We start from the raw sequence: 110172 nt of genomic DNA on the forward strand, positions 1-110172 counted from the left end.
TGATAGTTAATATTTGCATTTAACTGCGGCAAACCTGTTGCAATGGTTTCCCACTTCTGCTTTTCGGCTACCTCAATATCTCGAGAAGCATTTTTAGCTTGTCTGTTATTTTCTAGTGCATAGTCAATAGCCTCTTGCAAGCTGAGACTTGTAGGTGTCTCTTGTGCGAGGCAATAATTGAAAAATAAAAGCACAAAGAATTTTAAATAGTGTTTCATTTCTTGGTTTTAAGATTGATTTTGTTTTATGAATTGATTTAAAATTTTGAATCCTTTTTCAGTTACTATAGCTCTTAAATGGTATTCTAGATAGCTCTCCATCAGATATTCCATTTGGTAACTTTCTGGAGGAAAGAACATGTTGTCTTTAATTCCTGTCATACCTGTGAAGTACATACGTGAAATAAAATCCACATCAATTGTATCTCTAAAGACTCCTGTTTCAACACCGTGTTCAAGACTTTTCTCAACAGATTCATGCATTTTTTCGAATTGTTTCATTTTTAATTCGGCATGGATCAGCGGATAATATTTCTTAAGTTGATACTGAGGAGATGTCTTCTCATTTTTTAGATGTTTCATCACGAACATCTTTATAGAATACAATTCTTCTATCGGGTTTGGTGCATTCTCACAAATAGAATCGATACCAGTACAAATGGTATCAAAAAGATGGAATGTAACCGCTTCAACAAGCTTTGTCTTGTTTGGGAAGTGGACGTAAATGGTCTTTTTTGATATACCTAGTTCATTTGCTATATCGTCCATTGTTACACTTTTAAACCCAAGGTTTAAGAACAACTCTGTTGATTTATATATAATTTTTTCTCTCATAATAAGGGGCAAAGATAGGCGAGGAAACTTTTAATACCACAAAAGTTTCCGAAGTTTTAATAATAATTTAACATGAAGGACATTGGTCTTTAACTTGCTGAATACTTTATTTTTGTTGTATGCAAAACATTGAAGCTTATCAGAACTTATTTACAGATTATTTAAAGAATACGATTGTAAACAAAGAGCCAAATAATCTGTATGAACCTGTTGATTACATCTTAAATCTTGGTGGTAAACGCTTAAGGCCAGTATTAACTCTTATGGCTACAGAAGTTTTTGGAGCTGAGGCGAAAACTGCACTAGACGCTGCTTTATCTATTGAAGTATTTCATAATTTCACTCTTGTTCATGATGATATTATGGATGATGCTCCTATTCGACGTGGTAAAGAAACAGTTCATGAAAAATGGGATCTTAATACTGGAATACTATCAGGTGATGCCATGTTAATTATGGCCTATCAGTTTTTTGAGAGTTATGAGCCTAAAGTGTTCAAAGCTTTAATTGCTTTATTTAGTAAGACTGCATTGGAAGTATGTGAAGGACAGCAATATGATATAGACTTTGAGACGAGGAATGATGTTACAATCCCTGAGTATCTCAAAATGATTGAATATAAAACAGCTGTTTTAGTTGGTGCAGCAATGCAGATGGGTGCAATAATAGCCGATACAGATCATAAAAATCAGCAGGCTATTTATGACTTTGGGCGTTATTTAGGTATTGCTTTTCAGCTTCAAGATGATTATTTAGATGCATTTGGTAATCCAGAGACATTTGGCAAGCAGGTTGGAGGTGATATCATTGAGAATAAAAAGACCTATTTATATCTAAAGACTTTAGAACTGGGAGACCAAAACCAGCAAAGTGCCTTGGTTAATGCCATGAATAGTAATGATATTAGTGATAATGAAAAGGTAACTAAAGTAAAATCGTTATTTGTTGATTCTGGCGCGTCTGATGCAACACAACAAGCGGTTAAAAACTATACGGATAAAGCCTTTGAAGTTTTAGATTCGCTCAGTATTACAGATGATAAAAAACAAGTCTTAAGACTATTTGGAGAACAATTAATGAATAGGCGTGTGTAATGACTTTGCCCTCAAATTTTAATGAACTTGTTATTGCATCTGAAGCACCTAATTTCTTCAAGAAATTAATAAAACAGCTTAACAAAGACCTGCTTTACGCCAATATAGACTTAGAATTTGATGAAGACACATTGCCAACAAGTCTCAAGCTGGTATTGCAAGAAACAGTTTTTCATCTTATAGAAAGCAAGTTTCCGGATTATCTTAATTTACTCTATCAAGTGGATGTTTCAGAAGTAAAAATAAAACAGATTGAAGATGACGACACTACCATTATTGCCGAAAAAGTAACCTTTTTAATTCTGCAACGTGAATGGCAAAAAGTGTGGTATAAAAATAACTTCTAAAGTGTTCTAAAATACTCTAAAATTGCTCGTGCTTCGTCTTTAGTTACATTCTGTCCGACCATTGGCGAACCATTATACTCTTCTAATAAGTCCTTGGCTAATGGATCTTCTTTCACCATTTTTTCAGGATTTAGAATCATATTCATAACCCACTCCGGAGAACGACGCTGTAAGATTCCTTTTGGAGAAGGACCAATAAATTTTTTATCAACCATATGACAAGCTAAACACAGTTTATTATAAACTTCTTCACCTTGTTTTGCCAGTTCTTCATCTACCACAAGTGGTAAATCAACAGATGTGATACTACCAACTCCTTTATTCGATAAATCAATACGTTCAGAAGCAGGTACTTTGGCAGTTTCAGATTTACCATATCCAGCCTCCTCTTTTTTGTTGTCATTACCACAGCTAAAACTTAAAAATAGAACTGATAAAAAGAATAATTTAATAGATGATTTCATGGTTAATTTATTAGGTCTTTATTAAGTGTCTAAATATAATATATTAAAACCAAAATCTAACAAAAGGCATCCAAGCTTCTGGTTGTATGCTTTTTTCATCATCGTATAAAACATCATATCTTATACCAAAGGTCATACTGCCACTGGTATAGCCCACGCCAATAAAAAGTGCAGGATACCAATAACTATCATCTACATTAGTTACAAATTGTTCATCAAAATCACGATTAACATAAAGTTGTTCAAACTCCGTTGAGAGCTGAATTTCCCTAGCAGGATTAAATAAGCCTAAAACACTACCACCTACAACGGTTGATTTAAATAGATCACGTTGTAAGCTGTACTGAAAGTTTAATCCTACACCTGTTGCCACGTATGGGCTAATTCTATAAATTGCATTAGGTGCAAGTGCTCCAGAAAAAAAGCCATTGCCAAAATTGAGTCCTACACCACCTCCAAATTGAACATTTTGCCAAAAATTCGATGGAGAATCAATACTACTTTGAGAAGAAATACTGTAGGTAAAACAAAGCATTGCCACTAAGGTTAAGTATCTTTTTAATCTAAGGGTATTTCTAAATTTTGTCATAACACTAAAACCACTTTTGTATTTGTTATAAATATAATAAAACCACTACTATATTTGGCAAAAGTTGTATTTTTGAAGAAATTTTATTGAAACGTCAACGGCTCAAAAAAAGTAATGGATAAATATTCCTTTCTCAACGCAGCGCACACCGCTTACTTTGCGGATTTATATGACCAATATCTCAAAAATCCTGATTCGGTAGAACCAAGTTGGCGAGCCTTTTTTCAAGGCTACGATTTTGGCTCCGAAAACTATGGTTTAGAAGGAGAAATAGTAGAAGGAGTTTCAACTCAAATCCCAGAACAACTTCAAAAAGAATTTCAGGTTGTGAAATTAATTGACGGCTACCGCAGTAGAGGTCATTTATTCACTAAAACCAATCCAGTACGTGCAAGACGAAAATATGCACCTACTCTAGAGATTGAAAATTTTGGATTGACTAAGAGTGATCTTCAAACTGTTTTTTCAGCTGGAGAAGTCATTGGGATTGGGCAAAGCACCCTACAAGTGATTATTGATCATTTAGAGCGCATATATTGTGACTCTATTGGTGTTGAGTATATGTACATAAGAAAGCCTGAAGAAATTCAGTGGATTCAGGACAAGCTCAATATTAACGATAATCACCCTCAGTTTTCTGGAGACGAGAAAAAGAATATTCTGAGAAAGCTCAATGAGGCAGTGTCCTTTGAATCTTTTCTTCATACTAAATATGTAGGTCAGAAGCGTTTTTCACTCGAAGGAAATGAATCTTTAATTCCTGCACTTGATGCCATGATTGAAAAGGCAGCAGATTATGGTGTTAAAGAATTTGTCATGGGTATGGCACACCGAGGCCGATTAAATACTTTAACCAATATTTTTGGAAAGTCTGCCAAGGATATTTTTAGTGAGTTTGACGGTAAAGATTACGAAGAGAAAGTTTTCGATGGTGATGTAAAGTACCATTTAGGATGGACAAGTGATAGAGAGACCGATACAGGCAAGCGAATTAATTTGAGTATTGCACCAAATCCTTCACATCTTGAAACAGTTGGAGCTGTGGTTGAAGGAATTGCAAGAGCAAAACAGGATCGCGACGAGATAAAAGATAGTTCAGAAGTACTACCAATAGTAGTCCATGGTGATGCTGCCATCGCAGGTCAAGGGCTGATTTATGAGGTTGTACAGATGGCAAAATTAGATGGTTATAAAACCAATGGTACCGTACACATTGTTGTTAATAATCAAATAGGATTTACAACAAATTATCTAGATGGTAGATCGAGCACCTATTGTACAGATGTAGGTAAGGTGACGCTTTCACCTGTATTGCATGTTAACGCAGATGATGCAGAATCGGTTGTACATGCTACACTATTTGCATTAGATTTTAGAATGCAATTTAAGCGTGATGTTTTTATTGATTTATTAGGTTACCGCAAATATGGTCATAACGAAGGTGATGAACCAAAGTTTACTCAACCACTTTTATATAAGGCCATTTCAAAACATAAAAATCCTCGTGATATATATGCAGCACGTTTGCTTGAAGAAGGAATAATTGATGAAGGCTATGTTTCCAAAATAGAGAAAGAATACAAGAATAAATTAGAAGAGAAGCTAGAGGACTCTAGAAAGATCGAAAAAACAATCATTTCTCCTTTTATGCAAGAGCAATGGAAGGACTTTGTACGTGTTACTGAGGTAGAAATGATGAAACCTGTAGACACAGGTGTTTCTAAATCAGATCTTAAAGAGGTGACCCAAGTTATAGCTACACTCCCTTCAGATAAAAAGTTCATAAGAAAAATTCAGCGTTTGGTAGAGTCAAGACAGACTATGTTCGATGAAGATAGATTGGATTGGTCTATGGCAGAACATTTGGCTTATGGTACCCTTTTAAAAGAAGGTTATAATGTTAGGATTTCTGGACAGGATGTTGAGCGTGGCACGTTTTCGCACAGACACGCTGTTGTTAAGGTTGAAGATAGTGAAGAGGAAATTATTTTATTAAAAGAAATTTCAGAAAACCAAGGTCAATTTAACATATTCAATTCGTTGCTTTCTGAGTATGGTGTGGTAGGGTTTGATTATGGATATGCGATGGCAAGTCCTAAAACTCTCACCATTTGGGAGGCACAGTTTGGGGATTTTAGTAATGGTGCCCAAATTATGATAGATCAATATATCTCTTCTGGTGAAGACAAGTGGAAAACTCAAAATGGTTTAGTAATGCTTTTACCACACGGTTATGAAGGACAAGGTGCCGAGCACTCTTCTGGTCGCATGGAACGCTACTTACAATTATGTGCTAAAGACAATATGTTTGTTACAGATTGTACAACGCCTGCAAATATGTTTCACCTATTAAGAAGACAAATGAAGGCCAATTACAGAAAGCCACTAATTGTCTTTACACCAAAGAGTTTGCTAAGACACCCAAAAGTTGTTTCTGCAGTTGATGAATTTGCTAATGGAAGTTTCCAAACTTTAATTAGTGATACTGAAGTTGAGCCAAAAGACGTGAAAACACTTGTTTTTGTAACAGGTAAGTTTTATTACGATTTATTGGACGAAAGAGAGAAGTTAGAACGCAATGATATTGCTTTGGTAAGAATAGAGCAATTATTCCCATTACCAGCTGAAGCTATGCGAGAGGAATTGAAAAAATATAAAAATGCTAATGATGTTGTGTGGGCGCAAGAGGAGCCAAGAAATATGGGAGCTTATGCACATATTTTAATGCATTTTGATGAAGCCAAACATTTCAGAGCGGCTAGTAGAAGGCCATATGGTACTCCTGCTGCAGGAAGTTCAGTAAGATCAAAAATTAGACATCAAGAGGTTATTGATTACGTTTTTGATAAGACTAAAAACAATCAGAGATAAAATATAAATACAAAAGAGCTTAAATAAATAAGTCCATGATTTTAGAAATGAAAGTGCCTTCTCCAGGCGAATCTATTACGGAAGTTGAGATTGCAGAGTGGTTAGTTGAAGACGGTGATTACGTTGAGAAAGACCAAGCTATCGCTGAGGTAGATAGCGATAAAGCAACTTTAGAGTTACCTGCAGAAGCGAGTGGAACAATAACACTTAAGGCTGAAGAAGGAGATGCTGTGGAGGTTGGTGAGGTTGTTTGTTTAATTGATACAAGCGCTGAAAAGCCAGAAGGTTCAATTGAAACAAAGGCAGAAGAGGCTTCAAAAAAAGAAGAAACATCGAAAAAAGAGGAAAGTACACCAGCACCTGAAACGGCAAAAACCTATGCAACGGGTACGGCAAGTCCTGCGGCTAAGAAGATTTTAGCAGAGAAAGGTATTCAAGCTTCTGCGGTACAAGGTACAGGTAAGGATGGACGCATAACTAAAGATGATGCCGTAAATGCTGCACCTTCAATGGGAACACCAACTGGTGGTAACCGTGGAAGTTCGCGTAGCAAGATGTCAATGCTAAGAAGAAAGGTCGCAGAACGTTTAGTAGAAGCTAAGAATACAACAGCTATGCTAACAACTTTTAATGAAGTTGACATGTCACCAATTTTTGACTTAAGAAAACAATATAAAGAAGATTTTAAGGCGAAGCATGGCGTAAGTCTAGGATTCATGAGCTTTTTCACTTTGGCTGTAGTGAGAGCTTTAAAATTGTATTCAGCAGTTAATTCTATGATAGATGGAAAAGAAATGATTTCTTTTGATTTCTGTGACATTAGTATTGCAGTATCAGGGCCGAAAGGTCTTATGGTCCCTGTTATTAGAAATGCTGAAAATTTATCATTTAGAGGTGTTGAGTCAGAAGTAAAAAGACTTGCAATACGTGCTCGTGATGGTCAAATTACTGTGGATGAAATGACTGGTGGAACCTTCACAATATCTAATGGTGGAGTCTTTGGCAGTATGTTGTCTACGCCAATAATTAACCCTCCGCAAAGTGGTATTTTGGGGATGCACAATATAGTAGAGCGACCAGTCGCTGTGGATGGTAAGGTAGAAATTAGACCAATTATGTATGTGGCCTTATCTTATGATCATCGTATTATCGATGGGAAAGAGTCTGTAGGATTCTTAGTTGCTGTTAAAGAAGCACTTGAAAATCCGGTAGAGCTTTTAATGGATGGAAATCCAAATAAGGCACTAGAAATGTAGTCAAAGAAGTTTTTTAAAATAGAAAAGCGCAGTTGAAAAACTGCGCTTTTATCGTTCTCTTAATTACTAACTTAGAAGAACAACTAACTAAAAATTAACTTAAAAAAGTTACTACTAAATTCGCTGTAACAACGAAAACAGTGGCAATAATTATTAAAGCAATAATTATTTTGTCAGTTTTGGTAGCGTTTTGCTTTGCAGAGTCCATAATTGATTTTATTTATTAATATTTTTGAAAGCTCCGGAGATTCAATAATTCCAGAGCTTTTCAGATTCTAATCTGAGGCATACGATTAATAGCTCTGTAAATGTCTTTATTTATTAAATATGGGACTATACGTAACGTTACGTATATTTTAAAAAATTCTCATTTTGAGGCACTTAAAATTCAGAAATTAAGGTTTAAGGGAAATAGGAAGTATAGTTTACTAATTGGTTAAAATAGTAAAGCCTCGGAACGAGTCCGAGGCTTAATAATCCCCTAAGAACTAATTAATAGCTCGTTATTAACCCTTAATTAATAACAATGTAAAGATGCTAATTAAAAAAATGAAAATCTATACGTAACCTTACGTATTTTTCAAGAAAGGTACTTTTGATTGTCTTTCGCCCAAATTAAAATACTATTTGGTGCCTTGTCTAAATCGAGCTTGCGTCGAATATTACTTTTATGTTTTTCAACTGTTCTAGGAGAAACATATAATTCTTCAGCAATTTCTTTGGCTGTTTTATTTTTAGAAATGAGCCTTAAAATTCTTAATTCAGAGGTGGTTAATTCCTGGAGAAGATCGAGTGCTTCGTTTATTTCGATATAAGAAATCAATTCTGGACTAAAATAGGTCTTACCGTCTCGAACCGATCTAATACAAGTTTCTATCTCGTCGAGAGCAAATTCCTTAAGGACATAAGCATAAACCCCTGCCTCTTTTGCAGCGTTATATGTTTTTTCGTCCTTTTCAAAAGTCAAAAGAATAATCTTAGTCTCAAGTTGAGCTTCCTTGCATTTTTGGGCTATTTCTAAACCAGTAAAAAATGGCATTCTTACATCTAAAACAGCAATATCTGGCTCATGTGCTTTAATTAAAGCAAGTGCGTTCTTACCGTTAGTAGCTGAAGCTATTACGTTGTGGTTATTTTCATTCAAAAATTCCAATAAACCTTTGAGCACCAGAGGATGATCATCGGCAACTATGAGGGATGGATTCATGCTCTTTACCTTTTAACCTGATTTGTGAAGATACTAAGAAATTTTATTTTTTGAAATTTCCTTCAATTTCAAATAGAGGATTTTTTTTTGATAATCAATTATAGCTTTTCCCTTTTTTAAGATATCTGCACCTATAATGCCATCTACTGGATCTGCATCATGATTTACTAAACCATTATTAACATGAGATAAATTGAATAGGATAAGTGAAACTCTACCTTTTTTCCATTTGCCTATTTTGAGATTGTTTGAAGAAGAGATTTTTGTAAGCATGTCAGAAGCACCTGCTCCAACAGCTTTAATCTCAGAATCTTTGACTTTTAAGTTAAAGCGTTCTATAGCTTCAAAACCAACACAGCTACTCGAAGCGCCAGTATCTAGAATAAAACGTCCTTTTATGCCATTAATAGAGGCCTTAATTTCGAAATGATTGGTCTTAGTGAGTTTTAATTTAATCTTAGAATAGCCTTTGTCTAAAAGAAAATCTTGTAGGGTTTCCATTTATTCCATTTGTGTAAATATAGGCTAATGCATTACTTTTGCAAAATGATAATTACCGATACGCATACACACCTCTACAGTGAGGATTTTGATACCGATAGAGATGAAATGATTAAGCGTGCTTTAGATGCCAATATTGAGCGGTTTTTCATTCCAGCAATTGATTCTACCTATACAGAATCAATGCTTAATCTTGAGCAATCATTTCCTGAAAATATATTCCTAATGATGGGCCTTCATCCAACACATGTTAAAGAAAACTATTTGTCAGAATTAATGCATGTAGAACAGATGTTGGCGAAAAGAAAATTCTATGCTGTTGGTGAAATAGGAATAGATTTATATTGGGATACATCTACTCTAGACATTCAAATAAAAGCCTTTAAGCATCAAATAAAATTGGCAAAGCAATATAAACTACCGATTGTGATACATTGTAGAGAAGCATTTGATGAAATCTTTGAAGTTTTAGAACAAGAAAAGTCAGATGATTTTTACGGTATTTTTCATTGTTTTACCGGAACAAAAGAGCAAGCTGAAAGAGCCATATCCTTCAATATGAAATTAGGTATTGGCGGTGTTGTAACATTTAAAAATGGAAAGATAGACCAATTTATTAATGAGATTGGTTTAGAACATATTGTTCTCGAAACCGATTCTCCATATTTGGCACCCAAACCTTATCGTGGTAAACGAAATGAAAGTATGTATATATTAAAGGTATTAGAAAAATTATCTCATCTTTATGATAGGAGTACGAATGAGATTGCCGAAATTACAACTAGAAATTCAAAAGAGGTATTCGGAGTTTAAGTTATGGATAAGCAAAACATACTTTTAATATATACAGGTGGTACCATTGGTATGATTAAAGATGCGCATACAGGTACCTTAAAGGCCTTTGATTTTGACAGTCTCCTAATTAAAATTCCTGAGATTAGATTGTTAGACTGTTCTATAGAGACTGTTTCTTTTGAGGAACCTATAGATTCATCGAACATGAATCCTAATTATTGGCAGGCTATTGCCAAAATCATTGAATCTAATTATAATGACTTTAATGGTTTTGTTGTTCTGCATGGTAGTGATACGATGAGTTACTCTGCCTCTGTTTTAAGTTTTATGCTCGAGAATTTAGAAAAGCCAGTAATTTTTACAGGTTCTCAACTACCTATTGGAGATTTACGCACAGATGCCAAAGAAAACTTAATTACCTCTATACAATTGGCATCACTTCATAATAATGGTATACCTATTATTAGAGAAGTGTGTCTTTATTTTGAATATAAACTTTATCGAGGGAATCGCACCACTAAAATTAATGCGGAACATTTTGAGGCATTCGATTCACCTAATTATCCCACTTTAGCCGAATCTGGAGTTCATCTTAAGATTAACCATGAGTTTTTAAGAAAGGAAAAATTTGAAGAGGCTTTAATAGTAAGGACTAAACTCGACACCAATATTGGTGTATTAAAGTTGTTTCCGGGTATTTCTGAACCTATAGTAAAAGCAGTCTTAGAAACAGAAAATCTAAAAGGGCTTATACTAGAATCCTACGGTTCTGGAAATGCCACTACCGACGCATGGTTTATTAATCAACTCGGCAAAGCCATATCAAAAGGTCTACATATTATTAATGTAACACAATGTTCAGGAGGAAGTGTTATTATGGGACAGTATGAGACCAGTTCACAATTAAAAGAGATCGGTGTTATTTCTGGAAAAGATATAACAACAGAAGCTGCCGTTTCAAAATTAATGTATCTCATAGGGTACAATATTAAACCAGAGGAATTTCAATTTTATTTTGAAAAACCCCTACGCGGTGAAATGACCTAAAATTAACGTGGCAAATTTTAGTGTTTAAAGTTTTTTTCGTTATTTGCCAGTCTGTAATTTTATGTCAAAAATTTACAGAGAGGTGGCCGAGTGGTCGAAGGCGCACGCCTGGAAAGTGTGTATACCTCAAAAGGGTATCGAGGGTTCGAATCCCTTCCTCTCTGCTTATATTTTGCGACTTTATATTATATTATTTTTTTATCTTTAACACTTTAACTAATTAAATTAAGATTAAGAACAATGAAAAGATTATTTTCTATCCTTGCCATAACATGTTTAATGGCTATCGGAACTGTTAATGCTAATGCTTTAACGAATGCATCAGCAACAACAACTGTAACAATGACTCAAGATGATGCAGATGCCACTGGTGAAGATTTAGGTTTCCACCAAGAATTAAAAAAGCGTTTTATTGAAGGTGGACCTGGATTTATGGGGATCGTATTATTATGTTTAATTCTTGGATTAGCAATTGCTATTGAGAGAATTATCTTTTTAAATCTTTCCACAACTAACACAAAGAAATTAACGCAAAATGTAGAGGATGCTCTAGCGTCTGGTGGAATTGAAGCAGCTAAAGAGGTTTGTAGAAATACTAAAGGACCTGTTGCATCAATTTTTTACCAAGGTTTAGATAGAGCTGATGAAGACATTGATGCTGCTGAAAAAGCTGTTGTAGCTTATGGTGGTGTACAAATGGGTCAGTTAGAAAAGAATGTATCTTGGATTTCATTATTTATAGCACTAGCACCAATGCTTGGTTTCATGGGTACAGTAATCGGTATGATTAAAGCCTTTGATAAAATTGAAGCTGCTGGTGACATGCAGCCTTCCCTTGTAGCAGGTGGTATTAAGGTAGCACTTTTAACAACAGTATTTGGTCTTATTGTGGCGATTATACTTCAAATCTTCTACAATTACATCATCGCTAAGATTGATAGTATCGTAAACGATATGGAAGATGCATCTATCACTTTGATGGATTTATTAGTAAGACACAAAAAATAATTAAGACCAAACTAAATTATGTTACATAAAGTATTAAAAATAGTTGCTATTGTTTTAAGCTTGTTAGGCGTTATTTTTCTTGTAAGAATAATTGCTGCAGGTGATGAGGCAATAGAAACAGGCGAAAAGGCCGGCTTAGTAGATCCAATAGCTTTTGTGGCTTATATCATATTAGGTCTTGTCCTTGCCTTCGTAGTAGCTTTTGTCATTAAAAACCTCTTTACGAATACTGCAGGTTTAAAGAATACATTGATTGGCGTTGGAGCATTTGCTACCGTATTAATTATTTCTTACGTAATGGCAGGAGGAGATGAAATGAAATATAGATTAGAAGACGGATTTGCTACAGATTCTCAGTCGCAAATGGTTGGGGCAGGTCTAACAGCTTTCTACATTCTAATTGTCGTTGCAGCTTTAGCAATGATATTTTCAGGGGTTAAAAAAGTAATAAGTAAATAACTAGATATGGCAAAAAGAGCAGCACCCGAAGTAAATGCAGGATCAATGGCTGACATTGCCTTTCTACTGCTTATCTTTTTCTTGGTAACAACAACCATTGAAAAGGATAAAGGACTTTTAAGAAGTTTACCGCCTATTGATGATTCTGAAGTAGAACCACCAATTATCAAGCAGAAGAATTTATTTACGGTTTTGATTAACCGTAGAAATCAGCTTCTGGTTGAAGACGAGCAGATGGAGTTAAAAGACTTAAGACAGGCAGCCATAGAATTCTTAGATAATGGTGGTGGTCAAAATGCAGAAGGACAATCTTGTGATTATTGCCAAGGTAAGAGATCACCAAGTTCTTCAGATCATCCAGATAAGGCCATCATATCTATGAAACACGATAGGGAGACTTCATATGAAAAGTACATTGAAGTTCAGAACGAACTTGTAGCCGCTTACAATCATTTAAGAGAAAGAGAAGCCGCAAGGTTGTACAAGCAGTTTTATCCTAACGAAGACAAAGTATATGCCGCAATGTTAGCGGAAAAGGAAAAGAATCAATTTAAGAAAGATGAAGAACTTAATGCTCGTATTGAGACCATTAAGAAACTTTATCCACTTAAATTATCCGAAGCTGAACCAGATAATAATTAAAAGTAACAGATATGTCAAAATTTAAAAAAGGAGGTAAAGGAGAATTGCCGGCAATTTCTACGGCGTCCCTACCTGATATTGTTTTCATGTTGCTTTTCTTTTTCATGGTAGCAACGGTAATGAGAGATAGTTCTCTTATGATAGAAAATAGGTTGCCTAGTGCAGATCAAGTAGAGAAACTTAAGAAAGATAGAACTACTTTTATTTACGCAGGTAAACCAAGTAGCCAGTACAAACAATTTGGTGAAGAGCCTAGAATTCAATTCAATGATGCTTTTATTAGTGTAGAAGATGTACAAGCTTCTGTATTACAAGCACAGGCAGATATGAATGAAGAGCTTAAAAGTAAAATTGTTGTTGGCTTAAAAGTAGACAAAGACACTCATGCAGGTTTAGTTTCTGATGTAAAGCAAGAGCTTCGTAAAGCAAACACTTTAAAGGTAATGTATATTACCAATACTAGAGCAGAACAGTAGAGTATTAAAAATCTTAATTTAGAGAACGCCTTGATGACTTATCAAGGCGTTTTTTGTTAATAGCAAACAAAGATTTTGTAGATTTAACCAAAATGAAATACTTCATACTTTCATACCTACTATTAATATCCTTCTTAGGCATATCCCAGTCTAATGATAAGACGGAATTATACAAGAATTATAGAGAAGATCAGTTCTATGCTTCTTTAACCTATAACATATTAAATTTAAAACCAAATGGTTTATCTCAGAGTGGTTTTTCAACCGGATTTCATTTTGGTTTTATAAGAGATATGCCAATTAATGCCAACAGGGATTTTGCGTTGGGTTTAGGACTTGGGTTATCTTCTAATTCATACAATCAAAATTTATTAATTACAGAAGACAACAAGGAGTATTTATTTGAAATCATAAATGAAGATGAGATTAATGTGTCTCAGAATAAGTTTACTACGTATTTGGTAGAATTACCGTTCGAAATTAGATGGAGAACTTCTACAGCAACGGACTATAATTTCTGGAGAATTTACGCAGGTTTTAAGGTAGGATATGTCTTTTATAACTCAACAAAATTTAGGAGTAATGCAGGTGATGTTAAACTATTTAATATTGATGCGTTTAATCAACTCCAGTATGGACTTACCTTAAGTGTTGGATATGGCACTTGGAATTTTCATGCTTATTATGGCTTAAATCCTATTTTTAATGAAGAGTCTATTTTAAATGGAGAACAATTAGATATTGCTTCCTTTAAGGTTGGCCTTATGTTCTATATTTTATAGCCAGAAATTCATTAAGAACAATTGAGGCACCAAACCTGTAAATAAACCTATTATAAGCTCTTGGTTTGTATGAGCTTTAAGATGAAGCCTCGAAGTAGCTATTGCACCTAAAATTATCATCATTAAGGCAATGGTGCCATTAATATTTATTTTGAAATGGATACCAATAGTAGTAGCAAACATAAAAAAGCCTGAAGCCGCAATCATATGAATACTTGCTTTAATCTTAGATAGGGCAAGAATAAGGCAAATTAAATTTGAAAGTAAAATTCCAACAAAGAAGTAAAACAGTTCCTCAATCTCATTAAAAGTCATGACACGGTAAAGAATCAATGCCACAATAATTGAATTGATAAGTAATGGAAGTACTCTTTCTTTTGTTGTTTTTAAATAAATAGTGTCAACCTTATTTACCGTTTTGAGCAAGAAAAAAAGTAATATTGGTAGTATAATTGTAAGTATAACTATCGAAAAAATCTTGGCTTTCATTACAGGTTCTGGGATAAACCTTGGCGTTTTGGAGAAATAAAAAAGGACACCCAATAATGGCATAATCAAAGGGTGAAAAATAAACGAAACACTTTTTAATATAAAATCCCTCATCTTAGATTTAAATCTTTTTTCTGAGTCTCGCTACAGGAATGTCTAGCTGTTCTCTGTATTTAGCAACGGTGCGTCGGGCAATAGGGTATCCTTTTTCTTTTAGAATCTTGGACAGTGCTTCGTCCGTTAGTGGTTTTTTCTTATTTTCTTCTTCAATTACAGTTTCAAGAATCTTCTTAATTTCTCTAGTAGAGACTTCTTCTCCTTGGTCATTGGTCATTGACTCAGAAAAGAATTCCTTAATGAGCTTGGTACCATAGGGTGTATCCACGTACTTACTATTGGCAACACGAGATATTGTAGAGACATCCATATCAATTTCGTCCGCAATATCCTTAAGAATCATAGGCCTTAATTTACGTTCGTCACCAGATAAAAAATACTCTTGTTGATAATTCATTATGGCACTCATGGTAACATATAATGTCTGTTGTCTCTGTCTTACGGCTTCTATAAACCACTTTGCAGCGTCTAGCTTTTGTTTTATAAAGAGTACCGCATCTTTTTGTGCTTTAGATTTTTCTTTGGATTCTTTATAACCCTTAAGCATATTGTTATACTCTCTAGAGACATGTAGTTCTGGAGCATTCCTACCATTAAGTGTTAATTCTAATTCGCTATCTACAATTTTAATGGCAAAATCGGGAACAATATGTTCTATGATTTTATTATTACCTGCATAAGATCCACCAGGTTTAGGATTGAGGCGTTCGATTTCTTCGATAGCATCTTTTAGCTGTTCTTCGTCAATACTGAATTTCTGCATTAATTTTTTATAATGCTTCTTTGTGAACTGCTCAAATGCTTTTTCAATGATTTTTAGTGCTAATTCTACATCAGGGTTTTGTTCTTTTCTTTGTAGTTGAATGCTTAAGCACTCTTGAAGATTTCTTGCGGCAACACCCGCTGGATCTAGTTGTTGAACAATTTTTAGAACCTCTTCGACCTCTTCTTCACTGGTATAGACATTTTGTGTAAATGCTAAATCATCTGTAATGTCAGACAATGTACGTCTTATATAGCCACTCTCATCTACACTACCAACAAGAAATTGTGCAATTTCTTCCTGATGTTCCGATAGTCTAAATGTATTTAGTTGATTAATGAGATGCTGGGTAAAAGATGTCCCAGAAGCATAAGGAATACTTTTCTCATCATCATCCGAGCTATAGTTATTGGCTTGTGTTCTATAATCAGGGATTTCATCGTCACTTAAATATTCATCTACATTTATATCCTCTGCATCTATGGTGTCATTATCGTTATAATCATCTGTGCTATTATCAAACTCATCAATGGCATCGGCACTATCATTCTCTTTACCAGTATCTAATGCAGGGTTTTCCTCTAGCTCTTGTTTTAGTCGTTGTTCAAACGCTTGTGTAGGTAACTGAATAAGTTTCATCAGCTGAATTTGCTGAGGAGAAAGCTTTTGTGAGAGTTTAAATTGTAAGTACTGTTTTAGGGCCATTTAATATTTATGCTTATGACTTTAAAAATAATAAAAAAACCTGTCAGGCTTTTAATACTTAACAGGTTTATCTTGTTTTTAGAATTCGGCGTTTTGAGGTGTTCGTGGATAGGGAATAACATCTCTAATATTGCTCATTCCTGTAGCAAACATCACCAAACGTTCAAAGCCAAGTCCAAATCCAGAATGAACAGCTGTACCATACTTACGAAGATCTAAGTACCACCATAGTTCCTCTTCCGGAATATCTAAGGCTTTCATTTTTTCAACTAAGACGTCCAAGCGTTCCTCACGTTGTGATCCACCAACCATTTCGCCAATGCCTGGGAACAATATATCCATGGCTCTTACCGTTTTCCCATCCTCATTTAATCGCATATAGAACGCTTTAATATTGGCTGGGTAATCAAATAAAATAACTGGGCATTTAAAGTGCTTTTCTACCAGATAACGTTCATGTTCAGACTGTAGATCTGCGCCCCATTCGTTGATTAAATACTTGAATTTCTTCTTTTTATTAGGTTTAGAATTCCTAAGAATATCTATTGCTTCAGTATAGCTAACACGCTTAAAGTTATTATCTACTACAAACCTTAATTTTTCAATTAGGCTCATATCACTACGCTCAGCCTGAGGTTTTGTTTTCTCCTCATCTAATAAACGTTTTTCGAGAAATTCTAAATCCTCTTTATTATGCTCAAGAACATAATTTAAAACAGATTTCAAGAAATCTTCTGCTAAATCCATATTGCCATCTAAATCCATGAATGCAACTTCTGGCTCGATCATCCAAAATTCTGCTAAATGCCTTGAAGTATTAGAATTCTCTGCTCTAAACGTTGGGCCAAAGGTATAAACCTTGCCCAAAGACATAGCATAGGTTTCTGCTTCGAGTTGCCCAGAAACGGTAAGATTTGTTTCCTTACCAAAAAAGTCTTTAGTGTAATCCACATCTCCATTTTCATTTAATGGAGGATTTTTAGCATCTAATGTGCTTACTCTAAACATTTCACCTGCACCTTCAGCATCACTTCCAGTTACAATTGGCGTATGCATATTGTAAAAACCGTTTTCTGTAAAGTATTTATGGATAGCAAATGATAAGGCTGAGCGAAGACGCATTACTGCACTAAAGGTATTTGTGCGTGTGCGCAGATGTGCATTTTCTCTTAAAAATTCGAATGAGTGTTTTTTGGGTTGTATTGGATAGGTCTCAGGATCTGAATCTCCTAAAACCTCAAGTTCTTTAACTTGAATTTCAAGACGCTGTCCTTTTCCCTGGCTTTCAACTAATTCTCCGATAACGTGAATTGCTGCGCCTGTAGATATGCGTTTTAAAAGTGACTCTTCAAAACTTTCAAAATCAACTACACATTGAATATTATTTATTGTAGAACCATCATTTAAGGCAATAAAACGATTTGCCCTAAATGTTTTTACCCATCCTTTTACTGAGACATCTTGCAATGTCGTGTCATGTTTAAGTAATTCTTCTACAGTTTTGGTGTTCATTTCTTAAAATTTTTTGCTAAGATAATTTTTCTTCTTGGGATTCATTATCCTCTACGTCTTCATCTTCAGCAGGTATTATATTTATTGCAGGTTCTTTTAGAACTTCTTTGTTTGCTATGCTTCTTTCTAACGAAAGTAATAGTGATGGTAAAAGCAGTAAGTTAGATAACATTGCAAATAGTAATGTTGCAGAAACCAATGCACCAAGGGCTACAGTTCCACCAAAACTAGATATCGTAAATACTGAGAATCCAAAGAATAAAACGATAGAGGTATAGAACATGCTCACACCTGTTTCGCGTAAAGCGGCATAGACAGATTTTCTAATTTTCCAATGGTTGGCTTGTAATTCTTGTCGGTATTTTGCCAAAAAGTGAATGGTATCATCAACAGAAATACCAAATGCAATACTAAAAACAAGTATGGTAGAAGGTTTTATAGGCACTCCAATATAACCCATTAGCCCAGCAGTAACCAGTAATGGCAATAAATTCGGCACTAGAGATACAATGATCATCCTAAACGAACGGAACATGTAGGCCATAAACAATGAAATCAGTAATATGGCAAGACTTAAGGAGATGACTAGATTTCTAACTAAGAACTTTGTTCCTTTCTGAAATACTAGTGCTTTACCTGTAAGCGTAACATCATAACGTTTTTTTGGAAATACCTTATCTATTTTATTCTGTAAATTCTCCTGGATACGCTCCATTTTATCAGTGCCAATATCTTTCATGAAGGTGGTAATCCTTGCATATTGACCTGTGCTATCAACAAAGTTTTTTAACAGGTCTACATCGGAATTGGAGTTCTTAGCATATGAAAGTATAAAGCTGTTTTCTTGGCTTGTTGGTAGCTGATAATATTTTGGATTCCCATTATAGTATGCCTGTTTACTGTATTTAACCAAACTAGCTACAGAAATTGGTTTGGAAAGCTCTGGCGTTTCAATTATTAATTCTTCGAGTTCATTGATACGTTTAAGTGTACCCAATTTCATTACACCTTTTTTACGCTTTGTATCAACCATTATTTCTAATGGCATAATACCGTTAAACTCATCTTCAAAGAATCTTATATCTTTAAAAAATTGTTTATTCTTAGGCATATCTTCAATGAGACTTCCAGAGATCGTGATCTTATTTATTCCAATCATACTGGCAATTATCAAAACAAGACCTGTAACATAAATGGTAATTTTTTTATGCTTTACCATGCGTTCCATCCAATCCACAAATCCACCAATCCAACGCTTATTTAAATGCTCTAAATGCCTTTCTTTAGGATAAGGTAAAAACGTATATATAATAGGAATAATAAGTAGACATAAAATAAAAATAGCTAGGATACTAAGAGATGCTACAATACCAAATTCTTTAAGTAGCTTACTCTGGGTTAGAATAAAGGTGGCAAAACCAGAAGCAGTTGTGACATTTGTCATCAACGTCGCATTTCCAATTTTTGTAATAACGCGTTGTAATGATTTTACCTTATTGCCATGAGATTTAACCTCATGCTGGTATTTGTTAATTAAGAAAATACAATTAGGTATTCCAATCACAATTATTAGTGGCGGAATCAATGCTGTAAGTACTGTGATTTCATACTTTAAAAGACCTAAAATGCCGAAGGTCCACATCACACCGATACAAACAACGATGAGTGATATAAAGGTTGCTCTAAAAGACCTGAAGAACAAAAAGAAAATCAGTGATGTTACTAATAGTGCAGCACTAATAAACAGGCCAATTTCATCAACAATATTTTGCGAATTGAGCGTTCTAATGTATGGCATACCAGAGACTCTTACATCTAGACCAGTTTCTACTTCAAAATTTTGAACCATAGACTCTAGATCATTAATAATGAAGTCTTTTCGCGCTGCCGTATTTACAATATCCTTTTTTAGATAAATCGCAGTTCTTAACGTCTTCGTTTCGGCATTAAACAGAAAATTATCGTAGAATGGATACTGTTTAAATAACTCTGCTTGTAGTGTATTAAGTTCATCAAGACTTGAGATCGAATCCTTTATAAAAGGCTCTAGTTCAAACTTTTCTTTTTTGTTGTTCTTTATGAGTTTTTGAAGATCCTTAATTGAAAGTACCGTTTCTACTTCATCAAAGGACTTAAAGCTATCTGCAAATTTATTCCAAGCATTAAACTTTTTGACAGAAAATAAAGTAGTATCCTTAACACCTAAAACAATGAGATTGCCTTCTTCACCGAAGAGTTCTAAAAAATTATTATAGACCAAATTAACTTCATGGTCGTCAGGAAGAAGATTTGCTTCTGTATATGTAAAACGCATGTGTGTCCACTGCAAACTCAACAGTACCGTACTGATAATAATTATCAGAAGAATGAAAATTTTGTTACGAAGAATTAACCGCGCAACAGCTTCCCAAAATCCGGTTGTTAAAAGTTTAAACATGCATTTAATGTAACGGACAAATCAAAACTAGAATTAAAGTCTTAAAAATTAAGATCTGTCCTATTCAAAATGAGCCGCAAAGGTAGAAAAAACCTAAAGATTACCCACTGAATTAACAGTAATATAATATTGATTACAATGTTAAATTAAAGGTGAATTTAAAGGCGAGATTATCCTCAAAATTTGGTAAATGATAACCACCATAGCGATAAGCAAAACTCAATCCGAAACCAAAAAGTAATTTGTTGATTTCAAAGCCAGATTCAGAATACAATTTATCAAGTGTATTAAAAGATACACCTTGGTGTCTGTCTATACTATTCATAGTTCCCACAGCATATCGAGAGATTAAAACAAGCTGTGGTTTAAACCATTCGGTAATCTTAAAGGGTCTAAAATAATGTTTAACCTGAAGCGTACTGAATCGATCACTGAAAAACTCATTAAAGTACATGGTCTCAAAACTATTAAGGCCTGCCACTGAGAAACGTTGTAAGATGGTTTCCTTTCTTATGTTGTTAGGATAAGCGTGATATAAATGGGTTAATGGCACTTCTCCATTGGCTAAACCACCCACTAAGGTGAATGTAGATAGTGCATCGTTTTTATGTGCAATTTGGTATTTGGTGCGAAAATCTAATTTTGAAAAATTGAAATTACTGCCGAGCACATCATTAAACCCTTGTGTATACTGCAATGTGAATTTTGGATAACCATCTTTAGTTTCTACGATATAGTCTTTTTCGTATTTGTAAACACTAAATGGACTCCATTGTAAGCTTATTCTTGCTGTACTTAAGTCAAAAGTATTGTAGCTCACATTATCTAGTACAAAATTGTAATTGTATGTGGGATTAATTTTACTGGTGGCTAATTGTGTTTCGGAGAGGAGGTGATTTGATATTTTATGTTCAATCGATATGGATTTGGTAATATGCCTATGAAACAGGTCGATATTAAGTAATCGTGGTTCAAAAAAGGTAAAGAATCGTTTGTCTGTTAGAAAATTGGAACTTCCGGTTTCCTGTAAATCATCTGTATAGGTCAGGTTTATCCAGGTGTTTGAATTTTCGTTGACTCTAAAGCCACCACCAATACTAAATTTATAGCGTTCGTCGCGAAAACCATAAACTAAATATCCATTAAGGCGATAACGACTTGAGAATTTTTCATTAGTAATGCCACCAAGTCCAGTCCTAAATCCTTCAAATTGATTGTATTTAATAAGATACCTTAAGTCTAAATTGAAATAATTAAAAGGTAGGTAGCCATTGCCCAGTTTGCGGATAAATTCAATTTTTTTAATTGAATCTTGCTTAATCTTAGATGAATCTTTTTCTTTTTCAATCGGATTTTGAGCAAAGCAATTTGTTGCTAAAAGAAAGGCACAAACAACAAATAGATGCTTCTTCATATGGGAAATAGTCCTTAAAAAAAACATCCCTTTTTTTGGGATGCTTTTTAATTTTTTCTGAAAATCTAGACGGTCATTATTTCGTTTTCTTTGACATCTAGAATACTGTCTATCTTCTTAACGTATTTATCTGTTAATTCTTGTATATCAATCTCAGCATTTCCTTGAACGTCTTCTGAAGCATCAGTTTTCTTAATCTCGTGCATGGCGTCTTTTCGCGCATTTCTAACACCAATTTTAGCATCTTCTGCTTCCGATTTGGCTTGTTTTGCTAGGTCTTTTCTTCGCTCCTCTGTTAATGGTGGCACATTAATAATAATAGTTTCACCATTATTCATTGGATTAAAACCAAGATTTGCAATCATAATACCTCGTTCTATTTCTTGAAGCATACTTTTCTCCCAAGGCTGTACAGAAATAGTTCTTCCGTCTGGAGTATTTACGTTTGCTACTTGATTAAGAGGAGTTTGGGCACCATAGTAATCTACCATTACACTCCCTAACATTGATGGGCTGGCTTTCCCAGCTCTAATATTAACCAATTGCTTTTCTAGATGCTTTATAGCAGCATCCATTGCTTCTTTTGCGGTGTCTATAATAAACTCTATCTCTTCGTTCATTGTAATTTGTTTTTATTCAGAATTATCAAAATTTAAGCCAAATTTAAATATTGACTACAGTTCCAATATTTTCTCCTGAAACTACTTTATATAGATTGCCTTTTTTGTTCATATCAAATACAATTATTGGCAATTCGTTTTCCTGACTTAGTGTAAAAGCTGTTGTGTCCATGACCTTCAGACCTTTACTCAATACATCATCAAACGAAATTTGATCAAACTTAATGGCAGTATTGTCTTTTTCTGGATCGGCATTATAGATACCGTCCACACGAGTTCCTTTTAAAATAACATCAGCTTCCATTTCAATCGCTCTTAGTACTGCAGCAGAATCTGTTGTGAAATATGGGTTACCCGTACCACCTCCAAAAATCACTACACGCCCTTTTTCTAGATGTCTTAAGGCTTTACGTCTAATAAAAGGTTCGGCAACTTCATTAATTTTTATTGCTGTTTGCAGTCTGGTAGGAATGTCAGCGTCTTCTAAAGCACTCTGTAATGCAAGTCCATTTATAACTGTAGCGAGCATTCCCATATGATCGCCTTGAACACGGTCCATACCATTACTTGCTCCAGCGACACCTCTAAATATGTTACCACCACCTATAACAATAGCAACTTGTACGCCTTTATCTGTAATGGTTTTAATATCCTGGGCATATTCAGCCAAGCGCTCTGGATCGATACCATATTGCCTGGTACCCATAAGGGCTTCACCAGATAATTTTAATAGAATTCTTTTGTATTTCATTCTGATTTTTGAAAGTTGAACAAAGCTACATAATTATTAGCGACTTAAAAAGTGAAAAAAGTGTCAAAAAAAAGCCTTCAAACATTGTCTGAAGGCTTTTTATATGTGTTATGTTTTGGTTTATCCTAAAGCAACACGCTTAAACGTAGTTACTTCAACATCACCAATTGACTTTACGTAATCAGCAACACTTACTTTGCTATCTTTAATAAAGGCTTGGTTAACTAAAGTGTTGTCTTTAAAGAAACGCTTTAATTTTCCTTTTGCGATATTATCTAACATTGCTTCAGGCTTACCTTCTTGACGTAATTGGTCTTTAGCAATTTCAATTTCCTTTTCAATTACAGAAGCGTCAACACCTTCTTCATTTAAGGCAATTGGATTCATTGCTGCTGCTTGCATTGCAACATCTTTAGCTACAACATCAGCACCATCAACACTAGCAGATAATCCTACTAACGTAGCGATTTTATTTCCTGCGTGAATGTATGAACCAACAAACGGCGCTTCAACTTTTTCAAAAGCATTGATGTCTAATTTTTCACCAATAACACCAGTTTGCTCAATTAATTTATCAGCAACTGTCATACCATCAATACTTGCCGCTAACAACTCCTCTTTAGAATTAACAGTTAATGCTAATTCAGCCATTTGGTGTGCTAATGCTACAAAGTTTTCATTCTTACCAACAAAGTCGGTTTCACAACCTAAAACTATAGATACACCTACTGTTTTATTATTGTTAACTTTAGCAATCGCTGCACCTTCAGTAGATTCTCTGTCAGCACGCTTTGCTGCAACTTTTTGTCCTTTTTTACGCAATATTTCGATAGCCTTGTCAAAATCACCATTAGCCTCAACTAATGCTTTTTTACAATCCATCATACCAGCACCCGTAGCTTTTCTTAATTTGTTTACTTCTGCTGCTGTAATTTTTACAGTATTTTCCATGTTTCTATTTTTAAAACATTAAGTTATTAGTTCCCTGTTCTAGCAGGTAATTTTTATTCTTCCTCTTGAGCTGTAACAGGAGCTACTTCAGCTTTTTTAGCCTCTGCTTTTGCTTCTGTTTTTTGAGCTTTACCTTCTTTATCAGTACGTTCTGCTTTTCTTTCATCTAAACCATCTTGGATAGCAGAAGAAACAATTGAAAGTACTTTATTGATAGATTTTGATGCATCATCATTAGAAGGAATAACATAATCAACCTGACGAGGATCAGAGTTGGTATCTACCATTGCAAAAATTGGAATATTCAATTTTTGTGCTTCTTTAATTGCGATGTGCTCACGCTTAATATCTACAACAAATAAAGCGCCTGGTAAACGTGTCATATCAGAAATTGAACCTAAGTTCTTTTCTAATTTAGCACGTTGACGATCTACTTGTAAACGTTCTTTCTTGGATAAAGAGTTGAATGTACCATCCTTTTTCATTCTGTCGATAGAAGCCATTTTCTTAACAGCTTTTCTAATCGTTACAAAGTTTGTTAACATTCCACCTGGCCAACGCTCAGTAATATAAGGTTGGTTTACATCACCAGCTTTTTCAGCTACGATGTCTTTTGCTTGTTTCTTAGTAGCAACAAATAAGATTTTCTTACCTGAAGAAGCAATTTTACTTAATGCTGTACAAGTCTCTTCAATCTTAGCTGCTGTTTTGTAAAGGTTTATAATATGGATACCGTTACGTTCCATATAAATGTAAGGAGCCATGTTTGGGTCCCACTTACGTGTTAGGTGTCCGAAGTGTACACCTGCTTCCAGTAGTTCTTTTACTTCTACTTTTTCCATTTTTTGTAATAGTTTACGTTCTGTTGAATTAGCAATGAACAAGTGGTTGCTTTTGGCTTGCCTTGATCATTTAGATGCTAAACTAAATCCCAATGTCTCCATTGTGGACAACAATAACTGGTTTAAATAATGCTACACGATGTAGCGGTTTCAATAAAATAAAATAATTCAGAATCTGAATTTTCAGATTCTGAATTAAGTGTTGTTGGATATTAACGTTTAGAGAACTGGAATTTCTTACGCGCTTTCTTCTGACCGAATTTCTTACGCTCTACCATTCTTGGATCTCTAGTTAATAGACCTTCTGGCTTTAATATTGCTCTGTTTTCATCATCTACTTCGCACATTGCGCGAGATAATGCTAAACGTATAGCTTCCGCCTGGCCGGTGATACCACCTCCATATACGTTAACAGTAATATCAAAGTTGCCATCATTGTTAGTCATGACCAAAGGTTGATTTACTTTGTACTGCAAAGTCGCAGTAGAAAAGTAATCTGCCATGTCTTTTTTGTTCACCGTAATGTTACCTTTTCCTTTGGCAACGTATACACGGGCAACAGCCGTCTTTCTACGGCCAATTTTGTGAATTACTTCCATTAGTTAAATTCTTTTAAATTAATTGTCTTTGGTTTTTGAGCTTCATGAGCGTGCTCAGCACCAGTAACAACTGTTAGGTTACGGAAAAGTTGTGCTCCTAATTTGTTTTTAGGAAGCATACCTTTTACTGACTTTTCTACGATTCTTGTTGGATCTTTCTCAAACAATTCAGTAGCAGTCAGACTTCTTTGTCCACCTGGATAACCTGTATGACGGATATAACTTTTATCTGTCCACTTGTTTCCAGTTAAGTTGATTTTCTCTGCGTTGATAACAATTACGTTATCACCACAATCAACGTGTGGCGTAAAGTTAGGCTTGTGCTTTCCTCTCAACAGTATTGCTACCTTAGAAGCCAAACGACCTAAAGTTTCTCCATCAGCGTCAACTAAAACCCACTCCTTATTTACAGTAGCTTTGTTAGCAGAAACTGTTTTGTAGCTTAATGTATCCACACTAATTTGATTTATAATTGTACCAAATGGTACAATAGATTAAACATTTCTCTCCGAAAAAAGAGTTTGCAAATTTACGATAAACTATTGGATTACCAAACCTCCTTGCAGGTTTTTTTCAATTGAAAATCAGGCCTTTTCAAATGTGGTTTAAAGTGTATCAATTAATCAAGTTAATTCAAGGTTTAAACTTAATAGATTTGAGGGTTTGGATAGAAGGCAGCAGTTGCAAACCACATACTTGTTACATTAATAGGATTGCTCAATTTTTGCCCAACTCTAGGACCATCTAAAACTTCACCAAAAATTGACCATGAATTTCCTTCATTATCCGTTAAAAATACTTCAGAATTATTATAAGCATAACTGTAGTCTAATTGTGTGAAAATGCCACTGACTTCGAAAGCAATAATTATATTTTCATCGCCTGCAATAAGGTAGTTTTTATTTCTAAAACTATCAATTACTACATTACCACCTTGAAAATCTGAGAATTCATATACCTTGGCAAAGTCATCATCTATAATAGTAAAGACCCTCTGCTTATTCGGTAACGCTGGGTTTAAGGGGCTTGGAATAAACAAGAAGAAATCGTCATCTGTTCTGTAAGCACCATATGGATAGGTTCCGTATGGTTTGTCAAAACCAGTTTGGGTTGTTAATACTTCAGAATTTGGATACATGGTTTTCCATGTTCCCCAGTTTGTTTCTACCACATTATAAATTTCTGGCCTTTCACCAATATTATCGCCATTAACACATTGAAGTAACATTTGCGACCAGTTACTATCTGTAACTCTATCATACAAAATCAGGTTACTGTTATATAAAAGACCAGAAACTCCAAAAGTGGTTTCAGTATTTGTTCCAAAACTACTTTCCCATGCGAATGCAGTCCCGGTTAAAGGACAATAAGAAATAGTGATTTTTTCATCTTCAAAGGTGTCATTTACAATTTCGTGCCAATCTAAAATGTAATGCGGATATGCTCTTATCGTGTTGCCTATTTTTATTCCTATAACAATTTCATCATCATCTAAAGTAGTGGCGCTTGCCAAATTAAAATTTGGATTTTCGATAGATGGGATACCGTCCTTTCCTGGGCCTCCATCTTTTACATCCTCAATTGGGATTAACCATGTACTTACAGGATTATTATCATTGCCATTTGATGAGCCGTCTGGATCGTTCTCATTATTTGGTGAATCACTATTACCACAACTATAGAATAGTGCGATTAAAAAGATAATGAATAAAGATTTGAATTTTTTCATAGCAATTAATTTGTTAAAATGGATTGAGGCTTATTAAATAAGTTTACTAAAAACCCTGTAGTTATGCGGTAGGTTGGTGTGAGTTGTATGCCGTCTGGACGGGCATAAAGGGGTAATTCGGCAATTACGTTAAAAGAGGTGTTTTTAAAAACATTTAAGGAAAGACTAGGCATAATAAAAAGCCAATCGCCACCAGTATTAGGCAGATCTATGTTTTGTAGTTTATCCTTTTGCGCATTTCTATATTTTAGTGTTAAACCAGGATTAATTAAGGTCTTCTTAATTAGAAATTGGTCCGTCACACCCAAATAAACTTGTATATCATTACCGAATTCATAAGTGGAATCTCCAAAATAAGTATCATTTTCACCAGTTTGTCTGTAGACCATACGAGTGGTAAATGTCATTGAGGGTCTAAAGTCAAAGTTTTTGGTTGCACTAAGTAAATAGATTAAATCCCATGCATTACTGCCTGGTTGAAGATCTGCATTAAGAACAATACCTTGTTCGCTAGTTTCTGTTGAGGAACCTAAAGGCATTTTTGTGCCTAAACCAAGTGTTAAATTAAAATTCTTTTCAAGGTTTTTAATTAATCTATATCGCAGTACTACTATGGCATCACCAATACCGCTCGTGGCATCTAAGTTTTCCTGGTCAAATTGAGTAATGAGACGTCTTTGATTTACCCAAGTAAATAGTCCTTCGACTGAGAATCTATCACTAAACGAATATCCTGCATTTAATAAAATGGAATGTGTCGTCCTCAACCGAGAATCGTCATTAAGTGTTTCGGTTTCGTTCTTTAAGGTATTTAGATTATTAAAATCGTAGCTGAGACCAACAGAGGCGACATGTCCACCTGAAAACTCTAAACCTATATTATTAGATAAAGGAATACCACCAGAGCAACACGTCTGTCCGTTTAAGCCAAAAGGAGCAAAAGCACATAATAAGACTAATAGGAGTCTAAACTTCATAAAAGGATGGTTGTTCTATGTTTAGACGTCAATAATTAAAATACTTACACCATTAATCTAATGGAATTACCATCACTGGGATTTTTGATTTCTTTATTATGGATTCTGAAACATTACCAAAGAACGCTTCGTAAAATATTCCATGGCTTTGATGGCCCATAATAATAAGATCAATTTCTAAAGTTTCAGCTTTCTGGAGAATTGTTTCTATGGTAGCTCCTTGAATTAATAGCGCTTCACTTTCTATATTATTCTGGTTTAAAGATTCTGCAAAATCCTGAAGATATCTACGTTCTTCTCTTAGTATGTCAGCGCGATTATCTCTTATAAATTGAGGTCCTGCGTCATACCCAACAAAATCTGGATCTGGTGCTGCAACATGAATAAGCCAAACTTTAGAACTAAACTTTTCACCTAACTCTTTTGCTTTCTCAATGAGCAAATTTTCCTTACCCTTAAAATCTACAGATACTAAAATATTTTTCATCACTTTTGAATTTAATTAATTTCCAACCGGAAGGGTTAATCAATTCTTTAAGTTAACGATTAGACTTAAGATAAAATATGAGATTCGTTAGCTTTTAGTTGCTCTAGATAGCCTGTCGTTAATGGACTTACCTAATCCATAGTCTGGGAGTTGCTCTGCGATGATGATATCTAACTCTTGCTCGTCTAACTGATGCAAGGCATCATATAATTTTGAGGCGGCCTCGTCTAGGTTACTCGTTTCAGATAGAACAACCTTAAACTGAATGTTATCATCATTGTGAATATCATTAAAGATTAATAATCCAATGCGTTTATCTGAGTGAGATTTAATGCTTTTGGTTAAATTGTCCGTAAGGATAGTTTTGGTCTTAGGTGCATAATGTCGCTCTAACATCCCTGGAGCATCTGGACTGACTTCCTTTTTGTTTTTGATCTTTATAGGACCAACAACTTTTTCAATCTCTTCGATTGGTGTTGAACCTAATCTATAAATAACAGGTTCATCATCTTCAAATCCAATTATTGTAGACTCAATACCGCTTTTACACGGTCCACCATCGAGTACCATTTTAATGTCCTTTTTAAAGTAACTTTCTACATGTTCTGGTTGAGTTGGACTTATACTACTAAAAGGATTTGCACTAGGAGCCGCTAATGGGAAATCTATATTTTTTAGTAATTCTAAGGTTACAGCATGATTGGGCACACGCACTGCAACAGTTGACTTACCTGCTGTTATATTATCTGGAATAATCTCTTTTTTGGGCAGTACCAGAGTAATTGGGCCAGGCCAAAATACATCAGCCAAACGCTGCGCTTTTTCTGGGATGTGTGTTACGATTTCCTTTAACCAATCTTTGGACCCAATATGTACAATTAATGGGTTGAAACTTGGGCGCTTTTTAGTGGCAAAAATGGCACTTACAGCTTTTTCACTAAAGATGTTTCCAGCCAAACCATAAACTGTTTCGGTTGGGATAGCAACTAATTCTTCATTATTAAGGAGCTTAATAGCTTTTGATATATCTTTAGATATTATAGACACTACAGTAAGATTATATAAAATAAATATTAATGTGCTTCTAACCAATTATCACCAATGTCTAGTTCAACATCTAGAGGGACTTTGAGTTTATAAGCATTTTCCATTTCAGATTTAATTAGATTTTTCATCTCCTCTAATTCTGGCTTAAAGATATCAAACACCAATTCATCATGTACTTGAAGCAACATCTTACTTTTAAAATGCCCTTCTTGTAATTTCTCATGAATTCTAATCATGGCAATCTTAATAATATCTGCAGCACTTCCTTGAATAGGTGCATTCACAGCATTTCTTTCGGCAGCACCTCTTACGACTGCATTACGAGAATTAATGTCTTTTAAATAACGACGTCTTCCGAGTACAGTTTGTACATAACCATTATCTCTGGCAAAATCAACTTGATCTTGGATATAATCTCTAAGTTTTGGATAGGTTGCATAGTAAGTATCAATCAATTCCTTGGATTCACTTCTAGTTAGATTAGTTTGGTTACTCAATCCAAAGGCTGAAACGCCATAGATAATCCCGAAGTTTACCGTTTTGGCATTGCTACGTTGTTCTCTAGTAACTTCAGTTAAAGGCACATTAAATACTTTTGATGCTGTAGATGCATGAATATCTTCACCATTTTTAAAGGCCTCGATCATCGTTTCTTCTTCGCTTAAAGCCGCGATTATGCGGAGTTCAATTTGAGAGTAATCGGCTGCTAGCAACGTATAATCTTCATTTCTTGGCACAAAGGCCTTTCTAACTTGGCGACCACGTTCAGTACGGATAGGAATGTTTTGTAAATTAGGATTGTTACTACTCAATCGACCTGTGGCAGCAACAGTTTGCATATAATCGGTATGTACGCGATGTGTTTGTGGATTCACCTGCTCTGGTAAAGCGTCTACGTAGGTACTTTTTAATTTACTAAGACCTCTATAGTCGAGTATGTTTTTTATTATTTCATGATCCTTTGCTAAATAGCTCAAAACATCTTCTGCAGTAGAATACTGACCAGTTTTGGTTTTTTTTGGCTTATCTACCAGTTTCATTTTTTCAAAAAGTATGATACCCAATTGCTTTGGAGAGGCGATATTAAACTCTTCGCCAGCAGCATCATATATACTTTTTTCTAGATTTACAATATCGTTATTAAGCTGTTCAGACAAAGATCCAAGGAATTCTTTATCTAGATTAATGCCTTCTAGCTCCATCGACGCTAAAACTCGAAGTAATGGAATTTCTATATCATTAAAAAGTTTTTGTGTATTGGCTTCACCTAATTCTTTTTCAAAATGCTCCTTTAATTGTAAGGTGATGTCAGCATCCTCTACAGCATATTCTGTTTGTTTATCAATAGGTACCTCGCGCATAGATAATTGGTTTTTACCTTTTTTACCTATGAGTTCAGTTATCGAAATCGGTGTATAGTTGAGGTAGGTCTTTGCTAGCACATCCATATTGTGACGCATATCTGGATTGATTAGATAATGCGCTAACATGGTGTCAAACAATTTGCCTCTAACATCTATATTGTATTTGGCAAGTACTTTAATATCATATTTTAAGTTCTGACCAATTTTCTCAATATTTTCACTTTCAAAGAATGGTCGGAATTCTTCAATTAAGGATTGTGCCTCGTCTTTATTTTCAGGAAATGGTACATAGAACCCTTTACCTGCTTCCCAAGAAAAAGCAATCCCAACTAATTCAGCTTCTAGTGGATTAATACTTGTAGTTTCTGTGTCAAAACATACAGAGCTTTGATTCAGAAGATTTTTAATAAAGAGTTTGGTCGCCATGCCAGAAGCCACACTTTGGTAGAAATGAGAAGTCGTTTCTGCAGTTTTACGGGTAAACTGATTGGTTTCTTCTACAGTATCATTACTATCACCACCAAATAAGGAAAACTGACCAGCACCGGCAGACTGTGGTTTTTTTGGTGTTGGTTTATTTTCAGTTGTATTGGTTTTAGCAGTAGCAGGTGTAGCTTCGCCATTACCATTAAAAGTTTTGATAAAGTTCTCTGTTAGTCTTCTAAACTCTAGTTCTTGAAAAATTTCCTTTACCTTATCAATATCTGGATGGTCTAATTCAAAGTCCTTAGCATCAAAGGATACAGGCACATCTAGCATAATTCTAGCTAGTTCTTTTGATAGCATGCCTAATTCTCCGTTAGCCTCGACCTTTTCTTTCATCTTTCCTTTAAGTTGGTCTGTATTGGCCAGAAGTCCCTCCATACTACCAAATTGGTTTATGAATTTCTTAGCCGTTTTCTCACCAACGCCAGGCAAACCTGGAATATTATCACTAGAGTCTCCCATCATACCCAGAAAATCAATGACTTGTTCTGGTTTTTCAACTTCAAACTTCTTTTGTACTTCTGGGATACCCCAAGTTTCATAACCACCGCCAAATACAGGCTTATACATAAAGATATTATCTGTAACTAGCTGTGCAAAATCCTTGTCTGGAGTTACCATAAACACCTTATATCCCTCGGTTTCAGCTTGCCTAGACAATGTCCCAATAATATCATCAGCTTCATAGCCTTCTTTTTCTATAATTGGGATATGCATTGCTTTTAGAATATTATGAATATGTGGAACAGCTGTTTTGATACCTTCTGGTGTTTCATCCCTATTGGCTTTGTAAGCTTCATACATTTCTACGCGATCTGCGCTACCACCTTTATCAAAACACACAGCCAAATGATCTGGGCGCTCACGTTTAATAACGTCTAATAGTGAGTTCATAAAACCCATTATAGCTGATGTATCTTCTCCTTTTGAGTTTATTCTTGGATTTTTAATAAACGCATAATAACCACGAAAAATCAATGCATAGGCATCAACTAAAAAAAGGCGTTTCTGATCTGACATAAAAATTGTTTTGAAGTCTATAAAATTACGAAATCTTAAAGTTTATTTTTTTAAGATTATAAAATAAAAAAGGCCAGAACAAGTGTTCTGGCCTTTTATCTATCTATAATAAACTCTTAGCAAAGTTTTACTGTCTTAGTTTTAATTTGAAGACTTTTTCTATAAGCCTTTATGCTTATGATTTCATTACTCTTCTTACGGTTTATTTTTAAAACCTTAGCTTTTGTTTTAGCAGAAATTGTAGCTTTCTTAACAACCACTTTCTCAGCAGTAGTAGTTTCTACTAGTTCAGTATCGTTATTAGCAATAGGCTCTTGCTGCGCAAAGCTTGCTAGAGACATCGTTAAAAATAATATTAATACTAAACCTTTTTTCATAATTGTTTGAAGTTGTTTTTTGTTTTAACTTCGAGACAAATTAACGTCAAAGGTTAGCCTGGTACTTAATATTTTGGATGAATCAAGACGATAATTAGATAACCGGTAATCGATTGTAAAAAACATCGATGAAATACACAATTTCGGCTCGCAGCCCAGTAAAACCGGTGATTTTTAGGATAACAGAAACTGTTTTGTGGATGAACGGTCAAAGAAATGCAAAAACATCGATGAAATGCACAATTTCGGCTTGTATCCCAGTAAACATCAGAGCAAAAAATGACACAAAAAAGTGAAAACCCCTACCATGAGCTTTTTACGAAGCAAAAGGTTAATCAATTCAAGGTTGCGCAAAGTACTTATAATGAGAGAGTTAATAAGTTAGATGCACTTCATCGAGCTATTGAAATCACATACAGAGAGCAAATAAAAGAGGCTTTAAGTAAAGATTTGGGGAAACCAGTAATTGAGTCTGAGTTGTCTGAGATCTATCAGATATTGGGTGATATACGTTATGTAAAGAAGCATTTGCATAAATGGATGCGTAAACAAAAAGTGCATACACCTTTATCACTTTTGGGCTCCAGTTCATACTACATATATGAGCCGAAAGGGGTCTGTTTAATTATATCACCTTGGAATTTCCCTTTTAATCTCACCTTTGGACCTTTAATTTCAGCAATTGCAGCTGGTAATACTGCGATAATAAAGCCTTCAGAGATGACACCGAACTCATCGGCATTGATGGCTACAATAATTATGGATCTCTTTGATAAGGAAGAAGTAGCACTAATTGAGGGTAAGGTTGAGGTATCTACCAAACTTCTAGAATTGCCTTTTAACCATATATTCTTTACGGGTTCGCCGAACGTAGGCAAAATTGTAATGACTGCTGCAGCCAAAAACCTGGCATCAGTTACCCTAGAGCTAGGTGGTAAATCCCCAACTATTATAGATGAAAGTGCAAATATTAAAGAAGCTTCTAAAAAAATTGTTTGGGGTAAATTTCTTAATGCAGGTCAAATATGCGTATCACCTGATTATATTTTAGTAGATGAAAAGGTTAGAGACGAATTTATCGATTCCTGTAAGCGTTGGATCAAAAAGTTTTATTCTGAAGACCCAAAGTCTTCAAATGCTTTTGCTCGAATTGTTACACCAAAACACTATAACAGACTTTTAGGACACCTTGAAAATGCGAAATCACACAACGCCAAAATCGTAGTTGGAGGTGAGTTTGACGAGAACACAAAATTTATTGCCCCAACTATTGTTACAGATCTTAATACTGATGCGACCTTGTTAAATGAAGAGATATTTGGACCTATAATGCCGATAATCTCATACACCAATTTAGATGAGGCTATTGCATATATTAATTCAAAAGAACGACCATTAGCCCTTTACGTCTATAGTAAGAAGAAGTCAAATATTAAAAAGGTAATTAGTAGCACCAGAGCTGGTGGAACTTGCATTAATAATAATGTCATTCATTATGCAAACCACAATTTACCTTTCGGTGGTACCAATAATAGTGGTATCGGTAAAAGTCATGGATTCTTTGGATTTAAAGCCTTTAGCAACCAACGTGCAGTTGTGAAGCAAAACTTTTTTGGCGCTACCGAATTTTTATTTCCTCCTTATGACGGAATCAAGGAGAAGATGGCAAAACTTGTTGTTAAGTGGCTTTAGTTTTATTGAAAAAATCAGATTGTATTTGCTCATTTTTACCATCTTGAAACTTTGTCATGCTAAACCATTGATGGATTGAGTAACTTCCTGTTTCACCTTTTTTATTCACTGCGATATAACCAACCTGAAAGTCCTTATAGTTGCTATTAGGTTTGTTTACAATTCTCCCAATAGCCTCTTCACAAGCCTGCTGAGGTGTCCTTCCTTGACGCATCAACTCAACGACTAAAAAGCTACCTACTGTTTTTACAACTTCTTCGCCCAGGCCAGTTGCTACACAGGCACCTATCTCATTATCAACAAATAAACCGGAACCAATAATTGGTGAATCTCCAACACGACCAGACATTTTATACGCAAGACCACTAGTTGTGCAGGCGCCAGAGATATCTCCATTTTTATCTATGGCTAGCATACCGATTGTATCGTGATTTTCAATGTTAATGATCGGTTTATATTCACTTTTTAAGTTCCACTCTTCCCACGCTTCTTTAGAGGCTTCTGTAAGAAGATTTTCGGGTTCAAATCCTTCTGAGATAGCAAATTGCTTTGCGCCGTCTCCTGCAAGAATGACATGAGGCGTATTTTCCATGACTTTGCGTGCGACAGAAACCGCATGTTTTATGTCTTTAAGAAAAACGACTGACCCACAGTTTCCATGTTTATCCATTATACAGGCATCTAAGGTGACCTTTCCGTCTCGATCTGGTAAGCCACCTTTACCTACTGATTGTCCCTTTTCATTGGCTTCTTCAACTCTACAGCCTTGTTCTACTGCATCTAATGATGAACCACCAGCTTGCAAAACTTCCATGGCTTTGGCTGTTGCATTTTCAACATGCCAAGTTGCAATAACCAATGGTAATGAAGACGTTGTTGATGTGGTAACAGGAGTTACAAGTTTATTCTCAGCATTTTCGTTACAAGACATTAAAGTATGTCCTAAAGCAATACCTGCACCTGACAGCGATGCCTTTTTTATAAATTTTCTTCTCTTCATGCCATTGATTTTTTAGAATTTCTGTAACCGTACCATAAGATGTATCCATAACATAATATGATGAAGACTAATGCGACTTTAAAGCCAAAGTTGTCGGTAAACTTCCCATATAAAGGCGGTATAATTGCACCACCAACAATGGCAGTACATAATAAACCAGACCCTTTTGGTTTTAATTCACCAATACCATCAATAGCCAAAGTGAATATCGTTGGGAACATTATTGAATTAAATAACCCTACTGCTAATATGCTCCACATGCTTACCAATCCTGATGTACTAATTGATATTATAATAAGCGAAATGGCAAGGGTGGCAAAAATACCCAGGACCTTACCTGGTTTCATAATTTTAGTTAGATAAGAACCAATGAACCTACCAATCATTGCACCAGACCAATAAAAGGTGACAAATACACCTACTATGGCTTTATTATCGTTTTCTGCTAGACCTGAGTTAAGAATACTTTCGGCAATAGATCTCATAAAACTGTTATTTTTTATGACATCGACCATATTCATATCTAGAAAATAATTAACCAAATAACTACCTATGGCAACCTCTGCACCGACATAAAAGAATATACCTAAAACGCCAAGCATTAAGTTCTTTTGCTTAAAGGCATCTGCATAAGTGCCTGTTGATGTTTCACTAATAAGTTTTGGAAGCTTAGCAAAAAAGAATATTCCAGCAATCATTAAAATAAAAACAGCAAGACCAAGGAAGGGGTTTTGCACAGCTGATGCTTCACTCGTTAAATATGCTTCTTTGGCAGTTTCTGAAAGTGCGGCAATTTCATCTTTTGTTTTTATGGTGTCACTTAAAATGAATAAAGCACCAACTGCTGGCGCTATAGCAGTACCGAGTGAGTTAAAAGCTTGGGATAAATTAAGTCGACTTGATGCACCATCTTCAGAACCTAATACTGCAACGTAGGGATTAGCGGCAACTTGTAGAATAGTCATACCACCAGCAAGTATAAAGTAGGCGAGCATAAAAATTCCAAATACGCGATAGGATGCGGCTGGATAAAATAATAAGCACCCTAAAGCCATAGTAAATAACCCTAAAATGATGCCTCGTTTATATCCAATTTTAGATAAGATATAACTTGCAGGAATGGACAACAAAAAGTAGGCACCAAAAAAAGCAAACTGAACCATACCAGCTTGGAAATAGGTGAGTGTAAAAAGTTCTCTCAATCGAGGAATTAAGGAGTCTACTAAAACTGTGATAAATCCCCATAAAAAGAATAAGGTTGTTAAAAGTATAAAGGAGGAGCGATAAGATTTAGATTGATTCATTTTGAGTTAGTTTTATTTTATTGAGATTTCATCTACAAAAATCCAAGCTTTACCATCCATGGAGTGACCAATATGCCAGTCTGGTACATCACCAAGTTTTTTAGCAATAATTTTTATAAAGCGGTAGCCTTCATTTTTAAAAGCTAAAAATTGAACGGTCTTTATTTCTATTTCATCATTCTTTTTAGAAGTGTCGATTATACGCGTTCCTTTTTCAATAGGATTAAAATTAATTCCATCACTAGAGACTAGGCAAGTCACTTCTGTTGGGTAGAAGATCCAAGCGCCTTGGTCCCTCAAGAAATTAACTTTCACTTCTTCAATGGGTTTATTCGAACCTAAGTCTACAGTTGCAACAAGATCTGTATTCCAATAGCCTTGCCAACTTCCAGTTCTGTAGTTTTTAGTGCTTCTAATACCATCAATAAGAGCATCATTGCCTCCTGCGGCATATTGGTTGGCGTATTCACTATCCAGTTTTATACTCAGGTTGGGATCTATTTTAAAAAACGGAGTTGTTAGTGTTGGGCTTTTTAGAGCGCCTTTTTCTGAATAAAGTCTAACTTCTGAATTGTCAGTAATAAGGAATGGTTCCTCATATAATTTAAAGTCATTATCATTTAAGGCGTAGAAGATTTTTGTATCTTCCTCTGATGTGTTTAAAACAACCTGTGTAGAATCTCTAAATGTAATATCGCCATTTTCGATGTAAGGTGAAGGCAGAATTATGTGGTCAGTAATTTCAGTGGTTGGTACTTGTCTGTCTCTACTTCCCCAAATGGCAGGATTATCGTTCATATAGAATTCTAAAGTGCCTCCTTCCATTATTTCATTATGCGTAAGGTAGGTTCTGTCTAAGTTTTCACCATTTAAGTAAACAGACTCTATATACTTATTAGTATCACTAAGATCATAACTTTTTATAGTAAAGACATTACCGTTTTCAAGATTTATGGAAGCTTTATCAAAAAATGGCGTTCCTATGATATATTGATTGTTCCCTGGAGTAACAGGATAAAATCCCATAGAAGAAAAGACATACCAAGCACTCATCTGACCGCAATCTTCATTTCCAGAAATTCCGTCAGGGTCATTTTTATAAAGAGTATTTAAAATGTCATAAACCTTTTCCATTGTTTTGTGCGGACGGCCAACAAAGTTGTATAAATAAGCCATGTGATGGCTAGGTTCGTTACCATGTGCGTATTGTCCAATCAACCCAGTGATATCCGCTTGATTCCTGCCAGACGTTTCAGAATTTGCGGTAAATAATTCATCCAATTGAGCTTCAAGAGCTTTTGGTCCACCCAGTAAATTCATAAATCCATTAATATCCTGAGGAACATAAAAACTATACTGCCATGCGTTGGCTTCGGTATAATTAAAATTAACCTCATACGGATCAAAAGGAGAGAACCATGTGTTTCTAAATCGACCTCTCATGAACTTGCTTTCTGGATCAAAGACATTTTTATAGTATTGGGCACGCTGAATATAAGTTTCGTAGTCCTCATCCTTACCCATAGCTTTGGCCATCTGGGCAATCGTCCAGTCGTCATAAGCGTATTCTAGTGTTTTGGAAACTGATTCGCTCTCTTCATCAACAGGAATGAAACCATACTTTTTATAAGCTTCTAAACCAAACTTATTTCTGGTTGCAGAATGCTTCATGGCTTCGAAGGCCTTTTCAGTGTCGTAGTCTTTTATACCTTTTAAATACGCATCTGCTAACACCGGAACTGCGTGATAACCAATCATACAATCCGTATAATTAGCGGATAAATCCCACATTGGCATTATACCACCTTCGTCATATTTTGCCAAGAATGTATTGATGAAATGATTAGTACGATCTTGCTCTATTATAGTGTAAAGTGGATGCGCTGCTCTATAGGTATCCCATAAGGAAAAGACGGTATAATAATCGAAATCTGCATGATGTACATTAAGATCCATACCTCTGTAACGGCCATCAACATCTTGATAACGATTTGGGGCAATCATGGTATGATATAAAGCCGTATAGAAATTAGTTTTTTTATCAATATCATCACTTTCAACAACTATTTTATTTAGCTGGTTTTCCCAGTATGCTTCGGCTTCATTTTTGACAGTTTCAAACGACTTATTTCCTATTTCGGCATATAGATTATCCCTTGCGCCCTTTTCATCTACAGCAGAAATACCAACCTTAATAAAAACCGGGTCGTTTGTTGGATTTTCAAATCGTAAAACAGCTTTTTTACTTTCAAATTTGTAATTTTTTACAACTGCAACGCCATCTCCTTCATCATAAACAATGTTGCTTATTGGATGCGAAAACTTGATATGGTAAAATAATCGCTGGTCTTTTGCCCAAGCTGAAGAATGGCGGTAACCATTAATTTCAAAATCGTTTAATTTTTGAATTTTGTAGTCTATAAGTTTGTCTCTATGGTCTAGATCTAAGACTAAATATTGATCATCTTTTGACGGATATTGGTATTTATGAATACCACTTCGCAACGATACTGTTAATTCCACATCGATATTCGTAGAATCTAGTTTTACCTTATAGTAACCAGGTGAAGCACTCTCGTTATCATGACTAAAATGTGCTCTATACCCTGCTTTTCCATCCGCACCGTTATTAAAATTAATTCGATCGGTAGGCATTAATAAAACATCACCATAATCGCTAATACCTGTACCACTCAAATGCGTATGAGAAAACCCATAGATATAACTATCTGTATAGTGGTAACCAGAGCAACCATCCCAACCCTCAAGGCGTGTGTCTGGACTTAATTGCATCATACCAAATGGCAGTGTTGCACCAGGATAAGTATGACCATGACCTCCCGTACCTATAAAGGTATTTACATAGTTTATAAGTGGTTGGCCTTTTTGCGCTTCGGGAATAGTACTAGGGTAGTTGCAACTTAAAATTAAAGTCAAGATGACCAAAACAGCAAATAGTTTAAGCTTCATCAAAAAAGATTACGAATTTTATAGCATCTAATATACTAAAATGCAATTCAAGTTTAGATTGAAAAAAGGACAATCTTAGTAGATATTCTATTCGTCTTGACTAATGCAAGGCTGGTCGCTTTGAAACCGTAATTGAGCGAATTTAATCTCCTTATGTGCTTAAAGTTAACGTTATTTATTTGTGATAAAAACCAGATTAAACAATGAAATATTCCAGTCTTACGTTATCGCTGTTATTTTTTATTTTTCTCACATGTAGTCCGGAAATAGAAAGTACTGAAGATGCTCAGTATGAGCAACCCAATAATGAAATAACTGAGTTGAATGTACCTAATGATTTTAATTTTAGAACTACTCAGGAGATTGAAATGCAGGTTGAAGTAAATAGTATATTGGGGACGCCACTTTCTGATGTGAAAATTAGCTTTTTTACTAAGCACCCAGATTCAGGCGGTAAGTATTTGACTTCTGTTTTTACCGATTCAAATGGTAAAGTAAATAATAAAATTCAAGTCCCAACTTATTTAGAGGAGATATTCGTTCAAGTTCATAGTACTGGTTTTGCAACTCAAAAAACTGAAATTTTATCACCATTTGTAAATTTAGAATTTGGAGGAATTCCAATTGAAAGGACAATTGAAAACACCAATAGAAGTAGTTTTGATCCAATTCCTATTACCGATAATTATTACTATATGGGGAGTTATAACGAAGGAAATTGGAAGGGTTTGCCTCATTATCTCGAAGATCAAGGGGATAACTTGAGTCAAGAATTTTTAAATAGTGTTAATGCCTCGTTGCCTGAAAATCAACCAGTGCCAACTTATAATCCAGAGTATTTGACATCAGGGAATGAGCTCGATGTGGTTGTTTTAGAACAAAGTGAAGTGTGGGTAACTTTTGTGACTGAAGGGGCAGGCTATCGTAATGCATTAGGATACTACGTCTTTGAAACCAATAATCCTCCTGCCAATGTGAGTGAGATAGATTCAATTTTCGTTGTGTTACCAAACGCTTCCCTAGCAGGTGCTGGTGGTGAGCTTAATGCAGGTGATAAAATCAAACTTGGAACTTTTCAATCAGGTCAGTCTATATCTTGGGTGCTTTTTCAAAATGCATGGACCGGAACAGGAGTGAATACAAATGCTACTAAATTTTATTCACGAGATGATTTCAATACAGTAGAAAGCAATCCGAATAAGCGACAGCATACTGTACAGTTGGCAGATTTTGGTAATCAAAGATTATTAAATGGATTTGAAGACCAAACACGATCCCATAGTAGTGATAATGACTTCAATGATTTAGTTTTTTATGTTTCAGCGAATCCTTGGGAGGCTATTGAAACTGGAAGTATTCCAGAAGTCACGCCGAGTGCAGATGGCGATGGTGATGGTATTTCAGATGAAAATGATGATTTTCCTGATGATCCCTTAAGAGCACTTCGAAACACATATGAGGGTTCATTGGCTTTTGAAGATCTTTGGCCTGCTCAAGGCGACTATGATTTTAATGATATGGTAATTGATTATGAAATAGATCATATTTTAAATGGAAGTAATCTCTTGGTAGATATAGAGGCAGAGTGGACTGTAAAAGCTCTATTTGCAAGTTTTGATAATGGTTTTGGAATACAATTAAATAACCTTGCATCTAATGATGTAAATAGTGTCAGTGGTGTGAATATAAATAATGGAATAATTTCTCAAAACGGAAATGGAACTGAAGCCAATCAAGAAAATGCAACCGTTATTATTTTTGATAGTGCCTTTGATGTAGTTCAGGCATCTGGTAGTCTTTTTCCTCACACATCACCAACAACGAGCATAAATACTACGATTAATTTTGATAATCCGGTTTCTCAAAGTGTAACTGGTTATCCGCCGTATAATCCATTTATTTTTGTTAACGGTGATCGAAGTAAGGAAGTGCATTTACCCGGACTTGTGCCAACGGATCTTGCAGACTTAAGTTTTTTTGGAACATCTTCAGATGCAAGTAACGCTGCTAATGGGTATTATTATAAAACATTAAACGGATTACCGTGGGCAATTAATATTCCAGAATCTTTCGATTTTCCTGAAGCTGGAATTCCCATCAACGAAGCTTATTATAATTTTGCATTATGGGCTATAAGTGGAGGGAATTCTAATCAAGACTGGTATCGTGATTTGCCTGGAAATAGGAACGAAAGCAAAATTTATTAATGTAGGTTATGATTTGGTTTGAGATGGTCTCGGATGTCTTTCTAAGCATTCGAGACTTTTTATTAAGATGGTTCTAACCACAGTTTTAATGACTAATCTGTGTTTTTAATATGAGGCTAGACAATCCTTAATATACTACGAAATAAACAGAGATCTTGATAGACTCTGTTGCATAAAGATGACTAATTTTAATGCATTTAACCAACTAAAAACAAGGTAAGTTTAGAATTTATTTAAGACCATAAAGTAGTCATTTAGCTAATCTATATTTACCGATGATTAGTCGCTTAATTTTAGTCGTTGGGCGAATTTTGTCATATATATTGTTAAAAGGTAACGTTTTTTGTGAGAAGTTAAAATCAATTATATTATGGAAATTAGACTTTACAAATTATACTCAATACTTTTCTTTCTTTGCTCTTGCACTTCAAATATAGATAGTAATGAGGGTACTCATACTGATCAATTGATTAATGAAATAACTGAATTAGAAATACCTAACAGTTTTAATTACAAAACAACTGAAGAAATTGAGATTGAAATTGAAGTTAAGTCTATTGAAGGTCAAGTACTATCGGGTATAAAAGTAAGTTTCTTCACAGATAATCCTGACTTTGGTGGTGTATATTTAGCGTCTGCATTAACTGACATGACTGGAAATATAAATACAAAAATTCAGATCCCAACTTATGTAGAGAATTTATTTGTTCATGTTCATAGTGTTGGTTTTGCAAACCAGAAAATGATAAATGTGACACCATATATAAACTTGGAGTTTGGGGGTCTACCATCTGATAGGTCTATTATTAATAGCAATCGAATGAATTTTGATCCAATTCCTATTTCTGATAATTATTATTACATGGGTAGTTATAATGAGGGCCATTGGAAAGGCTTACCTCATTATCTCGAAGATCAAGGGGATAACTTGAGTCAAGAATTTCTCAATAGTGTTAGTGCGTCACTTCCTGACAGAAGAGTGCCTTGGTATAATCCAGAATATTTAACCACAGGGAATGAACTTGATATTGAAGTAATTGAATCCAGTGAAGTGTTTGTAACATTTGTTGGTGAGGGTGCTGGTTATCGCAATGCATTAGGATACTACGTCTTTGAAACCAATAATCCTCCTGCCAATGTTAGTGAGATTGATTCAATTTTCGTTGTATTACCCAATGCATCGTTGGTAAATTCATATGGAGAACTTAATGCAGGGGACAAAATAAAATTAGGGGATTTTGACCCTGGACAGACCATTTCATGGGTGCTTTTTCAAAATGCATGGACAGGAACAGGAGTAGATGTTAATGCGACAAAGTTTTTCTCAAGGATTGATTTCAATACAGTAGAAAGTGATCCGAATAAGCGTCAACATACTGTACAGTTGGCAGACTTTGGAAATCAATTGTTATTGAACGGTTTTGAGGATATGACGCGTTCAACTGGAAGTGATGATGATTTTAATGATTTAATTTTTTATGTTTCTGCGAATCCCTGGGAGGGTATAAATACAGGAGATATGCCAATAACAACTCCTGTGACAGATAACGATGGTGATGGTATAACAGATGAAAATGATGATTTTCCTGATGATCCCTTAAGAGCACTTCGAAACACATATGAGGGTTCATTGGCTTTTGAAGATCTTTGGCCTGCTCAAGGCGACTATGATTTTAATGATATGGTAATTGATTATGAAATAGATCATATTTTAAATGGAAGTAATCTCTTGGTAGATATAGAGGCAGAGTGGACTGTAAAAGCTCTATTTGCAAGTTTTGATAATGGTTTTGGAATACAATTAAATAACCTTGCATCTAATGATGTAAATAGTGTCAGTGGTGTGAATATAAATAATGGAATAATTTCTCAAAACGGAAATGGAACTGAAGCCAATCAAGAAAATGCAACCGTTATTATTTTTGATAGTGCCTTTGATGTAGTTCAGGCATCTGGTAGTCTTTTTCCTCACACATCACCAACAACGAGCATAAATACTACGATTAATTTTGATAATCCGGTTTCTCAAAGTGTAACTGGTTATCCGCCGTATAATCCATTTATTTTTGTTAACGGTGATCGAAGTAAGGAAGTGCATTTACCCGGACTTGTGCCAACGGATCTTGCAGACTTAAGTTTTTTTGGAACATCTTCAGATGCAAGTAACGCTGCTAATGGGTATTATTATAAAACATTAAACGGATTACCGTGGGCAATTAATATTCCAGAATCTTTCGATTTTCCTGAAGCTGGAATTCCCATCAACGAAGCTTATTATAATTTTGCATTATGGGCTATAAGTGGAGGGAATTCTAATCAAGACTGGTATCGTGATTTGCCTGGAAATAGGAACGAAAGCAAAATTTATTAATGTAGGTTATGATTTGGTTTGGGATGGTCTCGGATGTCTTTCTAAGCATTCGAGACTTTCTGTGTTTATTGAAAATTTCGTTTGTTTAACCTGATTCTAAGATTTTGACTTCATAATCTTTAATTCTTTGATAATTTGGCTAATCTGACAGCTTGGGTATAATTAATAAACTTCAAAATGAAGATTATCTTTTAGGAGTCCTGTAAAAAAAGATTCCTAAATTTAATCCATCTAATATACTAAAATGCATCTCAAGGCCTTCTTATACTTTTCTGTTTTATTGCTGTTTTTTGTGGCTTGTGAACAGGACATTGCTGAGGCAGAGGACTTGACCATAATTCCCATTCCACAATCTGTGGTGGTTCAAGATGGGAAGTTCGAATTTAATAGTGAAACTACTCTAAATACAGACACTTCTTTTTCTGTGAGCTCTGATTTTTTTCGCAGTTATATTAAGGATGGTACAGGTATAGATTTAAAAACTGGTAGCGATATTGAGTTTTTAAAAGATCCGAAATTAGACGAAGAGGCTTACCGTTTGACTGTTTCAAAATCAAAAATTAGAATTGAGGCAAGTACAGATAGAGGTGCATTTTATGCCGTACAGACTTTAAGGCAACTAATGCCTGTTTCGATTGAAAGGAGTGAAGGCCCTAAGCAATTTGATTTACCAATATTAACTATTGAAGACAGTCCATCGTTTAGTTACCGTGGGATGCACTTGGATGTAGGGAGACATATGTATTCAGTAGAATTTATTAAGAAATATATTGATGCCTTGGCCATGCTAAAAATGAACACCTTTCATTGGCATTTAACGGAAGATCAAGGTTGGCGAATAGAAATAAAAAAGTACCCTAAGCTACAAACTATAGCGGCCTATAGGGATGAAACCTTGGTTGGCCACTATAGTGATCAACCACATCAGTTTGATGGGAAACGATATGGTGGATTCTATTCGCAAGAGGAAATTAAAGAAGTTGTTGCCTATGCCAATAATCGATTTGTAACTATAATTCCAGAAATTGAGATGCCTGGTCATAGTCAGGCAGCAATTGCGGCTTATCCAGAATTGGGATGCTCAGGAGAACAAGTTGAGGTGGCAAAAAAATGGGGCGTTTTTGAAGAGGTCTATTGCACTAGTGAAGCGACTTTTCAATTTTTAGAAGATGTCATCGATGAGGTGATTACGCTATTTCCAGGGAAGTATATTCATATTGGAGGAGATGAAGCCCCTAAAACACGCTGGAAAAACTGCAAACATTGTCAGGAACTGATTAAAGAAAAAGACTTAGGAGATGAACGTGGTTTGCAGAGCTACTTCATCGCTCGAATGGAGCGGTATATTAACTCTAAAGGTAAACAGATTATTGGTTGGGACGAAATTCTTGAAGGTGGATTAGCACCAAATGCGACGGTAATGTCTTGGCGCGGATTAAGTGGTGCAATTGAGGCGGCAAAATCTAGTCATGATGTTATTATGACACCAACATCACATTGCTACTTTGACTATTATCAATCTGAAAATGATAATGAACCTTTAGCAATTGGCGGCTACTTACCACTAGAGAAAGTATATAATTTTAATCCTATTCCAGATGAGCTCTCGACCGAAGATTCCAAATTTGTTCTTGGTGCCCAAGGAAATATTTGGACAGAGTATATGCCAACTGAAGACCAAGTAGAATATATGGCCTTTCCTCGGATATTAGCGATGAGTGAAGTGGTTTGGTCCCATTCAACAAATAAGAATTATGAGGAATTTGTATGTAGAGTTGCTCATATGCATACTAGACTTGATGCATTGGATATTAACTATGCAAATCATTTGTATGAAATTGAAGGGCAGATGATAAAGAAGGACAATACATCAAAATTTGAATTGTCGACAGAACTTAAAAATCAGACTATTAGATATACTTTAGATGGTACCGAACCAAATGAAAATTCGAAAGTATACAATGGGCCAATTTCAATTTCTGAAAGCAGTATCATCAAAGCAGTTGTTTTTGATGGTCAACAAGCACTTAGTAAGGTATTTACTCAAAGTATTAATTATCATAAGGGACTGGATGCTAATATCACGATTGATAAAGTACCTCATGAGGCCTATTCGGGAAGTGGTGCCGAAGGATTGATGAACGGAATTTCTGGTAGTGATAAACGCTATGGTGATAAAGAATGGTTGGGATTTTGGGGTGAAGATATTGAGATAACAATTGAATTTGACAAACCAACCAAGATTAATTCAATTCAATCAAGATTTTATAATTCACCTGGTCAATGGATATATTCACCAGATATTTATGATTACTTGGTGTTACAAGAGCCAAGTGAGTTTTGGCAGGATACAACACATATTCTAGGGTTACCGGAAATGACAATAAATCCTAAATTCAAATTATTAAATATTCAGTTCGATGAAATCGAAAGCGATTTATATACTGAAACCAGAAAAATAATATTAACTATTCCAAATTATGGAATAATTCCAGAAGGAAAACAAGGAGCAGGTAATAAGGCATGGACCTTTATAGATGAAATTATTATAAACTAATATGCTACTAGAAATTTGTGCAAATTCGTTTCAATCTGCTAAAAACGCCCAAGAAGCAGGTGCACATCGCATCGAACTTTGTCAGGAATTATCAGTTGGTGGGCTTACACCGTCCTACGGATTGTTGAAATTGGTAAAGGAGAAACTTAACATTCTAACACACGTTTTAATCCGACCCAGGTCAGGTGATTTTGTCTACAGTAAGGACGAATTTGAACTCATGCAAAAGGACATCACATTGTGTAAGGAACTGAATTTTGATGGGATTGTTTCAGGGATATTAAAAGCAGATAATACGTTAGACATTGCACGCACTAAAGTGTTAATCGAGCTTGCACGGCCCCTTTCATTTACATTCCATAGAGGATTCGATGAGGTTAAGAAACCTGAGGTTGCTCTGCAACAGCTCATTGACTTAGGAGTGGAGCGTGTTTTAACATCTGGCCAAAAACCAAAAGCGGTAGATTGTATAGCTTTGCTAAGACAATTAAATACTCTAGCAAATGGACAAATAATTATCATGCCTGGAAGTGGCATTAATGCTGACAATGTAGGTGTATTTAGGGAAAGTGGATTTACTGAAATTCATGCATCAGCTTCTAGAGAAATATCACAGTCAGAGACTTTATTTTCAGCACTTCAAACGGTTTCGGACCTCGATAAAATAAAAGCAATTTTACATGCGATATAGCCTTCTTTTATTATTTATACTAATATTTTCATGTGGACCCAATCACGATGTGCCAGTGATAATTGAAATCAATTCAGACTGGGAATTCAAGAAGGTAGAAGATTCGATTTGGCACAATGCAACAGTGCCTGGAAATGTCTTTTCCGATCTCTTAGACAATGGTCTCATTGAAGATCCTTTTATTGGAAATAATGAACAGCAAGTGCAGTGGGTTTCTGAAACAGATTGGGAATATCGGACAAATTTTTCATTAGATGAAAAAGCTTTAGAATGTAATCACTTTCAATTCAATTTTGAAGGACTAGACACATACGCTAAGGTGTTTTTAAATGATAGCTTAATTCTTAGAGCTAATAATGCGTTTAGGGAATGGAATGTGGACGTAAAAACGTTGCTAAAGCAGGAAAATGAACTAAGGCTAGAATTTGATAACCCATCTCACCATGAAGCTATTGAAAAAGCAAAATTAGCTTATGAACTACCTGCAGGGAACCGCATATTTACAAGAAAAGCACAATTTCAATATGGTTGGGATTGGGGACCAATTCTGAATACTTCTGGAATTTGGAAACCAATTACTTTAACGTGTTGGAATGATTATAGAATTCAAGAACTATTTTCTAGAAAACTAAAAATTAATGATTCAATTGCTGAGTTTGACTTGCATTTGAAGTCTAATCATAAACTTGAAGATAGTTATAAGGTTCAGATTTATGTAAATGATTCCCTTTTTAAAGAAAAGGAAGTTAATAATAAGGTCAATAATTTAAGGGAGTCTATAGCCATTAAGAACCCAAAACTTTGGTGGCCACATAATCTTGGCGAACCCTATTTATATGATATTAAAGTCATCGTTAGGGAAGGGCGAAGAATATTAGATAGTGTCTCAGTAAAGAAAGGACTTAGAACAATTGAATTAGTCGCAGAGGAGGATAGTATTGGGCAATCCTTTTATTTTAAAGTGAACGGCCAACCGGTTTACGCTAAAGGCGCCAACTATATACCGCAGCATAGTTTTCAAAATGAAGTCTCTTTAGAGGATTATGACAGACTGCTAAGTGATGTCGTAAAGTCTAATATGAATATGCTAAGGGTTTGGGGAGGCGGTATTTATGAAGATGATTACTTCTATCAATTATGCGATGAAAAAGGACTATTGGTATGGCAAGATTTTATGTTCGCTTGTGCTATGTATCCTGGTGATGACGAGTTTCTAAATGATGTTAGAATTGAGGCTGAACAACAGGTCAAACGACTAAGAAATAATGCGTCTATTGCGCTATGGTGCGGAAATAATGAGAACTCTGAAGCATGGCATCGATGGGGTTGGCAAGCGGGACGAAGCGAAGATGAAAAAGAAGAAATCTGGAATAATTATTTAAAACTATTCGATTCCCTCTTACCACAAGTCGTTAATAAATATTCTCATACAGATTATTGGGAATCGTCTCCAAAATATGGCCGTGGAAATCCGAAATACAAAACGGAAGGCGATGCACATGATTGGTGGATTTGGCACGATGCTTATCCCTTTGAACATCTGCAAGAAAATGTACCACGATTTATGAGTGAATTTGGCTTTCAGTCCTTTCCGAGTTATGAAGCTATTAGGTATATAAACCAGAATGATACTATAAATATCAATTCGGAAGAATTTAAAAATCATCAGAAGCATCCAAGGGGTTTTCAACTTATTGAGGAATATATGAAACGCGATTATCCAATTCCTAGTGAAGCAGAGGACTATGTTTATATGAGTCAGCTTTTACAGTCTAAAGGAATGTCTATGGGTATTAGAGCACAACGAAGGGCAAAACCTTATAATATGGGGACATTGTATTGGCAGTTAAATGATTGCTGGCCAGTAGTGTCATGGAGCAGTATGGATTATTTTGGTAATTGGAAAGCCATGCAATATCAAATGGTTCATGATTTTAAAAATGTCATGGTCTCCTCACATATAGAAAATGACACTTTAAATGTATATATCGTTAATGATAATTTAGAATCGATTGAAGACAATTTAAGGGTGTCAATTCAAGACTTTGATAATAATGTATTATGGAAAGATTCTAAAGAAATAACAGTAGAAGCGAATTCTAGTGAAATAAAATATCAACTTCCATTATCAGACGTTAGATTTCCAAAGGATGAAATATATTTTGATGCCAAATTTAATTACGTAGATGAACATTTTTTCTTTGTAAAACCAAAGGATTTAAAACTGCAAGAGGGTGATTTTAAAACTCAATTCGTAAAAATGGATAACGGTATTAAAGTGATTGTGTCTTCAGACACCTATCAAAAAGATGTCTTTTTATCCACTAAATATGATGGTTGGTTTCATGAGAATTATTTTGATTTATATCCAGGGCAACGAAGATGGATTTACTTCTTATCTGATGATCCAAGACTAAAGAACCTAACAATTATTGACGATCTCAAAATAAAAAGCTTTAACAATTTCATAAGATAACTGGGAAAGGAGTTGCTTAACTTTGATTTATAATTTGATTTTATGATACGCTGGATAATATTCATCGTAATAGTTGGCATTGCTGATTATTATGCTTTTCAATCCTTAAGAACTGTTACAAAGAGTAATTGGTGGTATGCCTTATATTGGATTTTCACCTTGGCTGTACTCGGTAATTTTATGTATCAGTTTCTTGGGTTTAATCGAAGCAGTGGGTTTTCACAGGCCAATGCCTTAGCAGTAGGATTTCTCATAGCCATGGTAGTGCCCAAATTGATATTAATTGCCATAATGTTTACTGAGGATGTGTTTAGAGTGCCGCAGGGAATTTACAGTTATTTTATGCAAGACGATAGTGCTAGTGGTAATCAGATAAAGCATTTTCCAGCGAGGCGAAAATTTATTAGCCAAATTGGATTGGGCTTGGCAGCCATTCCCTTTGCATCAATTTTATATGGAATGTATAAAGGGAAATACAATTTTAAAGTTCTTAAATACACGCTTCATTTTGAAGATTTACCTAAAGCATTCGATGGCTATAGATTAACACAGATTAGTGATGTGCATTCTGGTAGTTTTGACAATATAAAAAAAGTAGAATACGCGATTGATCTTATTAATGAGCAAGCAAGTGATGTCATTTTGTTTACAGGAGATATGGTCAACAATAAGGCGGACGAAATGAAACCCTATGTTGACATATTCAAAAAACTGAAAGCAAAAGATGGATTATACTCTGTACTTGGAAATCATGACTATGGTGACTATGTACGATGGGATTCTGATGAGGATAAAAAACAGAATCTCGATAATTTGAAAGCCTTGCAAAAAGATATTGGTTTTGATTTGTTGCTTAATGAGAACAGGTTTATCGAAAAGAATGGTGAACGTATTGCACTTGTTGGTGTAGAGAATTGGGGCAAAGGTGGATTTAAAAAGGCAGGAGACCTCAAAAAAGCTTCTAAGGAAGTGAATAAAGAGGATTTTAAGATATTATTAAGTCACGATCCGAGTCATTGGGAACAACAGGTTATAAAGGATGATTACCATTATCATCTTACACTAAGTGGTCATACCCATGGGATGCAATTTGGAATTGAAATTCCTGGATGGTTTAAATGGAGTCCTGTTAAATGGCGCTATAAATATTGGGCAGGAATTTATGAAGAGCTCGGTCAGTATATAAATGTGAATCGTGGATTTGGTTATTTGGCTTTTCCAGGGCGTGTTGGGATATGGCCAGAAATAACTGTGATAGAGCTTAAAAAAGGCGAAAAACCAGCATAATTGTTAACATTTACGTATTTTTATGTAGGTTTGTAAAACGCATTTGACTAAAAATAAAGCGTATGTCAAAATTTGGGGAATTAATAGATGTCGATATTCCGGTTCTATTAGACTTCTACACTGAATGGAATGAACAATCCATTGCCATGCATCCTGTCCTTAGAGATGTTGCAGCAGCCCTAGGTGATAAAGCAAAAGTCATTAAAATCGATGTTGATAAAAATAAGGAGTTAGCTGAGGCGCTTCGCGTTAAAGGACTACCAACATTAATCATCTACAAAAATGGTGAAATGAAATGGCGACATAGTGGCGAACAAGATGCGAATACTCTTATTGGTATTATTCAAGAATATTTCTAGTAAAGCGCCTTAAATTCATATCCTAATTCTGAATATTTCTGCAAAACTCGTGGGAGAACAAATTCTAGATTTTTATAGGCCTTTACACTATCGTGGAATACGATAATACTGCCTTCTTTAGCCGATGAGGTTACATTTAACAGGCAGTCTTCCTTAGATACAGATCGATCCCAATCATAGGATAAGACATCCCACATAATTAATTGGTAGCCTTTTGATTGAATTTTTTTACTCTGTTTTACCTTAAATTTTCCATAAGGTGGGCGAAATAATTTTTGAATCTCTTTATTTCGATCTTTCAAATAAGAGCGCATTAAATCATCTGTTTGATCCACATTCTTGAGGTAATTTTTAGTTTTATGTTTCCAACCTTTTAAATGATTATAGGTGTGATTACCAACAGCATGGCCATTTTCAATTAATTTTCTGAAGATTTCAGCATGCTTTTCAATATTATTCCCAATACAAAAAAAGGTGGCTTTAGCATTATATTGTTCTAAGTTATCCAAGACCCATTCAGTAATTTCTGGAGTTGGGCCATCATCAAAAGTTAAATAAAGCTCCTTATTTGAAGTTTTAATATTCCAGACTAAATTCGGAAAAAGTGATTTTACAAATCCCGGAGTTTTAGCTGGAATAATCTGCATGGTATTAATTAGTTTCTGGTGAAATAGTCGTATCGCTATCTTCTAATAAGTCTTGAATATCAATATCCTCTCGAGGTTCTGGTTCGTCTAAAACAGGTCCTAATAAGGCGTCAAATAATCTAAGATAGCCATTGAATTTTTTGGTTTCTTCTAATGCATACTCTTGGTCGTAAATAACAATTACATCTACCAATGATCGGTAGCGCTGAATGTCTGTATAAATCTCTTCGATATACTTCTCTTGATTTTCTAATTTTAATCCACTCAAGAATAAAAGATTTTCTTGATATTTTCGTGATACCTCTTGAAATAGACCTCTTGCTTTGTCTTGCTTTTCTACTTCATAATAGGTGCTAATGTAAGGCTCTAACAGTGAATAATATTCAAACTTATCTACTGGCATTTTTTCCATAGCTAAATCAGCCATTTCTTCGGCTTTATTTAATTCGCCGTCATTAATAAGTTGCTCAATTAACCTAGCAATATTACCTCTATAAGTTATACCATTACGTCTCGTTTCAGTATCGTGATAGATATCTTCACCGCTTCCGCCCCAGTCCCATTCTTTCACTTTCTCATACATTAATTCTGCATCTACACGTCCCATATCATAAGGATTGGCTTTGTCTACTGGTGTTCTAATAGGTACTAATTTATAGCACATACCATCTAACTGTAAGTAGTCCTTAAGCCAGATGTAATCTTCATCACCAAACGCACCACCAGTAAAGTATATTGGACGTTCCCAGTTGTTGTTCGCAATAATATCTAACATTAACAACCTGTTTTTATAAATGTAATTTCCTCCTATTTGAGTATACAGATTATCAACAATTTTATCGGCATCTTTTGCTTTAACCACACCATTTTTAAGGACCATATCCTTGTTTACTGGAATGCTTATATTTTTTGTTGGGAAATAGTTAGAATTAATTAAGTGTTTTGGGTATTGTCTAGGATCTTCACCCATACTTTCTACTACAAATTTGAGCTTAGTATTTGGCTTTTCACTAGAAACAAAATCCATAAAACGTTTAATGTCTAAGGTGTCCTTGGCAATACGCTCACTAATTTCTCTGTACACAATCACATCTCTAGTACCAGCTCTATATTGCTTATGAGTGAGTTGAGAAGGGATTGGGTCACTTTCATAAGCTTTGCGCTTCATCTGATCAATATACCAATCGGTTTGAAATAGACTTGTATTAACAACTCTTACATCGGTTCTAACACCTTCAATCTCTTGTAAATACCATAATGGGAACGAATCATTATCACCAATTGTAAATAATATAGAATTTGGTGCACATGATTCTAAATATTTTCTTGCCATGGCATTAGCAGTATACTTTCCAGATCTATCATGATCGTCCCAATTATTGGCCACTAAAATTCCAGGTACTGTAATAAGACAAACTAATGTTATTAAAGGAACCGTAAGTTTTGACTTAATTTTCTCATTAATTAAATCGTATAAGGCATAAACTCCAAAACCTATCCAAATGGCAAAGACGTAGAAAGATCCCACAACGGAGTAATCACGTTCTCTCGGCTCAAAAGGTCTAATATTAGTATAAAACTGAATGGCAAGACCAGTTAAAAGAAAGAATACAAGTAAAACCCAAAACCTGTTCTTATCTGTATTTAACAAAAAGAAAAACCCAATTAAACCTAAAATAAAAGGTAAAAAGAAATAGGTATTTCGTGCCTTGTTGTTCAGGACGTCAGAAGGTAAATTGTCTTGTGACATACCCAAATGAAGTTCATCAATAAACTTTATACCAGAGATCCAATTTCCATTGAAGTCGTCATACTTGCCTTGAACATCATTTTGCCTGCCTGTAAAGTTCCACATAAAATAACGCCAGTACATATAACCGAATTGATATTGAAACATGTAAGCGAGATTATCAATAAAGGTCGGTTTCTCAACGATCAAATAGCGTTGTGCATATGTTTTTAAAAATCTATCATAGCCTTCATAATCCACATCGCCTTGCGCAATACGCATTCTAAAGTCATTAACGATTTGATCAACTCTTCTTTTTTCCTGCAGTGCATATTGACTGGCTTGTTCTTCAGGAAGACCAGCGCTTAAGAATTCGTTGTAGGCTCTTGTTTGTATTGTTGGGTCAACCCTAAAATCTATGAGTCCAGTAAACATCATATAGTTCTCAGCATGTTCGCTACTCCACATTCTTGGTAGTATGGAGGCATGCTCATGATTGTAATTTTGTCTACTTTTTTCCCAATCGTTTATGATAACATATTCTCCTTTTTCTTCATCGCGTTCATAGTTTTTCTTGTCATCTACAAATGGTTCCTCCTCGTCTTGTCCAGAGTATATTTCGGTGAACTGTGGACCATAGAATAAATGTGTCTCGGGATATTGTTCTAAATTATAATAAGCAAGGAGCTCTCGCGCATCTGAAGGATTATTCTCATTGATAATCACATTAGCATTAGCACGGATAGGTAACATCATCCAAGATGAAAACCCTATGAAGATAAACATTAGACACAGCAACAAGGTGTTTATATGAACAAGATTCTTCTTACGTGTATAGTTAAGGCCATAATAGAATAATCCAATGACAAGTAAGCCTGTTATTATGGTTCCAGAATTAAAAGGTAAACCAATGGAATTCACAAAGAAAACCTCTAAATATCCAAACAACTTTAATGTTGAGGGCAGTAGCAATTTGAAAATGAACAATAGAATTGCCGCTGATATCACATTAGCTAAAATGAAGTTTTTAACCGTAATGGTTTTATAATTTTTGAAAAAGTAAATTAATCCAATAGCTGGAATCGTTAATAGTCCCATAAAATGAACACCAAAGGATAATCCAATGATAAATGCTATTAATATGAGCCATCTATTACCACGAGGTGTATTCATGTCTTGTTCCCAACGCAAAGCCAAGTAGAACATAACAGCCATGATTAACGTCGCCATAGCATAAACCTCTGTTTCTACTGCGTTGAACCAAAACGAATCAGTAAATGCAAATGCTAAACTCCCTACTAAAGCACTCCCTAAAATTGCCAGGCCTTTATTTTTACTGGAGTCTTTTTTATACTTCACCAATTTTACCAATAACATACTTATGGTCCAAAACATAAATAGAATGGTAAATGCACTGGCCACTGCACTCATCATATTCATGATCATTCCAATTTGTGAAGGCTCTAACGCAAATATTGAGAAAAAGGCACCCATCATTTGAAATAGTGGCGCTCCTGGAGGATGGCCAACTTGTAATTTTGACGATGTCAAAATGTATTCTCCTGCATCCCAAAAACTTACAGTCGGCTCAATTGTTAATGCGTATGTAATAAAAGAAATGGCAAAAACAAGCCAGCCTAAAATTGTATTCAACTTTTTAAAGTTAAAATCTCCCATGAATAAAGGTACTTAATGATGCTGGCGAATTTAATAATAAATACAATACAGCATAGGTTTTTAAGTTAACGTTAAGGAATTTAAATTATTTCTTGAGATTTTTTTTGCCCAAGTAAATCTTTGTTATAAATTTGCATGCTCTTTTGTGAGATTGGCCCATGGTGTAACTGGCAACACGTCTGGTTTTGGTCCAGAAGAGTCTAGGTTCGAGCCCTAGTGGGCCAACAAAAATCCTTATCGTATATCGGTAAGGATTTTTTCATTTTAAGGGGTTTATTATTTAAATCTTAAATGTGATTACTGGTCTTTTCGCGTGATTTACTAAATCCTCACTAATACTTCCATTAAAGAAGTGTGCAATACCTTGTCTGCCATGAGTACTGATGCCAATTAAATCTGCATCAATATCTCTAGAGAAATTTAAAATACCTTGTTCAACAGTTACATCGTTATAGATATTAATTGTGTAGTTATCAAACGTCTGACCCGAAATAAAGTCATTAATCCTGTCTTTGGCTTCACTTGTGGTAATAAAATGGCTAGCTGTATTTACCATTAATAAATGAATTTTAGCATTTATGGACTCCGCAAACTTAATGGCTTGCTTGTAAGTTTCCTTATTGTCATTTTTAAAATCAGAAGCAAAGACGAAATCAGAAATTTCGAAAGAATCGTGTTCATTTTTAATTACCAAAACCGGTATTTCTGAAGTACGAACTACTTTCTCCGCATTAGAGCCTACAAACATTTCTTTGATACCTGTTGCACCATGTGAACCCATAACAATCATGTCAATGTCTAATTCTTGACATGCATCTTTAATTTCATTGAAGGTTATATCTGCTTTGACCGTTTCATGTACGGTAATGCCCTCAAGAAAATCACTAGACATCAGATCATTAAATTTCTTGTGTGCCAGTTTCATGAAGAAAAGAACTTCAGGGACATCACTATGCGCATTAATTGGATCTAATTGTTGCATGGGGATTTCCATCATGTGAAGAAGATATATTTCTGCATTGTGAGATTTTGCAAGCATAGCAGCTACTTTAAGGGCATTTTCTGCCTGCTCTGAAAAATCAGTAGGGACAAGTATTTTTTCCATGATGAATGATTTATGTTAGTTACATAAATTTAAGAAAATAAATCCACATCAGACGTCTTTGAAAAGTCTATAAATATTGTATATTTGCAGTGTTGTTTACGAAAATGAATAAACGAGAGGACGAGGAGTCCTCTCTTTTTATATCAAGTCATGTTTAAAGAATCGGTAAAAAATTTGTTAGATGAAGCACTAAATGAACGTGCGGATTTATTTCTAATTGATTTTGAAGTACTTAGTGATAATACAATTCGTGTTGTTTTAGATGGTGATAATGGTGTTTTGGTAGAGGATTGTATCTATATAAGCAGAGCGATTGAGCATAACTTAGATAGAGAAGAGCAAGATTTTTCTTTAGAAGTAACTTCTTCTGGTGCTACATCACCACTTGTATTGCCTAGACAATACAAAAAGCATGTGGGTAGAAATTTAGAGGTTAAAACTAAGGAAGGAGAAAAACGATCTGGCGAATTAACTAATGTTGATGAAAAAGCCATTGTTTTAAAATGGAAAACAAGAGAGCCTAAACCTGTAGGCAAGGGGAAGGTGACAGTAATAAAAGAGGAAAGTATTGCTTTTGAGGATATTACAGAGGCAAAAGTTAAAATAAAATTTTAATTCAATTCAATTATGGAAAATGTAGCGTTAATAGAATCATTTTCAGAATTTAAGGATGACAAATTAATCGATAGAGTGACGTTAATGGCAATTCTAGAAGATGTCTTACGTAATGCTCTTAAGAAAAAATATGGTGATGATGATAATTTTGATATTATTATCAATCCTGACAAAGGGGATTTAGAAATTTGGAGAAACCGTATTGTTGTGGCTGATGGTGAAGTAGAAGAGCCAAATCAGGAGATTGCCTTATCTGAAGCTCAGAAAATTGAACCAGATTTTGAGGTTGGTGAAGATGTAGCTGAAGAAGTGAAGCTGGTAGATTTAGGTAGGCGTTCAATTTTGGCCTTAAGACAAAACTTAATTTCAAAGATTCACGAACATGATAACACTAACATTTACAAACAATTCAAAGAGTTAGAAGGAGAAATTTACACAGCTGAGGTTCATCATATACGCCACAGAGCTATCATCTTGTTAGATGATGAAGGCAATGAGATCATTTTACCTAAAGACAAGCAGATACCTTCAGATTTCTTCAGAAAAGGAGAAAATGTAAGAGGTATTATTGAGAGTGTTGAATTAAAAGGGAGTAAGCCGGCAATTATTATGTCGAGAACATCTCCAATTTTCCTAGAAAAGTTATTTGAACAAGAGATTCCAGAAGTATTTGATGGATTAATTACTGTTAAAAAAGTAGTACGTATCCCAGGAGAGAAGGCTAAAGTAGCCGTGGATTCTTATGATGACAGAATTGATCCGGTTGGAGCTTGTGTTGGTATGAAAGGTTCTAGAATTCATGGAATTGTTCGCGAATTAGGAAATGAAAATATTGATGTTATAAACTATACCAACAATATCCAATTGTTCGTAACAAGAGCTCTAAGTCCAGCCAGAGTAACGTCATTAAAATTAGATGAAGAGAACATGCGTGCTGAGGTCTTATTGAAGCCAGAAGAAGTTTCTAAAGCTATTGGTAGAGGAGGACATAATATTAGATTGGCAGGACAACTTACAGGTTTTGAGATTGACGTATTTAGAGAAGGTGCTGAAGAAGATGTAGAATTAACAGAGTTCAGTGATGAAATCGATAGCTGGATTATCGATGAGTTTAGTAAAGCAGGTCTAGATACAGCAAAAAGTGTATTAGAACAGGATGTAGAAGACTTAGTGAAACGAACTGATTTAGAGGAAGAAACAATTATAGAAGTAATCAAAATCCTTAAAGAGGAATTTGAGGACTAAATTCAATTCAACAAGAATTACATTTTAGTTGAGTTGCTATAAAACAATTTTAAGTTATATTACAGGCAATTTATGGCTCAAATTAGAATAAATAAAGTATTAAGGGAGTTAAACATCTCATTAGATCGTGCTGTTGATTTTTTAGAATCAAAAGGTATCGAAATTGAGAAGAGCCCTAATACTAAAATTTCGCAAGAGGTTTACGATGCGCTTTCAGATGAGTTCCAAACTGATGCAACTAAGCGCGAAAAAGCGCAGGAGGTTAGTGAGGCCAAACTCAAAGAAAAGGAAGAGCTTCGTGAGCAGCGCGAACGCGAAATTGAAGAAAAGCATAAAAAAGATGAGGTCGTAAAGGAACCTGTTGTTAAAGCTAAGGCTGACTTAAGTGGTCCTAAAAAGGTTGGTAAAATTGATTTAGAGAAACCAGCAAAGAAGAAGGAGCGGGAGGAACCTATGGCCAAGGAAGCGCCTAAGGAAGAGAAGCCAGTAAAGGAAGAAAAACCGAAGGAAACTCCAGTAAAAAAGGCACCTGTAGCTAAAAAAGAAATTAAAGAGACAAAAGAAAAAGAGCAACCGACTGCTGAAGAAGCTCCTGCTGAGGAAAAGCTAAAAACACAATATCAAAAATTATCTGGACCAAGATCTACAGGTGAGAAAATTGATCTTTCTCAGTTTAATAAGCCTAAGAAAAAGAAGGAAGAGAAGAAACCTGAAGCCGATGCTGGGAACAAGCGTAAAAGACGTCGTATTAGCAAAGGCGGTGCAGATGGAGGTAGACCAAATTTTGATAATAGAAGAAGTCAAAAAGGAAGAGGTAATAATAGGCCAAAGGTTGTAAAAGAAGAGCCAAGCGAGGAAGAAGTACAAAAGCAGATTCGTGAAACGCTCGAAAAACTTCAAGGTAAATCCAATAAAGGAAAAGGTGCCAAATATCGTCGAGAAAAGAGAGATCAGCACAGAGAGCAATCTGAAAAGGAATTACAGGCAGAAGCTGCAGAAAGTAAAATACTTAAAGTGACAGAGTTTGTTACTGTAAGTGAAGTTGCTACTATGATGGATGTTGGTGTAACTCAAGTCATCTCGGCATGTATGTCTCTTGGTATGATGGTAACTATGAACCAAAGATTAGATGCAGAAACCTTGTCTATTGTTGCAGAAGAATTTGGTTATGATGTGGAATTTGTAACAGCTGATATCGAAGAAGCGATAGAGGAAGTTGCTGATGATCCAAAAGATTTAAAACCACGTGCTCCAATCGTTACCGTTATGGGTCACGTAGATCATGGTAAAACATCTTTACTAGATTACATTAGAGAAGAGAATGTAATTGCAGGTGAGTCAGGTGGAATTACCCAGCATATTGGAGCCTATGGTGTTCAGTTAGATAGTGGTCAGAAAATAGCATTTTTAGATACACCAGGTCACGAAGCCTTTACGGCAATGCGTGCACGTGGTGCTCAAGTAACTGATATCGCAATTATTGTGGTAGCAGCAGATGATGCTATTATGCCGCAGACTAAAGAGGCAATTTCTCATGCACAAGCGGCAGGAGTACCTATTGTATTTGCAATAAATAAAATTGATAAACCAGATGCCAATCCAGATAAAGTTAAGGAAGGGCTTGCCAATATGAACTTATTGGTAGAAGATTGGGGTGGTAAAATTCAATCTCATGATATTTCTGCAAAATTTGGAACTGGTGTAAATGAGCTATTAGAAAAAGTATTATTAGAGGCCGAGTTATTAGAGCTTAAAGCAAATCCTAGCAAACCTGCTAATGGTACGGTTGTAGAGGCTTATTTAGATAAAGGTAGAGGTTATGTCTCAACTATTTTAGTTCAAGCAGGAACTTTAAAAGTTGGTGATTATGTACTGGCAGGTAAAAATAGTGGTAAGGTTAAGGCTATGCACGATGAGCGCGGTAATGAAGTAAAAGAAGCTGGTCCGTCAACACCTGTTTCGATCCTTGGATTGGATGGTGCGCCACAAGCTGGTGATAAATTCAATGTATTTGAGGACGAGCGTGAGGCAAAACAAATTGCTACAAAACGTACACAATTACAACGCGAACAGTCTGTAAGAACACAGCGTCATATTACATTAGACGAAATTGGTAGAAGAATTGCTCTTGGTGATTTCCAAGAACTAAATATCATCCTTAAAGGTGATGTTGATGGCTCAGTAGAGGCATTAACAGATTCTTTCCAGAAACTATCGACAGAAGAAATTCAAGTAAACATTATTCACAAAGGTGTTGGTGCAATTACGGAGAGTGATGTGCTATTAGCATCTGCATCAGATGCTATTATCGTTGGGTTTAACGTAAGACCAGTTGGTAATGCAAGAATGATTGCGGATAAAGAAGAAATAGATATCAGAACCTACTCTATTATTTACGACGCTATTAATGATCTTAAGGACGCCATGGAAGGTATGTTGTCTCCTGAGGTTAAAGAAGAAGTTACTGGTACAGCTGAAATTAGAGAAACATTCAAAATCTCTAAAATCGGAACGATTGCAGGATGTATGGTAACCAATGGTAAAATCTTTAGAAATTCTGGTGTAAGAATTATTAGAGATGGTGTGGTAGTTTATACGGGAGAATTAGCCTCTTTAAAACGCTTTAAAGATGATGTTAAGGAAGTTTCAAAAGGATATGATTGTGGTATGCAAATTAAAGGCTATAATGATATAAAAGAAAGTGATGTTATTGAAGCCTTCCAAGAAGTAGAAGTTAAAAAGAAACTCAAATAAAAGAGATCTATAAATAAAAAAGGCAACCGTTTGGTTGCCTTTTTTTATTTTTCTGTTTTGGGTTGAAATATAATGGCATACATATATTTCTTTTTAATCTTTAAGAGTGCTCTATCCGCTTCTAGACGTGTAGCAAAATTACCGACCCAAACCTTGTAATTAGGTGTATTCCAATGAATTTCTACAGGCCATTCTCCAAAAGAATTTAAAAAATTGGATTTTTCCTTTTGAGCCAAATCTGGGTCAACACTTTGAAAAACCTGAATTTTATATGTTTTATTGGTTTTTATGTCCTTTTTATACTCTAATAGGGTTTCAATATCCTTGTCTTGATCTACTCTCACCTCACCTTGTTGCGCGTTAACGTTAAAAGAAACGAATACAATGCATAAAAAGGCATATATTTTACTAAATTTTGCTACCATCTTTTTGTCTTTAATTACAAAGTTAAACTATTGAACGAAATTCGTTCAAAAATCTTATTTAGAACAATTATAAATTATATATTAACACTTCACTAACATTCCGAAAATCGACTTTATATCTTACTTTTGCCTGAGTTTTTAGAAACATGATTTTTGTCATATTTACTGAAAAAATCATACCAAAGTTTAGAAGATAATTCAACTTAAAATATGAAACACGTTATCTACCGTAATTTAACCGCTAAAATCTTAAGTATCGGTTTTATTTTATTACTTACGTTTTCAACTTCACTTAATGCTCAAGAGGGCGATCCTGCGAAAGGAAAATCTTTATTTAACGCGAACTGTGCGGCTTGTCATAAATTGAATAAACCTATGACAGGACCTGCTTTAGCAAACGTTGAGCAGAGACTTACTGAAGAAGAAGGATTGGATAGAGAATGGATTAACAAATGGATTCGTAACAGTTCTGCTTTAATTAAATCTGGTGATGCTTATGCGAACAAGATTTACAATGAGTGGAATCAAGTAGCTATGAATGCTTTTCCACAGTTAAGTGATCAAGATATATCAGATATACTAGCTTACACAGCTGCACCACCTCCAGCGCCTGTTCCTGTTGAAACGGGTACTCCAGTTGTTGTGCAAGAGCCAGGTATTTCAAACGACCTTATCTTAGGTGCTTTAGCATTATTATTTGCGTTATTAGCAATGGCTTTAGTGTTAGTAAAACGTACTTTAAATCGTTTTGCCGAAGCTAAAGGAATTGATACAGTAATTGAAGAGAAGCGTACACCAATATGGAAAGCTTTTGCTCAAAATCAGTTTTTGGTTTTAGTAACTGCAATATTCTTCTTACTAGCTAGTGGTTACTTTGCTTATGGCTATTTAATGCAAGTTGGGGTAGACCAAGGTTATGAGCCTGTTCAACCTATCCATTATTCACACAGAATTCATGCTGGTGATAATGGTATTGACTGTAAGTACTGTCATTCATCGGCAAGAGTGAGTAAGCATTCAGGTATTCCTTCATTAAACATTTGTATGAACTGTCACAAGGCGATCGGAGAGGTTGCTGCAGAAACACAACAAGAAGGTTTACAAGAATTTGGAGTGGACTACAATGCAGAAATTCAGAAACTATATGAAGCAGTAGGATGGGATGGCATAGGTTACACTGGTGAATCACAGCCTGTAAAATGGATCCGTATCCATAACCTACCTGATTTCGCATACTTTAATCACTCGCAGCACGTGTCTGTTGCAGGTATAGAATGTCAAACATGTCATGGTCCTGTTGAAGAGATGGAAATTATGTATCAGCACTCTCCATTAACAATGGGATGGTGTATCAACTGTCACAGAGAAACAAACGTGAAAGTTCAGGATAACGGATATTACACTAAAATACACGAACAACTTTCTAAGAAATACGGAGTAGAGCAATTGACTGCTGCGCAGATGGGAGGATTAGAGTGTGGTAAGTGTCACTATTAATAGAAATAAGAAGTAATTCAGAAATATATGTCATCAAACAAGAAATACTGGAAAAGTGTTGAAGAGCTAAATGAGAATAGCTCTATTGTTGAGACGCTACAGCAAAACGAATTTGTAGAAGAGATACCAACAGATGAGTTTTTAGGAGATAAAGAAACATTGGAATCTTCGTCTACTTCGCGTCGTGATTTCTTAAAGTACGTAGGGTTTAGTACCGCTGCAGCTTCTTTAGCAGCGTGTGAAGGCCCAGTTATAAAATCTATACCTTATGTTGTGCAACCAACGGAGATTATCCCTGGTGTTGCCAATTACTATGCAACTACAATTGCTGATGGTTATGATTTTGCTAGTGTTTTAATTAAAACAAGAGAAGGACGTCCAATTAAAGTTGAGAATAATACTGATGCCTCAACAAATGGAATGGCAAATGCCAGAGTTAATGCTTCAATATTAGGTTTGTATGACAACTTGAGAGTTAAGGCTCCAATGAAGGGAGATACACAAATCTCTTGGAGTGCATTTATGTCTGAGACCACTTCGGCATTCAATAATCTAGAGGATGGTAAAGAAATAGTTTTCTTAACGCAGACATTTGCAAGTCCATCTACAAAAAAATTAGTGGGTGAGTTTGCCGAGAAGTATGGTAATGTGCGTCATGTAGTGTATGATGCTATATCGGAATCTGCAACATTAGATGCTTACGAAGCAAAATATGGTGTAAGAGGAATGGCTAATTACGATTTCTCTAAAGCTAAAACTATAGTATCTATTGGTGCTGACTTTATTGGTGATTGGCAAGGTGGAGGATTTGAGTCTGGCTATGCTAAAGGACGTGTACCAGATCATGGTAAAATGTCACGCCATATTCAATTTGAATCTAATATGTCGCTTGCTGGTGCAAATGCAGACAAGCGCGTGCCATTAAAGCCTAGTGAGCAAAAACTAGTTTTAGCAAAATTATACAGTTACGTAACAGGAAACTCTGCTGGAGGTGCTAAATTGCCTGAAGCAATAGATAAGGCAGTTAACGCAGCTGCGAAAGAGTTAACTGCAGCAGGTAGTAATGCGGTAGTTGTAACAGGAATTCAAGATGTAAATGCGCAAGCATTAGTGTTAGAATTAAACACCTACTTAAATAGTAAAGCATTTGATCCTAAGACAACTATTAAGACGCGTCAAGGTAACGATAAAGCCGTAACGCAATTAGTTGCAGATATGAAGGCTGGTAAAGTTGGTGCTTTAATTACATGTGGTGTTAACCCAATGTATAGTTTACCAAATGCCGGTGAATTCGCAGACGGATTAGCAAAGACAGATTTGTCAATTGCTTTTTCAATGAAACAAGACGAAACGTCTTCACTTTGTACTTTTATAGCTGCAGCTCCTCACTTCTTAGAATCTTGGGGAGATGTAGAATTAAAGTCGGGTCATTATTCAATGATGCAACCGACGATCCGTCCATTGTTTGATACAAAACAATTTCAAGAAGTTGTATTAGCATGGAACGGTAATGGATCTTCATACAGAGATTACATAAAAGAGGTTTGGGCCTCAGATATATTAAATGGAGCTTCTTTTAACGAGGCTGTTCAAAACGGATATTTTGTATCATCTTCATCTACCGATGATGCAACATCTTCAGATTCTGAAGTTGAAACCGATACACCATCAGGAAACGCAGTTGGTGCATTAGTGTCTTCTGTGAAAGCAGGCGATATGGAGCTTTCATTATATCCTAAAGTGGGTATGGGTGATGGCCAGCAGGCTAACAATCCATGGTTGCAAGAATTTCCAGATCCTATTACAAGAACCTCTTGGGATAATTATTTGACTATTTCTAAAGCAGATGCAGATCGATTAGGTCTAATCAATGAGAATGTAGCAAATGGTGGTTTAAATGGTAGTTACGCTGATGTAACCGTTAATGGAATAACCGTATCGAATGTACCAGTAATTATCCAACCAGGACAAGCAAAAGGTTCAGTAGGTCTTTCATTTGGTTATGGTAGAACTTCTGGATTAAAAGAAGAAATGCAGACAGGTGTTAACGCCTATCCATTATATCAAAATTTTAATGCTGCACAAGAAGTAAGTGTAAGCAAAGCAGCAGGAACGCATGAGTTTGCATGTGTGCAGTTACACAATACTTTAATGGGTCGTGGTGACATCATTAAAGAAACAACTTTAGAGATATTCAATACTAAGGATAAAGAGTATTGGAACGCAATTCCTAAAGTGTCTAAAGATCACATTGAAACACCTGTAACATCTCCAGATGTGGACTTATGGGATTCATTTGATCGTTCTATAGGACACCATTTCAATTTATCTATAGATCTTAATGCATGTACAGGTTGTGGCGCTTGTGTTATAGCTTGTCATGCTGAAAATAATGTGCCAGTAGTTGGTAAGTCTGAAATGAGACGAAGCCGTGATATGCACTGGTTAAGAATCGATAGGTATTATTCATCTCAAGATACATTTGAAGGTGATAATGAAAAGAAAGATAATATCTCTGGATTAAGTAGCTCATTAAGTGAATTTGGTGAGATGGAAAGTCCTGCTGACAACCCGCAGGTTGCATTCCAGCCGGTAATGTGTCAGCATTGTAACCATGCTCCATGTGAGACTGTATGTCCTGTGGCAGCTACGGCACACGGTCGCCAAGGTCAAAACCATATGGCATATAACCGTTGTGTAGGTACAAGATATTGTGCAAACAACTGTCCATACAAAGTACGTCGTTTCAACTGGTTCTTATATAACAAGAACGATGAGTTTGATTATTACATGAATGATGATTTAGGACGTATGGTTCTTAATCCTGATGTAACTGTTCGTTCGAGAGGTGTTATGGAGAAATGTTCATTCTGTATCCAAAAGACGCAGAAGACGATTCTAGATGCGAAGCGTGACGGACGTGAGATTAAGGATGGCGAATTCCAAACCGCTTGTTCTGCAGCTTGTGGAAATGGCGCGATGGTATTTGGTGACATTAATGATAAAGACAGCCAAATCGCTGCTTTAAAAGAAGATAAAAGAGCATATCACTTACTTGAGCACGTAGGTACTAAACCAAATGTGGTGTACCAAGCCAAAGTAAGAAATACGGCTAAAGCATAAATAAATTAAAGAATCAATTATATAATTATGGCGTCTCATTACGAAGCACCTATTAGAAGACCTTTAGTTACTGGAGAAAAATCGTACCACGATGTAACTGTAGATGTTGCAAGACCTGTAGAAGGTAAAGCCAACAGAGCTTGGTGGATTGTTTTCGGTATTTCTTTAGTAGCATTCCTTTGGGGAATAGGTTGTATTATTTATACTATTTCAACTGGTATTGGAGTTTGGGGTCTTAACAAGACTGTAAACTGGGCATGGGATATTACTAACTTCGTTTGGTGGGTTGGTATTGGTCACGCAGGAACCTTGATTTCTGCCGTACTATTATTATTCCGTCAAAAATGGAGAATGGCAATTAACCGTTCTGCAGAAGCAATGACAATATTCTCTGTAGTCCAAGCAGGTTTATTCCCTATTATTCACATGGGTCGTCCATGGTTAGCATATTGGGTATTACCAATCCCTAACCAATTTGGATCTTTATGGGTGAACTTTAACTCCCCTTTATTATGGGATGTATTTGCGATCTCTACTTATTTATCTGTTTCCTTGGTATTCTGGTGGACTGGTTTATTGCCAGATTTCGCAATGATTAGAGACAGGGCCGTAAAACCTTTCCAAAAGAAAATCTATTCGCTTTTAAGTTTTGGTTGGTCTGGTAGAGCTAAAGATTGGCAGAGATTTGAGGAAGTATCTTTAGTACTTGCTGGTTTAGCAACGCCTTTAGTACTTTCTGTGCATACCATTGTATCCTTTGACTTCGCAACGTCGGTGATTCCAGGATGGCATACAACGATTTTCCCACCTTACTTCGTTGCTGGTGCGATTTTCTCTGGTTTTGCCATGGTAAATACACTTTTAATTATAATGCGTAAAGTGTGTAATCTAGAAGATTACATCACAGTACAACACATAGAATTAATGAACATTGTAATTATGATTACAGGTTCTATTGTAGGTGTGGCTTACATCACTGAGCTATTCATCGCATGGTATTCTGGTGTAGAATATGAGCAATATGCGTTTTTAAATAGAGCAACAGGACCTTACTGGTGGGCCTACTGGGCAATGATGACATGTAACGTGTTCTCACCACAGTTCATGTGGTTTAAGAAATTAAGAACAAGTATTATGTTCTCGTTCTTTATCTCTATCGTAGTAAATATTGGTATGTGGTTTGAGCGATTTGTGATTATTGTAACCTCTTTACATAGAGATTACTTACCATCATCTTGGACCATGTTCTCTCCAACATTTGTGGATATAGGTATCTTCATCGGAACAATTGGATTCTTCTTTGTGTTGTTCTTACTTTATTCTAGAACATTCCCTGTAATTGCACAGGCTGAAGTGAAGACGATTTTAAAGTCTTCAGGTGAAAGATATAAAAACTTAAGAGAGGCAGGACAAAGCCTTGTTGGTACAGGAGTAGATCCAAGAACATCTTCAGGAGTAGCTCAAGTTGTTGAGGAAGTAGTAGATACAGGAGATAATGAAGAAAAAGTCAGTAATCTATTAAGTACTATAGGTTCTTTTGATGCTGCGACTCAAACGGCTGATGACCTTAAAAAGATCAGTGGTGTTGGTCCTAAAATGGAAGAGGTACTTAACAGTATAGGTATTTACACTTACTTACAAGTAAGTAAGATGACAAAATCTGAATATGACTTGTTAGATTCAATCACAGGTTCTTTCCCAGGAAGAGCTGAACGTGACGATTGGGCAGGTCAGGCAAAAAATTTATTAAATAACTAATATAGTCTATGGAAGCTTCAAAAGTAATTCATGCTATTTATACAGATGATGATGTGTTAATGTCAGCCGTAAAAAAGGTTAAGGCAGAAAAACATCACATCGAGGAAATATACACACCTTTTCCGGTTCACGGACTAGACAAGGCAATGGGATTAGCTCCAACACGTATTGCTATCACATCGTTTTTATATGGATGTGTTGGTTTAACAGTTGCTATTGTAATGATGAATTTCATTATGATTAAAGATTGGCCACAGGATATTGGTGGTAAACCAAGCTTTAGTTATTTAGAAAATATGCCGGCATTCGTTCCGATTATGTTTGAGCTTACCGTTTTCTTTGCGGCGCATTTAATGGTGATTACCTTTTATTTAAGAAGTAGAATGTGGCCATTTAAAAAAGCTGAGAATCCGGATCCAAGAACTACTGATGATCATTTCTTAATTGAAGTGGCAGTTCATAACAATGAGAGTGAATTGACCTCTTTGTTAAAAGATACTGGTGCAGTAGAAATCAATATAGTAGATAAAGAAGAAGACGCACATTAATATGAAGATAGTAGCAAAATATATCGTAGTATTAGTTTTATTGGTTGGATTTACATCTTGCCAGAAAAATTCTAGACCTAACTATCAATACATGCCGAATATGTATGAACCAGTAGGTTACGAAGCTTATCAAGAATCAGACGCATTTAATAATGGTGTTGAAGCACAGTTACCTGCTGAAGGAACAATTCCAAGAGGTAATTTTATGCCTTATGAAATTGAAGATACTAACGAAGGTTATGAAGAAGCAAAGGCTTCTTTGACGAGTCCATTAGATTCAGCAGATGTTGATTATGCCAGAGGTAAAGAATTATATGATGTTTACTGTGGTATATGTCATGGAACAAAAGGAAATGGTCAAGGAAAATTGGTGCAGCGTGAAAAAATACTTGGTGTACCAAGTTATGATGATGCTGGGCGTGCAATTACCACAGGAAGTATTTACCACGTCATATATTATGGTAAAAACACAATGGGTTCATATGCCAACCAATTGAATGAAGAAGAAAGATGGCAAGTAACGGCTTACGTTGAAAAACTTAAGGCAGATTTAGAAAAATAAGATTTAGATAAAGATTATATAAATGGAATATAAAATTTCAAATCGACTAAGAATAGGTGCTATAGTTTTAATAGTTCTAGGACTGTTAGGAGTAGGTTACGGATTTTGGGATTCTCATCAAGTAACAGAGGATAACATAGCCGAGTATCTTGCTAATGAGGCACACCATGGTGATCATGGTAGCGAAGCTACTCATGGATCGGATGTAGCACACGCTTCTGATTCTCATGGAGAGTCTAGTGCGCATGCTGATGAAGGTCATGGAGACGAAGCACATGGTGGTGGCCATGAGATGAGCCATGAAGAACACGTGCTTCACCAAATTCATAATAGACCCTATGCTGCACTGTATGTGGCAGCGTTCTTTTTCTTCATGATCGCATTAGGAGTACTCGCTTTTTATGCCATTCAATATGCAGCTCAGGCTGGATGGTCTCCTGTTCTATTTAGAGTTATGGAAGCAATTACGGCTTATGTACTTCCAGGAGCATTGATTGTTTTTGCAATTGCTTTAATAGCGGACAAACACATTTTTGTATGGATGGATCCTGAGGTTGTTGCTCATGATAAACTCATTCAAGGTAAATCAGGATTTTTGAATAAGGGCGTATTTATAGGACTAAGTTTAGTATTCATCTTAGGATGGAGTGCTTATCGTTTCTTAGTTCGTAAATTCTCATTAGCTCAAGATAATTCAGATAATAATTCAAACTTTAAAAAGGCTTTTAGATGGTCTGCAGGGTTCTTGGTATTTTATATCGTAACAGAATCTGTTGTGTCTTGGTTATGGATTATGAGTGTAGATCCACACTGGTTTAGTACCTTATTTGGATGGTATGTATTTGCAAGTATGTTTGTAAGTGGTATTACTGTTATTGCCTTAATCACAATTTATTTAAAGTCAAAAGGCCTATTACAATTTGTAAACGATAGCCATATTCATGATTTAGCCAAGTTTATGTTCGGTATTAGTATTTTTTGGACGTACCTATGGTTTTCTCAGTTTATGCTAATATGGTATTCTAACATACCAGAGGAGGTAACGTATTATGTGACACGTATTGAGTATTATAAATTACCATTCTTTGGAATGGTAGCCATGAATTTCATTTTCCCATTATTAATATTAATGAATAGTGATTACAAACGTATTCCTTGGTTTGTAGTTATGGCGGGAATAGTGATTTTATGTGGACACTACCTAGATGTGTTTAATATGATTATGCCAGCTACTGTGGTAGATAGATGGGCGATTGGAATCCCAGAAATAGGCTCAATATTTTTATTTGGAGGATTGTTTTTATTGGTAGTATTTACCGCCTTGAGTAAGGCACCACTATTAGCAAAAGGTAATCCATTTATGAAGGAAAGTGAACATTTCCATTATTAATTATTATTAAAAAAGAAGAGAAACGATAATGACAGCTTTATTAACAGTATTAATTGTACTTTTTGTAGCCGTTGCTATATGGCAAATGGTGAAGATTTTTGATTTAGCTCAAGTAGGCGCTTCAAACACTCAAATAGCCGATGATAAAGACAATAGAATAAATGGCTATTTAATGCTAGGATTCTTAGTTTTTATTTACGGAATTACAATAGTTAGTTTTATTTATTTGGGAGACCAACCTTTAGTTTCAAACTCAGCATCAGAACATGGTCCAGGTTTAGATAACCTACTGATTATTTCTTTTGTTGTAATCTTTATAGTTCAGATTATCACGCAGTTTTTATTACACTATTTTGCTTACAAGTATAGAGGTGAAAAAGGGCGTAAAGCTTTGTTCTATGCAGATAATAATACTTTAGAGGCCGTTTGGACAGGTATTCCTGTAATTGTACTTGCTGGTTTAATAATCTACGGATTATTCACTTGGAATGATATCATGACGGTAGATGAAGAATCTGACCCAATGGTTGTGGAACTTTATGCACAGCAGTTTAACTGGAAAGCAAGATATGGCGGTGATGATAATGTATTAGGAAAAGCTAATGTTAGATTAATAGACCTAGATAAGGCAAATATCTTAGGAGTAGATGAATCAGATCCAAATGCTCAAGATGACGTTATTGTAACAGAATTACATTTACCAGTTGGAAGACCAGTATTATTTAAAATGCGCTCTCAGGACGTATTGCACTCGGCTTACATGCCACATTTTAGAGCGCAAATGAACTGTGTTCCAGGTATGGTGACTCAATTCGCATTCACACCAACGGTTACAACTGAAGAAATGCGCCAAAATCCTGATATACAGGAAAAAGTAAAAAACATTAATGAATTAAGAGTAGAAAGACAGGCTGAAATTGAAGAAGCGGGTCAAGACCTACTTTATGAATTTGATTATCTTCTTTTATGTAATAAAATTTGTGGAAAATCACATTACAACATGCAAATGAAGATAATTGTAGAGACTCAAGCTGAGTTTGATGCATGGATGAAGGAGCAAACAAAATTTGCAAATTCTTTATTAAATTAGAAAAAATTAAACGAAAAAGAATAAAAGAAAGATTATGTCAGCAACAGTAGATACACACGTACACGACGACCACGACGTACATCACCACAAAGAAACATTTGTAACTAAATACATTTTTAGTCAAGATCATAAGATGATTGCTAAACAGTATTTACTTACTGGTGTAATTTTCATGGGTATCATTGGGATATTAATGTCCTTACTAATGCGTATGCAAATCGCATGGCCGGAGCAACCAAATGTTATTTTTGAATCCCTATTAGGTAAATGGGCACCAGGTGGTGTTATGGATGCCGATATATATTTGGCATTAGTTACTATTCATGGTACAATTATGGTATTCTTTGTACTTACAGCAGGACTTAGTGGTACCTTCAGTAACTTATTAATACCATTACAGATTGGAGCACGAGATATGGCCTCAGGATTTTTAAATATGGTTTCCTATTGGTTATTCTTTATCTCATGTGTAATTATGATTGCTTCATTCTTTGTTGAAGCAGGACCTGCAGCAGCAGGTTGGACGATATATCCACCGTTATCAGCATTACCGCTTGCACAAGGTGGTTCTGGTATGGGTATGACCTTATGGTTAGTATCTATGGCCATATTTATCGCATCGTCGTTATTAGGTTCATTAAACTATATAGTAACTGTAATTAATTTACGTACAAAAGGAATGTCTATGACAAGACTTCCGTTAACAATTTGGGCGTTCTTTGTAACAGCAGTTATCGGTGTTATTTCATTCCCAGTATTATTGTCAGCGGCATTATTGTTAATTATGGATAGAAGTTTTGGAACGTCATTCTTCTTATCTGATATTTTCATTCAAGGTGAGGTTTTACATTACCAAGGAGGATCACCAGTATTATTTGAACATTTATTTTGGTTCTTAGGTCACCCTGAAGTTTATATTGTATTATTACCTGCTTTAGGAATCACTTCTGAGATTATCGCAACAAACTCACGTAAGCCAATTTTTGGTTATCGTGCAATGGTTGCCTCAATTTTGGCAATTGCATTCCTTTCAACAATTGTTTGGGGTCACCATATGTTTATTTCTGGAATGAATCCATTCTTAGGTTCTGTATTTACATTTACAACCTTATTAATTGCGATTCCTTCAGCTGTAAAGGCGTTTAACTATATAACAACGCTCTGGAAAGGTAACCTACAAATGAATCCAGCAATGCTATTTTCAATTGGTCTGGTTTCTACTTTTATAACAGGTGGATTAACTGGTATTATACTTGGAGATAGTGCATTAAATATTAATGTTCATGACACCTATTTTGTGGTTGCACACTTCCACTTAGTAATGGGTATTTCTGCCTTGTATGGTGTATTTGCCGGAATCTATCATTGGTTCCCTCGAATGTTTGGTAGAATGATGAATAAAAATTTAGGATACCTCCATTTCTGGGTAACAGCAATATGTGCGTACGGTGTATTCTTCCCAATGCACTTTATTGGAATGGCTGGACTACCAAGACGTTATTACACGAATTCAAATTTCCCATTGTTTGATGATACCACAAATGCACAGGTTGTAATTACAATGTTCGCATTAGTTGGTGGATTAATTCAATTAGTGTTCTTATATAACTTCTTTAGTAGTATTTTCTATGGTAAGAAAGCAGAGCAGAACCCTTGGAGGTCAAATACATTAGAGTGGACTGCACCAGTTAAGCACATGCACGGTAACTGGCCAGGTGAAATTCCACATGTTTACCGTTGGTCTTACGATTATAGTAAGCCTGGGCATGATGAAGATTTTGTACCTCAAAATGTACCGATGAAAGAAGGTGAAGAGGAGCTCCATCATTAACTAAAAATTTATTTAAGCATATCAAAAGCCTTTCTATTTAAGAGAGGCTTTTTCTTTATATTTGTTTGGCATGAATGAAAATTTAAATCCTTCAAACGAAAATTATTCTCCTGAGGAGCTCGATGTTGAAAAGAAGTTAAGACCCTTAACCTTCGATGACTTTACGGGACAAGATCAAGTTCTTGAAAATCTATTGGTTTTTGTTCAAGCAGCAAATTTGAGGGATGAGGCTTTAGATCATACTCTATTTCATGGCCCACCAGGACTTGGTAAAACAACTCTAGCGCATATATTGGCTAATGAGCTAAATGTTGGTATAAAGGTGACATCGGGACCCGTTTTGGATAAACCTGGAGATCTTGCTGGTTTACTGACTAACCTTGAGGATAGAGATGTATTGTTCATTGATGAAATACACCGACTTAGTCCCATTGTCGAGGAGTACCTATATTCAGCAATGGAAGATTACAAGATCGATATTATGATTGAATCTGGTCCAAATGCCAGAACAGTTCAAATAAATTTAAATCCATTTACTCTAGTTGGTGCAACCACACGTTCGGGATTACTAACAGCACCAATGCGAGCGAGATTTGGTATTAGTAGTCGTTTACAATATTATAATACAGAGTTATTAACTACAATTGTGCAGCGCAGCGCCTCTATTTTAAATGTCCCGATTTCGATGGAAGCAGCAATAGAAATTGCAGGTAGAAGTAGAGGAACACCTAGAATTGCAAATGCGCTTTTAAGACGAGTAAGGGATTTTGCACAAATAAAAGGTAATGGAAGTATTGATATAAAGATCGCCAAGTTTTCTTTAGAAGCACTTAATGTTGATGCACATGGACTGGATGAAATGGACAACAAAATCCTTACAACTATAATCGAGAAATTTAAAGGCGGTCCTGTAGGGATAACCACTTTAGCAACTGCAGTAAGTGAGAGTGCTGAAACTATAGAAGAAGTCTATGAACCATTCTTAATTCAACAAGGATTTATAATGCGTACACCAAGAGGTCGAGAAGTGACTGAACAGGCCTACAGACATTTAGGTAAGATTAAAGGTCCGACTCAAGGTGGATTATTTTGACCATTATTATGGACATGATTTATAGCTCCTGAAATTATGCTGAACAACAAAATTAAATACACTGAATTTATTAAAACCGAAGCTAAGCGCCTCGGTTTTTTATCTTGTGGAATAAGTAAGGCAGAATTTCTCGAAACAGAAGCACCTAGATTAGAACGTTGGCTTAAGAAAAATATGCATGGCGAAATGCGCTATATGGAAAACCATTTTGATAAGCGTTTAGACCCTACTCTTCTAGTTGAAGGATCAAAGAGTGTAGTGTCATTATTGCTGAATTATTTTCCTAATAAGGTACAAGAGACAGAGAGTTATAAACTCTCAAAGTATGCTTTTGGGACGGACTATCATTTTGTAATAAAGGATAAACTGAAGTCACTTTTAAATAGTATTCAAGACGAAATAGGTGAAGTTAACGGACGTGCTTTTGTGGATTCAGCGCCAGTATTAGATAAAGCTTGGGCGGCAAAATCAGGTTTGGGATGGATTGGAAAACACAGTAACCTTTTAACGCAACAAGTAGGTTCGTTCTATTTTATCGCTGAACTAATTATTGATTTAGAACTAGAGTATGACACACCAGTAACAGACCACTGTGGCACCTGCACTGCTTGTATTGACGCTTGCCCAACAGAAGCCATAACAGAACCTTATGTTGTAGATGGGAGTAAGTGTATTTCTTATTTTACTATTGAGTTAAAGGAGAACTTACCAACCGACTATAAAGGAAAATTTGACGATTGGATGTTTGGTTGTGATGTATGCCAAGATGTGTGCCCATGGAATCGATTCTCAAAAGGACACAATGAACCACTATTTAATCCACACCCAGAATTGTTGTCAATGTCCAAAAAAGATTGGGAAGAAATAACTGAAGATACCTTTAGAAAAGTGTTTAAAAAATCTGCTGTAAAAAGAACCAAATACTCTGGTCTAAAAAGGAATATTGAGTTTCTAAAGGAATAAGATTTTAAATATTTCATTGTGTATCTTTGTAGCTTAATTCTTTTCGAGAAATGAGTAAGCAGAGTAAGCGTATTGAAGCATTGGTTTATCACGCCAAACCAACCCCAGGAAAAATAAAAGTTATACCAACAAAAAAATATGCCTCTCAACGAGATCTATCTTTAGCATATTCTCCTGGTGTTGCCGAACCATGCTTAGAAATTGACAAAGATGTAGATAACGTCTACAAGTACACTGCAAAAGGAAATCTAGTGGCCGTCATTTCTAATGGCACAGCCGTTTTGGGGTTAGGGAATATTGGGCCAGAAGCGTCTAAACCAGTAATGGAAGGTAAAGGCTTGCTGTTTAAAATATTCGCTGACATCGATGTTTTTGATATCGAAGTAGATACTGAAAATATAGATGAATTTATAAATACAGTAAAAAATATTGCGCCAACTTTTGGAGGGATTAATCTGGAGGATATTAAGGCTCCAGAGGCTTTTGAAATTGAGCGCCGTCTTAAGGAAGAACTCGATATACCAGTGATGCATGATGATCAGCACGGAACAGCAATAATCTCAGCTGCCGCACTTTTAAATGCTCTAGAACTAGCTGGTAAGCAAATTGAAGATGTAAAAATAGTTGTAAGTGGTGCAGGAGCCGCAGCTATATCATGCACGCGCCTTTATCAAGCCTTTGGAGCTAAGAGAGATAACATTGTTATGTTAGATAGTAAAGGTGTCATTAGAGCAGATCGTCCTAACCTTACTACTCAAAAAGCAGAATTTGCCACAGATAGAAAAATTGATTCACTAGATGAGGCCATGGTAGATGCAGATGTTTTTATTGGTTTATCCATGGCTGATATTGTATCACCAGAAATGCTAAAATCCATGGCTAAAGACCCTATTGTTTTTGCTATGGCAAATCCTAATCCTGAGATCGATTATAATCTTGCAATCGATACAAGAGATGATATTATAATGGCTACAGGTCGTAGCGATCACCCTAATCAAGTAAACAATGTACTTGGTTTTCCTTTCATATTTAGAGGCGCATTAGATGTAAGAGCAACCAAAATTAATGAAGCTATGAAAATGGCCGCGGTGAAGGCCCTTTCTAATTTGGCTAAAGAACCAGTGCCTGAGCAAGTAAATTTAGCATATAATGAAACAAGATTAGCTTTTGGAAGAGATTATATTATACCAAAACCTTTTGACCCAAGACTAATTGCCGAGGTTCCACCTGCAGTGGCTAAAGCAGCTATGGAAAGTGGTGTTGCTAAAGCACCTATTGAAGATTGGGATAGATATAAAAATACCTTACTTGAACGCTTAGGATCTGATAATAAATTAGTACGAATGTTGCTTGGTAGAGCGAAGACAAATCCAAAACGAATTGTTTTTGCAGAGGCTGATCAACTCGACGTTTTAAAAGCGGCGCAGATTGTATATGAAGAAGGCGTTGCTCATCCTATTCTTTTAGGAAGGCGCGATACCATTATTAATTTAATGAAAGAGATCGATTTTGAAGTTGACGTCCCAATTTTAGATCCAAAGTCAGACGAGGAGTTAGAACGTAAAAACAGATATGCCAAGTCCTATTGGGAGAAGCGCCAACGTCAAGGTGTAACCTTGTATGCTGCCCAACAAAAAATGCGTGAACGTAATTATTATGCAGCCATGATGGTAAATGAAGGCGATGCTGATGGTATAATTACAGGATACTCTCGAAGCTATCCAAATGTGGTAAAACCAATGTTAGAGCTTATTGGGATGGCAGATGGTGTTTCAAGGATAGCCACTACTAATGTGATGATAACTCAGAGAGGTCCAATGTTTTTGAGTGATACTTCTATAAATATTGATCCAAGTGCTAAGGATTTGGCAAGAATTGCAAGAATGACATCCAATGTTACAAAGATGTTTGGTATAGAACCTGTAATTGCAATGACGTCCTATTCAAACTTTGGGTCTTCCGATAACCCACGAGCTGAAAAAGTTAATGATGCTGTTTCTTTTTTACATAAAATATATCCCGATATGATTGTAGATGGTGCGGTACAAACAGACTTTGCATTAAACTCCGAAATGCTTCAGGATATATTCCCATTTTCAAAATTAGCTGGGCGAAAAGTAAACACCTTAATTTTTCCGAATTTGGATGCGGCGAACATAACTTATAAACTTCTTAAAGAGCTGAACCAAACGGAATCAATTGGTCCAATAATGATGGGTATGAACAAGCCTGTTCATATATTACAATTAGATGCTAGTGTTGATGAAATTGTGAACATGACGGCCATTGCAGTTATTGATGCTCAAGAAAGAGAGAAAAGGGTTCATTAATTCAATATTCTTGGTCAATTCAAAGCTTTGTAATGAAAAATAATTTATTACATTTGGCTTATTAACCTATGTATCATAATTAATTAGTCTCTATACCTTAAAAGCACATTTGTTAGGAGATTAAAATAGACGTATTTATACAGGTTAATCTAAGTTTTAAAAGGATTTATGATTACACACTTAGAGGGAAGACTTGTTGAAAAAAATCCTACGGATGTCGTTATAGATTGCAATGGTGTTGGCTATTTCATTAATATCTCATTACATACCTTTTCCCAGATTCCAGATCGCGAAAATTTAAGACTGTATACTTACCTTCAGGTTAGAGAAGATTCTCATACGCTCTATGGTTTTTCTACTAAATCTGAACGAGAAATATTTAAGCTACTTATTTCTGTAAGTGGAATAGGTGCAAATACAGCCAGAACAATGTTATCTTCTTTATCTCCTGAACAAGTAAAGGAAGGAATTGCAAGTGGTGACGTAGCTTTGATTCAAAGTGTAAAAGGGATTGGTGCTAAAACCGCACAACGTGTCATAATTGACCTAAAAGACAAAGTGTTAAAAGTCTATGGTATTGATGAACTTTCTTTAATACCGAACAATACGAATAAAGATGAAGCGTTATCTGCTTTAGAAGTTTTAGGATTTAATAAAAAACAGTCAGAAAAAGTTATTGATAAGATTTTAAAAACACATCCAGATGCCCTAGTAGAGCAGATAATAAAAGAAGCTCTGAAAAACCTATAAACAATTGAATAAAACTAACTATAATCAATATTTAAGTTCTTATCGTTTGTTATGCTTTGTAGTTGTACTACTATTAAGCGGTTTTTCTGGTGCCCAAGAAAATGAACAAGAACAAGATTCTACTAAAACTACTTTTGCTTTTGGTAAATTAAACATGCCAAACCCAAGTAGTATTGTTTCTAAATATACCTACGATCCTATTTTAGACAGATATATTTTTACTGAAAAAATAGGAGATTTTAATACAAATTATCCGCTGATTTTAACACCAGAAGAGTTTCAGAAATTAGTTCTTCAAGAAAAGCTAAAGGCCTATTATAAACAAATGGCTGATGCTGCCGATGGTAAGAAAGATGGATCAGAAGAGGATCAAAAAAACTTATTGCCAGAATTTTATGTCGATTCAGGTCTTTTTGAAACTATTTTCGGAGGGAACACTATAAACGTTATTCCTCAAGGTTCTGTTGAAGTCGATCTGGGTGTTCTTTTTTCTAGGCAAGACAATCCTGCTTTCTCACCTAGAAATAGAACCAATTTCACATTTGATTTTGATCAGAGAATTAGCCTTAGTCTTTTAGGAAAAGTAGGAACAAGGTTGCAGGTGACTGCAAACTATGATACAGAATCTACTTTCGATTTTCAAAACTTAGTTAAGTTAGAATATACACCAACTGAAGATGACATTATTAGGAAAATTGAAGTTGGTAATGTAAACATGCCATTAAACAGCTCACTAATCACAGGAGCACAGAGTTTGTTTGGTGTTAAAACGGAACTTCAATTTGGAAGAACTACAGTAACTGCTGTTTTTTCTGAACAACAATCTCAATCACGATCGGTTGTAGCGCAAGGAGGTGGTACATTAGAAGAATTCGAATTCTTTGCGAGAGACTATGATGAGAATCGACACTTTTTCTTAGCACATTATTTTAGAGATAATTATGATGAGGCTTTATTACAGTATCCTTTTATTGATAACCAAGGTCTTCAGATCACAAGAGTAGAAGTCTGGGTAACAAACAGAAATAACCAGACAGATAACGTAAGAAATGTAGTAGCCTTTCAAGATTTAGGAGAATCTCAGGCTGATAATATTGGATTTAACCCAATTCCCCCTGGATTCATTAATAACCCAACTGAGTTTCCTCGAAACGAAAATAACGACTTAGACCCAACCAATATTGGTGACCCTGGATCTATACTTAATGATAACGTTAGAGATATTACCATTGTAGAAACAGGTATTAACGTTCCTGCGAATGAAGGGTTCGATTTTGGAAAGTTAGAAGCTGCTCGTAAGTTACAAGAGGGTCAGGATTATGTATTAAATTCTGAATTAGGTTACATATCATTAAACCAAAGATTATTAAATGATGAGGTACTTGCTGTTGCATTTCAATATACAGTGGGTGGTGAAGTTTATCAGGTAGGTGAATTTGCAAATGATGGCGTCGATGCGACTTCAGTTGATACTGGTGGTCCTAACAATGTCATTAACAACCAAAGTCTAGTACTTAAAATGTTGAAAAGTGCTGTAACTGTTGTTGATCTTCCGATTTGGGATTTAATGATGAAGAATATTTATGATACTGGAGCCTTTCAATTAAGTCAGGAAGATTTTAGATTAAATATATTTTATACAGAAGCATCACCAGTAAACTATATACGTCCTGTTGAAGGAACAACTTTCCCACCATTTGATAACAATACACCTTTTGCTGGAGATGATACCGAAATAAATGAAACACCTTTAATACGTCTGTTTCATCTTGACCGATTAAATTTTAATAATGATCCGCAAGAACGTGGTGATGGATTTTTCGATTATGTGCCAGGGATCACTGTTTTGACACAAAATGGGAAGATTATATTTACAAAAGCAGAACCTTTTGGTCGCTACTTATTTGATGTCTTGGATGATGACGGTAACCCAAATAACAATGATACCGATTATGATCAAGACGTGTATACAAATCTAAATCAAGAAAAGTACGTCTATGATTTACTCTATAAATCTACCAAAACACAAGCATTAGATGACGCTGAGAAGAATAAGTTTCAGATAAAAGGTAGATTTAAAAGTAGTGGTGCCGGTGGAGGTATTCCAATAGGTGCCTTCAATGTCCCTAGAGGATCTGTTAGGGTTACTGCAGGTGGTCGATTACTTGTTGAAGGAATCGATTACACTGTAAATTATCAATTGGGACGTGTAGAAATTTTGGATGAAGCATTAAAGGCTTCTAATACACCTATAAATGTTGATGTTGAGAACAACGCAGTATTTGGTCAGCAGACCAGACGTTTTACAGGTATAAATGTAGAACATCAGTTTAATGAAAATTTTGTTTTAGGTGCTACACTTTTAAACTTAAATGAACGTCCGATTACACAAAAGGCAAATTTTAATGCCGAACCAATAAACAATACAATTTTTGGAATGAATGGTAACTTCTCAACAGAATTACCTTTCTTAACCAGATTAGCAAATAAGTTACCAAATATAGATACAGATGTACCTTCAAATATTTCTGTTAGAGGTGAATTTGCCTATTTATTGCCTGGTGCACCAAAAGGGACTGATTTTAATGGAGAGGCCACGGCTTACATTGATGACTTTGAGGGTACTCAAGGTGCTATTGATTTATTGAGTCCATTATCTTGGTTCTTATCGAGTAGACCGCGTGAGCTTCCAGCCAATATTCCGGGTGATGATGATCCTGGTATTGAGAATGGATTTGGTAGAGCCTTTTTAAATTGGTACACGATTGACCCTATATTTTATAGTAACCAGAGACCTACTGATATTTCAGATGATGATGTATCAGACTTATATACCAGACGCGTATTTATAGATGAAATATTCCCAGAAGTAGATATAGTTCAGGGGCAAACATCGGTTATTAATACATTAGATTTAGCGTATTATCCTTCTGAACGTGGTCCATACAATTTCGACCCTCAGGCTACCAATGATATACTTAATCCAAATAACAGTTGGGCTGGTATTACACGACAAATTACTTCTACTGATTTTGAGCAGGCCAATGTTGAGTATATTGAATTTTGGGTTCAAGATCCATTTTTAGATAATCCGGCTGGTCAAGGTGGGAAGCTTTATGTTAACCTTGGTAATATTTCTGAAGATGTCTTAAAAGATGGTAAAAAGCAATATGAAAATGGGTTGCCAGAAGATGGAGATGTCTCATTGCTAAATCCAACAACTTTTGGTGGTGTTGTACCACAGAATCAATCACTCATTTATACGTTCGCCACAACAGGCCAGGAGCGTGCCAACCAAGACGTTGGATATGATGGATATGATGATACAGAAGAAACTATTCAATTTGGGCCACAGTTTGGTGAAGACCCATCGAAGGATAATTACACCTATTACTTAAATACAAGTGGTGGTATTTTTGAACGCTATAAAAGTTATAATGGTCAAGAAGGTAATACACCAGATGTATTTACAGATACAAACAGAGGATCTACAACGCAGCCAGATGTAGAAGATATCAACCGAGATAATACAATGAATACCATTGATAGTTATTTTGAGTATGAAGTTGATATTAATCCATCTGTATTAAACATTAATAATCCGCAAATTAATGACGTTAAGGTAAGAACAGTTACTCTTCCAAATGGACAAGAACGCACAGTATCTTGGTATCAGTTTAGATTGCCTATTAATGAGCCAACAAATGCCATTGGAGGGATTAGAGATATTAGATCTGTAAGATTTGCGCGTTTATACCTTCGAGAATTTACCGAGAATACTGTATTGCGTTTCGCAACTTTAGATCTTGTAAGAAGTGATTGGCGTCGTTACACTTTAGATTTAGATAATGATCCGACAAACAACAGTACAGATGCAGAGTTTAATGTTGCTATAGTTGGTGTACAAGAAAATGATGGAGATTATGTCATTCCTCCAGGAGTTAGACGTGAGGAACTTAATAATAACAATAACATTATTAGGCAAAATGAACAATCATTGGTTTTACAAGCCTGTGATTTAGAGCCAACAGATTCTAGAGGTGTTTTCAAAAATATAAATGTAGACATGCGTCAGTATAAAAAACTCCGTATGTTTTTACATGCTGAAGCACAAGAAGGATCTGTACTTCAGGAAGGTGAGCTTATTGCCTTTATTAGAATGGGTAATGATTTTACAGATAATTTCTATCAAATAGAAGTACCTTTATTACCAACAGAACTTGCAGATGATGGTCTAACAACTGAGGAACAAATTTGGCCCGAAGTCAATGAAATTAATATGCCTCTGGCTATACTTCAGGATATTAAGTCAAGAGGTATTTTTGATCAATCACTTACCAATGAAGATCCTACATTTTACGATGTTATAGATGGTGTGCTTGCAGAGAACCCAGTTCCAGAATTTTCACCCTTACCTACTGGTCAACAGCGTGTGGCAATAAAGGGTAATCCAAATTTTGGAGATATAAGAGTTTTAATGGTTGGTTTAAAAAACTCTGGTAACACTGGTATGAATGCATGTGGTGAAGTTTGGTTTAACGAACTTAGAATGTCAGATTTAGAAAATGAAGGAGGATGGGCAGCAGTTGTAAGTATGGACTCAAACATTGCCGACTTTATGGATATTAGTGCTACGGGTAGAAGAAGCACAATCGGATTTGGTGGTATTGAGCAAAATCCAAACGAAAGAAGTCGTGAAGATGTAAAACAATATGATGTTGTTACTAATGTGCAGTTAGGGCAATTATTGCCAAAAGAATGGGGAATTCAAATACCTTTTAATTATGCACAAAGTGAGGAAATCATTACACCTCAATTTGATGAATATTATCGAGATATAGAACTAGAGACCCAATTAAATAATACAAGTGATAGGGATTCCATTCTTAAGGTTAATGAAAATTATACCAAGCGGAAAAGCATCAACTTTATTGGTGTTCGAAAACAGAAAATGGGTGATGCCAAGCGCCATTTCTATGATGTTGAAAATCTCACCTTTAATTATTCTTATAACAAAGTTGAACACAGAGATTTTGAAATAGAAAACTCCTTAGATCAAAATATACGTGCTGGCGTTAACTATAACTTTGCTTTTGAACCAGCAAGAGTAGAACCATTTAAAAAGAATGACTCGCTTTTTAAAGGTAAGTATTGGAAGATTTTAAAAGACTTTAATTTCAATTTATTGCCAAGTAGTATTTCTGTTAATACCGATATTAATAGGCAGTTTAGTAAACAGAAATTTAGAGAAGTTGAACTAGGTGGTGATAACATTGCAATAGAAGAGTTATTTAGACGTAATTATACGTTTGATTTTCAGTATGCAATTAATTACAATCTCACGGATGCCTTAAGTCTTAATTTTACTGCAGCCAATACCAATATTGTTAGAAACTACTTCATTGACGACAGAATTAATGGAAGGCAAGATCCAGATTTAAATGTTTGGGATGGATTCTTTGATTTTGGAGATCCTAATCTTCAAACACAACAACTTCAGGTTAATTACGAATTACCTATTTATAAAATACCAATATTGAGTTTCCTCAGGGCAACTTACGCGTATAGTGGTGCTTTTCAATGGCAGAAAGGTTCAGATTTAAATGAAGGCCTCGTTTTAGATGGACAGACATATAACTTAGGACATTCAATTCAAAATTCAAATACGCATAATCTCAATACGACCCTCAATATGGAAACCTTCTACAGATCTATCGGTCTAGTACGTAAGGGTAATCAGGGTGGTCGAAACAGAAATTCATCTGTAAAAAGGCGAAGCGCACCTACACCTAATGCATCTTTAGATAACAGAAATTCAAATTCATCTAAAAAAGGAAGTGCAGGACAAAAGGCCTACAATACGCTTATAGATATTATAACAATGGTGAAAAGAGTACAGTTTGGTTATTCTGAGAATAATGGTACGTTCTTGCCAGGTTATTTGCCAACACCAGGATTTATAGGAACTTTAAGGCCAGCATGGGATTATACTTTTGGAAGCCAACGCGATATTAGAGGTATTGTTGCAGAGAATGGTTGGTTAACGATCTTCCCAGAGTTTAATCAGCAATATACAGAGGTAACAAACAAAACTTTAGATTACTCTATGAATCTTGAGCCAATGCGCGATCTTAAAATAGATTTAATTGGGAATAGAACTTTTGCTGAAAATATTACTGAGACGTTTAGAGCCATAGATATTGATAATGATGGATTAAGTGACCAATATGAAGATCTAATTACAAATGCATTTGGTAATTTTAATATTTCAACGGCATTGATAAGAACAGCTTTTAGTAAAAGTGATGAAATTCAATCGACAACATTTGATGCTTTTAGAGCCAACCGTTTAGTGATTGCAAATCGATTGGCAAGAGAGTTTTACGGTACCAACACATTCGCCACTGATGCAGAAGGATTCCCATTAGGATTTGGGAAAAACAGTCAGCGTGTATTATTGCCTGCATTCCTAGCCGCTTATCAAGGTACAGACGCTGAATCTATATCAACTGATGCATTTAGAGATGTACCAATTCCAAACTGGACGTTAAAGTATACTGGATTAATGAAAATTCCTTGGTTTAAAAAGACCTTCAGAAGATTCTCTATTCAGCATGGTTATCGTTCTAGATATACAATTAATCAATTCAGAACCAATTTAGATCTAGATCCTTCAGAGTTTAATTTTGGGCAGCCTTATGCTGATCAGCCAGATTCTGTATTGGATCAATCAGGTAATTTTAAAAATGAGACGCTTTACAGTAATATCAATTTAGAAGAACAATTTAGTCCTCTGATTAGGCTTGAGTTTGAAATGAAAAATTCAATAAAAGTCCTTGCAGAAGTTAAAACAGACCGACTGTTGTCTTTAAGTTTTGATAATAATTTATTGACCGAGATTCAAGGTGAAGAATATACACTTGGTTTAGGTTATCGTATCAAGGACTTAAGAATCAGATCCAAGTTAGCGGGTGCTAAGCAAATAATTAAAAGTGACTTAAACATGCGAGCTGATGTCTCTGTTAGAGATAACAAAACCATAATTAGATATTTAGATTTAGAGAATAATCAAGTTACTGCAGGGCAAACTATTTGGGGTGCAAAGTTCACGGCAGATTATGCATTCAGTAAAAACTTAACAGGGATCTTTTATTTTGATTATACTTTCTCAGACTTTGCTATTTCAACTTCTTTTCCACAAACATCTTTACGTTCAGGAATTACTTTAAGGTATAATTTCGGTAATTAATTTTGAATTGAAGCAATTAAAAAATTATTTTTGTTTCACTAATAATTTATAACAATCAAAGATGAATATACCATCAGAATTAAAGTATACAAAAGACCACGAATGGGTTAAAATAGACGGAGATGTGGCCACTGTTGGAATTACTGATTTTGCTCAAGGAGAGCTAGGCGATATTGTTTATGTCGAAGTTGATACATTGGATGAAACGCTAGATGCCGAAGAGGTTTTTGGAACGGTTGAGGCTGTTAAAACAGTTTCAGATTTATTCTTACCACTTTCTGGTGAAATTATTGAGTTTAACGAAGGGTTAGAAGATGAACCCGAAAAGGTAAACTCAGATCCTTATGGAGACGGATGGATGATAAAGCTTAAGATAAGTGATGAATCACAAATTGATAGTCTGTTATCTGCCGATGATTACAAAGCACTTATAAGTGGTTAAAAAGCTGCTTTTACTCAGTGCAGTTTTTTATACAATCATACTGATTGTTCTTAGTCTCATTAATATTAATAACATACCAGACTTAGGATCTGATATGGATGATAAAATCTATCATGTTATCGCCTATTTCATTTTATCCATTTTATGGATAACCTACGTTAAGAACAATCGTAATTCTAATCATATCTATACAGTTGCTATTTTGGCTGTTGCTCTAGGTGCCTCATTAGAAGTCCTGCAATATTTAGTGAATCCTAACCGGACTTTTGATTTTTTAGATATGTTGGCAAATACAGTAGGCGTTATTATTGGTACAATTATTGCATCTAGATTCACACTGTTAAAGTTAAAATAAACGAAAGCCTTGCTTATATTACATTTAATTAATTAAATTAGCGAGGTATTACTAAACCCAGTATTATGGAACCTAAAAAGAATCCTAAATCAGACGTAAGTAGAAATAGTTCGATCTATTTTGCTGTTGGTCTGGCCTTAATGTTGGCAATCACTTACATGTCAATAAACTACAAAACTTATGACAAGAGTGACATAGCACTAGATTCATTGAATTTAGATGATGAATTAGAAGAAGAAGTGCCAATTACAGAACAAATAATTACACCTCCACCTCCACCTCCACCACCTCCAGCTGCTCCAGAAGTAATTGAGGTTGTAGAGGATGAAGAAGAAGTGGAAGAAACAGTAATTGAATCTACTGAAACAGAAATGGATACCGAAATTGTTGAGGTAGAAGAAGTGGAAGTAGAAGAAGTAGAAGAGGATATCGAGGTTCCGTTCTCTGTTATTGAAAATGTACCAGTATTTCCAGGTTGTGAAAAGAAAAAAGGAAACGCAGCTAAGAAAAAGTGTATGTCAGAGAAGGTTGCAAAATTTGTAAATAAGAAGTTTAATACGGAGCTCGCTAGTGATTTAGGATTACCACCAGGTAGAAAACGTATTTTCGTTTCGTTTAAAATTGATAAATCTGGAAACATTGTTGGTGTAGGTGCTCGTGGTCCACACCCAGGGTTAGAAAGAGAGGCGAAGCGCGTAATCAGTTTATTGCCTAAAATGAAACCAGGTAAGCAGAGAGGAAAATCTGTAATTGTACCTTATTCATTGCCAATTGTATTCCAGGTACAAGATTAAGAATTACATAAACCGAAAATAAAAATCCCGTTCAAAATTAATTGGACGGGATTTTCTTTTTTGGTATGCTTCTTGTGACTTTTTCAAAATATTAACATTTTAAATAAACATATTATGAAAAACTCTAAAAGAGGTTTCAGTAATGCTGGTCAGAGCATTGTTGAAACAAAGAAGTCGCAAAAGCATGATGCAAATTTACAAAAAAACTCTACCCTCTATTTTCAGATAGGTCTTATACTGTGTCTTATCGGGACCTATGCCTTGTTTGAAATGCAATTTCAAAGTAAAGTGATTACACCATTTCAGGAAAAACCTACCGATAATATTGTGTCCATAGATTATGTAGAGCCATTTCAAGTTGAAGTTGTTAAGCCTAAAGAACAAAAACCAATACCTAGCAAGACTTTAAAAGACGTTTATAAAGTTGTTAAGGATGATCAACCTATAATTGAAAATATAGTAGACACGCCTGATACAGTTGAACCTGAGACTACGCCACTTGCTGTAGATGCAATACCTGAGATAGATAATGAGGTTGAAAAAGGTGAATTGGTTGTGGCTTGGGTGAATATTGAAAAAGTTCCTGTCTACCCAGGGTGCGAAAAGTATGACACAAACGATGGTAGAAAGTCGTGTATGAATAAAAAGATTGCGAAACTAATAGGAAGAAAATTTAACTTAGATGTAGGTTCTCAATATGGTATTTCTGGAAAGCAACGAATTTACACTCAGTTTACTATTGATAAGGAAGGAAATATTACAGATATAAAAGTGAGAGGACCACATAGCGTTCTTGAGAAAGAAGCAAAAAGAGTTATTAATAAAATTCCTAAGATGAAACCTGGTATACAGCAGAATAAACCTGTTGGAGTACGTTATACATTACCAATTATGTATAATGCGCAAGATTAGATAGAAATAAAATATAAAATAGGACCGTTATTGATTCAATAACGGTTTTTTGTTTTTCCGATATTAAAAAATAAGTATCTTTCGTACAACAAACTAAACTCTCTTTATGAAGCGATTTTTGCTCATTGTTACATTATTAGTTTCTGTGTTTTGTGGTGCTCAAAATCTATCTATATACGAAAAACCTCCTGTGTTTAAAGAATGTGATTCTCTTCCTGTAGAACAGCTTAAATCATGTTTTAAATTTACTTTAAACGCATTTATTTTTGAAAATTTCGAAGTTCCTAATATTGTAGACCAAGAGAATTATCAAGGTGATATCAAGGTATTATTTGAAGTGAACAAAGAGGGTGAATTTAAGGTAATTTATGCTGATGCTTTTTATGATGAATTAAAGTCGGAGAGTAACCGTGTTTTTAGTCTTTTACCAAAAATAAAGCCTGCCACATATAATGGCAATGCAACATTTGTTCAGTATAGTATAGACATTCCAATACCTCTAGAAAAACCGAGTGAAGAAGCTAATGATGCAACAGAAGAACCTGCAATTAAAAAAGACAGTTTAAATGCTACACTTTCCCAAGAGTTTGATAAAATAAACGCTCAGGTTAAACCCTACGAAAAGCTGGAGTATACGAGTCAATTAAATGTGCCATTCACACATTCGTTTTATGCACGATTTGATGATGAAATGAATGCTATTGGTACGAATAGCCATACAGCTGCGAAACCATTCCTTTATACGGATGTTGCCAAATATTATGATATTAAGGCCGACAAAGAGCGTCTTGTTAAGGAAACAGATTCTTGGTTAGGACGAAAGTTATACAATGAACACCTTGTGGCCGTGCAGGGAAAAGACTATTGGTTTACAATTGATCCAATATTAGACCTGCAGGTCGGAAAGGATACTGAGGCAGATTTTAGCTCAACTTGGAATAATACAAGAGGAATTTTTATTCAGGCTGGTCTTGGTAAACGATTTAATTTAACCACCTCGGTATATGAAAGCCAGGGCAGATTTGCAGACTATTTTAATAGATATGCAGAGACTTTAAAAGCTTTTGGCCCGGATCCTGCAATAATTCCTGGACGTGGAATCGCAAAACGATTCAAATCAGACTCTTATGATTATCCAGTTGCAGAGGCTTACTTATCTTATACACCAGCAGATTTTTTAAATATTCAGTTTGGTCATGGTAAAAACTTTATTGGAGATGGTTACAGATCACTTTTTCAGAGTGACGTAAGTAGCCCATATCCATTTTTAAAACTAAATGCCAATTTCTGGAAGATAAAGTATACGAGTACATGGATGTGGCTGAAGGATGTGAGGCCAGAGGTTACAGTAGATGGTGCCTTCTTTACCAAGTATATGGCAAATCATTATTTAAGTTGGAATGTGTCTAAAAGATTAAACATTGGTTTATTTGAATCGGTAATGTGGGCAGACACAAATAATAGAGGTTTTGATGTTAATTATCTAAATCCTATTGTTTTCTTTAGAGCAATTGAATTTCAGACTGGTCAGGATGCAGGTAACGCAATTTTAGGACTAAGTGGAAAATACAAATGGAATAATAAGGTAAATATTTATGGTCAGTTCATTATTGATGAATTTTCATTGAGTGATGTAAAAGCTGGTGAGAATAGTTGGAAGAACAAGTTTGGGTTTCAATTAGGGGCGAAATATTTCAATGCCTTTAAAGTTGATAATTTATTGCTTCAAGCAGAGTACAATCAGGTACGCCCTTATACGTATTCGCATAACTCTATTATACTAAACTATGCACATTTTAATCAACCAATGGCCCATCTTTGGGGCTCAAATTTTAGAGAACTGGTATTAATTGGGCGTTACAATTACAAACGTTGGTTTGCAGATGCTAAAGTTATAATGGGTCAACGAGGTTTTGATTTTAATACAACTGAAGACAGCTTTAATTACGGTGGTGATATTTATGCTGATGAGGATAATAGAATATCTGATACAGGAATTAAAATTGGTCAGGGGAACAAAACAAATAGTTTTATGACAGAGCTTCAGGCAGGTTATGTAATAAACCCTGAAACCAATCTAAGATTATTCACCAACATTATCTACAGGGATTTTAATCCTGAAGCTATAACTGCTTCAACAATGAACTCAAACACATTGTGGTTTAGTATAGGGTTAAGAACCGACCTCTTTAATTGGTATAATGACTTTTAAGAATGCCCTGTTAAGTATTATTAAAACTATACTTTAGGTTGGTCATAATTAAATTTCAGGTTATCTTTGCACTCGCTAAAGAATTATACTAAAAAATTGTTGTGAGTAGCGCAAAATCTTCGGTATCAACTGTTTCTGCATTTACTGATTTTAAGGAAATCACAAAGATGGGTTTATCCGTTAGTGTGGTTTTTTCATCTTTGGCAGGTTACTTATTGGGAGCGGACATAATTAACGGTTTGACATTATTGCTTTTAGCTGTTGGAGGTTATTTTATGGTAGGTGCTTCAAATGCCTATAATCAGATTATCGAAAGAGATTTGGATGCCTTAATGGATAGAACAAAAGATAGACCTATTCCAGCAGGACGTATGTCTGTGAATACAGCTTTTGTTATTGCAACGTCATTTACCATTCTTGGATTAATTAGTCTTTACATAATAAATCCAAAAACTGCAATGTGGGGCGCAATTTCAATTTTTTTATATACATGTGTCTATACACCCTTAAAAACAAAAACACCATTGGCAGTTTTTGTAGGAGCTTTTCCTGGTGCGATTCCATTTATGCTCGGGTGGGTTGCCGCTAGAAATGCATTTGGTATTGAGCCTGGGACACTTTTTGCGATTCAATTTTTTTGGCAATTCCCACACTTTTGGGCCATTGGTTGGTTTTTGCATGAGGATTATAAAAAAGGTGGTTTTTTAATGTTGCCAACAGGAAAACCAGATAAAGGAACCGCAGTACAAATAATTCTTTATAGTATTTGGACAACACTCGTCTCTATAATTCCGGTGTTTGGTTATACAGGAGATTTAAAACTCTCAATAGTAGGAGCTATACTTGTTTTTGCATTGGGGTTAATTATGGTTGGATACGCCTTTAGATTGTTTAAAGAACGAACTAATAAGGTAGCTAAACAACTGATGCTTTCTAGTGTATTTTACATTACGATGTTACAAATGATATATGTGGCTGATAAATTTTTGATTTAAATGGATTTAACTGAAGGAACACAAGAAGAAAAACAGAACAGATCAAAGAAAATGATGTTATGGTTTGGGATAGGGTCTCTAATCATGACATTTGCTGGTTTAATAAGTGCTTTTATTGTAAGCCGTAAACGCGAGGATTGGTTACTAGATTTTCAATTACCAAACGCCTTCATTGTTAGTGTGGTGTTAATTGTAATTAGTAGTGCAACTTTGATTTTTGCAAAGCGTGCACTTAAAAAGAACAATATGAGTCAAGTAACTTTTGGATTGTTACTCACTTTTGCATTGGGTGTAGCCTTTATCTACAATCAATTTGCCGGTTTTGGGCAGATTATAGAGTCTGGCTATAATTTTACAGGCCCAACAAGTAATGTTACAATTTCATTTATTTACATAATCGCAGTAGTCCATATTTTACATGTGGTAGGCGGGCTCATTGCATTAATTGTTGTTATTTATAAACATTTTAAACAGAGATATAATTCCACGAATATGTTGGGCTTTGAACTTGCATCAAATTTCTGGCATTTCATAGATATACTATGGGTGGTTCTCTTTTTGTTTTTATATTTTTTTAGATACATAATTTGATTATTTTTGTCCAATCTTAAAATTTAAATAATTTCTATGGATTCTACAGTAGCAAGTACTGGTACAGAAGGGAAAACTTGGGGAGGTGGAAACCGACCTTTAGGCGCTAGTTATGGAAAGCTGATGATGTGGTTTTTCATTGTTTCTGATGCCCTTACATTTTCTGGCTTCTTAGCAGCTTATGGCTTTTCAAGATTCAAGTTTATAGAAGAATGGCCAATTGCAGATGAGGTGTTTACTCACGTTCCATTTTTACATGGTCAAGAGCTACCTATGATTTATGTTGCATTTATGACTTTCATTCTTATTATGTCTTCTGTGACTATGGTATTGGCTGTAGATGCAGGTCATCATATGAACAAGGCTAAGGTAACCCTATACATGTTCTTAACGATAATAGGTGGTGCTATCTTCGTTGGATCTCAGGCTTGGGAATGGGCAACATTTATTCAAGGAGATTATGGTGCTGTACAGACTAAAGGTGGTAACATTTTACAATTTGGTGAGTACGTAACTGTTGATGGGAAAGAAAAATTTAAGCGAATTTCAATCGATGAATTTGCGATTACTCAAGAAACAGAAAGAGCAGAGCACGAGCGTAAGAATGGTCTATGGTTCGTAACTGAAGAATCTCTTCCGCCATATTCGGTGGACGAAATTTATAATGGTTTAGCCGCGAATGAAAATATATTGGTTAGAAACCAAATTATAAACGAAGAAGGTGAAAAGACAGTTTTATCTAGAGCAGAGTCTTTAAAGCAAATAAAAGAGAATGGTAAATTAGTGGTAAAAGGAGCTAATTTAAGAGTTAATGAATATGGGACATCGTTGTTTGCAGACTTCTTTTTCTTTATTACAGGTTTCCACGGATTCCACGTATTTTCTGGTGTAGTAATTAACATTATTATTTTCTTCAACGTTATATTGGGGACGTATGAAAGAAGAGGTAGTTATGAAATGGTTGAGAAGGTTGGACTTTATTGGCACTTTGTCGATTTAGTATGGGTATTCGTATTTACATTCTTCTATTTAGTTTAAAACAAGATTTATAAAACGTTATGGCGCACGAACATAAATTAGAGATATTTAGAGGGCTTTGGAAATTTAAATCCAACACACAAAAGATTTGGGGTGTATTAGCTTTTCTAACCTTTGTTACATTGATTGAGGTTGTCTTGGGTATATACAAGCCTGAAGCCTTAATGAGTACTTGGATCAGTCCTTTTGAAGGTGGATTTTTTGCCACTTTAGGTAATATTATTTTATCTCCATTTATCTACATGAAACCTTTAAATTTAATATTCATTTTACTAACTATAGTAAAGGCCTATTATATTACATGGGATTTCATGCACATGAGAGATGAAAAAGGAAGCCTGAGAAAAATGGTGGTATGGACAGGAGTTTTCCTTATCTGTTATTTAATATTTATCTTATTACAAGAAGGAGGATATGTATTTGAAGTTTACAATACAGATGATGCCTTAATAAAGCGAGATTTTTAGTGCAATTTGTACGTTAAATGATATTAAAAAGGTGGTTTAATTAAACCACCTTTTTTATTTTTGCAATATGAAAAAAGAGAAGATAAAACGCTACTTAGTTTTAACAGTTTTGTTCTTTTTACCTGTTGCGTTTCTACTAATATTATACCCTTCTACTCATAATTATGAGCCTTTAGAAATTGTTCATAATCAAGTTAAGGATTTTTCTGCCTCATCAGAGGTGAAATTAAAAGATCATATTACCGTACTGGCATTTTTTGGGAAACGCCCAATTGAGAAAGCAATTGCAGGTTCAAATCTAAAAGAGCTTGTTTATGACAAATTTAAAGGCTTTAAAAAATTTCAAATTGTAGTTGTAGGACAACCAGGTTCTGAAGATGAATATGACACATTCAATAAGGAGATCGCAAAATTTGAAGAGCTTAAATTTTGGCATTATGTGTTTTTACCAGAAGGCAAGACAAAAGAACTATATGCCAGCCTTAAATATGATCAGGATTTAGATGAGAACTTATCCTCTGAAGAGGTATTTATTATCGATAAGGATTTAAATCAAAGAGGACGTCTAGACGATAGAGATGAAAAGGATATCGAGGCAAAGAAACCAATTACGCAATTATTAACCTATAATACGATTGAAGTCTCTGATATAAAAAATAAGATGAGTGATGATATGCGTATACTTTTTACCGAGTACCGCCAGAAGCGAAAAGGGAAGTTTCAAAATTCAGATTCTAGACGTGCCAACGACTTAAAACAGATTGATGAGTAAAAAAACAAATTATTCTTACGTAGGGATTGCCTTTATTATATTAGTTTTTGGTATCATCTTCATACCAAGGATTATTGATCGTATTTCTAATGACGATATAACTAGAGAAGAAAGCCGAAGTAAAGAGGTTTCAAATTCGCCAATTAAACCAAATAAGAGTGATTTGGCTTATTTAGAAATAAATGGAGAACCAAAACGCGTACCAGAATTTAGTTTTACTAATCAAAATGGTGAATTAATTTCAAATAAGGATTATTTAGGTAAGGTATATGTAGTAGAATTTTTCTTCACAACTTGCCCAACCATATGTCCAATTATGAATAGAAATCTTGTAGAAGTACAAAATGAATTTGATGGCTTCGAAAATTTTGGAGTAGCATCTTTTTCAATTACACCAGATATCGACAAACCGGAGGTTTTAAAGGCCTATGCAGAGCGATATGGTATTACTAATACAAATTGGCATCTTATGACTGGTGATGAGGATGCCATTTATAAATTGGCAAATGAAGGCTTTAATTTATATACGGCGAAGGATGATACTGTAGAAGGCGGATTTGAGCATTCAGGTAACTTTGCCTTAATTGATAAAGAAGGGTTTATTAGATCAAGAAGAGATAGTTTCGGAAATCCTTTAATTTTTTATAATGGTCTAATTCCTGAAGCCCAAGGTGTTGATGATGAGGGTATACCTCAAGAAATAACTATTTTAAAAGAAGATATAACTAAACTATTGAAAGAATGAGTATGAACCAGGTTGACTTAGAAAAAGAGAAAAAGTACAACAAGTGGATTGTTGTATTATCAATTGTAATACCATTGGCAGTTGCTGCATTATTTGGGATAAACCTGCGCGAACTTGGATTTGATGTAGAGCCATTAACATTTCTACCACCAATTTATGCAACTATTAATGGTTTAACAGCTGTATTATTAATAATGGCATTTATAGCTATAAAGAAAAAGAACATAGTCTTGCACCAAAATTTAATGACCACTGCTATTTGGTGCTCCGTAGTGTTTCTAGTGATGTATGTGGCTTATCATATGACAAGTGATTCCACAAAATTTGGTGGTGAAGGCTTTATTAAATATGTATACTTTTTTATTTTAATTACGCATATACTACTGTCTATTGTGATTATACCTTTTGTACTTATTACCTATGTAAGAGCAATAACCAATAATATTGAGCGTCACAAGAAAATTGCCAAGATCACATTTCCTATGTGGTTATATGTCGCTGTCACTGGAGTTATCGTCTATATTATGATTTCGCCTTATTACGCATAATTAATGAAGAGAATATTATCCATATCTGTTTTTCTAATTTTAGGGACTTGCCAATCCTTTGCACAGTGTGCGATGTGTAGGGCTGTATTAGAAAGTGGTGATGATCAGGCCGCTGTAGAAGGGATTAATGATGGTATTGTATTTCTAATGTCCATACCCTACATTTTAGTAGCAATTATTGGCTATATAATTTATTGGAAATTTTTTAGATCGAGTAATTCAAAAAATACTTCAGAATTACTGTAACAAATATTCATTTTACGAGTCTTAATCTTATATCTGGCAAAGCGAAGTCTTAACAGTTTGTTGGCACAATGTCCTTGCTGATTTTTATAACATTGCACAAGATTTAAGGCACTAGTATGATACAAATTAAGGATTTACACAAGTCTTACCACATGGGAAGTAATTCGCTCCATGTACTTAAAGGAATTAATTTTAACGTGCAGGAAGGTGAGTTGGTATCTATAATGGGTTCTTCTGGTTCTGGGAAATCCACATTGCTCAATATATTGGGTATGTTAGATGAAGCAGATCAAGGAAAATATATCTTAGACGGTGTTCCTATTGAGAATCTTAACGAAAAAACTGCTGCTAGATATAGAAATGAATTTCTAGGATTCATTTTTCAATCTTTTAATCTTATCAATTATAAATCTGCGACAGACAATGTTGCCTTACCGTTATATTATCAAGGTATTTCTAGAAAAGAACGAATCCAAAAAGCAGAGTATTACTTAGAAAAAGTTGGGCTAGCGGATTGGTCTCATCATTTACCAAGCGAACTCTCTGGTGGTCAAAAGCAAAGGGTCGCTATTGCTCGAGCACTTGCGAGTGAGCCCAAAGTACTTTTAGCAGATGAGCCAACAGGAGCTTTAGATACTACCACATCTTACGAGGTCATGGAACTAATCCAAGGGATTAATGATGAAGGAAAAACCATTCTTATTGTTACCCACGAGGATGATATTGCACATATGACAAAACGAATTGTAAACCTTAAGGATGGTGTTATAATTAACGATAGTAAAGTAGAACAAGTTAGAGCAGTGCAACATGTTTAATATTGAGCGTTGGCAAGAAATATTTGAAACATTAAGAAAAAATAAGCTGAGAACTTTTCTAACAGGTTTATCGGTGGCTTCAGGTATTTTTATTTTAGTCATTTTACTCGGGTTTAGTTCGGGCATCGAAAATGGTGTTACTTCTGAGTTTCAGCAAGACGCTACAAACGAAATTAGTGTTAGAACAAGAAGAACTACCAAAGGATATAAAGGGCTTAATCCTGGAAGATATATTCAACTCAAAGATGAGGATTTTGCTACCATATCTGCAACTTATGATGATAACTTAGAATATCGTTCTGCCAGCTACAGTATTTGGGGTGGTCAGGTAACTCATAAAAACGAATCAGGAAATTATCGTGTGAGAGGTGCCATGCCAGATGAACAGTTTATTGAAAACGCCTCGATGATTAACGGTCGCTTTATCAATCAGTCTGATATTAATGAGAGTAAGAAAGTTGCCGTAATTGGAAACAAAGTAAGTACAGATTTGTTTAAGGGCGAAGATCCAATTGGAAAGGATATTGCCATTTGGGGCATTAACTTAAAGGTTGTAGGAGTTTATACAGATCCTGGAGGAGAACGTGAAGAAAGCAATGTTTTTATGCCACTCACTACTGTGCAAAATGCATTTAATGGCGGTGACAATATTAGAAATATGGCTTTTACGGTAAAGATGTCCGAGAGTTTTGATGAAGCCGTTGAACTGTCTAAGAACCTTACATTGGCAATTGAGAATGATTTAAAGCAAAAACATATAGTTGCGCCAGATGATACAGCAGCAATACGTGTTGACAATACTTTAGAAGAAGCCAAAAAAATCTATTCGCTTATCGATACCATTAAAGCCGTCTTTTGGTTTATTGGTATAGGGACCATAATTGCAGGTGTTGTAGGTGTTGGTAATATAATGATCATTATAGTCAAGGAAAGAACTAAAGAAATAGGCATTCGTAAAGCATTAGGCGCAGAGCCTTATTCAATAATTGCTATGATTTTACAAGAGGCAGTGTTTGTAACCATGTTTTCTGGTTTATTTGGGCTGATTTTAGGTTTAGCATTATTAGAGCTCGTGGGACCACAAGTAGATAGTCCATTTATTAAGTTTCCTCAAGTAGATTTTCAGACAGCAATAGTTACCGTATTCATTTTAGTTCTGGCAGGTGCTATGGCTGGATTTATACCTGCTTATCGCGCTGCAAAGATTAAACCAATAATTGCTTTAAGAGACGAATAATTATGTTTAACAAAGACCGTTGGGGAGAAATATTAGAAGCGCTTAATGCAAATAGAGTAAGAACTTTACTTACTGCTTTTGGAGTGTTTTGGGGTATTACCATTTTGGTGCTTTTGCTAGCCTTAACCAATGGATTGCGAAACGGAGTTACTGCCGAATTTGGGAATTTTGCAACCAACTCTATGTTTATGTGGACTCAAGGTACTTCTATAGCTTATAAAGGATTGCCAAAGCAACGTTGGTTCAACTATAAGATTAATGATGTAGAAGCCATTAAAGCCGAAGTCCCAGAATTAAAGTATGTGTCACCAAGAAATCAATTAGGAGGTTACCAAGGTGCAAATAATGTGATTAGAGGTACAAAGGCAGGTGCATTTCAAATTTATGGGGATTATCCAGAATTTATTAAGCAAAAACCAATGGATATTCTTCAAGGACGCTTTTTAAGTTATTCAGATATCGATGCTAAAAGAAAAGTCTGTGTTATTGGGCCAGATGTTGTTGGTGGATTATATGATAAGGGTGAAGATATTATAGGAACATACATCAAAATTAATGGTGTAAATTTTATGGTTGTAGGGACCTTTAAAATTACAAATAGCCAAGGCGACTCTGAGGAAGAAGCAAATACCATTTTTATTCCGTTTACCACGTTTAATCAAGCATTTAATTTTGGTGATATTGTCGGTTGGATGGCAATAACGGCGAATGATGAGGTGAGTGTTACTGATGTTAAGGAGCGCGTATTTGCCTTAATGAGAAATAGACATACTATTCATCCTGATGATGAGCGTGCTATTGGTCACTTTGATTTGTCAAAGGAGTTCGGGAGAATAAATGGATTATTTAATATCCTAGCGATTGTAGGCTATTTTGTGGGCGCATTGGTACTCATGTCAGGTATTATAGGGATAAGTAATATTATGCTAATTGTGGTTAAGGAGAGAACCAAAGAAATTGGCGTAAGACGCGCTTTAGGCGCAACACCTTGGACCATTAAAGGTCAAATATTACAAGAAAGTTTAATACTAACCATTTTATCTGGTATGACTGGCATCTCCTTTGCGGCGTTGGTGATTTGGGGTATGAATACAATTTTGGATAGTATTGGTCCAGTGGAGAATTTCGCCAACCCAAGCGTTAGTATGCAAGTTGTATTTACGGCATTAATCATTTTAGTGGTCTCTGGATTATTGGCAGGCTTAATACCTGCTAATAGTGCAACCAAGATGAAACCGGTGGATGCATTAAGAATTGAATAAAATTAAATTTCGTTATAAAGAATTAATCAAAAAATGAAAAGAACAACAACAGTAATTGTTTTAGTACTAATAGTAGTTGTGTTTAGTGGAGCACTTTATTATTTATGGGCAAAGAATCAAGAAGACCCAATAACCTATACCACAGAAAAAGCATCTAAAGAAACCATTGTAGTTAAAACTGTCGCTACAGGAAGTATTGTGCCAAAAGAAGAAGTACTTATTAAACCAAATATTTCTGGTGTTATAGAAGAAGTATTTATTGAGGCAGGAGAATATGTGAATCAGGGTGATTTAATCGCACAGATTCGAGTTATTCCAAATGTTTCAAACTTAACAAGTGCAAAAAATAATATTGCCTCTAACAGAACGGCTTTAGAGACTGCTGAGATAAATTTTAAAACTCAGAAATCCATTTATGATCGTCAAAAAGAGTTATTTGATAAAGGCGTCATTGCTGCAAATGAATTCGACCAAGTAAATAACACCTATTTACAGGCGAAACAACAGGTTGAACAATCTAGAATTAACTTACAGCAGTCGCGTCAAAATTATGATATTATCAAAACAGGAACAACCTCTGGACTTGGTAGTATCGCACAAACACAAGTAAGAGCCACTGTTGCAGGAATGGTTTTAGATGTGCCTGTAAAGGAAGGAAACCAAGTCATTGAAGCCAACAACTTCAATGAAGGGACCTCTATTGCGTCTTTAGCTGATGTAAAAAAGATGATTTTTGAAGGTAAGGTTGATGAAAGTGAAGTTGGTAAAATAAAGGAAGGTCTTCCACTAGAAATTACAGTTGGTGCAATTGAGAATGAAAAATTTGACGCTGTTTTAGATTATATAGCACCGAAAGGAATTGAAGAGAATGGTGCCATTCAGTTTGAAATTAAAGGGTCACTTAAGAATATAGATTCAACCTTTATTAGAGCAGGATTAAGCGCAAATGCTTCGATTATATTAGACAAGGCAGTTGAGGTTCTTTCTATTAAGGAAGCGCTTGTTCAATATGATCCTGAAACCAAAGCACCATTTGTTGAAGTTGCTGTTGGCGATCAGAAATTTGAAAGACGTAGTATTGAGTTAGGTTTAAGTAACGGCATTTACGTAGAAGTCAAAGGAGGTATTTCCGAAATGGATGAGATAAAGGTTTGGAATCAACTTCAGGGACCACCGCAATATTAAGCGCGTAATTAATTTAATTTTTTTGTAACACAAATAGATTTATCTAGACATATAGACATCATGAGAAAATCAATCATAATAATAGTCCTTTTAATCGGAGTATTTGCTCAAGCACAAAACAAGAAATGGACCCTTAAGGAATGTGTTGAATATGCATTGGAAAACAATATTTCTGTTAAGCAGAGCGAGCTAGATTTAGACCTTGCCGAAATCGAAAAACTTACTGCAAAAGGGAACTTTGTTCCAGGAATTAGTGCAGGAGCTGGCGTTTCTGAAAATACAGGTTTAAGTTTTGATCCAATTACAAATAATGCACGTACAACCACCTTTTTATCTGCTTCAGGTAACATCAATGTTGGCTATACGTTATTCGATGGTTTAAGAAACTTTAGACAGTTACAAAGAGCCGAAATATCTAAATTGTCAAGTCAATATAGGCTTAACAAAATGAAAGATGATATTTCATTATTTGTTGCCAACGGATATTTACAAGTAATTTTAAATAAAGCTAATCTTGAGGTTCTAATTTCACAGAATCAAGTAACAAAAGAGCAAATTGAAAGAACACAAGAGCTTGTAGATGCAGGTTCTCTTCCACGTGGTGATCTTTTAGAAATTAAAGCGACTGATGCTAGTGAGCAACAGTCTATAATTAATGCGCAGAACAGTGTTCAAATTTCGTTAATTAGTCTTGCACAATTATTATTAATCAAAGATTATGAGAATTTCGATATCGAAGATGAAGGTTATAACATTGTAGATGATGGTGTGGCATCAAGAGATATAGCAGAAATTATCGCGGCAGCAAAAGACAATAGATCTGAAATTAAAATAGCAGAACAAAATGTTGAGTTGGCGAAGAAAGATTTACAGATTTCAAAAGGAGCAAATTATCCTACGTTAAGCGCATTTTTTGGTTATAACACAAGATATGCGGATACACCAGGCGTTGTATCTCAAATAGATCCAGATAACCCAACAGTTACACAACAAATTGGTGTAGTACAATCAACAGGTGAGGCTGTAGTTTCAGAATTTCCTAACACCTCTTTAGTCGAAGTGCCTGCAGATCCTTTAGTTGATCAGTTGTATTTAAACGATGGTATTGGTTATGGTTTACAGTTAAACATTCCTATTTTAAACGGATTTAATATTAAAAGTAGTGTTCAAAGAAGCCGTGTAAGTTTAGAGCGTGCTAAATTTGAGCTAGAACAGGCTGAACTCGATTTAGAGTCTACAGTATACCAAGCATACGTTGATGCCAAAGGTGCTTTAAAATCATATGAAGCGGCACAATTAGCTGTAGAATCGCAAGATCTTGCGTACTCTTATGCAAAGGAAAGATATGATGTAGGTTTAACAAATGCTTTCGACTTTAGCCAGTCTAAGTTAAGATATGACAATGCAAGAATAGAACTTAATAGATCTAAATATGATTATATTTTTAAGTTGAAAGTTCTTGAACTATATTTCGGTATTCCAGCAACCGAACTAAAATTTTAATTATGAGTAAAACAGTAAAAATAATTGTAGGAATCGTCATTTTGGTGTTAATTCTGCTTGTTGCGGGAAAATCAATGGGATGGTTTGGCAAACAAGGAAACTTTAAAGAGGTTACTGTAAAAGAAGTTGCGCTTAAAGATATTGTAGAAACCGTATCTGCTACTGGTAAGATTCAACCAGAAGTTGAGGTAAAAATTTCATCTGAAGTTTCTGGTGAAATTTTAGAGTTACCGTTTAAAGAAGGTCAAGAAGTTAAAAAAGGTGATTTATTAGTGCGAGTAAATCCAGATTTAATTCAATCGGCCGTAAACAGATCGCAGGCGACATATCAGAATGTTAGAGCGAATTTAGAACAAGCAGAAGCAACCTTAAAGCAAGCAAAAGCAGATTATGATAGAAATAAGTCACTTTTTAATAAAGGTGTTATTTCTAAAGCAGATTGGGATAGAGCCATTGCCAATTACGAAACAGCTGTAGCAGGTAAAAGTTCGGCATATTATAGTGTGCAAAGTGCTGCGGCATCTGTAAACGAGGCTAAAGATAATTTAACAAGAACCACAATCTATGCGCCAATGAGTGGTACTATTTCTATGTTGAATGTAGAAGAAGGTGAACGTGTGGTAGGAACCCAACAAATGGCAGGAACAGAAATTTTAAGGGTTGCTAATCTCAATAATATGGAGGTTGAGGTCGATGTAAATGAAAATGACATTGTGAAAGTAAATATTGGTGATTCTACTATTGTTGAAGTAGATGCCTATTTAAAGAAAGAATTCAAAGGAATTGTAACTGAGATTGCTAACTCTGCTGCTGGAAATTTAGCTGCAGATCAGGTAACAAACTTTAAAGTTAAAGTTAGAATCCTAGAGGAGTCTTACCAAGATCTTACAGAAGGTAAGCCAGAGAGTTACTCACCGTTTAGACCTGGTATGACAGCTACTGTAGATATTATTACAAACGTTAGAAAAAATGCGATTGCGGTTCCAATTAGTGCTATTGTTATTAAAACAGACACAAGCTCTACCCAAAAATCTTACACTAAGAAGAATATAGAAGAAAGTGATGAGCCAAAAGAAGAGCAGAAATTCGAATGTGTTTTTGTTAATGACGGAGGCAAAGCTAAGCTAAGAGTTGTTGAGACCGGAATACAGGATGACTCTTCTATAGAAATCGTTTCAGGTTTAGAGGATAATGATAAAATTATTACTGGACCTTATAACGTAGTTTCTAAAACCTTAAAGCCTGGCGATATGATCCAGGAGAAAAATAAGAATACAAATAATTCAGAACAGGAATCTAATTAGATAGTAATTTAGCCTATGGCATTATTACTAAATATAGAAACAGCAACAACCAATTGTTCAGTCTCTCTATCCAAAGATGGAGAGACTTTGGTTTTAATGGAGGATAATAGTCTCAGCTACTCACATGCCGAAACACTTCATGTTTTTATTAAAGAGGCATTTTTAAAAGCAGATATAAGTCCCAATGCAATTGATGGTATAGCCGTTAGTAAGGGCCCAGGTTCTTATACAGGATTGCGTATTGGTGTGTCCTCAGCAAAAGGGTTGAGTTATTCTTTAGATAAACCGCTAATCGCTGTAGATACTTTAAAGAGTCTTGCCTCACAATTAGAAATAGAATCTGGCTATATAATTCCAATGTTAGATGCGCGTAGAATGGAAGTCTATGCTTCTGTATTTGATGCAAAAATGAATCAAGTACGCCAAATTAAAGCAGAGGTTTTAGAGGAAGATAGTTTTAAGACGTATCTAGATAAATCTAAAGTCTATTTTATTGGAAGCGGTGTTGATAAAACGAAAAGCCTAATCAATCATCCAAATGCTAATTTTATAGAGAACAGATTACCATCTGCAAATGAAATGGGCCGATTAGCAGACTTAAAGTATAAAAAAAGCGACACCGAAGATGTCGCTTATTTTGAACCTTATTATTTAAAGGATTTTATCGCCATAAAGAAAGCTTAGCCTTTCTTTTGAATTTCTACCTGATGTGGGTAAGGTATTTCAATTCCTGCTTTATCCAATTCAATCTTAACATTCTCTGTAACGTCAAAGTAAACATCCCAGTAGTCTTCTACCTTACACCATGGTCTTACTGCAAAATTAACTGAGCTATCGGCAAGTTCTAAAACAGTAACTGCAGGTGCAGGATCCTTAAGTACTTTGTCATGAGATGTGAGTACATTCAAAAGGACTTCTTTAGTCTCTTTGATATTGGCATCATAACTAACTCCAAATACTAAATCAACTCTTCGTGTACCTTCAGAAGAATAATTGATAATATTACCATTAGATAATGAGCCATTTGGAATAATAATCTCACGATTTGTTATGCCAGTAAGTTTAGTAGTGAAGATTTCAATTTCTTTTACTACGCCTATTTCGCCTTGAGCTTCAATAAGATCACCAATTTTAAAAGGTTTAAATATCATAATTAAGACACCTCCAGCAAAGTTGGCAAGAGATCCTTGCAGTGCCATACCAATAGCTAAACCTGCTGCGGCTAATATGGCTGCAAAAGATGTAGTTTCAACACCAACTGTACCAAGGATAACTACAATGAGAATAACTTTTAATGCCCAACTCACAAGGTTTAATAAAAACTTCTTTAAACTTTCATCGTAATTACCTTTGTTAAGTGTCTTTTTTAATACGTTTTTAATAACTCTTATCACCCAACTACCGATGATCCATATGAGAATAGCGCCAATAATTTTTGGGCCAAAATCAACTATTAAGTTATAACCTTCGTCAATCCATTTTTGTGTATCCATTACTTTGTACGGTCTTTTAATATTAATATTATTTTACTTCAAATGTTAGTTTCAAATTCACTCTAAACTCAGTGACGTTGTCCCCTTTAACGATTGCACTTTGATCTTGTACGTAAACCGAACGAATATTCTTTACGGTTTTTCCAGCTTCTTTTACTGCTTTTTGTGTTGCATCCTCCCAGCTTTTGTCTGAGTTAGATAATACTTCAATTACTTTTAATACTGCCATAATGATTATTTTTTTTATTACTTACATTATGACACAAGAATAAATAAAGAGTCACTACCTTTTATCCATTTATAGCGTCTACCGTAATCGCACTGTCACCTAACATTTCTTTTAGCATGTTTTCAATACCATTCTTTAGGGTAAAGGTAGATGATGGGCATCCACTACAAGCACCTTGCAAAAGCACACTGACTTTCTTACTCTTTTCATCGTAAGACTTAAATTCGATATTTCCACCATCACTCGCTACCGCTGGTTTTACGTATTCCTCCAGAATATTTACAATGTTTTTAGAAGTATCATCTAAAGCTTCAAATTTACGCTCTATGGCTTCCTCGGTTTTTTCTAATTTCTGAGGCGCATCATCATTAAGAATAGTCTTTCCTTGTTCGACATAGGATTTGATGAATTCTCTCAACTGAAGTGTAATCTCATCCCATTCAACAACATCATACTTCGTGATTGAAACATAATTTTTATCAATAAAAATGTTCTTAATAAACGGAAACTGAAACAATTCCGTAGCAAAAGGTGAAGGTTTAGCTTCTTCAATTGAAGAAAACTCGTATAAGCTCGGTACCAATACTTTGTTACAAACAAATTTCAATGCATTTGGATTTGGTGTGCTTTCTGCATATACGGTTACTGCGGCTTTTGGTTTAGAAGCTTCTTCCGTTACAACAATGCCATCATTAGAAAGGTAATCTTCAATTTGCTTTGCAACCTCCTCTTGCACATCCTCCCATTCGACGATATTATAACGCTCAATTGCTACGAAATTAGAAGCGATATATACTTTTTTCACAAAAGGTAAATAGAACAACTGTTGAGCCAAAGGAGAATCCTTGGCTTCGTCAATATTATTAAACTCAAAGCTATTGTGATTTGTTAAAAAACGATCGGCCTCAAATTTAAGAATAGCATCATTAGAGGTCGTATGTATGGTGATTTTAGTACTAGCCATAATTTTTATTTGCAAAAATAAAAAATATACAGATGAAACGTTCATCCCTTACATTATGTTTTGTGACTATTTTCTTAAGCTAATTGATAGAATTTGTTTAAATTTCGTGTCCAATAAAAAAATCGAAGGAAAAAGAAAGTGATAGCTGAAGGGCAATAGGTCTTTTTATTGTATCCCGCCAATGGTTCATTTAGAATGTGCACTGGGAATAAAAGCTATTTAATGAAAAAATTACTAATTCTCTTTACTCTCATTTCTGCTAGTTTTGGATATGCCCAAGACATTAACATGCAAAATGGTACATTCAACAGATGTGCTCCAGATAAATTTTACGATTCGGGTGGTGAATTTGCTAATTATAGCAATGGTGAAAATATTGTAACGACCATTTGTCCAGAGAATGCAGGGCAATTCATAATATTAGATTTCTTATCCTTCGCAACTCAACTTGGATTAAATCCAGACTTTTTAAATATTTACGACGGTGACGATACAACGGCCAATTTACTTGGGACGTTTCAAGGGCCTATCGGAGCCTTTACGGTTAGTGCTAGTGACACGAATGCTTCAGGTTGTTTAACACTAGAGTTTGTCTCGCATCCATCTGACGGAACGCTCGATGGTTGGGAAGCAGATATTCTTTGTGCAACGGCATGTCAGGATATAGTAGCTACGATAGACAGTACGGTTCCAACACCTAATGGAACAGGTGTGGTGAGTATTGTCCCTGGTGATACAGTAGATTTTTCAGGTAGTGCGACTTTTTCAGATGACGGTGCAAATGCTACTTATTCATGGGACTTTGGTGACGGAAATACAGGGAATGGTACAAATGTCTCACATACCTTTTTAACCGCTGGTACTTATACTGTGACCTTTACGACCACAGATGATAATCCACAGGGCTGTACAGGTACCGATACGATTACCGTTTTTGTACTTGGGCCCAATGTTGTGGTCGATCAAGAAATTTTTACACCAGAACAACTCGTCCAAGATGTTTTGATTAATAGCCCTTGTGCACAAGTTTCTAATATCGAATGGTTTACAGGTACAGATGTTAGCCAGTTTGAACCCAATGGAATTGGTTACTTTTTTAGTGATGGGATTAATTTTCCATTTGAAGATGGGATTATCCTCTCTTCTGGGAATTCAGATTTTGGTGCAGGTCCTAATCAAGCGAGTGGTCAAAGCTCAGGTTCCTTCGATTGGGTAGGTGATAATGATTTAAATAATGCAGTAGGAATAACTTCTAATAACGCAACGTATATCCAATTTGATTTTGTGCCTCTAGCTGATAATATAAGCTTTGAATTTTTAATGGCCTCAGAGGAATACGATATGGGTAGTTTTGAGTGCACGTTTTCTGATGCCTTTGCGTTTCTACTAACTGATGCAGCTGGTACTACAACAAATCTTGCAGTAGTTCCTGGAACTAATGCACCTATACTGGTTACCAATATTCATCCTTTTAATAATAATTGCCCAAATGATGTTATTTATCCTGAGTTTTTTGGGGAATATGTGCCAGTTGGAGGGTCACCAATTGGCTATGATGGACGAACAGCTGTTTTTACTGCTCAGTCTCCAGTTACACCAGGTGAAACCTATACCATTAAACTAGTAATTGCTGATGCCTCAGACACGTCTTTAGACTCAGGTGTCTATTTAAAGGCAGGTAGTTTTGACTTGGGTGGTGATTTAGGTGAAGATATTACTATTGCTGCAGGTACAGCTAGATGTGGAGGGAATTCAGTAGAATTAGATACAGGTGTCTCAACTGCTGATCATACCTGGTATTTTGAAGGAAACGAAATACCTGGTGAAACAGGATCTACACTTTCAGTTACTGAAACGGGGACATATTCTGTTGAAGTTGAATTTACGCAAGACTGCCTATCTGAAGATTCTATTTTTGTTGAATTTATACCGAGTCCAAGTGCAAGTCCTGCTGTGGATTTATTACTATGCGATTCTACAGGTTCAGCAGAATTTGATTTATCATTAAATGATGATAATGTTTTAGGAGGCTTAGATCCAATGGATTTTGTGGTGTCTTACCATTTATCGGAGCAAGATGCTATAGATAATATTTCCCCTTTACCTACAAATTTTACAAATACAGAAAATCCTCAATTAATTTATGCAAGGTTAGCAGATGTAACGCAATCGTGTTATGATATTGTATTTTTTGAAATAACAACATCAGACTTACCAACAATTAATCCTGTTCTTAATATTGAAGTCTGTGATGACGAATCAAATGATGGATTTGAGGAGTTTGATTTAAGTATTCAAACAGCCGATATTTTAGGAACACAGAATAGTGCTGATTTTGAAGTAACTTATCATTTAAGTGCCACAGATGCGCAGGATAATGTAGGAGCACTACCCTTAAATTATGTCAATACGAGTGATGATCAACCAATTTATGTTAGAATACAGAGTTTATTAGAGGGTAATTGTTTTATTGCGTCAACAGATCCAGTGTTTAATTTGGTTGTTAACCAAAAAGCAATAGCCAATACACCAGAAGATATAGCATTATGTGATGATATCACAAATGATGGTTTTGAAACCTTTAATTTGAGTTTAAGAATTGATGATATACTAGGGACTCAAGATCCAATGGTTTTTAATGTTTCATTTCATTTAAGTCAAGATGATGCAAATGATAACGTAGGTGCACTAGGAACCAACCATACAAATACAAATGCTGTTTCAGAAGAGATTTTTGTAAGGGTGGAAGATCCTCTTCATCCAGAATGTTTTGACACGACTTTATTTAACGTAATTGGTAATCCATTACCTGAGATTGTAGCGGTAACACCTTTACAAGATTGTGATGATGATAGAGATGGATTTATGGAATTTCCTTTATCAACCAACACAAATGAAATATTAGCAGGTCAGACAGATATTTTAGTTCCCTATCACGAAAGTCTTGATGGAGCACAAAATCAGACTGATGAGATATTTGATGGGTTTATTAATACCAACCCAAACAATCAATTAGTCTATGTGAGACTTCAAAATTTAACTACAGGATGTTTTAATACTAACGAACTACTATTAGAGGTTATTGCAAAACCAATAATTAACGATCCTACACCTTTAGAAGCTTGTGATGACAATATCGATGGGTTAACGTTGTTTGATTTAAGCTCGAAAGATGCGGAAATTACAGGAGGACTAGTTGGCTTAACGGTTAGTTATCATATTAATATGACAGATGCAGAATTGGGAGACAATCCATTAGCTACCAACTATACAAATACAACTCCGGTACAACAGGATGTTTATGTAAGAGTTGAAGATATTGCTACTGGTTGTCATGCAGTTACCGAACTCCAATTAGTTGTCAATCCAATTCCAAATGCCATTTCAGTAATCTATGATCTGTGTGACTACGATAATCCTGGCGATGGGCAGGAGATTTTCGATTTATCAACGCAAGAAACTATTGTTATAAATGGACAGGCAAATGTGACTGTGAATTTTTATGAAAGTTTAGCAGATGCCAATGCAAATACCAATGAAATAACAACACCTTATATCAATTCGATTTCTAATCCTCAGATCGTATATGGATTACTAACAAATACCCTAACGGGATGTACCAATATAACTGAGCTGACTTTAAATGTAATAGCATTACCTGTCGTCGTACCACCAACAGCTTTAGAGGTTTGCGATGATGCTGTACC

89 protein-coding genes and 2 tRNA genes (1 of these 91 cut by a window edge) are annotated in these 110172 nt (G+C 35.2%); 58 read left to right on the forward strand and 33 right to left on the reverse strand.

Going from position 1 to position 110172, the window contains the following annotated elements; genetic code table 11:
- Both ACRHOC_RS04360 and ACRHOC_RS04365 read right to left on the reverse strand, forming a co-directional pair.
- A protein-coding gene (locus ACRHOC_RS04360; RefSeq protein ID WP_431157330.1) for a TolC family protein crosses the window boundary here: on the reverse strand, positions 1 to 218 show its start. Its footprint begins 1126 nt before the window's first position; the window shows 218 of its 1344 coding nt (coding positions 1–218); the start codon lies at positions 216 to 218; its stop codon lies beyond the left edge, outside the window.
- A gap of 9 nt (positions 219 to 227) precedes the next feature.
- Positions 228 to 833, reverse strand: coding sequence for a TetR/AcrR family transcriptional regulator (locus ACRHOC_RS04365; protein WP_431157331.1), 606 nt, complete (start codon positions 831 to 833; stop codon positions 228 to 230).
- Between the two features lie 119 nt (positions 834 to 952).
- Here ACRHOC_RS04365 and ACRHOC_RS04370 point away from each other — a divergent pair, with 119 nt between their 5' ends.
- Together ACRHOC_RS04370 and ACRHOC_RS04375 are read left to right on the forward strand one after the other, a co-directional pair.
- The gene (locus ACRHOC_RS04370; RefSeq protein ID WP_431157332.1) at positions 953 to 1927 is read left to right on the forward strand and encodes a polyprenyl synthetase family protein; all 975 of its coding nucleotides are present in this window, start codon (positions 953 to 955) and stop codon (positions 1925 to 1927) included.
- Positions 1927 to 2274, forward strand: a complete 348-nt coding sequence (locus ACRHOC_RS04375; protein WP_431157333.1) for a hypothetical protein — start codon at positions 1927 to 1929, stop codon at positions 2272 to 2274. The genes ACRHOC_RS04370 and ACRHOC_RS04375 overlap by 1 nt, the downstream gene beginning before the upstream one ends.
- Here ACRHOC_RS04375 and ACRHOC_RS04380 read toward each other — a convergent pair.
- Positions 2271 to 2738, reverse strand: coding sequence for a c-type cytochrome (locus tag ACRHOC_RS04380; protein ID WP_431157334.1), 468 nt, complete (start codon positions 2736 to 2738; stop codon positions 2271 to 2273). The genes ACRHOC_RS04375 and ACRHOC_RS04380 overlap by 4 nt on opposite strands.
- Before the next feature lie 43 nt (positions 2739 to 2781).
- Positions 2782 to 3327 carry an alpha-ketoglutarate decarboxylase gene (locus ACRHOC_RS04385; protein ID WP_431157335.1) on the reverse strand — a complete coding sequence of 182 codons (546 nt, stop codon included), beginning with the start codon at positions 3325 to 3327 and terminating at the stop codon, positions 2782 to 2784.
- 114 nt (positions 3328 to 3441) lie between these two features.
- Between ACRHOC_RS04385 and ACRHOC_RS04390 the strand changes: the two genes are divergently transcribed.
- Together ACRHOC_RS04390 and odhB are read left to right on the forward strand one after the other, a co-directional pair.
- Positions 3442 to 6198 carry a 2-oxoglutarate dehydrogenase E1 component gene (locus ACRHOC_RS04390; RefSeq protein WP_431157336.1) on the forward strand — a complete coding sequence of 919 codons (2757 nt, stop codon included), beginning with the start codon at positions 3442 to 3444 and terminating at the stop codon, positions 6196 to 6198.
- A 35-nt stretch (positions 6199 to 6233) separates the two neighbouring features.
- The gene (odhB, locus tag ACRHOC_RS04395; protein ID WP_431157337.1) at positions 6234 to 7454 is read left to right on the forward strand and encodes a 2-oxoglutarate dehydrogenase complex dihydrolipoyllysine-residue succinyltransferase; all 1221 of its coding nucleotides are present in this window, start codon (positions 6234 to 6236) and stop codon (positions 7452 to 7454) included.
- Positions 7455 to 8034: 580 nt separating this feature from the next.
- On the opposite strand, the gene ACRHOC_RS04400 is transcribed toward odhB, so the two are convergent.
- Together ACRHOC_RS04400 and ACRHOC_RS04405 are read right to left on the reverse strand one after the other, a co-directional pair.
- Positions 8035 to 8661 (reverse strand): response regulator, encoded by a 627-nt coding sequence (locus ACRHOC_RS04400; protein WP_431157339.1) that lies wholly within the window; start codon positions 8659 to 8661, stop codon positions 8035 to 8037.
- A 33-nt stretch (positions 8662 to 8694) separates the two neighbouring features.
- Entirely contained in the window at positions 8695 to 9162 is a 468-nt protein-coding gene (locus ACRHOC_RS04405; protein WP_431157340.1) for a retropepsin-like aspartic protease family protein, read from the reverse strand.
- A 45-nt stretch (positions 9163 to 9207) separates the two neighbouring features.
- On the opposite strand from ACRHOC_RS04405, the gene ACRHOC_RS04410 reads away from it, so the two are divergent.
- The 8 genes from ACRHOC_RS04410 to ACRHOC_RS04445 all read left to right on the forward strand — a co-directional run bounded on the left by ACRHOC_RS04410 (position 9208) and on the right by ACRHOC_RS04445 (position 14371).
- Entirely contained in the window at positions 9208 to 9975 is a 768-nt protein-coding gene (locus ACRHOC_RS04410; protein ID WP_431157453.1) for a TatD family hydrolase, read from the forward strand.
- Between the two features lie 3 nt (positions 9976 to 9978).
- Positions 9979 to 11004: an asparaginase gene (locus tag ACRHOC_RS04415; protein ID WP_431157341.1), complete on the forward strand. Its 1026-nt coding sequence runs from the start codon at positions 9979 to 9981 to the stop codon at positions 11002 to 11004.
- A 76-nt stretch (positions 11005 to 11080) separates the two neighbouring features.
- A tRNA-Ser gene (locus ACRHOC_RS04420) sits at positions 11081 to 11168 on the forward strand.
- Positions 11169 to 11244: 76 nt separating this feature from the next.
- Positions 11245 to 12012: a MotA/TolQ/ExbB proton channel family protein gene (locus ACRHOC_RS04425; RefSeq protein WP_431157342.1), complete on the forward strand. Its 768-nt coding sequence runs from the start codon at positions 11245 to 11247 to the stop codon at positions 12010 to 12012.
- An 18-nt stretch (positions 12013 to 12030) separates the two neighbouring features.
- Positions 12031 to 12471: a hypothetical protein gene (locus tag ACRHOC_RS04430; RefSeq protein WP_431157343.1), complete on the forward strand. Its 441-nt coding sequence runs from the start codon at positions 12031 to 12033 to the stop codon at positions 12469 to 12471.
- Positions 12472 to 12477: 6 nt separating this feature from the next.
- A complete protein-coding gene (locus tag ACRHOC_RS04435) occupies positions 12478 to 13113 on the forward strand; it encodes an ExbD/TolR family protein (RefSeq protein WP_431157344.1) in 636 nt (211 codons plus the stop codon).
- A gap of 11 nt (positions 13114 to 13124) precedes the next feature.
- Positions 13125 to 13589 (forward strand): ExbD/TolR family protein, encoded by a 465-nt coding sequence (locus ACRHOC_RS04440; RefSeq protein WP_431157345.1) that lies wholly within the window; start codon positions 13125 to 13127, stop codon positions 13587 to 13589.
- A gap of 92 nt (positions 13590 to 13681) precedes the next feature.
- Complete coding sequence (locus ACRHOC_RS04445; RefSeq protein WP_431157346.1) at positions 13682 to 14371, forward strand: porin family protein; 690 nt, start codon at positions 13682 to 13684, stop codon at positions 14369 to 14371.
- Here the strand turns inward: ACRHOC_RS04445 and ACRHOC_RS04450 are convergent.
- The 17 genes from ACRHOC_RS04450 to ACRHOC_RS04530 all read right to left on the reverse strand — a co-directional run bounded on the left by ACRHOC_RS04450 (position 14366) and on the right by ACRHOC_RS04530 (position 33058).
- Entirely contained in the window at positions 14366 to 14860 is a 495-nt protein-coding gene (locus ACRHOC_RS04450; RefSeq protein WP_431157347.1) for a hypothetical protein, read from the reverse strand. The two genes, ACRHOC_RS04445 and ACRHOC_RS04450, sit on opposite strands and share 6 nt — an antisense overlap.
- 121 nt (positions 14861 to 14981) lie before the next feature.
- A complete protein-coding gene (gene rpoN, locus ACRHOC_RS04455) occupies positions 14982 to 16445 on the reverse strand; it encodes an RNA polymerase factor sigma-54 (RefSeq protein ID WP_431157348.1) in 1464 nt (487 codons plus the stop codon).
- 78 nt (positions 16446 to 16523) lie between these two features.
- Positions 16524 to 17957, reverse strand: a complete 1434-nt coding sequence (asnS, locus tag ACRHOC_RS04460; RefSeq protein ID WP_431157349.1) for an asparagine--tRNA ligase — start codon at positions 17955 to 17957, stop codon at positions 16524 to 16526.
- A 16-nt stretch (positions 17958 to 17973) separates the two neighbouring features.
- Positions 17974 to 20394 carry an efflux RND transporter permease subunit gene (locus tag ACRHOC_RS04465; protein ID WP_431157350.1) on the reverse strand — a complete coding sequence of 807 codons (2421 nt, stop codon included), beginning with the start codon at positions 20392 to 20394 and terminating at the stop codon, positions 17974 to 17976.
- Positions 20395 to 20527: 133 nt separating this feature from the next.
- Positions 20528 to 21808, reverse strand: a complete 1281-nt coding sequence (locus tag ACRHOC_RS04470) for a DUF5686 family protein (protein WP_431157351.1) — start codon at positions 21806 to 21808, stop codon at positions 20528 to 20530.
- A gap of 65 nt (positions 21809 to 21873) precedes the next feature.
- A complete protein-coding gene (gene frr, locus ACRHOC_RS04475; RefSeq protein ID WP_431157353.1) occupies positions 21874 to 22428 on the reverse strand; it encodes a ribosome recycling factor in 555 nt (184 codons plus the stop codon).
- Positions 22429 to 22471: 43 nt separating this feature from the next.
- Positions 22472 to 23179, reverse strand: coding sequence for a UMP kinase (gene pyrH, locus ACRHOC_RS04480; RefSeq protein ID WP_431157354.1), 708 nt, complete (start codon positions 23177 to 23179; stop codon positions 22472 to 22474).
- A 120-nt stretch (positions 23180 to 23299) separates the two neighbouring features.
- Complete coding sequence (tsf, locus tag ACRHOC_RS04485; protein ID WP_431157355.1) at positions 23300 to 24130, reverse strand: translation elongation factor Ts; 831 nt, start codon at positions 24128 to 24130, stop codon at positions 23300 to 23302.
- Positions 24131 to 24183: 53 nt separating this feature from the next.
- Positions 24184 to 24972, reverse strand: a complete 789-nt coding sequence (gene rpsB, locus ACRHOC_RS04490) for a 30S ribosomal protein S2 (protein ID WP_431157356.1) — start codon at positions 24970 to 24972, stop codon at positions 24184 to 24186.
- Between the two features lie 212 nt (positions 24973 to 25184).
- Entirely contained in the window at positions 25185 to 25571 is a 387-nt protein-coding gene (rpsI, locus tag ACRHOC_RS04495; protein WP_431157358.1) for a 30S ribosomal protein S9, read from the reverse strand.
- On the reverse strand, positions 25571 to 26026 hold the full coding sequence (rplM, locus tag ACRHOC_RS04500; protein ID WP_431157359.1) for a 50S ribosomal protein L13: 456 nt from the start codon (positions 26024 to 26026) through the stop codon (positions 25571 to 25573). Before rplM ends, rpsI begins: the two co-directional genes overlap by 1 nt.
- A 191-nt stretch (positions 26027 to 26217) precedes the next feature.
- Positions 26218 to 27300, reverse strand: coding sequence for a DUF3179 domain-containing protein (locus ACRHOC_RS04505; protein ID WP_431157360.1), 1083 nt, complete (start codon positions 27298 to 27300; stop codon positions 26218 to 26220).
- 5 nt (positions 27301 to 27305) lie between these two features.
- Positions 27306 to 28277: a hypothetical protein gene (locus ACRHOC_RS04510; RefSeq protein ID WP_431157361.1), complete on the reverse strand. Its 972-nt coding sequence runs from the start codon at positions 28275 to 28277 to the stop codon at positions 27306 to 27308.
- 52 nt (positions 28278 to 28329) lie between these two features.
- Positions 28330 to 28764 carry a universal stress protein gene (locus ACRHOC_RS04515; RefSeq protein ID WP_431157362.1) on the reverse strand — a complete coding sequence of 145 codons (435 nt, stop codon included), beginning with the start codon at positions 28762 to 28764 and terminating at the stop codon, positions 28330 to 28332.
- 87 nt (positions 28765 to 28851) lie between these two features.
- A complete protein-coding gene (locus ACRHOC_RS04520; protein ID WP_431157364.1) occupies positions 28852 to 29811 on the reverse strand; it encodes an L-threonylcarbamoyladenylate synthase in 960 nt (319 codons plus the stop codon).
- A 26-nt stretch (positions 29812 to 29837) separates the two neighbouring features.
- Positions 29838 to 32681, reverse strand: a complete 2844-nt coding sequence (polA, locus tag ACRHOC_RS04525; RefSeq protein ID WP_431157365.1) for a DNA polymerase I — start codon at positions 32679 to 32681, stop codon at positions 29838 to 29840.
- Positions 32682 to 32797: 116 nt separating this feature from the next.
- Complete coding sequence (locus ACRHOC_RS04530; RefSeq protein WP_431157367.1) at positions 32798 to 33058, reverse strand: hypothetical protein; 261 nt, start codon at positions 33056 to 33058, stop codon at positions 32798 to 32800.
- Positions 33059 to 33337: 279 nt separating this feature from the next.
- Here ACRHOC_RS04530 and ACRHOC_RS04535 point away from each other — a divergent pair, with 279 nt between their 5' ends.
- Positions 33338 to 34750 (forward strand): aldehyde dehydrogenase family protein, encoded by a 1413-nt coding sequence (locus ACRHOC_RS04535; RefSeq protein WP_431157369.1) that lies wholly within the window; start codon positions 33338 to 33340, stop codon positions 34748 to 34750.
- Here the strand turns inward: ACRHOC_RS04535 and ACRHOC_RS04540 are convergent.
- Genes ACRHOC_RS04540 through ACRHOC_RS04550 form a run of 3 tightly spaced genes read right to left on the reverse strand, consistent with a single transcriptional unit; the run spans position 34737 to position 40024 of the window.
- Positions 34737 to 35750, reverse strand: coding sequence for an isoaspartyl peptidase/L-asparaginase family protein (locus ACRHOC_RS04540; protein WP_431157370.1), 1014 nt, complete (start codon positions 35748 to 35750; stop codon positions 34737 to 34739). The two genes, ACRHOC_RS04535 and ACRHOC_RS04540, sit on opposite strands and share 14 nt — an antisense overlap.
- Complete coding sequence (locus tag ACRHOC_RS04545; protein WP_431157372.1) at positions 35747 to 37054, reverse strand: sugar MFS transporter; 1308 nt, start codon at positions 37052 to 37054, stop codon at positions 35747 to 35749. The genes ACRHOC_RS04540 and ACRHOC_RS04545 overlap by 4 nt, the downstream gene beginning before the upstream one ends.
- A gap of 12 nt (positions 37055 to 37066) precedes the next feature.
- Positions 37067 to 40024, reverse strand: a complete 2958-nt coding sequence (locus ACRHOC_RS04550; protein WP_431157374.1) for a GH92 family glycosyl hydrolase — start codon at positions 40022 to 40024, stop codon at positions 37067 to 37069.
- A gap of 203 nt (positions 40025 to 40227) precedes the next feature.
- Here ACRHOC_RS04550 and ACRHOC_RS04555 point away from each other — a divergent pair, with 203 nt between their 5' ends.
- The 7 genes from ACRHOC_RS04555 (at position 40228) to ACRHOC_RS04585 (ending at position 51972) form a co-directional block, all read left to right on the forward strand.
- Positions 40228 to 42231, forward strand: a complete 2004-nt coding sequence (locus tag ACRHOC_RS04555; protein WP_431157376.1) for an LruC domain-containing protein — start codon at positions 40228 to 40230, stop codon at positions 42229 to 42231.
- Positions 42232 to 42601: 370 nt separating this feature from the next.
- Positions 42602 to 44602 (forward strand): LruC domain-containing protein, encoded by a 2001-nt coding sequence (locus tag ACRHOC_RS04560; protein WP_431157378.1) that lies wholly within the window; start codon positions 42602 to 42604, stop codon positions 44600 to 44602.
- A gap of 244 nt (positions 44603 to 44846) precedes the next feature.
- Positions 44847 to 47159, forward strand: coding sequence for a beta-N-acetylhexosaminidase (locus ACRHOC_RS04565; protein ID WP_431157380.1), 2313 nt, complete (start codon positions 44847 to 44849; stop codon positions 47157 to 47159).
- 1 nt (position 47160) lies between these two features.
- On the forward strand, positions 47161 to 47850 hold the full coding sequence (locus ACRHOC_RS04570; protein ID WP_431157381.1) for a copper homeostasis protein CutC: 690 nt from the start codon (positions 47161 to 47163) through the stop codon (positions 47848 to 47850).
- Entirely contained in the window at positions 47840 to 50326 is a 2487-nt protein-coding gene (locus ACRHOC_RS04575; protein WP_431157382.1) for a glycoside hydrolase family 2 protein, read from the forward strand. Before ACRHOC_RS04570 ends, ACRHOC_RS04575 begins: the two co-directional genes overlap by 11 nt.
- A gap of 42 nt (positions 50327 to 50368) precedes the next feature.
- Positions 50369 to 51613, forward strand: coding sequence for a metallophosphoesterase (locus ACRHOC_RS04580; RefSeq protein ID WP_431157384.1), 1245 nt, complete (start codon positions 50369 to 50371; stop codon positions 51611 to 51613).
- A gap of 62 nt (positions 51614 to 51675) precedes the next feature.
- Entirely contained in the window at positions 51676 to 51972 is a 297-nt protein-coding gene (locus ACRHOC_RS04585) for a thioredoxin family protein (RefSeq protein WP_431157385.1), read from the forward strand.
- Here ACRHOC_RS04585 and ACRHOC_RS04590 read toward each other — a convergent pair.
- On the reverse strand, positions 51969 to 52619 hold the full coding sequence (locus ACRHOC_RS04590; RefSeq protein WP_431157386.1) for a polysaccharide deacetylase family protein: 651 nt from the start codon (positions 52617 to 52619) through the stop codon (positions 51969 to 51971). The genes ACRHOC_RS04585 and ACRHOC_RS04590 overlap by 4 nt on opposite strands.
- Positions 52620 to 52623: 4 nt before the next feature.
- On the reverse strand, positions 52624 to 56025 hold the full coding sequence (locus ACRHOC_RS04595) for a glycosyltransferase family 117 protein (RefSeq protein WP_431157387.1): 3402 nt from the start codon (positions 56023 to 56025) through the stop codon (positions 52624 to 52626).
- 152 nt (positions 56026 to 56177) lie between these two features.
- Here ACRHOC_RS04595 and ACRHOC_RS04600 point away from each other — a divergent pair.
- Positions 56178 to 56250, forward strand: a tRNA-Gln gene (locus ACRHOC_RS04600).
- Positions 56251 to 56305: 55 nt separating this feature from the next.
- Here the strand turns inward: ACRHOC_RS04600 and ACRHOC_RS04605 are convergent.
- On the reverse strand, positions 56306 to 57130 hold the full coding sequence (locus ACRHOC_RS04605; RefSeq protein WP_431157388.1) for a universal stress protein: 825 nt from the start codon (positions 57128 to 57130) through the stop codon (positions 56306 to 56308).
- A 150-nt stretch (positions 57131 to 57280) separates the two neighbouring features.
- Here ACRHOC_RS04605 and rimP point away from each other — a divergent pair, with 150 nt between their 5' ends.
- From rimP to infB, 3 genes are all read left to right on the forward strand, one after another.
- Complete coding sequence (rimP, locus tag ACRHOC_RS04610) at positions 57281 to 57745, forward strand: ribosome assembly cofactor RimP (protein WP_431157389.1); 465 nt, start codon at positions 57281 to 57283, stop codon at positions 57743 to 57745.
- A gap of 12 nt (positions 57746 to 57757) precedes the next feature.
- On the forward strand, positions 57758 to 58990 hold the full coding sequence (nusA, locus tag ACRHOC_RS04615; protein WP_431157390.1) for a transcription termination factor NusA: 1233 nt from the start codon (positions 57758 to 57760) through the stop codon (positions 58988 to 58990).
- A gap of 72 nt (positions 58991 to 59062) precedes the next feature.
- Positions 59063 to 61744 carry a translation initiation factor IF-2 gene (gene infB / locus ACRHOC_RS04620; RefSeq protein WP_431157391.1) on the forward strand — a complete coding sequence of 894 codons (2682 nt, stop codon included), beginning with the start codon at positions 59063 to 59065 and terminating at the stop codon, positions 61742 to 61744.
- Positions 61745 to 61788: 44 nt separating this feature from the next.
- Here infB and ACRHOC_RS04625 read toward each other — a convergent pair whose 3' ends face one another.
- On the reverse strand, positions 61789 to 62169 hold the full coding sequence (locus tag ACRHOC_RS04625; RefSeq protein ID WP_431157392.1) for an SPOR domain-containing protein: 381 nt from the start codon (positions 62167 to 62169) through the stop codon (positions 61789 to 61791).
- A 210-nt stretch (positions 62170 to 62379) separates the two neighbouring features.
- Here ACRHOC_RS04625 and ACRHOC_RS04630 point away from each other — a divergent pair, with 210 nt between their 5' ends.
- The 33 genes from ACRHOC_RS04630 (at position 62380) to tsaB (ending at position 104463) form a co-directional block, all read left to right on the forward strand.
- On the forward strand, positions 62380 to 63666 hold the full coding sequence (locus ACRHOC_RS04630; protein WP_431157394.1) for a c-type cytochrome: 1287 nt from the start codon (positions 62380 to 62382) through the stop codon (positions 63664 to 63666).
- Between the two features lie 27 nt (positions 63667 to 63693).
- Complete coding sequence (locus tag ACRHOC_RS04635; protein ID WP_431157395.1) at positions 63694 to 66789, forward strand: TAT-variant-translocated molybdopterin oxidoreductase; 3096 nt, start codon at positions 63694 to 63696, stop codon at positions 66787 to 66789.
- 27 nt (positions 66790 to 66816) lie between these two features.
- Positions 66817 to 68547: an NrfD/PsrC family molybdoenzyme membrane anchor subunit gene (nrfD, locus tag ACRHOC_RS04640; protein WP_431157397.1), complete on the forward strand. Its 1731-nt coding sequence runs from the start codon at positions 66817 to 66819 to the stop codon at positions 68545 to 68547.
- A gap of 8 nt (positions 68548 to 68555) precedes the next feature.
- Positions 68556 to 69095 (forward strand): DUF3341 domain-containing protein, encoded by a 540-nt coding sequence (locus ACRHOC_RS04645; RefSeq protein ID WP_431157399.1) that lies wholly within the window; start codon positions 68556 to 68558, stop codon positions 69093 to 69095.
- A 1-nt stretch (position 69096) separates the two neighbouring features.
- Entirely contained in the window at positions 69097 to 69657 is a 561-nt protein-coding gene (locus ACRHOC_RS04650) for a c-type cytochrome (protein ID WP_431157401.1), read from the forward strand.
- A 22-nt stretch (positions 69658 to 69679) separates the two neighbouring features.
- Complete coding sequence (locus ACRHOC_RS04655) at positions 69680 to 71047, forward strand: quinol:cytochrome C oxidoreductase (protein ID WP_431157402.1); 1368 nt, start codon at positions 69680 to 69682, stop codon at positions 71045 to 71047.
- Positions 71048 to 71075: 28 nt separating this feature from the next.
- Complete coding sequence (locus ACRHOC_RS04660; RefSeq protein WP_431157404.1) at positions 71076 to 72137, forward strand: cytochrome c oxidase subunit II; 1062 nt, start codon at positions 71076 to 71078, stop codon at positions 72135 to 72137.
- A 34-nt stretch (positions 72138 to 72171) separates the two neighbouring features.
- Positions 72172 to 73968, forward strand: coding sequence for a cytochrome c oxidase subunit I (locus tag ACRHOC_RS04665; protein WP_431157405.1), 1797 nt, complete (start codon positions 72172 to 72174; stop codon positions 73966 to 73968).
- Positions 73969 to 74038: 70 nt separating this feature from the next.
- Positions 74039 to 75061 (forward strand): Holliday junction branch migration DNA helicase RuvB, encoded by a 1023-nt coding sequence (ruvB, locus tag ACRHOC_RS04670; protein WP_431157406.1) that lies wholly within the window; start codon positions 74039 to 74041, stop codon positions 75059 to 75061.
- Positions 75062 to 75097: 36 nt separating this feature from the next.
- Positions 75098 to 76024, forward strand: a complete 927-nt coding sequence (gene queG / locus ACRHOC_RS04675; protein ID WP_431157407.1) for a tRNA epoxyqueuosine(34) reductase QueG — start codon at positions 75098 to 75100, stop codon at positions 76022 to 76024.
- Between the two features lie 50 nt (positions 76025 to 76074).
- On the forward strand, positions 76075 to 78354 hold the full coding sequence (locus tag ACRHOC_RS04680; protein WP_431157408.1) for an NADP-dependent malic enzyme: 2280 nt from the start codon (positions 76075 to 76077) through the stop codon (positions 78352 to 78354).
- Between the two features lie 168 nt (positions 78355 to 78522).
- Positions 78523 to 79104: a Holliday junction branch migration protein RuvA gene (ruvA, locus tag ACRHOC_RS04685; RefSeq protein ID WP_431157409.1), complete on the forward strand. Its 582-nt coding sequence runs from the start codon at positions 78523 to 78525 to the stop codon at positions 79102 to 79104.
- Between the two features lie 4 nt (positions 79105 to 79108).
- Positions 79109 to 86353 carry a cell surface protein SprA gene (gene sprA / locus ACRHOC_RS04690; RefSeq protein ID WP_431157410.1) on the forward strand — a complete coding sequence of 2415 codons (7245 nt, stop codon included), beginning with the start codon at positions 79109 to 79111 and terminating at the stop codon, positions 86351 to 86353.
- A 61-nt stretch (positions 86354 to 86414) separates the two neighbouring features.
- The gene (gene gcvH / locus ACRHOC_RS04695) at positions 86415 to 86795 is read left to right on the forward strand and encodes a glycine cleavage system protein GcvH (protein WP_431157411.1); all 381 of its coding nucleotides are present in this window, start codon (positions 86415 to 86417) and stop codon (positions 86793 to 86795) included.
- Positions 86788 to 87150 carry a VanZ family protein gene (locus tag ACRHOC_RS04700; protein ID WP_431157412.1) on the forward strand — a complete coding sequence of 121 codons (363 nt, stop codon included), beginning with the start codon at positions 86788 to 86790 and terminating at the stop codon, positions 87148 to 87150. The genes gcvH and ACRHOC_RS04700 overlap by 8 nt, the downstream gene beginning before the upstream one ends.
- 65 nt (positions 87151 to 87215) lie before the next feature.
- Positions 87216 to 87944 (forward strand): energy transducer TonB, encoded by a 729-nt coding sequence (locus ACRHOC_RS04705; RefSeq protein ID WP_431157413.1) that lies wholly within the window; start codon positions 87216 to 87218, stop codon positions 87942 to 87944.
- Between the two features lie 114 nt (positions 87945 to 88058).
- Positions 88059 to 88856: an energy transducer TonB gene (locus ACRHOC_RS04710; RefSeq protein WP_431157414.1), complete on the forward strand. Its 798-nt coding sequence runs from the start codon at positions 88059 to 88061 to the stop codon at positions 88854 to 88856.
- A gap of 106 nt (positions 88857 to 88962) precedes the next feature.
- Positions 88963 to 91068, forward strand: a complete 2106-nt coding sequence (locus tag ACRHOC_RS04715; protein WP_431157415.1) for a gliding motility protein RemB — start codon at positions 88963 to 88965, stop codon at positions 91066 to 91068.
- A gap of 101 nt (positions 91069 to 91169) precedes the next feature.
- The gene (gene cyoE / locus ACRHOC_RS04720; protein ID WP_431157416.1) at positions 91170 to 92063 is read left to right on the forward strand and encodes a heme o synthase; all 894 of its coding nucleotides are present in this window, start codon (positions 91170 to 91172) and stop codon (positions 92061 to 92063) included.
- Entirely contained in the window at positions 92064 to 92654 is a 591-nt protein-coding gene (locus ACRHOC_RS04725; RefSeq protein ID WP_431157417.1) for a cytochrome c oxidase subunit 3, read from the forward strand. It begins immediately after the preceding gene.
- Positions 92655 to 92690: 36 nt separating this feature from the next.
- Positions 92691 to 93692, forward strand: coding sequence for a cytochrome c oxidase subunit 3 (locus ACRHOC_RS04730; RefSeq protein ID WP_431157418.1), 1002 nt, complete (start codon positions 92691 to 92693; stop codon positions 93690 to 93692).
- A gap of 20 nt (positions 93693 to 93712) precedes the next feature.
- On the forward strand, positions 93713 to 94159 hold the full coding sequence (locus ACRHOC_RS04735; protein WP_431157419.1) for a cytochrome C oxidase subunit IV family protein: 447 nt from the start codon (positions 93713 to 93715) through the stop codon (positions 94157 to 94159).
- Between the two features lie 67 nt (positions 94160 to 94226).
- Positions 94227 to 94931, forward strand: a complete 705-nt coding sequence (locus tag ACRHOC_RS04740; protein WP_431157420.1) for a hypothetical protein — start codon at positions 94227 to 94229, stop codon at positions 94929 to 94931.
- A complete protein-coding gene (locus ACRHOC_RS04745) occupies positions 94924 to 95676 on the forward strand; it encodes an SCO family protein (protein ID WP_431157421.1) in 753 nt (250 codons plus the stop codon). The genes ACRHOC_RS04740 and ACRHOC_RS04745 overlap by 8 nt, the downstream gene beginning before the upstream one ends.
- A gap of 2 nt (positions 95677 to 95678) precedes the next feature.
- Entirely contained in the window at positions 95679 to 96224 is a 546-nt protein-coding gene (locus ACRHOC_RS04750; protein WP_431157454.1) for a DUF420 domain-containing protein, read from the forward strand.
- 3 nt (positions 96225 to 96227) lie between these two features.
- Positions 96228 to 96470 carry a hypothetical protein gene (locus tag ACRHOC_RS04755; protein WP_431157422.1) on the forward strand — a complete coding sequence of 81 codons (243 nt, stop codon included), beginning with the start codon at positions 96228 to 96230 and terminating at the stop codon, positions 96468 to 96470.
- A 116-nt stretch (positions 96471 to 96586) separates the two neighbouring features.
- Positions 96587 to 97288, forward strand: coding sequence for an ABC transporter ATP-binding protein (locus ACRHOC_RS04760; protein ID WP_431157423.1), 702 nt, complete (start codon positions 96587 to 96589; stop codon positions 97286 to 97288).
- Positions 97281 to 98525 carry an ABC transporter permease gene (locus tag ACRHOC_RS04765; protein WP_431157424.1) on the forward strand — a complete coding sequence of 415 codons (1245 nt, stop codon included), beginning with the start codon at positions 97281 to 97283 and terminating at the stop codon, positions 98523 to 98525. The genes ACRHOC_RS04760 and ACRHOC_RS04765 overlap by 8 nt, the downstream gene beginning before the upstream one ends.
- A 2-nt stretch (positions 98526 to 98527) precedes the next feature.
- Positions 98528 to 99787 (forward strand): ABC transporter permease, encoded by a 1260-nt coding sequence (locus ACRHOC_RS04770; protein WP_431157425.1) that lies wholly within the window; start codon positions 98528 to 98530, stop codon positions 99785 to 99787.
- Positions 99788 to 99820: 33 nt separating this feature from the next.
- Positions 99821 to 100972, forward strand: a complete 1152-nt coding sequence (locus tag ACRHOC_RS04775; RefSeq protein ID WP_431157426.1) for an efflux RND transporter periplasmic adaptor subunit — start codon at positions 99821 to 99823, stop codon at positions 100970 to 100972.
- Positions 100973 to 101032: 60 nt separating this feature from the next.
- On the forward strand, positions 101033 to 102475 hold the full coding sequence (locus ACRHOC_RS04780) for a TolC family protein (RefSeq protein ID WP_431157427.1): 1443 nt from the start codon (positions 101033 to 101035) through the stop codon (positions 102473 to 102475).
- A gap of 2 nt (positions 102476 to 102477) precedes the next feature.
- Positions 102478 to 103779 carry an efflux RND transporter periplasmic adaptor subunit gene (locus ACRHOC_RS04785; RefSeq protein WP_431157428.1) on the forward strand — a complete coding sequence of 434 codons (1302 nt, stop codon included), beginning with the start codon at positions 102478 to 102480 and terminating at the stop codon, positions 103777 to 103779.
- Positions 103780 to 103794: 15 nt separating this feature from the next.
- Positions 103795 to 104463, forward strand: a complete 669-nt coding sequence (gene tsaB / locus ACRHOC_RS04790) for a tRNA (adenosine(37)-N6)-threonylcarbamoyltransferase complex dimerization subunit type 1 TsaB (RefSeq protein WP_431157429.1) — start codon at positions 103795 to 103797, stop codon at positions 104461 to 104463.
- On the opposite strand, the gene ACRHOC_RS04795 is transcribed toward tsaB, so the two are convergent.
- The 3 genes from ACRHOC_RS04795 to ACRHOC_RS04805 all read right to left on the reverse strand — a co-directional run bounded on the left by ACRHOC_RS04795 (position 104460) and on the right by ACRHOC_RS04805 (position 106465).
- Entirely contained in the window at positions 104460 to 105272 is an 813-nt protein-coding gene (locus ACRHOC_RS04795; protein WP_431157430.1) for a mechanosensitive ion channel family protein, read from the reverse strand. The genes tsaB and ACRHOC_RS04795 overlap by 4 nt on opposite strands.
- Before the next feature lie 28 nt (positions 105273 to 105300).
- Positions 105301 to 105501 (reverse strand): dodecin family protein, encoded by a 201-nt coding sequence (locus ACRHOC_RS04800; protein ID WP_431157431.1) that lies wholly within the window; start codon positions 105499 to 105501, stop codon positions 105301 to 105303.
- 61 nt (positions 105502 to 105562) lie between these two features.
- Positions 105563 to 106465 (reverse strand): NifU family protein, encoded by a 903-nt coding sequence (locus ACRHOC_RS04805; RefSeq protein WP_431157432.1) that lies wholly within the window; start codon positions 106463 to 106465, stop codon positions 105563 to 105565.
- Between the two features lie 222 nt (positions 106466 to 106687).
- Here ACRHOC_RS04805 and ACRHOC_RS04810 point away from each other — a divergent pair.
- Positions 106688 to 110172, forward strand: a 3485-nt coding sequence (locus ACRHOC_RS04810) for a choice-of-anchor L domain-containing protein (protein WP_431157433.1), incomplete at its 3' end; no start/stop codon positions are given.

The sequence above is a fragment of the Winogradskyella poriferorum genome (assembly GCF_050618035.1).
Taxonomy (GTDB): domain Bacteria; phylum Bacteroidota; class Bacteroidia; order Flavobacteriales; family Flavobacteriaceae; genus Winogradskyella; species Winogradskyella poriferorum_A.

What these genes read in the sequence shown, in the direction of transcription:
- ACRHOC_RS04775 (WP_431157426.1), top strand. Translation starts at nt 99,821, where the DNA reads ATGAAAAGAACAACAACAGTAATTGTTTTAGTACTAATAGTAGTTGTG.
- ACRHOC_RS04470 (WP_431157351.1), bottom strand. Translation starts at nt 21,808, where the DNA reads ATGAAGAAGCATCTATTTGTTGTTTGTGCCTTTCTTTTAGCAACAAAT.
- ACRHOC_RS04780 (WP_431157427.1), top strand. Translation starts at nt 101,033, where the DNA reads ATGAGAAAATCAATCATAATAATAGTCCTTTTAATCGGAGTATTTGCT.
- ACRHOC_RS04465 (WP_431157350.1), bottom strand. Translation starts at nt 20,394, where the DNA reads ATGTTTAAACTTTTAACAACCGGATTTTGGGAAGCTGTTGCGCGGTTA.
- ACRHOC_RS04650 (WP_431157401.1), top strand. Translation starts at nt 69,097, where the DNA reads ATGAAGATAGTAGCAAAATATATCGTAGTATTAGTTTTATTGGTTGGA.
- ACRHOC_RS04645 (WP_431157399.1), top strand. Translation starts at nt 68,556, where the DNA reads ATGGAAGCTTCAAAAGTAATTCATGCTATTTATACAGATGATGATGTG.
- ACRHOC_RS04550 (WP_431157374.1), bottom strand. Translation starts at nt 40,024, where the DNA reads ATGAAGCTTAAACTATTTGCTGTTTTGGTCATCTTGACTTTAATTTTA.
- ACRHOC_RS04570 (WP_431157381.1), top strand. Translation starts at nt 47,161, where the DNA reads ATGCTACTAGAAATTTGTGCAAATTCGTTTCAATCTGCTAAAAACGCC.
- ACRHOC_RS04730 (WP_431157418.1), top strand. Translation starts at nt 92,691, where the DNA reads ATGGATTCTACAGTAGCAAGTACTGGTACAGAAGGGAAAACTTGGGGA.
- tsaB (WP_431157429.1), top strand. Translation starts at nt 103,795, where the DNA reads ATGGCATTATTACTAAATATAGAAACAGCAACAACCAATTGTTCAGTC.
- ACRHOC_RS04680 (WP_431157408.1), top strand. Translation starts at nt 76,075, where the DNA reads ATGAGTAAGCAGAGTAAGCGTATTGAAGCATTGGTTTATCACGCCAAA.
- ACRHOC_RS04535 (WP_431157369.1), top strand. Translation starts at nt 33,338, where the DNA reads ATGACACAAAAAAGTGAAAACCCCTACCATGAGCTTTTTACGAAGCAA.
- ACRHOC_RS04580 (WP_431157384.1), top strand. Translation starts at nt 50,369, where the DNA reads ATGATACGCTGGATAATATTCATCGTAATAGTTGGCATTGCTGATTAT.
- ACRHOC_RS04375 (WP_431157333.1), top strand. Translation starts at nt 1,927, where the DNA reads ATGACTTTGCCCTCAAATTTTAATGAACTTGTTATTGCATCTGAAGCA.
- ACRHOC_RS04785 (WP_431157428.1), top strand. Translation starts at nt 102,478, where the DNA reads ATGAGTAAAACAGTAAAAATAATTGTAGGAATCGTCATTTTGGTGTTA.
- ACRHOC_RS04370 (WP_431157332.1), top strand. Translation starts at nt 953, where the DNA reads ATGCAAAACATTGAAGCTTATCAGAACTTATTTACAGATTATTTAAAG.
- ACRHOC_RS04505 (WP_431157360.1), bottom strand. Translation starts at nt 27,300, where the DNA reads ATGAAAAAATTCAAATCTTTATTCATTATCTTTTTAATCGCACTATTC.
- ACRHOC_RS04725 (WP_431157417.1), top strand. Translation starts at nt 92,064, where the DNA reads ATGGATTTAACTGAAGGAACACAAGAAGAAAAACAGAACAGATCAAAG.
- ACRHOC_RS04405 (WP_431157340.1), bottom strand. Translation starts at nt 9,162, where the DNA reads ATGGAAACCCTACAAGATTTTCTTTTAGACAAAGGCTATTCTAAGATT.
- ACRHOC_RS04390 (WP_431157336.1), top strand. Translation starts at nt 3,442, where the DNA reads ATGGATAAATATTCCTTTCTCAACGCAGCGCACACCGCTTACTTTGCG.
- ACRHOC_RS04705 (WP_431157413.1), top strand. Translation starts at nt 87,216, where the DNA reads ATGGAACCTAAAAAGAATCCTAAATCAGACGTAAGTAGAAATAGTTCG.
- ACRHOC_RS04530 (WP_431157367.1), bottom strand. Translation starts at nt 33,058, where the DNA reads ATGAAAAAAGGTTTAGTATTAATATTATTTTTAACGATGTCTCTAGCA.
- nrfD (WP_431157397.1), top strand. Translation starts at nt 66,817, where the DNA reads ATGGCGTCTCATTACGAAGCACCTATTAGAAGACCTTTAGTTACTGGA.
- asnS (WP_431157349.1), bottom strand. Translation starts at nt 17,957, where the DNA reads ATGAACACCAAAACTGTAGAAGAATTACTTAAACATGACACGACATTG.
- ACRHOC_RS04800 (WP_431157431.1), bottom strand. Translation starts at nt 105,501, where the DNA reads ATGGCAGTATTAAAAGTAATTGAAGTATTATCTAACTCAGACAAAAGC.
- ACRHOC_RS04745 (WP_431157421.1), top strand. Translation starts at nt 94,924, where the DNA reads ATGAGTAAAAAAACAAATTATTCTTACGTAGGGATTGCCTTTATTATA.
- ACRHOC_RS04585 (WP_431157385.1), top strand. Translation starts at nt 51,676, where the DNA reads ATGTCAAAATTTGGGGAATTAATAGATGTCGATATTCCGGTTCTATTA.
- ACRHOC_RS04655 (WP_431157402.1), top strand. Translation starts at nt 69,680, where the DNA reads ATGGAATATAAAATTTCAAATCGACTAAGAATAGGTGCTATAGTTTTA.
- ACRHOC_RS04710 (WP_431157414.1), top strand. Translation starts at nt 88,059, where the DNA reads ATGAAAAACTCTAAAAGAGGTTTCAGTAATGCTGGTCAGAGCATTGTT.
- ACRHOC_RS04605 (WP_431157388.1), bottom strand. Translation starts at nt 57,130, where the DNA reads ATGGAAAAAATACTTGTCCCTACTGATTTTTCAGAGCAGGCAGAAAAT.
- ACRHOC_RS04755 (WP_431157422.1), top strand. Translation starts at nt 96,228, where the DNA reads ATGAAGAGAATATTATCCATATCTGTTTTTCTAATTTTAGGGACTTGC.
- ACRHOC_RS04450 (WP_431157347.1), bottom strand. Translation starts at nt 14,860, where the DNA reads ATGAAAGCCAAGATTTTTTCGATAGTTATACTTACAATTATACTACCA.
- rimP (WP_431157389.1), top strand. Translation starts at nt 57,281, where the DNA reads ATGTTTAAAGAATCGGTAAAAAATTTGTTAGATGAAGCACTAAATGAA.
- ACRHOC_RS04415 (WP_431157341.1), top strand. Translation starts at nt 9,979, where the DNA reads ATGGATAAGCAAAACATACTTTTAATATATACAGGTGGTACCATTGGT.
- ACRHOC_RS04410 (WP_431157453.1), top strand. Translation starts at nt 9,208, where the DNA reads ATGATAATTACCGATACGCATACACACCTCTACAGTGAGGATTTTGAT.
- ACRHOC_RS04385 (WP_431157335.1), bottom strand. Translation starts at nt 3,327, where the DNA reads ATGACAAAATTTAGAAATACCCTTAGATTAAAAAGATACTTAACCTTA.
- ACRHOC_RS04770 (WP_431157425.1), top strand. Translation starts at nt 98,528, where the DNA reads ATGTTTAACAAAGACCGTTGGGGAGAAATATTAGAAGCGCTTAATGCA.
- ACRHOC_RS04515 (WP_431157362.1), bottom strand. Translation starts at nt 28,764, where the DNA reads ATGAAAAATATTTTAGTATCTGTAGATTTTAAGGGTAAGGAAAATTTG.
- ACRHOC_RS04555 (WP_431157376.1), top strand. Translation starts at nt 40,228, where the DNA reads ATGAAATATTCCAGTCTTACGTTATCGCTGTTATTTTTTATTTTTCTC.
- ACRHOC_RS04635 (WP_431157395.1), top strand. Translation starts at nt 63,694, where the DNA reads ATGTCATCAAACAAGAAATACTGGAAAAGTGTTGAAGAGCTAAATGAG.
- ACRHOC_RS04665 (WP_431157405.1), top strand. Translation starts at nt 72,172, where the DNA reads ATGTCAGCAACAGTAGATACACACGTACACGACGACCACGACGTACAT.
- frr (WP_431157353.1), bottom strand. Translation starts at nt 22,428, where the DNA reads ATGAACGAAGAGATAGAGTTTATTATAGACACCGCAAAAGAAGCAATG.
- nusA (WP_431157390.1), top strand. Translation starts at nt 57,758, where the DNA reads ATGGAAAATGTAGCGTTAATAGAATCATTTTCAGAATTTAAGGATGAC.
- queG (WP_431157407.1), top strand. Translation starts at nt 75,098, where the DNA reads ATGCTGAACAACAAAATTAAATACACTGAATTTATTAAAACCGAAGCT.
- rpsB (WP_431157356.1), bottom strand. Translation starts at nt 24,972, where the DNA reads ATGGAAAAAGTAGAAGTAAAAGAACTACTGGAAGCAGGTGTACACTTC.
- ACRHOC_RS04440 (WP_431157345.1), top strand. Translation starts at nt 13,125, where the DNA reads ATGTCAAAATTTAAAAAAGGAGGTAAAGGAGAATTGCCGGCAATTTCT.
- ACRHOC_RS04380 (WP_431157334.1), bottom strand. Translation starts at nt 2,738, where the DNA reads ATGAAATCATCTATTAAATTATTCTTTTTATCAGTTCTATTTTTAAGT.
- ACRHOC_RS04740 (WP_431157420.1), top strand. Translation starts at nt 94,227, where the DNA reads ATGAAAAAAGAGAAGATAAAACGCTACTTAGTTTTAACAGTTTTGTTC.
- odhB (WP_431157337.1), top strand. Translation starts at nt 6,234, where the DNA reads ATGATTTTAGAAATGAAAGTGCCTTCTCCAGGCGAATCTATTACGGAA.
- ACRHOC_RS04430 (WP_431157343.1), top strand. Translation starts at nt 12,031, where the DNA reads ATGTTACATAAAGTATTAAAAATAGTTGCTATTGTTTTAAGCTTGTTA.
- polA (WP_431157365.1), bottom strand. Translation starts at nt 32,681, where the DNA reads ATGTCAGATCAGAAACGCCTTTTTTTAGTTGATGCCTATGCATTGATT.
- ACRHOC_RS04365 (WP_431157331.1), bottom strand. Translation starts at nt 833, where the DNA reads ATGAGAGAAAAAATTATATATAAATCAACAGAGTTGTTCTTAAACCTT.
- ACRHOC_RS04795 (WP_431157430.1), bottom strand. Translation starts at nt 105,272, where the DNA reads ATGGATACACAAAAATGGATTGACGAAGGTTATAACTTAATAGTTGAT.
- ACRHOC_RS04445 (WP_431157346.1), top strand. Translation starts at nt 13,682, where the DNA reads ATGAAATACTTCATACTTTCATACCTACTATTAATATCCTTCTTAGGC.
- ACRHOC_RS04625 (WP_431157392.1), bottom strand. Translation starts at nt 62,169, where the DNA reads ATGGTAGCAAAATTTAGTAAAATATATGCCTTTTTATGCATTGTATTC.
- ACRHOC_RS04565 (WP_431157380.1), top strand. Translation starts at nt 44,847, where the DNA reads ATGCATCTCAAGGCCTTCTTATACTTTTCTGTTTTATTGCTGTTTTTT.
- ACRHOC_RS04540 (WP_431157370.1), bottom strand. Translation starts at nt 35,750, where the DNA reads ATGAAGAGAAGAAAATTTATAAAAAAGGCATCGCTGTCAGGTGCAGGT.
- ACRHOC_RS04765 (WP_431157424.1), top strand. Translation starts at nt 97,281, where the DNA reads ATGTTTAATATTGAGCGTTGGCAAGAAATATTTGAAACATTAAGAAAA.
- ruvA (WP_431157409.1), top strand. Translation starts at nt 78,523, where the DNA reads ATGATTACACACTTAGAGGGAAGACTTGTTGAAAAAAATCCTACGGAT.
- ACRHOC_RS04425 (WP_431157342.1), top strand. Translation starts at nt 11,245, where the DNA reads ATGAAAAGATTATTTTCTATCCTTGCCATAACATGTTTAATGGCTATC.
- ACRHOC_RS04545 (WP_431157372.1), bottom strand. Translation starts at nt 37,054, where the DNA reads ATGAATCAATCTAAATCTTATCGCTCCTCCTTTATACTTTTAACAACC.
- ACRHOC_RS04660 (WP_431157404.1), top strand. Translation starts at nt 71,076, where the DNA reads ATGACAGCTTTATTAACAGTATTAATTGTACTTTTTGTAGCCGTTGCT.
- ACRHOC_RS04760 (WP_431157423.1), top strand. Translation starts at nt 96,587, where the DNA reads ATGATACAAATTAAGGATTTACACAAGTCTTACCACATGGGAAGTAAT.
- ACRHOC_RS04750 (WP_431157454.1), top strand. Translation starts at nt 95,679, where the DNA reads ATGAACCAGGTTGACTTAGAAAAAGAGAAAAAGTACAACAAGTGGATT.
- ACRHOC_RS04435 (WP_431157344.1), top strand. Translation starts at nt 12,478, where the DNA reads ATGGCAAAAAGAGCAGCACCCGAAGTAAATGCAGGATCAATGGCTGAC.
- pyrH (WP_431157354.1), bottom strand. Translation starts at nt 23,179, where the DNA reads ATGAAATACAAAAGAATTCTATTAAAATTATCTGGTGAAGCCCTTATG.
- ACRHOC_RS04575 (WP_431157382.1), top strand. Translation starts at nt 47,840, where the DNA reads ATGCGATATAGCCTTCTTTTATTATTTATACTAATATTTTCATGTGGA.
- ACRHOC_RS04590 (WP_431157386.1), bottom strand. Translation starts at nt 52,619, where the DNA reads ATGCAGATTATTCCAGCTAAAACTCCGGGATTTGTAAAATCACTTTTT.
- ACRHOC_RS04510 (WP_431157361.1), bottom strand. Translation starts at nt 28,277, where the DNA reads ATGAAGTTTAGACTCCTATTAGTCTTATTATGTGCTTTTGCTCCTTTT.
- ruvB (WP_431157406.1), top strand. Translation starts at nt 74,039, where the DNA reads ATGAATGAAAATTTAAATCCTTCAAACGAAAATTATTCTCCTGAGGAG.
- rpoN (WP_431157348.1), bottom strand. Translation starts at nt 16,445, where the DNA reads ATGGCCCTAAAACAGTACTTACAATTTAAACTCTCACAAAAGCTTTCT.
- ACRHOC_RS04595 (WP_431157387.1), bottom strand. Translation starts at nt 56,025, where the DNA reads ATGGGAGATTTTAACTTTAAAAAGTTGAATACAATTTTAGGCTGGCTT.
- ACRHOC_RS04400 (WP_431157339.1), bottom strand. Translation starts at nt 8,661, where the DNA reads ATGAATCCATCCCTCATAGTTGCCGATGATCATCCTCTGGTGCTCAAA.
- tsf (WP_431157355.1), bottom strand. Translation starts at nt 24,130, where the DNA reads ATGGAAAATACTGTAAAAATTACAGCAGCAGAAGTAAACAAATTAAGA.
- ACRHOC_RS04735 (WP_431157419.1), top strand. Translation starts at nt 93,713, where the DNA reads ATGGCGCACGAACATAAATTAGAGATATTTAGAGGGCTTTGGAAATTT.
- ACRHOC_RS04715 (WP_431157415.1), top strand. Translation starts at nt 88,963, where the DNA reads ATGAAGCGATTTTTGCTCATTGTTACATTATTAGTTTCTGTGTTTTGT.
- infB (WP_431157391.1), top strand. Translation starts at nt 59,063, where the DNA reads ATGGCTCAAATTAGAATAAATAAAGTATTAAGGGAGTTAAACATCTCA.
- ACRHOC_RS04805 (WP_431157432.1), bottom strand. Translation starts at nt 106,465, where the DNA reads ATGGCTAGTACTAAAATCACCATACATACGACCTCTAATGATGCTATT.
- rpsI (WP_431157358.1), bottom strand. Translation starts at nt 25,571, where the DNA reads ATGGAAGTAATTCACAAAATTGGCCGTAGAAAGACGGCTGTTGCCCGT.
- ACRHOC_RS04630 (WP_431157394.1), top strand. Translation starts at nt 62,380, where the DNA reads ATGAAACACGTTATCTACCGTAATTTAACCGCTAAAATCTTAAGTATC.
- ACRHOC_RS04560 (WP_431157378.1), top strand. Translation starts at nt 42,602, where the DNA reads ATGGAAATTAGACTTTACAAATTATACTCAATACTTTTCTTTCTTTGC.
- gcvH (WP_431157411.1), top strand. Translation starts at nt 86,415, where the DNA reads ATGAATATACCATCAGAATTAAAGTATACAAAAGACCACGAATGGGTT.